Origin of the sequence: Desulfomonile tiedjei DSM 6799, from assembly GCF_000266945.1 — a bacterium.
In the GTDB taxonomy this organism is placed as follows: domain Bacteria; phylum Desulfobacterota; class Desulfomonilia; order Desulfomonilales; family Desulfomonilaceae; genus Desulfomonile; species Desulfomonile tiedjei.
The window spans coordinates 634,387-749,729 of record NC_018025.1; the positions used below are offsets into that span (position 1 = coordinate 634,387).

Annotated in this window: 104 protein-coding genes, 1 tRNA gene and 2 pseudogenes (1 of these 107 running past the window's edge); 53 read left to right on the forward strand and 54 right to left on the reverse strand. The window is 50.1% G+C overall.

Going from position 1 to position 115,343, the window contains the following annotated elements; genetic code table 11:
- Positions 1–296 precede the first annotated feature (296 nt).
- Complete coding sequence (locus tag DESTI_RS02680; RefSeq protein ID WP_014808181.1) at positions 297–1,658, reverse strand: IS701 family transposase; 1,362 nt, start codon at positions 1,656–1,658, stop codon at positions 297–299.
- Between the two features lie 263 nt (positions 1,659–1,921).
- Between DESTI_RS02680 and DESTI_RS02685 the strand changes: the two genes are divergently transcribed.
- From DESTI_RS02685 to DESTI_RS02695, 3 genes are all read left to right on the forward strand, one after another.
- Positions 1,922–3,517: a B12-binding domain-containing radical SAM protein gene (locus DESTI_RS02685; RefSeq protein ID WP_014808430.1), complete on the forward strand. Its 1,596-nt coding sequence runs from the start codon at positions 1,922–1,924 to the stop codon at positions 3,515–3,517.
- 847 nt (positions 3,518–4,364) lie between these two features.
- Positions 4,365–6,239, forward strand: a complete 1,875-nt coding sequence (locus tag DESTI_RS02690) for a hypothetical protein (RefSeq protein WP_014808432.1) — start codon at positions 4,365–4,367, stop codon at positions 6,237–6,239.
- A 698-nt stretch (positions 6,240–6,937) separates the two neighbouring features.
- Complete coding sequence (locus tag DESTI_RS02695; RefSeq protein WP_014808433.1) at positions 6,938–9,400, forward strand: VIT domain-containing protein; 2,463 nt, start codon at positions 6,938–6,940, stop codon at positions 9,398–9,400.
- A 106-nt stretch (positions 9,401–9,506) separates the two neighbouring features.
- Here the strand turns inward: DESTI_RS02695 and DESTI_RS30545 are convergent, their stop codons facing one another.
- The 3 genes from DESTI_RS30545 to DESTI_RS02705 form a co-directional block, all read right to left on the reverse strand.
- A complete protein-coding gene (locus DESTI_RS30545) occupies positions 9,507–9,680 on the reverse strand; it encodes a hypothetical protein (RefSeq protein WP_014808434.1) in 174 nt (57 codons plus the stop codon).
- Positions 9,681–9,965: 285 nt separating this feature from the next.
- Positions 9,966–10,487, reverse strand: coding sequence for a gamma carbonic anhydrase family protein (locus DESTI_RS02700; protein ID WP_014808435.1), 522 nt, complete (start codon positions 10,485–10,487; stop codon positions 9,966–9,968).
- Between the two features lie 20 nt (positions 10,488–10,507).
- On the reverse strand, positions 10,508–11,728 hold the full coding sequence (locus DESTI_RS02705; protein ID WP_014808436.1) for a hypothetical protein: 1,221 nt from the start codon (positions 11,726–11,728) through the stop codon (positions 10,508–10,510).
- A 169-nt stretch (positions 11,729–11,897) separates the two neighbouring features.
- On the opposite strand from DESTI_RS02705, the gene rfbD reads away from it, so the two are divergent.
- The 9 genes and pseudogenes from rfbD to DESTI_RS02765 all read left to right on the forward strand — a co-directional run.
- Complete coding sequence (gene rfbD / locus DESTI_RS02710) at positions 11,898–12,770, forward strand: dTDP-4-dehydrorhamnose reductase (RefSeq protein ID WP_014808437.1); 873 nt, start codon at positions 11,898–11,900, stop codon at positions 12,768–12,770.
- Between the two features lie 149 nt (positions 12,771–12,919).
- Positions 12,920–14,179, forward strand: coding sequence for a 3-isopropylmalate dehydratase large subunit (gene leuC, locus DESTI_RS02715; protein WP_014808438.1), 1,260 nt, complete (start codon positions 12,920–12,922; stop codon positions 14,177–14,179).
- Positions 14,180–14,499: 320 nt separating this feature from the next.
- On the forward strand, positions 14,500–14,958 hold the full coding sequence (locus DESTI_RS02720; RefSeq protein ID WP_014808439.1) for a hypothetical protein: 459 nt from the start codon (positions 14,500–14,502) through the stop codon (positions 14,956–14,958).
- Positions 14,959–15,242: 284 nt separating this feature from the next.
- Positions 15,243–16,787: a glutamine-hydrolyzing GMP synthase gene (guaA, locus tag DESTI_RS02725; RefSeq protein ID WP_014808440.1), complete on the forward strand. Its 1,545-nt coding sequence runs from the start codon at positions 15,243–15,245 to the stop codon at positions 16,785–16,787.
- Positions 16,788–16,969: 182 nt separating this feature from the next.
- Positions 16,970–17,803 carry a class I SAM-dependent methyltransferase gene (locus tag DESTI_RS02730; RefSeq protein ID WP_014808441.1) on the forward strand — a complete coding sequence of 278 codons (834 nt, stop codon included), beginning with the start codon at positions 16,970–16,972 and terminating at the stop codon, positions 17,801–17,803.
- A 548-nt stretch (positions 17,804–18,351) separates the two neighbouring features.
- Entirely contained in the window at positions 18,352–19,569 is a 1,218-nt protein-coding gene (locus DESTI_RS02745) for an IS4 family transposase (protein ID WP_237671475.1), read from the forward strand.
- Positions 19,570–19,832: 263 nt separating this feature from the next.
- Positions 19,833–20,765, forward strand: a pseudogene (locus DESTI_RS02750) (IS701 family transposase); the annotation flags it as partial.
- 284 nt (positions 20,766–21,049) lie between these two features.
- Positions 21,050–22,267, forward strand: a complete 1,218-nt coding sequence (locus DESTI_RS02760; protein WP_237671475.1) for an IS4 family transposase — start codon at positions 21,050–21,052, stop codon at positions 22,265–22,267.
- A 14-nt stretch (positions 22,268–22,281) separates the two neighbouring features.
- Positions 22,282–22,719: pseudogene (locus DESTI_RS02765) on the forward strand (IS701 family transposase); the annotation flags it as partial.
- Between the two features lie 214 nt (positions 22,720–22,933).
- Here DESTI_RS02765 and DESTI_RS28335 read toward each other — a convergent pair.
- The 6 genes from DESTI_RS28335 to DESTI_RS02800 all read right to left on the reverse strand — a co-directional run bounded on the left by DESTI_RS28335 (position 22,934) and on the right by DESTI_RS02800 (position 29,871).
- Positions 22,934–24,763 carry a PA14 domain-containing protein gene (locus DESTI_RS28335; protein ID WP_014808442.1) on the reverse strand — a complete coding sequence of 610 codons (1,830 nt, stop codon included), beginning with the start codon at positions 24,761–24,763 and terminating at the stop codon, positions 22,934–22,936.
- A 304-nt stretch (positions 24,764–25,067) separates the two neighbouring features.
- Positions 25,068–25,712: a lytic transglycosylase domain-containing protein gene (locus DESTI_RS28340; protein WP_014808443.1), complete on the reverse strand. Its 645-nt coding sequence runs from the start codon at positions 25,710–25,712 to the stop codon at positions 25,068–25,070.
- Complete coding sequence (locus DESTI_RS02780; protein WP_014808444.1) at positions 25,709–27,220, reverse strand: hypothetical protein; 1,512 nt, start codon at positions 27,218–27,220, stop codon at positions 25,709–25,711. Before DESTI_RS02780 ends, DESTI_RS28340 begins: the two co-directional genes overlap by 4 nt.
- 570 nt (positions 27,221–27,790) lie before the next feature.
- The gene (locus DESTI_RS02790; protein ID WP_014808446.1) at positions 27,791–28,858 is read right to left on the reverse strand and encodes a branched-chain amino acid aminotransferase; all 1,068 of its coding nucleotides are present in this window, start codon (positions 28,856–28,858) and stop codon (positions 27,791–27,793) included.
- A gap of 116 nt (positions 28,859–28,974) precedes the next feature.
- Positions 28,975–29,649 carry a hypothetical protein gene (locus DESTI_RS02795; protein WP_014808447.1) on the reverse strand — a complete coding sequence of 225 codons (675 nt, stop codon included), beginning with the start codon at positions 29,647–29,649 and terminating at the stop codon, positions 28,975–28,977.
- A gap of 24 nt (positions 29,650–29,673) precedes the next feature.
- Entirely contained in the window at positions 29,674–29,871 is a 198-nt protein-coding gene (locus tag DESTI_RS02800) for a hypothetical protein (protein WP_014808448.1), read from the reverse strand.
- Positions 29,872–30,431: 560 nt separating this feature from the next.
- Here DESTI_RS02800 and DESTI_RS02805 point away from each other — a divergent pair.
- Entirely contained in the window at positions 30,432–30,776 is a 345-nt protein-coding gene (locus DESTI_RS02805) for a hypothetical protein (RefSeq protein WP_014808449.1), read from the forward strand.
- Positions 30,777–31,057: 281 nt separating this feature from the next.
- Here the strand turns inward: DESTI_RS02805 and DESTI_RS02810 are convergent, their stop codons facing one another.
- On the reverse strand, positions 31,058–32,506 hold the full coding sequence (locus tag DESTI_RS02810; RefSeq protein ID WP_014808450.1) for a DegQ family serine endoprotease: 1,449 nt from the start codon (positions 32,504–32,506) through the stop codon (positions 31,058–31,060).
- A gap of 285 nt (positions 32,507–32,791) precedes the next feature.
- The gene (locus DESTI_RS02815; RefSeq protein ID WP_014808451.1) at positions 32,792–33,187 is read right to left on the reverse strand and encodes a hypothetical protein; all 396 of its coding nucleotides are present in this window, start codon (positions 33,185–33,187) and stop codon (positions 32,792–32,794) included.
- A gap of 341 nt (positions 33,188–33,528) precedes the next feature.
- Between DESTI_RS02815 and DESTI_RS02820 the strand changes: the two genes are divergently transcribed.
- The 3 genes from DESTI_RS02820 to DESTI_RS02830 all read left to right on the forward strand — a co-directional run bounded on the left by DESTI_RS02820 (position 33,529) and on the right by DESTI_RS02830 (position 35,997).
- Positions 33,529–34,437, forward strand: a complete 909-nt coding sequence (locus DESTI_RS02820; RefSeq protein WP_014808452.1) for a DUF308 domain-containing protein — start codon at positions 33,529–33,531, stop codon at positions 34,435–34,437.
- 70 nt (positions 34,438–34,507) lie between these two features.
- Positions 34,508–34,699 carry a hypothetical protein gene (locus DESTI_RS02825; protein ID WP_014808453.1) on the forward strand — a complete coding sequence of 64 codons (192 nt, stop codon included), beginning with the start codon at positions 34,508–34,510 and terminating at the stop codon, positions 34,697–34,699.
- A 422-nt stretch (positions 34,700–35,121) separates the two neighbouring features.
- Positions 35,122–35,997 (forward strand): alpha/beta hydrolase family protein, encoded by an 876-nt coding sequence (locus DESTI_RS02830; protein ID WP_014808454.1) that lies wholly within the window; start codon positions 35,122–35,124, stop codon positions 35,995–35,997.
- Positions 35,998–36,051: 54 nt separating this feature from the next.
- On the opposite strand, the gene DESTI_RS02835 is transcribed toward DESTI_RS02830, so the two are convergent.
- Positions 36,052–36,696: a metallophosphoesterase family protein gene (locus tag DESTI_RS02835; protein WP_014808455.1), complete on the reverse strand. Its 645-nt coding sequence runs from the start codon at positions 36,694–36,696 to the stop codon at positions 36,052–36,054.
- Positions 36,697–37,128: 432 nt separating this feature from the next.
- Here DESTI_RS02835 and DESTI_RS02840 point away from each other — a divergent pair, with 432 nt between their 5' ends.
- The 3 genes from DESTI_RS02840 (at position 37,129) to DESTI_RS02850 (ending at position 42,571) form a co-directional block, all read left to right on the forward strand.
- Positions 37,129–40,161, forward strand: coding sequence for a DUF748 domain-containing protein (locus tag DESTI_RS02840; protein WP_014808456.1), 3,033 nt, complete (start codon positions 37,129–37,131; stop codon positions 40,159–40,161).
- Positions 40,162–40,562: 401 nt separating this feature from the next.
- Positions 40,563–41,861 (forward strand): phenylacetate--CoA ligase family protein, encoded by a 1,299-nt coding sequence (locus tag DESTI_RS02845; protein ID WP_014808457.1) that lies wholly within the window; start codon positions 40,563–40,565, stop codon positions 41,859–41,861.
- Positions 41,862–42,349: 488 nt separating this feature from the next.
- Positions 42,350–42,571 (forward strand): dodecin family protein, encoded by a 222-nt coding sequence (locus DESTI_RS02850; protein WP_014808458.1) that lies wholly within the window; start codon positions 42,350–42,352, stop codon positions 42,569–42,571.
- 14 nt (positions 42,572–42,585) lie between these two features.
- On the opposite strand, the gene DESTI_RS02855 is transcribed toward DESTI_RS02850, so the two are convergent.
- The 4 genes from DESTI_RS02855 to DESTI_RS02870 all read right to left on the reverse strand — a co-directional run bounded on the left by DESTI_RS02855 (position 42,586) and on the right by DESTI_RS02870 (position 46,085).
- Positions 42,586–43,245 carry an alpha/beta hydrolase gene (locus DESTI_RS02855; RefSeq protein WP_052315987.1) on the reverse strand — a complete coding sequence of 220 codons (660 nt, stop codon included), beginning with the start codon at positions 43,243–43,245 and terminating at the stop codon, positions 42,586–42,588.
- 16 nt (positions 43,246–43,261) lie between these two features.
- Positions 43,262–44,917, reverse strand: coding sequence for a putative ABC transporter permease subunit (locus DESTI_RS02860; protein ID WP_041285911.1), 1,656 nt, complete (start codon positions 44,915–44,917; stop codon positions 43,262–43,264).
- A 96-nt stretch (positions 44,918–45,013) separates the two neighbouring features.
- Positions 45,014–45,421, reverse strand: coding sequence for a Sec-independent protein translocase subunit TatA/TatB (locus tag DESTI_RS02865; protein ID WP_014808461.1), 408 nt, complete (start codon positions 45,419–45,421; stop codon positions 45,014–45,016).
- A 202-nt stretch (positions 45,422–45,623) separates the two neighbouring features.
- Positions 45,624–46,085, reverse strand: coding sequence for a hypothetical protein (locus DESTI_RS02870; RefSeq protein WP_014808462.1), 462 nt, complete (start codon positions 46,083–46,085; stop codon positions 45,624–45,626).
- Between the two features lie 214 nt (positions 46,086–46,299).
- Here DESTI_RS02870 and DESTI_RS28345 point away from each other — a divergent pair, with 214 nt between their 5' ends.
- From DESTI_RS28345 to DESTI_RS02890, 4 genes are all read left to right on the forward strand, one after another.
- Entirely contained in the window at positions 46,300–47,052 is a 753-nt protein-coding gene (locus DESTI_RS28345) for a DUF1573 domain-containing protein (RefSeq protein ID WP_014808463.1), read from the forward strand.
- A 114-nt stretch (positions 47,053–47,166) separates the two neighbouring features.
- Positions 47,167–47,778 (forward strand): recombination-associated protein RdgC, encoded by a 612-nt coding sequence (locus DESTI_RS02880; protein WP_014808464.1) that lies wholly within the window; start codon positions 47,167–47,169, stop codon positions 47,776–47,778.
- A 20-nt stretch (positions 47,779–47,798) separates the two neighbouring features.
- Positions 47,799–48,335, forward strand: coding sequence for a hypothetical protein (locus tag DESTI_RS02885; RefSeq protein WP_014808465.1), 537 nt, complete (start codon positions 47,799–47,801; stop codon positions 48,333–48,335).
- A gap of 154 nt (positions 48,336–48,489) precedes the next feature.
- Positions 48,490–48,565, forward strand: a tRNA-Asn gene (locus tag DESTI_RS02890).
- Positions 48,566–48,576: 11 nt separating this feature from the next.
- Here DESTI_RS02890 and DESTI_RS02895 read toward each other — a convergent pair.
- The 3 genes from DESTI_RS02895 to DESTI_RS02905 all read right to left on the reverse strand — a co-directional run bounded on the left by DESTI_RS02895 (position 48,577) and on the right by DESTI_RS02905 (position 53,559).
- Positions 48,577–49,683 (reverse strand): tyrosine-type recombinase/integrase, encoded by a 1,107-nt coding sequence (locus DESTI_RS02895; protein WP_014808466.1) that lies wholly within the window; start codon positions 49,681–49,683, stop codon positions 48,577–48,579.
- Positions 49,684–50,286: 603 nt separating this feature from the next.
- Positions 50,287–52,023: an ankyrin repeat domain-containing protein gene (locus DESTI_RS28350; protein ID WP_014808468.1), complete on the reverse strand. Its 1,737-nt coding sequence runs from the start codon at positions 52,021–52,023 to the stop codon at positions 50,287–50,289.
- 813 nt (positions 52,024–52,836) lie between these two features.
- Positions 52,837–53,559 (reverse strand): hypothetical protein, encoded by a 723-nt coding sequence (locus DESTI_RS02905; protein ID WP_014808469.1) that lies wholly within the window; start codon positions 53,557–53,559, stop codon positions 52,837–52,839.
- Positions 53,560–54,211: 652 nt separating this feature from the next.
- Between DESTI_RS02905 and DESTI_RS02910 the strand changes: the two genes are divergently transcribed.
- From DESTI_RS02910 to DESTI_RS02920, 3 genes are all read left to right on the forward strand, one after another.
- Positions 54,212–54,886 (forward strand): hypothetical protein, encoded by a 675-nt coding sequence (locus tag DESTI_RS02910; RefSeq protein WP_014808471.1) that lies wholly within the window; start codon positions 54,212–54,214, stop codon positions 54,884–54,886.
- Positions 54,887–54,974: 88 nt separating this feature from the next.
- Positions 54,975–55,757: a RecB family exonuclease gene (locus DESTI_RS02915; protein WP_014808472.1), complete on the forward strand. Its 783-nt coding sequence runs from the start codon at positions 54,975–54,977 to the stop codon at positions 55,755–55,757.
- Between the two features lie 12 nt (positions 55,758–55,769).
- Positions 55,770–56,081 carry a hypothetical protein gene (locus DESTI_RS02920; protein ID WP_014808473.1) on the forward strand — a complete coding sequence of 104 codons (312 nt, stop codon included), beginning with the start codon at positions 55,770–55,772 and terminating at the stop codon, positions 56,079–56,081.
- Positions 56,082–56,978: 897 nt separating this feature from the next.
- Here the strand turns inward: DESTI_RS02920 and DESTI_RS02930 are convergent.
- Entirely contained in the window at positions 56,979–57,500 is a 522-nt protein-coding gene (locus tag DESTI_RS02930; protein ID WP_041285912.1) for a hypothetical protein, read from the reverse strand.
- 255 nt (positions 57,501–57,755) lie between these two features.
- On the opposite strand from DESTI_RS02930, the gene DESTI_RS31690 reads away from it, so the two are divergent.
- Positions 57,756–58,016 (forward strand): helix-turn-helix domain-containing protein, encoded by a 261-nt coding sequence (locus tag DESTI_RS31690; RefSeq protein WP_041286706.1) that lies wholly within the window; start codon positions 57,756–57,758, stop codon positions 58,014–58,016.
- A gap of 23 nt (positions 58,017–58,039) precedes the next feature.
- Here DESTI_RS31690 and DESTI_RS02940 read toward each other — a convergent pair whose 3' ends face one another.
- The 3 genes from DESTI_RS02940 to DESTI_RS02950 form a co-directional block, all read right to left on the reverse strand.
- On the reverse strand, positions 58,040–58,447 hold the full coding sequence (locus DESTI_RS02940) for a hypothetical protein (RefSeq protein WP_014808477.1): 408 nt from the start codon (positions 58,445–58,447) through the stop codon (positions 58,040–58,042).
- A gap of 195 nt (positions 58,448–58,642) precedes the next feature.
- Positions 58,643–59,248, reverse strand: a complete 606-nt coding sequence (locus DESTI_RS02945; RefSeq protein WP_014808478.1) for a hypothetical protein — start codon at positions 59,246–59,248, stop codon at positions 58,643–58,645.
- Positions 59,245–59,880, reverse strand: a complete 636-nt coding sequence (locus tag DESTI_RS02950) for an RNA polymerase sigma factor (RefSeq protein ID WP_041285913.1) — start codon at positions 59,878–59,880, stop codon at positions 59,245–59,247. The genes DESTI_RS02945 and DESTI_RS02950 overlap by 4 nt, the downstream gene beginning before the upstream one ends.
- Before the next feature lie 652 nt (positions 59,881–60,532).
- Here DESTI_RS02950 and DESTI_RS30550 point away from each other — a divergent pair.
- The 3 genes from DESTI_RS30550 (at position 60,533) to DESTI_RS30555 (ending at position 61,521) form a co-directional block, all read left to right on the forward strand.
- A complete protein-coding gene (locus tag DESTI_RS30550) occupies positions 60,533–60,676 on the forward strand; it encodes a hypothetical protein (protein ID WP_014808481.1) in 144 nt (47 codons plus the stop codon).
- Between the two features lie 87 nt (positions 60,677–60,763).
- A complete protein-coding gene (locus DESTI_RS02960) occupies positions 60,764–61,135 on the forward strand; it encodes a hypothetical protein (protein WP_041285914.1) in 372 nt (123 codons plus the stop codon).
- 221 nt (positions 61,136–61,356) lie between these two features.
- Positions 61,357–61,521 (forward strand): hypothetical protein, encoded by a 165-nt coding sequence (locus tag DESTI_RS30555; protein WP_014808482.1) that lies wholly within the window; start codon positions 61,357–61,359, stop codon positions 61,519–61,521.
- 173 nt (positions 61,522–61,694) lie between these two features.
- Here the strand turns inward: DESTI_RS30555 and DESTI_RS31695 are convergent, their stop codons facing one another.
- Genes DESTI_RS31695 through DESTI_RS02980 form a run of 3 tightly spaced genes read right to left on the reverse strand, consistent with a single transcriptional unit; the run spans position 61,695 to position 64,625 of the window.
- Positions 61,695–61,907: a KTSC domain-containing protein gene (locus tag DESTI_RS31695; RefSeq protein WP_014808483.1), complete on the reverse strand. Its 213-nt coding sequence runs from the start codon at positions 61,905–61,907 to the stop codon at positions 61,695–61,697.
- On the reverse strand, positions 61,900–63,690 hold the full coding sequence (locus DESTI_RS02975) for an ATP-binding protein (RefSeq protein ID WP_014808484.1): 1,791 nt from the start codon (positions 63,688–63,690) through the stop codon (positions 61,900–61,902). Before DESTI_RS02975 ends, DESTI_RS31695 begins: the two co-directional genes overlap by 8 nt.
- The gene (locus DESTI_RS02980) at positions 63,687–64,625 is read right to left on the reverse strand and encodes an SIR2 family protein (RefSeq protein WP_041286707.1); all 939 of its coding nucleotides are present in this window, start codon (positions 64,623–64,625) and stop codon (positions 63,687–63,689) included. The genes DESTI_RS02975 and DESTI_RS02980 overlap by 4 nt, the downstream gene beginning before the upstream one ends.
- A 1,469-nt stretch (positions 64,626–66,094) precedes the next feature.
- Here DESTI_RS02980 and DESTI_RS02990 point away from each other — a divergent pair.
- The 3 genes from DESTI_RS02990 to DESTI_RS03000 all read left to right on the forward strand — a co-directional run bounded on the left by DESTI_RS02990 (position 66,095) and on the right by DESTI_RS03000 (position 67,789).
- Entirely contained in the window at positions 66,095–66,358 is a 264-nt protein-coding gene (locus tag DESTI_RS02990) for a MerR family transcriptional regulator (protein ID WP_014808486.1), read from the forward strand.
- Positions 66,359–66,414: 56 nt separating this feature from the next.
- Positions 66,415–67,050 (forward strand): hypothetical protein, encoded by a 636-nt coding sequence (locus tag DESTI_RS02995; protein ID WP_014808487.1) that lies wholly within the window; start codon positions 66,415–66,417, stop codon positions 67,048–67,050.
- A 205-nt stretch (positions 67,051–67,255) separates the two neighbouring features.
- Positions 67,256–67,789 (forward strand): hypothetical protein, encoded by a 534-nt coding sequence (locus DESTI_RS03000; protein ID WP_014808488.1) that lies wholly within the window; start codon positions 67,256–67,258, stop codon positions 67,787–67,789.
- Here DESTI_RS03000 and DESTI_RS03005 read toward each other — a convergent pair.
- Complete coding sequence (locus tag DESTI_RS03005; protein WP_014808489.1) at positions 67,772–68,053, reverse strand: hypothetical protein; 282 nt, start codon at positions 68,051–68,053, stop codon at positions 67,772–67,774. The two genes, DESTI_RS03000 and DESTI_RS03005, sit on opposite strands and share 18 nt — an antisense overlap.
- 211 nt (positions 68,054–68,264) lie before the next feature.
- Here DESTI_RS03005 and DESTI_RS03010 point away from each other — a divergent pair, with 211 nt between their 5' ends.
- Positions 68,265–68,744, forward strand: a complete 480-nt coding sequence (locus DESTI_RS03010) for a nucleoside 2-deoxyribosyltransferase (RefSeq protein ID WP_014808490.1) — start codon at positions 68,265–68,267, stop codon at positions 68,742–68,744.
- Between the two features lie 107 nt (positions 68,745–68,851).
- Here DESTI_RS03010 and DESTI_RS03015 read toward each other — a convergent pair whose 3' ends face one another.
- Positions 68,852–69,748 (reverse strand): hypothetical protein, encoded by an 897-nt coding sequence (locus DESTI_RS03015; protein WP_014808491.1) that lies wholly within the window; start codon positions 69,746–69,748, stop codon positions 68,852–68,854.
- A gap of 232 nt (positions 69,749–69,980) precedes the next feature.
- Between DESTI_RS03015 and DESTI_RS30560 the strand changes: the two genes are divergently transcribed.
- The 3 genes from DESTI_RS30560 to DESTI_RS03025 all read left to right on the forward strand — a co-directional run bounded on the left by DESTI_RS30560 (position 69,981) and on the right by DESTI_RS03025 (position 71,952).
- Entirely contained in the window at positions 69,981–70,160 is a 180-nt protein-coding gene (locus DESTI_RS30560) for a hypothetical protein (protein WP_157212086.1), read from the forward strand.
- A 251-nt stretch (positions 70,161–70,411) separates the two neighbouring features.
- Complete coding sequence (locus DESTI_RS03020) at positions 70,412–70,960, forward strand: hypothetical protein (RefSeq protein ID WP_014808493.1); 549 nt, start codon at positions 70,412–70,414, stop codon at positions 70,958–70,960.
- Positions 70,961–70,992: 32 nt separating this feature from the next.
- A complete protein-coding gene (locus tag DESTI_RS03025; protein WP_169316368.1) occupies positions 70,993–71,952 on the forward strand; it encodes a DUF2268 domain-containing putative Zn-dependent protease in 960 nt (319 codons plus the stop codon).
- Positions 71,953–72,010: 58 nt separating this feature from the next.
- Here DESTI_RS03025 and DESTI_RS03030 read toward each other — a convergent pair whose 3' ends face one another.
- Together DESTI_RS03030 and DESTI_RS03035 are read right to left on the reverse strand one after the other, a co-directional pair.
- A complete protein-coding gene (locus DESTI_RS03030; protein ID WP_014808495.1) occupies positions 72,011–72,868 on the reverse strand; it encodes a hypothetical protein in 858 nt (285 codons plus the stop codon).
- 1 nt (position 72,869) lies between these two features.
- A complete protein-coding gene (locus DESTI_RS03035; protein ID WP_014808496.1) occupies positions 72,870–74,561 on the reverse strand; it encodes an N-6 DNA methylase in 1,692 nt (563 codons plus the stop codon).
- 492 nt (positions 74,562–75,053) lie between these two features.
- Here DESTI_RS03035 and DESTI_RS03040 point away from each other — a divergent pair, with 492 nt between their 5' ends.
- The 6 genes from DESTI_RS03040 to DESTI_RS03075 all read left to right on the forward strand — a co-directional run bounded on the left by DESTI_RS03040 (position 75,054) and on the right by DESTI_RS03075 (position 83,225).
- Complete coding sequence (locus DESTI_RS03040) at positions 75,054–76,259, forward strand: hypothetical protein (RefSeq protein WP_014808497.1); 1,206 nt, start codon at positions 75,054–75,056, stop codon at positions 76,257–76,259.
- The gene (locus DESTI_RS03045; RefSeq protein ID WP_014808498.1) at positions 76,246–78,018 is read left to right on the forward strand and encodes an ATP-binding protein; all 1,773 of its coding nucleotides are present in this window, start codon (positions 76,246–76,248) and stop codon (positions 78,016–78,018) included. The genes DESTI_RS03040 and DESTI_RS03045 overlap by 14 nt, the downstream gene beginning before the upstream one ends.
- A gap of 1,042 nt (positions 78,019–79,060) precedes the next feature.
- The gene (locus DESTI_RS03060; RefSeq protein WP_014808499.1) at positions 79,061–79,555 is read left to right on the forward strand and encodes a hypothetical protein; all 495 of its coding nucleotides are present in this window, start codon (positions 79,061–79,063) and stop codon (positions 79,553–79,555) included.
- A gap of 129 nt (positions 79,556–79,684) precedes the next feature.
- On the forward strand, positions 79,685–80,524 hold the full coding sequence (locus DESTI_RS03065) for an SDR family NAD(P)-dependent oxidoreductase (RefSeq protein ID WP_014808500.1): 840 nt from the start codon (positions 79,685–79,687) through the stop codon (positions 80,522–80,524).
- Between the two features lie 59 nt (positions 80,525–80,583).
- A complete protein-coding gene (locus DESTI_RS03070) occupies positions 80,584–81,381 on the forward strand; it encodes an acetoacetate decarboxylase family protein (protein ID WP_014808501.1) in 798 nt (265 codons plus the stop codon).
- A 125-nt stretch (positions 81,382–81,506) separates the two neighbouring features.
- The gene (locus DESTI_RS03075; protein WP_014808502.1) at positions 81,507–83,225 is read left to right on the forward strand and encodes a hypothetical protein; all 1,719 of its coding nucleotides are present in this window, start codon (positions 81,507–81,509) and stop codon (positions 83,223–83,225) included.
- A 214-nt stretch (positions 83,226–83,439) separates the two neighbouring features.
- Here DESTI_RS03075 and DESTI_RS03080 read toward each other — a convergent pair whose 3' ends face one another.
- The 5 genes from DESTI_RS03080 to DESTI_RS03095 all read right to left on the reverse strand — a co-directional run bounded on the left by DESTI_RS03080 (position 83,440) and on the right by DESTI_RS03095 (position 88,425).
- On the reverse strand, positions 83,440–84,171 hold the full coding sequence (locus DESTI_RS03080) for a site-specific integrase (RefSeq protein WP_211213735.1): 732 nt from the start codon (positions 84,169–84,171) through the stop codon (positions 83,440–83,442).
- Positions 84,172–84,416: 245 nt separating this feature from the next.
- Positions 84,417–84,548 (reverse strand): hypothetical protein, encoded by a 132-nt coding sequence (locus DESTI_RS31560; RefSeq protein WP_272913392.1) that lies wholly within the window; start codon positions 84,546–84,548, stop codon positions 84,417–84,419.
- A gap of 244 nt (positions 84,549–84,792) precedes the next feature.
- On the reverse strand, positions 84,793–85,047 hold the full coding sequence (locus DESTI_RS03085) for a helix-turn-helix domain-containing protein (RefSeq protein WP_014808503.1): 255 nt from the start codon (positions 85,045–85,047) through the stop codon (positions 84,793–84,795).
- Between the two features lie 648 nt (positions 85,048–85,695).
- Positions 85,696–86,778 carry an ankyrin repeat domain-containing protein gene (locus tag DESTI_RS03090; RefSeq protein WP_014808504.1) on the reverse strand — a complete coding sequence of 361 codons (1,083 nt, stop codon included), beginning with the start codon at positions 86,776–86,778 and terminating at the stop codon, positions 85,696–85,698.
- A gap of 147 nt (positions 86,779–86,925) precedes the next feature.
- Complete coding sequence (locus DESTI_RS03095; RefSeq protein WP_014808505.1) at positions 86,926–88,425, reverse strand: hypothetical protein; 1,500 nt, start codon at positions 88,423–88,425, stop codon at positions 86,926–86,928.
- Between the two features lie 167 nt (positions 88,426–88,592).
- Here DESTI_RS03095 and DESTI_RS03100 point away from each other — a divergent pair, with 167 nt between their 5' ends.
- Positions 88,593–89,330 carry a class I SAM-dependent methyltransferase gene (locus DESTI_RS03100; protein WP_014808506.1) on the forward strand — a complete coding sequence of 246 codons (738 nt, stop codon included), beginning with the start codon at positions 88,593–88,595 and terminating at the stop codon, positions 89,328–89,330.
- A gap of 431 nt (positions 89,331–89,761) precedes the next feature.
- Positions 89,762–90,268, forward strand: a complete 507-nt coding sequence (locus tag DESTI_RS03105; protein WP_014808507.1) for a hypothetical protein — start codon at positions 89,762–89,764, stop codon at positions 90,266–90,268.
- Between the two features lie 325 nt (positions 90,269–90,593).
- Here DESTI_RS03105 and DESTI_RS03110 read toward each other — a convergent pair whose 3' ends face one another.
- The 3 genes from DESTI_RS03110 to DESTI_RS03120 are packed head-to-tail and all read right to left on the reverse strand — an operon-like array spanning position 90,594 to position 94,290.
- On the reverse strand, positions 90,594–92,264 hold the full coding sequence (locus DESTI_RS03110) for an FGGY-family carbohydrate kinase (RefSeq protein ID WP_014808508.1): 1,671 nt from the start codon (positions 92,262–92,264) through the stop codon (positions 90,594–90,596).
- 1 nt (position 92,265) lies between these two features.
- Entirely contained in the window at positions 92,266–93,789 is a 1,524-nt protein-coding gene (locus tag DESTI_RS03115; RefSeq protein WP_014808509.1) for a fucose isomerase, read from the reverse strand.
- Positions 93,790–93,828: 39 nt separating this feature from the next.
- Positions 93,829–94,290, reverse strand: a complete 462-nt coding sequence (locus tag DESTI_RS03120) for a GxxExxY protein (protein WP_014808510.1) — start codon at positions 94,288–94,290, stop codon at positions 93,829–93,831.
- A 235-nt stretch (positions 94,291–94,525) separates the two neighbouring features.
- Between DESTI_RS03120 and DESTI_RS03125 the strand changes: the two genes are divergently transcribed.
- From DESTI_RS03125 to DESTI_RS03140, 5 genes are all read left to right on the forward strand, one after another.
- The gene (locus DESTI_RS03125; RefSeq protein WP_041286711.1) at positions 94,526–94,723 is read left to right on the forward strand and encodes a type II toxin-antitoxin system VapB family antitoxin; all 198 of its coding nucleotides are present in this window, start codon (positions 94,526–94,528) and stop codon (positions 94,721–94,723) included.
- Positions 94,724–94,725: 2 nt separating this feature from the next.
- On the forward strand, positions 94,726–95,100 hold the full coding sequence (locus DESTI_RS03130; RefSeq protein ID WP_014808513.1) for a type II toxin-antitoxin system VapC family toxin: 375 nt from the start codon (positions 94,726–94,728) through the stop codon (positions 95,098–95,100).
- A 287-nt stretch (positions 95,101–95,387) separates the two neighbouring features.
- Complete coding sequence (locus tag DESTI_RS31565; RefSeq protein ID WP_272913393.1) at positions 95,388–95,513, forward strand: hypothetical protein; 126 nt, start codon at positions 95,388–95,390, stop codon at positions 95,511–95,513.
- Between the two features lie 50 nt (positions 95,514–95,563).
- Complete coding sequence (locus tag DESTI_RS03135; RefSeq protein ID WP_014808514.1) at positions 95,564–95,908, forward strand: nucleotidyltransferase domain-containing protein; 345 nt, start codon at positions 95,564–95,566, stop codon at positions 95,906–95,908.
- Complete coding sequence (locus DESTI_RS03140) at positions 95,895–96,128, forward strand: hypothetical protein (RefSeq protein ID WP_014808515.1); 234 nt, start codon at positions 95,895–95,897, stop codon at positions 96,126–96,128. Before DESTI_RS03135 ends, DESTI_RS03140 begins: the two co-directional genes overlap by 14 nt.
- Before the next feature lie 81 nt (positions 96,129–96,209).
- Here DESTI_RS03140 and DESTI_RS03145 read toward each other — a convergent pair whose 3' ends face one another.
- The 15 genes from DESTI_RS03145 to DESTI_RS03215 all read right to left on the reverse strand — a co-directional run bounded on the left by DESTI_RS03145 (position 96,210) and on the right by DESTI_RS03215 (position 112,871).
- Positions 96,210–97,571, reverse strand: a complete 1,362-nt coding sequence (locus DESTI_RS03145) for an ankyrin repeat domain-containing protein (RefSeq protein ID WP_014808516.1) — start codon at positions 97,569–97,571, stop codon at positions 96,210–96,212.
- Between the two features lie 77 nt (positions 97,572–97,648).
- The gene (locus DESTI_RS03150; protein ID WP_014808517.1) at positions 97,649–98,284 is read right to left on the reverse strand and encodes a hypothetical protein; all 636 of its coding nucleotides are present in this window, start codon (positions 98,282–98,284) and stop codon (positions 97,649–97,651) included.
- A gap of 52 nt (positions 98,285–98,336) precedes the next feature.
- Positions 98,337–98,765, reverse strand: a complete 429-nt coding sequence (locus tag DESTI_RS03155) for a type II toxin-antitoxin system VapC family toxin (RefSeq protein ID WP_014808518.1) — start codon at positions 98,763–98,765, stop codon at positions 98,337–98,339.
- Positions 98,762–99,007 (reverse strand): type II toxin-antitoxin system VapB family antitoxin, encoded by a 246-nt coding sequence (locus DESTI_RS03160; RefSeq protein ID WP_014808519.1) that lies wholly within the window; start codon positions 99,005–99,007, stop codon positions 98,762–98,764. The genes DESTI_RS03155 and DESTI_RS03160 overlap by 4 nt, the downstream gene beginning before the upstream one ends.
- Before the next feature lie 82 nt (positions 99,008–99,089).
- Entirely contained in the window at positions 99,090–100,046 is a 957-nt protein-coding gene (locus DESTI_RS03165) for an ABC transporter permease (protein ID WP_014808520.1), read from the reverse strand.
- Positions 100,043–101,566, reverse strand: a complete 1,524-nt coding sequence (locus DESTI_RS03170; protein WP_014808521.1) for a sugar ABC transporter ATP-binding protein — start codon at positions 101,564–101,566, stop codon at positions 100,043–100,045. The genes DESTI_RS03165 and DESTI_RS03170 overlap by 4 nt, the downstream gene beginning before the upstream one ends.
- The gene (locus tag DESTI_RS03175) at positions 101,566–102,585 is read right to left on the reverse strand and encodes an ABC transporter substrate-binding protein (RefSeq protein ID WP_014808522.1); all 1,020 of its coding nucleotides are present in this window, start codon (positions 102,583–102,585) and stop codon (positions 101,566–101,568) included. Before DESTI_RS03175 ends, DESTI_RS03170 begins: the two co-directional genes overlap by 1 nt.
- Before the next feature lie 284 nt (positions 102,586–102,869).
- On the reverse strand, positions 102,870–104,999 hold the full coding sequence (locus tag DESTI_RS03180) for a Tex family protein (protein ID WP_014808523.1): 2,130 nt from the start codon (positions 104,997–104,999) through the stop codon (positions 102,870–102,872).
- A 258-nt stretch (positions 105,000–105,257) separates the two neighbouring features.
- Positions 105,258–105,746, reverse strand: coding sequence for a VOC family protein (locus DESTI_RS03185; RefSeq protein WP_014808524.1), 489 nt, complete (start codon positions 105,744–105,746; stop codon positions 105,258–105,260).
- Positions 105,747–106,186: 440 nt separating this feature from the next.
- Positions 106,187–107,482, reverse strand: a complete 1,296-nt coding sequence (locus DESTI_RS03190) for an IS110 family RNA-guided transposase (protein WP_014808525.1) — start codon at positions 107,480–107,482, stop codon at positions 106,187–106,189.
- Between the two features lie 441 nt (positions 107,483–107,923).
- A complete protein-coding gene (locus DESTI_RS03195) occupies positions 107,924–110,146 on the reverse strand; it encodes a xanthine dehydrogenase family protein molybdopterin-binding subunit (protein ID WP_014808527.1) in 2,223 nt (740 codons plus the stop codon).
- Entirely contained in the window at positions 110,143–111,138 is a 996-nt protein-coding gene (locus DESTI_RS03200) for an FAD binding domain-containing protein (protein ID WP_014808528.1), read from the reverse strand. The genes DESTI_RS03195 and DESTI_RS03200 overlap by 4 nt, the downstream gene beginning before the upstream one ends.
- Positions 111,135–111,671, reverse strand: a complete 537-nt coding sequence (locus DESTI_RS03205; protein ID WP_014808529.1) for a (2Fe-2S)-binding protein — start codon at positions 111,669–111,671, stop codon at positions 111,135–111,137. The genes DESTI_RS03200 and DESTI_RS03205 overlap by 4 nt, the downstream gene beginning before the upstream one ends.
- A 137-nt stretch (positions 111,672–111,808) precedes the next feature.
- Positions 111,809–112,354, reverse strand: coding sequence for a DsbA family protein (locus DESTI_RS03210; RefSeq protein WP_014808530.1), 546 nt, complete (start codon positions 112,352–112,354; stop codon positions 111,809–111,811).
- 31 nt (positions 112,355–112,385) lie between these two features.
- Positions 112,386–112,871, reverse strand: coding sequence for a redoxin domain-containing protein (locus DESTI_RS03215; RefSeq protein ID WP_014808531.1), 486 nt, complete (start codon positions 112,869–112,871; stop codon positions 112,386–112,388).
- A 520-nt stretch (positions 112,872–113,391) separates the two neighbouring features.
- On the opposite strand from DESTI_RS03215, the gene DESTI_RS03220 reads away from it, so the two are divergent.
- The 3 genes from DESTI_RS03220 to DESTI_RS03230 all read left to right on the forward strand — a co-directional run.
- A complete protein-coding gene (locus DESTI_RS03220) occupies positions 113,392–114,015 on the forward strand; it encodes a TetR/AcrR family transcriptional regulator (protein WP_014808532.1) in 624 nt (207 codons plus the stop codon).
- Between the two features lie 188 nt (positions 114,016–114,203).
- A complete protein-coding gene (locus DESTI_RS03225; protein WP_014808533.1) occupies positions 114,204–114,722 on the forward strand; it encodes a DUF6125 family protein in 519 nt (172 codons plus the stop codon).
- Positions 114,723–115,089: 367 nt separating this feature from the next.
- Positions 115,090–115,343 carry the 5' portion of a sigma-54-dependent transcriptional regulator gene (locus DESTI_RS03230; protein ID WP_014808534.1) on the forward strand. It continues 1,180 nt past the right edge of the window, so the window shows 254 of its 1,434 coding nt (coding positions 1–254); the start codon lies at positions 115,090–115,092; its stop codon lies off the right edge, out of view.

Sequence of the window (115,343 nt, forward strand, 5' to 3'; positions counted from 1 at the left end):
TGCTCCTAAGTATTCAGGTCAAAGCCATTTAGAGATGCCGATAGCAATTCGATCGATTTGAATCGTGTTTTTCTCTGACGACAAATCGACCTATAGGCGTTGCATATATAGCTGTTATCGAAAGTCTTGACGGAATCCAATGCCTGTAATGGGAAGAATCAGTAGCGCCGGCGTCCCTGCCGGCGAGAACTTATTGATTTGTTTGGTGAATTGTTCGCCGGCACGGAGGCCGGCGCTACCAATTGCTGGGAACTGCTCTTCACAATCCGTGATTACTTTCGAGAATCGGTATAATTCTATAGTTTCGCGATTCTTGCATGGTCGAGTCCGCGCGTGGAGCGCGGGCCGTTGAGTTTTTCGAACTTATTGATTCGGCTGGCTTTCGAATAAATTCTCAGCGAGAAATGACTCCTTCGAGCTGCTGCCAGCATGTCTGAAAAGGTGAACGACTTTTTCCGGCAGTACCAGGGAGCCGGGTCGGCAACGAGGTTCTTTGCAGTGACGAATTGCCCAACGAACCAAAGCACTACAAAGCAGTAGGCCCAGTAAGCAAACATAGGGGCACGGGTTACCGAGGTCTCTTTCCGACACTGAGGTTCAGCCGCACCCAGGAGGTTCTTGGTCTCTCGATTGGTCATCTCAATGCTAAAGCGTGCAGCGTAGCGCTCGATAATCTGCTGTGGTGCAGCCTGAGGGTCCGTATCGAAAAACACCATATTGGCATGGTGGCCGGCCGGGTCATGGCACAACACGATCGAAAGAGGCTGTTGCCCTGCGCTATGATACCATAGCGCCGTGAACTGATGTATCAGGAGCTTAGTTTGTTTTCCATAGCAGAAGACCCTAATCTCATTCCACCCCAGATTGGGGTCCTGGAACATCGTTTCCAGGGAGGGCAGTCGAGCGCCTCTCTTGCGAGGTCTGCCCATCACTGTAAATGGAGCAGGTTCCAGCACAGCGAACAAAGCTGCATCCTTTCTCAGCCTCCCTGTAATGTGCACATTCTTGGGTCGTGCTTTGAGGATGGTATCGCAGCAGTATCCCAGGTCGAACACAATTCTCAGTCTTTCTCCCTCTTGGAGCCATGAATGAGTCAGATTTATAAGATCCAATCCAAGTTCGGGTTTTGTCTTGTAGGGCAGGCTCTTGGGATTAAACTTGGCCTTTGGCGGCCACCAAAGGCGGGCAGCGTATGGCAGACAAAACATGCGATCGCTGATGCCGGGAAGGCGAATCGCCAGTCCTATGATGACAAAGCACACTCCATACCCCTTTTGCTTAGTATGCTTTGGGAGTGAACCATCATGCTGCCAGCCCGCGCCACAGATCTTCTTGCCAGTGTGCTTGTTCAAGGTGTCGTCAATCACCACAAGGATCTCGATCCCTTCTGCAATCAGCGTTTCTACCAACATTCTGAAGACGAAATAGGAGACAAAGTCAGTCTCCCATCGTCCCTTGCCGAGGAATCGGTAGATGCTGGCGAAGTGCTTGGATTCATGGAGTCTCATGGTCAGAATCACCTGGCTGATAGTGTGCTTGCCCATAGTGAGCACCCAACCGACCACCAGCGCAACGAAGATACGGAAACTCGGTGCGCTGAAACACGCTCTGAAATGAATCTCGTCAATCCCGAACGGATCTGGTATAGATCTCTTCAACTGGCGTTCCTCCTTCCCAGAATCTTTACACAAAACCGGGTATGTGCGGAACGCCTTATTTTTTCAAGGATTATCTCACCATCTAACCGTCCAGAATACAAAAAGGGCGAAACTATAGATAATTGAGTGTGGGCTAAACGTCAGAATTTTTAGCAATCGCTCTACAGTCATTGTTCGACGAAGAAATATACAGGCACCGGGCTTTTTTGCCGTTGGCTCAATACTGTGTTAAAGTCACAGTCGTTTTACCTGGAGAATTTTCAATGAAAATATTGCTTGTCAATCCGAGATATCCTCAGACCTTTTGGTCATTTAACAAAGTCCTTAGAATGTTGGGAAAGAAAGCCCTTCTTCCCCCGCTGGGTCTCATTACGGTTGCCGGCCTGTTTCCGAAGGAATGGGATCTTCGCCTCGTTGATATGACAATAAGGGATATATCTGAAGATGAATGGGCAAACTGCGACGTCGTCATGATAACAGGCATGATTTCGCAATGCGCGGGCATACTGCAAACCATTCGTGAGTCAAAAAGGAGAGGAAAGATTACCGTGGTCGGAGGGCCCTGGGTTTTTCATTTTCCTTCGGATGCTCTTGAGGCGGGCGCGGATATTGTCGTGAGGGGGGAAGCGGAAACAGCATTTCTTCAACTGAAGAAAGCATTGGAAGAACGAAGCTCGGGGGTCGTTATCGAACCAGAGAGGAAAGCAGATTTGACCCTCACTCCCATCCCTCGGTACGATCTCCTGGAACTCCATAGTTACGCGGATATGCCGGTGCAATTTTCCAGTGGCTGCCCTTTTCATTGTGAGTTTTGCGATATTACCCTCATGTTCGGCAGAATTGTCCGTACAAAATCGCCGGAACAAATTCTGGATGAATTGCAGATTCTGTACAATCTGGGATGGCGGCGTTCCATTTTCTTTGTAGATGACAATTTCATTGGAAACATGAGCCGGGCGAAAAAGTTGCTCAAGGCGCTTATACCGTGGATGAGACAGCGACGAAATCCTTTCGCATTCTACACCCAGGCTTCTGTCAATCTTGCCGCAGATGCCGATTTGTTGGACCTCATGGTTCAGGCGGGGTTTTATAGGGTTTTTCTCGGCATAGAGACTCCTGATGAAGAGAGTCTCCGGCTTGCCAAGAAATTCCAGAACGCGGCTGCCGACCTGGACCAGGTATGCAACTCGATTACTCGGGCCGGGCTCCAGATAATTGCCGGTTGCATCATCGGATTTGACGGAGAAAAAGCAGGTGCAGATCGACAACTCATAGCATTTGCCGGCAGAAACAGCATCCCGGAGATGTTCGTCACTATGCTTCAAGCCGGTCCGGGAACCGATCTCTGGCATCGACTCAAGCGTGAAAACCGTCTTTTTGAATCAGCTTACGACGAAAATCTCGGAAGTCAAACCGGCCTGATGAATTTTACCCCAACGCGTCCAATGGAAGAAATCGTTCGCGAGTTTACGGATCTTTACGATGAACTCTACACTCCCGAAGCTTTCCTGGATCGACTTTTCAAGCATTTTTCTCTCATGGAGACAGTCCCCCCGGTTCAGGATGGCGGACTGCCGTACTTGGGGGAGATCCGGGCCGTGGTTATCACGCTTATTCGACAGGGAATCTTGTATCCTTCACGATGGAAGTTCTGGAAATACCTGCTTCTCGCAATCATGAAGTTCCCCAAGCGTTTCAGACATTTTCTGGCATCCTGCATAACCGCCGAACACTATTTCGAATATCGCCGGACCATACGAAAATTGGTACAGAATTCCCTTGCAACTCATAGAAAGACTGAGGCGGAGTATGGTCACTCTTCCGTTGCCACAAAAAAGATCGTCGCAAAAGAGGCGTGAAAAAACGGGTCTCCTGACCCATGCCGGCATATTCTTTGTTTGTTCGGATATATTGCACATAGTATCGGATCGTCAAATATCTGCCCATGCTGTTGTTGCTTGAGTCGTTCTCCGGACGTACGGAACGATTGCCAAAAATTCTGACGCTTATCACGTGCTCCAACAGAAGATATTAGTGGGGACCGGCGGCCCCTGCCGGTCCATTCTCGCGATATCATCGATCATATTGAAGATGCTTCGGCACGGAGGCCGACACCTACCAACACTTCTTTTTTCAATCGGTCACTGATCTTTGGCCAAACGGACCCGCGCATTACACTATCCCGCTGGAGCATTACCCGAAAACGGAACCTCATGCTGAAAGAACTTGTCCATTTTTGCTCAATGATCTTATATAACTGATATTGTAGCAACCAGGCACAAATGTTTGAGAGACATGCGCATCGCCATTGCTTATATGAGAGCGTCAGTTATCCCTGCAAACGCCATTGTCTGCTGGAGCGCTCTAAAAGTGGTGGAACGATGCCGCGTAACGGCAGAAACGTGAGTGGAATTTACTGTAAGTTCTTCAGAACAGTGTTTTACTGCCGGAAAAAACACTGCAATGAGTTCCTAAGCTACCCAATCAAGCCAGATTTTTCTTGACACTAGCAGTTCGCTAATGTTAGAAAATTACCAAACGGAAAACTGTATGTACGCCAACCATTTTGGTTCGGCTACGAAGACTTGCAGCGCAGCAACTATCCCCCGATTGGCAGCGCGTGCATGGTTTGGTTGTCGTAACGGTTTGAGGCGATAACTGCCGAAAGGCATCTTTTTTTGATTCTTTTTTGATTGGGAGGAAGAGATGAAAAGATTTTCAGTGATTCTTCTGGCAGGGCTGCTGTTGGTAGCTTTTGCCGCTCCCGCATTCGCCTGGGAATTCTCCATGAAAGGCGAGTGGGAGTACCGCTTCCGTTATTTTGGCCGAACAGGTGACAAGGACCTCTTTGGCCAGCAATTCGCGAGCGAAGTAGGTTTTGCAGGCCAGAATATTTACGGAATTCTGGATTTTGCAACAGTGCCCGCTGCTCTACCCACCGGACCTATCACTGTGCCGCCTGCACCCGGACTGCCCACAACCGCCAGCGCGTTTTTCCCGGGGTTCGGTGCCTATACGGCGGGTAATCCGAATCAGTCAGCGGTTGGAAATGGCACCCTCGCCAATGTGAACACCACAGCCGCTTTGGCGGGCATGAGGATCATCCGTGGCGGTTTTTCCGCATATAGCTCGGATGCCATTTATCATGATTCCAGACTTACCTTCTACCCGGAAATCCGTGTAAATCCTGCTATCAGGGTGCACGGTGTTTACACCGTCGGTGGTCTTCGTAACAAGTACGCACAGCACAACTGGCCGCTTGTTCCTGGGCCGAGCTCCCCTTATATGGCTGGCGCCGGTGTGCCGCCGATCGAGCGTTATTATGTTCACCAGACCAGTGACAATGCGTATGACACCGCAGCAATCGGTAGCTGGGAACAGTTCCGTGCGACCATCCAGGTCCCCTGGGGCATTTTGTCTCTGGGTGTCAAAGACTTCCCCTTCGGCACGGGCGCGTCACTGTCTAACGGCCTGCGTTCAGAAGCATTCCTGTTGGTTGTTCCTTACGGCCCAATGCGTTTCCTCTGGGGCGTGTGGTTGGCTCGTAACGCTACCAACGCCGGATACGGAACGATTCCTGATTCCGATCGCAAACCGAGCTTCTTTGAAGGCATGCTGGCCACTTACGATTCCGGTGACTTGAGCATGGGTCTCGGGTACATTCTGCAGAATCTCCATGCAAAGAGCTACACCAATCCGAACGCAGCATATTTCCTGACCGACGGCAATCCCTACGGAAATGCTTTCGACCAGAACCTGCAGTTTTGGATTGCCTTCATGAAGTATAACAACGGTCGCTTCTTCTTCAACGCTGAGTATGCTTTTTTCCAGCAGGACCGCTATCATCTTATTGGACCGAATGGTCTTGGCGGTCTTACTGCAGGCGCTGCTCCTTTCTTCTTCGAGGGTTATCACTGGTTCACCGAGTTTGGTGTGATGGCAGGACCCACAAAACTTAGCCTTATGAACGCCATAGCCTCCGGTCCAGTGCTGAATACCGGCAACATAACCAAACAGTATACTGCGTATCCTATTGACTACCAGGCAATGGCTCCTTACCAGTTCCTTATGTTTGAGACCTACGGCGGTGGTAACGACGCTTTCTCCGGCCCGCTGCTGCCTGCTGACGGCCATGGTATGATGTCTGACGCATTCTGCTACGCCGCTCGTATGGACTACGCTGTAGCATCGAACCTCAATGTTTGGGGTAGCTACATCTGGGCTCACAGGCTTGAGAAAGCCGGGTACCTCTTCGGTGGAAAGAACTCCGCTGGTGGTGCAGCTAACGCCGCTCAGATCGCACTGTTCAGAACATCTGCAGGAAGAGCTGCTCCCCCGACTGGCGATCCGTATGTGACCGACGGCTATCTGGGTTGGGAAGCTAACGCAGGTGTGGACTGGAAACTCCTCGAAGGTTTGACCGCATACCTCCGTTACTCCTACTGGCAGCCTGGCGATTGGTTCAAGGAAGCCTATCAGGCTCATGTGCCCCTGCCCGGCGGTGGTGTCAATGACTTTGGCGTCCTGACGAGCAAAGATGCAATCCAGGCTTTCCATGGATCTCTCATGGTCAACTTCTAAACCAAATTCAATCTGAGAAACCAAGCCCGAAGGTCAAGACCTTCGGGCTTTTTTTTCATCTGATTCGTGGATCCTGGTGCAACGATAATTCAGCCTCGAAGCATCTTTTCTTCTCACCCAATCCTATTGAGAATAAGAGTCTTGGTGGGTGCGGGCCTCCGGCCTCCAGAAACTGTCGCAAAACTGTTTGGAGCAACGAGATCGTGCCACGATTCTCCGTCCGGGTAGGGGCAGACCAATGTGTCTGCCCTTATTGGGGCGGACGCTCTGGTCCGCCCCTACAGCCAGTGTAGGATGCGGTGACCAGCGGCAACCGCATCAGTCGAGGTCTTTCGCGACCGATGCGCTTCGCTTCGCTCATCACATCCTACGTGAGCTGGAAATTTAGATGGCGCGAAACCGTGCCATAGTAGCACGATTTTTCCGATTTGTTGAATTCCCCGACAGCTTCTTCATTGCCGGGAAGAAGGATTTCGTGCCACGACTTTTTCGTATATGCGACTTTTGAGACAGTCTCTCCCTGGTGGGACGCGGACCCCAGCAATACCTTTGTATTCTAGCGCAGGAAAAACGCCATAATTTTGAGCAATCGCTACAATTCATTTCTAAATTCTTTTCTTTGTTGAAACGCTTTTCACTTACCCGCGAATCCTCTCTTGAAGTCCTGTTGAACCGAGGCCAAATCAGAGGAGTCAGCTATGATAAAATTCAAGTTCCTGTCGATCTTTGCTCTATTCATTCTCAATTGCGCGACCGTGCTGGCGGGTGAGGCTCATGCTGCCGCGCCCGGACAGGGCGCTCTGACAATCATCGATCGGAGCGGGAAGGCTGGAGAAGGTTGCCCCCTGGAACATACGTCTGTAAAGGTGGACGTTTCAGGGTTTCTGGCGAGAGTGACTGTCAGGCAGATATTCCGTAATCCTCAGCGTGAAAAGATCGAGGCGGTGTACACGTTCCCTCTTTCTTCGGAGGGAGCGGTAAACAGCATGGTCATGAGAATGGGGGAACGCGTCATTAAAGGGGAAGTAAAACGGCGCGAGGAAGCCAGAGCCATGTACGAAGCTGCAAAGTCACGCGGAAATGTTGCTTCTTTATTGGACCAGGAGCGCCCGAATATTTTTACCCAGTCCGTGGCGAACATCATGCCGGGAGAGAGAGTCGAGATAGAAATTCAATACTCTGAGGTTCTCTCGTACGATGACGGTGCCTTCAAGTTCGTGTTTCCCATGGTTGTTGGGCCGCGGTTCATCCCTGGGGCTCGGACTGGGAAGCAGGGCACCGGACGGTCGCCGGACACCACGCAGGTCCGTGATGCAAGTCTGATCACTCCTCCTGTTGCGCCAGCGGGAACGCGGGCAGGTCATGACGTCGATCTCACCCTCACTCTGAAAGCAGGAATTCCCATCCATTCAATAAAGTCGGAACTGCACGAGATACATCTGCAACGAGACGGGACCGATCGCGCAACGGTGTCCCTGAAGAACAAGGATGAAATCCCAAATAGGGATTTTGTGCTCTCGTACACTGTGGCAGGTGATGACGTACGCTCCGGCATCCTGAGCCACAAGGAAGGAAAAAACGGATACGTAACGATCGTCATGGTACCGCCCAAGAAGATCGCCCCTGATAAAATCTCGCCCAAGGAGATGATTTTTGTCATCGATTGCTCTGGCTCCCAGGAAGGGAAACCTCTGGAGAAGGCAAAAGACACGATGCGGTACATTATCGATCGGATGAACCCCGATGACACTTTTAATATCGTGGACTTCAATTCAGGTGCGCGTATGCTCTTTGATGAGGCTCGGAAGAACACCGAACAGAACCGCGCAAAGGCGCTCACCTATCTATCGAGCCTGGAAGCTCGCGGCGGAACCTGGATGGGGCCTGCTGTGGAAAAGATCTGCAGCATGCCCCCCCAGTCGAACCGACTTCGGATCGTTACTTTCATGACAGACGGCTATGTGGGAAACGATTTCGAAATCATCTCCCTCGTGAAAAAATGCAGAGATAAGAGCCGCTGGTTTCCCTTCGGGACCGGAAATTCTGTGAACCGGTTTCTTCTGGATCGCATGGCCGGTGTGGGGGGCGGAGAGCCGGAATACATTCTTCTGAACAGCCCTGGAGAGGAAATAGCAAAGAAATTTTACCAACGCATTGCCGCACCGGTGTTGACCGACATCACCCTCCAGCAAGAAGGCGTAGCTCTGGAGGACGTATTTCCGAAGTCCTTGATCGACTTGTGGTCTCACAAGCCTCTGATTTTCAAGGCCCGCTATAAATCCGCAGGAAGAGGAGCAATTACCATAAAGGGATTTGCTGCCGGGAAGCCTTATACACAGACTCTTCATGTGGATTTGCCGGAAAAAGAGACAGCCAATCCTTCTCTGGGATCTCTATGGGCTCGTGCGAAAGTGGACGATCTGATGAGCCGCGATTGGTTCAGTGTTCAACAAGGCACCCCTGATAAGGAACTCAAGGAAGAGATCGTGCGCGTTGCTCTGGAACATCAAATAATGACCCAATACACAAGCTTCGTTGCTGTGGAGGAAACCACCGTTACTATTGGCGGTCAACCGATACGCGTAGCGGTACCTGTTGAACTACCGGACGGAGTCAGCAGGGAAGGCATATTCGGGGAACAGTCGGCCGCTCCGGTATCAGGTACCGCAATGGCGTATCGCCCAAACTCTCCTGTATTGGCAGGGGCGGTGGCAAAGGCAGTTCCAGTTCATCGCCGATTGGAAGGCGACATGCGTGTTTTGGAGAAAGAGGAAGACAGTCGCCAATCGGACGCTACGACAAGGAATTTTCCGGCTCCAGTGAAGGAGAAGGAAGATGAGAAATTAAATCCAGCTCTTATGGAACTGGTCGACTTTTTGAGAGCGCACGGGAAGGAATCCCTCGGCAGATATAAGAAGCTAGCGCTGGAGAACGGGAAGCTAACAGTGTTGGTATGGTTGAACGAAAACTCAGATACGACTCTGGGGAAGCTTAGAACAGTCGGGCTGGAGATCCTCTTCGTTTCTGCCGGGAAATCTGTCATTGGTTTCATTTCGGCAGAAAACCTGGAGCATCTTGCTGCGATTCCGGAAGTCAGACGTGTCGAACAGCCCAAGGCCGCCGCCGGGGTATCGTCCAGTGATAGGAAAGGGGGATTCTGAGAGGCAGATTCGGGTGGTTTTCTCGGAACTGACATACCTCCGAAACTACTACGGCCGGATGCGCCCACTCACGATCCGGCCGTAATTAATTCCGAGAGGGGGACGATCAATAGTCGTCAAAGTCCAACCTGAGGTCATCCTCAAAATCTTCGTCGTTAAGGGAGGAAAGGAAATCCGCGGAACGGCCCTCCAATGGATCCTCGAAATCGGCTAAGGCGTCGGCCAGCGATTCGTCATTCATGTGACCGATGTAGTAACCAATATTGTGTGTATGAGGCATGCGACCTCCTCCCGGCTTCTATTTAGTGGTGTTGCCAAGCAACGAAATTACTAAAACATAACAACTCTCTATTGTCAATCTTTAAAGTAAAAGATGAAATAAATGATTTTGAGGAAATGTATAGGCCAGTTTAAGAGCCATAAATGTACTTCGGTATCATTAGAGAGAAAATAATTAATTATGATAACGGGTAGTTGAAGATAATACTTAAACTAATGCCCTCTTAAGGTTCCGCGGAATGGCGGTACAGTTTCCAGCATCAAATCCGATGTTCTGCGAACCGGCTCAGACAGTGCGGACCAGTTCATCAAAGTTTCGGCCGTATTCGCCATACCTGGACAGGTTGATTTGATGGAAAGCCTTTTCCGCTTCTGTTGGTTCCCTTGTGGGACGGGCTGGAGTGCCCATGGCCACCCGATCGGCAGGAATCACGGTACCAGGAGTAACAACCGCTCCAGCAGCGATAATTGCTCCTTCTTCTATTACCGCGCCGTCGAGAACCAGCGCGCCTATACCGATAAGCACATTGTCGTGGACAGTACATCCGTGAAGGACTGCCCTGTGGCCGACGATCACTCCATTACCTAATGACAACGGGTACTTGCCTCCAGTCACATGGAGCATGCAGAGATCTTGAATATTGGTATGAGATCCGATTTTGATCCAGTGAACGTCCCCCCTCACAACACTGTTAAACCAGATGTTACTTCCGTCGCCTATTTCCACATCTCCCAGGACCACCACATTTGGTGCAAGGAACACGTCTTTGCCGAGCCTCGGTCTTATCCCTCGATATTCGTAAATCATCGCTGAGCGGCCTCTAGACTTCAAGCAGGGCTATTTCCTGCAGTAATGATGGCTTTGAAACTTTCACTGGAGAGGGACCGGGTCCGCTGAGGATTGAAAGACTCGTCTATCGTACGAATCTCCTCAAGGGGAACGGTTCTCTTGAGAGGACGGTACCAGGCGAATCGTATAACCATCACCTTTCCGGCTTTTGGACCGGAAGATGCAGCGTACTCCTTGACGTCCTCCGGGTCGAAGTAACCCATTTCATCAATTTTATTATAAAGATTCTTGGGCTCGTCCAGGTACCACTCTTCGATTCGTCCGGACCCCACCGCGCCCATGCGATTAACGTAGAAGAGGATGGGGAGTCCTTTCCGTATTTTTTGAATTCCCGTGGGATAACTGTATGTGAGATTGTTGATGCGGAGATCGCGTTGATGATTGAGTGGAGTCGCCCCAAAGAGGCTGTCTTGCTGTGAATAGGCCGGCGGCAAATCGATCAGAGTGACTGCGCGCTTCTTTTCCATGGGGAGCAGGAGAGGCCTGTCATTCTTGGTGCGAATCGTCAGAGGAAAGAAGAGTGTCTCCAATTCATGGAGCTCAAGTATTCTTGCAGGCGGATGCACTATAATATCAGGGCCGTTTCTTGTGATACGGTGCCATGAGCTGTGGATAAACGGCAACCGATAATCACTTTTGACTCTGTATCCAAAATCTTCACCTTCCGGTCTCACTTCATACCCCAAGGAGATGAGCAATTCCTTCAGGAACTGCATTATTCCTGAATAGGGAATGGAGCGATGCAACAGGTGTTTGCACATGCGGATTTCAGGACTTTCGCCCGTACCGAATCGTGAGGAGATTCCTTCGAGCATAAATCCACAGGACTTCAGGTTCGTGATAAAAGAGCTTGCCATTGCGGCAGGTATCTTTGCGGTTACTTTGCTGATGTTCTCTTCAGACCATTCAAGAATTTGCTCCTTGAGCAACCGTTCTGAGGCATCGAGTTCGGAGGCTCCCGGGCCGGTTCCCAGAGCAACGACACGGACTTCATTGATTGCATACGTGTACCAGAGCAATCCTGCACGAATTGTCTTTGCAGCTTCCAGGACCGCGCATCGAAGATTTTTGTCCTCTCCTCCTGATAAGGAGGCGTTCAGCATATCGAGAATGCCAGGATCGCTCTCGGCCCAGGACCGAAAAATCTTCTTGAGTGCGGGCAGATCTTTTTTGACTGCGTGCCTGAAGACAAGTTCCATTGGAATCCTTATCTTAGAAGAGCATCCCAGGTGGGTTGATACATAAGTTCACCCGGTAAACTCAACCTTTTCGCTATAATCTGATATAGGCGTAAGCCTTCCAAAAGAAGTTTGGAGTGATCATAGGCAAAATGATTGGTAATATCAACAGCCAAGTTGTGGAGGCATTATGGAGAAACTGAGGGAACCCGTGCTCCTCGTGGGGTATAGAGGGATGTTGGGAACAGAACTGCTGAAGATACTTCAGGAGCAAAGCATACAGACTGTGGCAGTAGACTTGAAAGAAATGGACATTACCTCCCGGGACTCAGTGAATTGTGCATTTGAAGAGTTCCACCCTGCAGTGGTGTTGAATGCTTCCGGGTTTACCGATGTGGATGGCTGCGAAAGCCAAGTGGAAACAGCATTTGCCGTGAATGCCGAGGGGCCCGCGAACCTGGCAGCGGCTTCCGCGAAAACGGGAGCGTTTCTCATACACGTAAGCACCGATTATGTCTTTGACGGGACCCGTCGAGAGCCTTACCGGGAAGACGACCCCCTCAATCCTCTCGGTGTGTACGGCAAATCAAAAGCTGCCGGTGAGATTCGGGTGAGGGAAATTATTCCCGAAAATCATTGCATTGTGCGAACGCAATGGCTCTTTGGGTTGCATGGAAAGAATTTTGTGGATACCATAATCCGGTTGAGCGGGGAACGTGACGTGCTCACGATTGTAGACGATCAAATAGGCTCCCCGACATATGCACCGGATCTCGCTGAAGCTCTCGTCACGCTTGCACGCATGCGCGGCCGTGGCACATTTCATGTGACAAATTCGGGTATTACGAGCTGGTACGGTTTTGCCGCCAAAATAGTCGAGATGGCAGGACGCTCAACAGTTATCGAGCCCATGAAAAGCAGTGAGTTGCAGAGACCGGCTCCTCGGCCGTTGTATTCCGTGCTCGATAATACGCGGTTCCTCAGTCTTTGCGGCTATGCTCCGCGAGAATGGACAGCAGCATTGCAAGCTTATCTCAAGGAACGGAAAGACGGCATACAATGACGGCGTTCGAAGGAAGCGCGGACCGAAACACGATACTCATGGGTGAAGATCCAAGCAGAATCCCAATCCCTGACTTCCGAGAACGCGGATTACAAAGGCCTCTTCTGCATTAGTTACGAATAGAAAGTCGAAGGAGTTCCAACAAGACCATGGGAATGACCATAACCGAAAAAATCCTTGCAGCCCACGCTGACATGAGCAGCGTCGAACCGGGGCAACTGATTTCAGCTCGTGTCGATATAGCCTTGGCAAATGATATCACCTTGCCGCTTGCCCTTGAGCCGTTTCGAGAAGCAGGTGGAACCAAGGTGTTCGATCCGGCCAAAGTCGTAGTGGTGCTGGATCATTTTAATCCCGCGAAAGACATAGCTTCCGCCCAGATGTTGAGCAAAGCCAGAGAGTTTGCCCGGGAACTGGGATTAATCCATTTCTACGATGTGGGAGTAATGGGCATAGAACACGTGCTGCTGCCGGAACAGGGCCTTGTCGTCCCGGGGGATCTGGTTGTCGGCGCGGACAGCCATACGTGTACGTACGGTGCTTTGGCTGCATTTTCCACCGGAGTAGGGAGCACGGATTTCGCCGCGGCTATGCTAACCGGTAAATGCTGGTTCAAGGTTCCGGAAACCATGCGATTCGTGCTCACCGGCAAACCTGGTCCGTGGGTATGCGGCAAAGACGTCATCCTGCACATCATCGGAGAAATCGGTGTTGACGGGGCCTTGTATAAATCCATGGAATTTAGTGGCGAAGGCGTTGCTGAATTGAGCATGTCCGACAGGTTTACCATCTCCAATATGGCGATAGAGGCTGGAGCAAAGAACGGGATTTTTCCGTTCGATCGGGCAACGAAGGACTTTGCGGACGTTCACGGGTCACGGCCGTATGTTGTGCAGGAAAGCGACCCGGATGCCGTTTACGAACAGACGAAGACCATCGATTTAGGCTCCCTCGAACCCGTTGTTGCGCTGCCTTTCTTACCCTCCAATGTTCGGCCGGTTTCAGAAGTTAAAGGGATGAAAGTCGACCAGGTAGTCATCGGTTCTTGTACAAACGGCAGGATTGAAGATTTGCGAATAGCCGCTTCAATTTTGAAGGGCCGGAAGGTTGCCAAAGGAATACGTCTCATAGTCATACCTGCTACCCCGCAGATTATGTTGCAGGCTATATCGGAAGGACTTGTGGAGACCATTCTGCAGGCTGGCGGAGCGGTTTCAACTCCCACGTGCGGCCCCTGTCTCGGCGGCTATATGGGCATCCTTGCACAGGGCGAACGCGCCGTATCTACGACCAACCGAAACTTCGTAGGTCGCATGGGTCATGTGGAAAGTGAGGTTGTGCTCGCATCGCCTGCTGTAGCTGCTGCCACAGCAGTACAGGGTAGTCTGGGCCATCCTGGCGATCTTTAACGCAAAAGGAAGCAGACGCGTTGTCGTTCGATACTGCACAACACTTTCGCCCACGTTCGTGCAACAAAAGCACTGTAGCGAACAGTAGGGTGATAGACATGGGCAATTTCGATGAAAGCGAAAAAAAAGTTTGAATCGAGAAGAAATTTTAGTTATGCTCGAACAGACCAGTGGGGTCGGTATCAGGCTTTCACAGGAAAAAATATCTTGACTTCCCGTGAGCGTTCTGATAATCAAAATGGCAAACGTTAATATATGTCTATAATTCCAAATGCGGTTCCCCGGTTGTCGGTGGGGCCTAATAAAAGGAGGATTTGGGTATGGTTAAAAAAATGATAGTTGTGCTCAGCGCTATGGCTCTGATCATGACCGCGGGTATCGCCTGCGCTTTTGTGTCGGGAATGCCGGCCGTGGCTGCATCCGGCGATATGATTATGGTCCCCATGAAGGTGAAGACCTCTTTCACCAAAGCCACAAAGGGAACACCCGGTGGCGACAGCACCCTTATGCTGGATGGTTGTGAGCAGTACACCGGTGGTTTTCGTCCCTGGGGCGTTTGGAAGGGCACAACCTGCGCTATGAAAGTGCAGATCATTCCGCCGAAGTGCGTGGCCCCTGCGTATGGTGGCCCCGTTGCTTGGGGCGCTCCTCCTGCTCTTACCCCTGGCGGCAAGCTGGTAAGCAATGTTGAAAAATACAGCGTGAAGTCCCCCGGTTGCAATCCTTGCGTAACCCCCGGCCTGTCCTATGAAATGATCAAGAAACAGGCTGTGAAGTAAGACTTCGCTTCTGAAAGCAAACATACGAAAGGGACTGAGGTCACGAACCTCGGTCCCTTTCTTTATTGGAACTTCGTTCCGCCACCGGTCTTGACCGGAGCTGCGAAAACAACGATAATTCATCAGAAAAAGCGCTTCATCGTAGCCACTCGATTGTCTTCGGGTGGTTTTTATATTACTCATGTACAAGGTGATTCTTCTTACTACCCGACAAGTGGTAACCCTATCGCCTTTACCGAACATCAAACTCACGGAATTTCCGTTGCGACTCGGAGGTTCAGTCCTTGTCAGCTACAGCTTACGTGCTGATTCTCGATTTTGGTTCTCAGTACACGCAATTGATTGCGCGCCGCGTGCGAGAAGCCGGCGTGTACTCTGAAATACATCCCTATAACAAAGGAATGGAGGCTATTTCCCGGAATGCACCGGCCGCAATCGTGCTCTCGGGGGGACCGGCAAGCATATACGGTCAGGCCTCACCCCAATTGGAAAAAGAAATCCTGAGTGCCGGCGTACCGATTCTCGGTATCTGCTACGGATTGCAGGCGATAGCTCATACTCTGGGTGGCCGTGTCGAACCTGCGGACGACCGGGAATATGGAAGAGCCAATCTATCGTACATTAATCCGAATTCCTGGTTGCTGGAGGGGATCCGCCCAGGCGCACAAGTCTGGATGAGTCATGGCGACAAGGTTATGATGCTGCCGGAGGGTTTTGAAGTCACCTCAAGCACCGAAGATACCGCTTTCGCTTCGTTCGAAAGCCCGGATCACAGGATTTGCGGGGTTCAGTTTCACCCTGAGGTGGTCCACACTCCGGATGGCGCAACAATACTGCAGAATTTCCTACGAAAAATAGCAGGGCTCAAACCCGATTGGAGCATGGCGTCTTTTATCGAAACAACGTGCGAGCATATTCGAGATCGCGTCGGGGATGCTCACGTGGTCGCGGCTCTGTCCGGCGGAGTTGATTCTTCGGTCATGGTTGTTCTTCTGCACAAAGCCATAGGGGACAAACTGCATCCCATCTTCGTCAACAATGGCTTATTGCGAAAGAATGAAGCGCAAGAAGTACTATCCACTTTTGAGGATCTCGGAGTACAACTGGACTATGTGGACGCAGCCGACCGTTTTCTCGGCCAACTTCGGGGTGTCATCGATCCTGAAAAAAAGCGCAAAATTATCGGCCAGGAGTTCATCCGTATTTTTGAAGAAGAATCCGCACGATTTCCGGACGTCAAATTCCTGGCTCAGGGAACTCTCTATCCGGACGTGATTGAAAGCGTGTCCTTCAAAGGTGGACCTTCGGCTACCATCAAGACCCACCACAACGTGGGCGGTCTTCCGGAACGCATGAACCTTGAGCTGATAGAACCTCTCAGAGAGCTGTTCAAGGACGAAGTCCGATCGTTGGGCGCTGAATTGGGGATTCCGGATTCAATTCTCTGGAGACATCCTTTTCCCGGGCCTGGACTGGCTGTCCGTATTCTTGGTGAAATAACCCCGGAACGTGTGGCAGTGCTTCAGGAAGCGGATGCAATTGCCATCGAGGAGATCCGAAAAGCAGGATTATATCGGAACATCTGGCAGGCTTTTGTCGTCCTGCTGCCCGTTCGTTCCGTGGGCGTCATGGGAGACGAGCGCACGTACGAACATGTTGCAGCTCTCCGAGCTGTTGAAGCAACCGATGGAATGACCGCGGACTGGTATCCCATTCCCCATGAAACGCTGGGAGTGATTTCCAACAGGATCATAAATGAGGTGAGAGGCATCAATCGCGTGGTGTACGACATCTCTTCAAAACCGCCCAGTACTATTGAATGGGAATAAGTTCCAGATTGATAATTCGGCACCTTATACCCATTTGCATTCAAAGTTGGACGAAAATCCGCTCTAACCCTCTTTATAAAGGGGGAATGGGGGATTTTGAATGCAAATTCATATTAAATAATCGTTTTCTGCCCGCTTCATTCCAATGAGTATACGGCATGTGTGAAGATCGGATTCCATGAATGCACGACACAGCGACTACACCGACATTTTCCTTTGGACGGAACTGGCAGGAATTTCTCAAGAGCCTCAGCGAAGAGCGGGTGAGGATTGCCGAAGAGTCCCTCGTTGAATTTTTGAATGTCTCGGATCTGCGCGGTAAAAGCTTCCTGGACATCGGCTGCGGAAGTGGACTGTTCTCCCTTGCTGCACACCGTCTTGGCGCCGAAAACATTGTGAGCTTCGATGTAGACCCCTTCAGCGTCGAATGCTGCAGGTACCTGCGTGCAAATGCGAACCGTCCCGAGAACTGGCACGTCTTGAACGGATCGGTACTGGATGAAAAGTTTTTGGCGGGGTTGGGAGAATTCGATATTGTATACTCCTGGGGCGTGCTCCATCACACCGGTCACATGTGGGATGCAATCCAAAATGCCGCGGGGCTCGTCAAGCCGGGCGGTTCCTATTACATTGCCATATACAACCGAATCCTCAATAGAAGTGGTTCCACGTCCTGGATACATCCTTTTTGGCTCAGAATTAAAACCATCTACAACAGAAATCCTGCAGTAGGAAAATACGTATTCCAGCCTCTCGCAATGGCAGCATACATCGCGATAGTGCTCGCCCGGCTGGAAAATCCTGTCACTCATATCAGGAACTACAAATCTCACAGAGGAATGAGCTGGAAGACGGACGCTACGGATTGGCTTGGCGGTTATCCTTATGAGTTCGCTACTGTAGAAGAGGTCTTCACCTTTGTGAGAAAGCGTTTCCCGCAATTCAACCTGATAAACCTGAAAGTCACGAGCGGCAGGGGTTTGAACTGGTATCTTTTTGAGAGGAGAGAGAGGTAAGAAAAGAAATTTCGGAATCCCTCTTCTGTAACAATTGCCACAATTAATGTCCGATTGAGGATAAGAATATTGGTGGGTGCCGGCCTCCGTGCCGGCACATCTTCAATATGTTCAATGATATCGATAGAATGGACCGGCAGAGAGACTGTCTCAAAAGTCGAAATTCATCCCAGATCGTGGCACGATTTTGTTGTCTTATACCGATTCTCGAAAGTAATCACGGATTGTGAAGAGCAGTTCCCAGCAATTGGTAGCGCCGGCCTCCCAATGCTGTTGAATTAAGGAAAGGGTTCTTGATTTTTCACGTTTAACCTCCGAGAATTCAGAAGGAATTGTGTTGACATGCGGGTAGTTACGCGCGATAAATTCTTTCAAAACAAGCTGCTGAAAGGATTTTATTATGGCACGCATTATGCTTTGAAGAACCATGCCAACTTAGCGCGTACGCTGAAAAATTTCTTCACATTATTCCCGGACAAATCGACCCTTCCAAGAAACGCTCGCCTCAGGACTTTACTCGAAACAGAAAACTCGCCTTTGGAAAGCTTATCACCTTCATCTTGTCCATTGCCGCCAGTGGAAAGGGTAAAGGAGTGGACATGAAATCCGGTGAATTCTTTCGACATGCCAGAATTCTTGGCCTTTGGCCTGACGCCGAGGCGATCCATCGAAGCGCGCTCACCAAGGCGCGCAAAAAGGTGGATTGGAGGATCTTTCGGCAAATACTCGATGATGCGGTTGGTCTGGCTTATGAGTGTTGGCCTAAGAGCCCGAAGGACGAGTGGCATGGTATGTCCACTCATGCGATAGATGGCTCCGACTATACGCTTCCAGCCGCCGATGAGCTCAGGGCCGAGTTTGATCCTGAGAGCGGACTTGGGCAAGCGGGCAAAGGACATTATCCTCAGTGTCTTGTATGCACGCTCTATGACGTCTTCAGACGTCTGCCCATCGCAAGAACTGTGGTCCCGGTGAATTCTTCGGAGCGGGACCAAGCCAAACATCTCCTGCCCCTCGTGCCTGAGGGAAGTGTCTTGCTCCTGGATCGAGGTTACCCAGGATATGAATTTCTCAGCTACCTTTTGGACAAGTTCAAAGGCTATTTCGTGATACGTTGCCCCGCAACGTCCACCTTCGCCACAGTAAAGGAATTCATTCGGAGCGGGAAGAGCGAAGCCGAAATCGTGATTCCTCCGACATCGAACTATCTCAGCCAGGTGACGGCTGAACAACGAAAGGCCGCCAAGCCCATCAGAGTGAGAGTCATCAGACTGTCCAATCCTGACGGAACCCTCTCGGTTCTCCTGACGAATCTTTACGACAAGGTGGAGTTTCCGAGACAGGAGATCACTGACCTCTATTTCAGGCGATGGGAAATCGAGAGCTATTTCCGGGATGAAAAGATTGGGCTCGAAATCGAAAAATTTCATGGCAAAACCTGCAACAGCGTCCTGCAAGAACTCTTTGCAGCTGCGATCATGGCTGTGATCTCAAGAACTCTCATGGCCATTTCCACCCAGTTACTCGGTGGAGAGCTCGGAGAACCTCAGTTCAAGAATGCGGTCATGACGCTCGCGTCTGAAGCCGCCGTGCTCGCCGCAGACGATCCTGAAAGAGCCATCGAAATCTTTCAGGATATTCTCAAAGAAATCTATCGTGTCAAATACTATCGACCAAACAGTCAGCGACCACCCCAACCAAGGGTGAACAAGCAAAGCAAAAACAAATGGCTTTACCGCAGGTACAAAAATGTCCCCGCAGCTTAAGTCAACAGCATTGCGCCGGCCTCCGTGCCGGCGAACAATTCACCAAACAAAGCAATAAGTTATCGCCGGCAGGGACGCCGGCGCTACTGATTCTTCCCATTGCAGGCATTGGATTCCGTCAAGACTTTCGATAACAGCTATACAGCCTATAGTTTCGCCCTTTTTGTATTCTGGACGGTTAGATGGTGAGATAATCCTTGAAAAAATAAGGCGTTCCGCACATACCCGGTTTTGTGAAAGATTCTGGGAAGGAGGAACGCCAGTTGAAGAGATCTATACCAGATCCGTTCGGGATTGACGAGATTCATTTCAGAGCGTGTTTCAGCGCACCGAGTTTCCGTATCTTCGTTGCGCTGGTGGTCGGTTGGGTGCTCACTATGGGCAAGCACACTATCAGCCAGGTGATTCTGACCATGAGACTCCATGAATCCAAGCACTTCGCCAGCATCTACCGATTCCTCGGCAAGGGACGATGGGAGACTGACTTTGTCTCCTATTTCGTCTTCAGAATGTTGGTAGAAACGCTGATTGCAGAAGGGATCGAGATCCTTGTGGTGATTGACGACACCTTGAACAAGCACACTGGCAAGAAGATCTGTGGCGCGGGCTGGCAGCATGATGGTTCACTCCCAAAGCATACTAAGCAAAAGGGGTATGGAGTGTGCTTTGTCATCATAGGACTGGCGATTCGCCTTCCCGGCATCAGCGATCGCATGTTTTGTCTGCCATACGCTGCCCGCCTTTGGTGGCCGCCAAAGGCCAAGTTTAATCCCAAGAGCCTGCCCTACAAGACAAAACCCGAACTTGGATTGGATCTTATAAATCTGACTCATTCATGGCTCCAAGAGGGAGAAAGACTGAGAATTGTGTTCGACCTGGGATACTGCTGCGATACCATCCTCAAAGCACGACCCAAGAATGTGCACATTACAGGGAGGCTGAGAAAGGATGCAGCTTTGTTCGCTGTGCTGGAACCTGCTCCATTTACAGTGATGGGCAGACCTCGCAAGAGAGGCGCTCGACTGCCCTCCCTGGAAACGATGTTCCAGGACCCCAATCTGGGGTGGAATGAGATTAGGGTCTTCTGCTATGGAAAACAAACTAAGCTCCTGATACATCAGTTCACGGCGCTATGGTATCATAGCGCAGGGCAACAGCCTCTTTCGATCGTGTTGTGCCATGACCCGGCCGGCCACCCAATGCTGTTGAATTAAGGAAAGGGTTCTTGATTTTTCACGTTTAACCTCCGAGAATTCAGAAGGAATTGTGTTGACATGCGGGTAGTTACGCGCGATAAATTCTTTCAAAACAAGCTGCTGAAAGGATTTTATTATGGCACGCATTATGCTTTGAAGAACCATGCCAACTTAGCGCGTACGCTGAAAAATTTCTTCACATTATTCCCGGACAAATCGACCCTTCCAAGAAACGCTCGCCTCAGGACTTTACTCGAAACAGAAAACTCGCCTTTGGAAAGCTTATCACCTTCATCTTGTCCATTGCCGCCAGTGGAAAGGGTAAAGGAGTGGACATGAAATCCGGTGAATTCTTTCGACATGCCAGAATTCTTGGCCTTTGGCCTGACGCCGAGGCGATCCATCGAAGCGCGCTCACCAAGGCGCGCAAAAAGGTGGATTGGAGGATCTTTCGGCAAATACTCGATGATGCGGTTGGTCTGGCTTATGAGTGTTGGCCTAAGAGCCCGAAGGACGAGTGGCATGGTATGTCCACTCATGCGATAGATGGCTCCGACTATACGCTTCCAGCCGCCGATGAGCTCAGGGCCGAGTTTGATCCTGAGAGCGGACTTGGGCAAGCGGGCAAAGGACATTATCCTCAGTGTCTTGTATGCACGCTCTATGACGTCTTCAGACGTCTGCCCATCGCAAGAACTGTGGTCCCGGTGAATTCTTCGGAGCGGGACCAAGCCAAACATCTCCTGCCCCTCGTGCCTGAGGGAAGTGTCTTGCTCCTGGATCGAGGTTACCCAGGATATGAATTTCTCAGCTACCTTTTGGACAAGTTCAAAGGCTATTTCGTGATACGTTGCCCCGCAACGTCCACCTTCGCCACAGTAAAGGAATTCATTCGGAGCGGGAAGAGCGAAGCCGAAATCGTGATTCCTCCGACATCGAACTATCTCAGCCAGGTGACGGCTGAACAACGAAAGGCCGCCAAGCCCATCAGAGTGAGAGTCATCAGACTGTCCAATCCTGACGGAACCCTCTCGGTTCTCCTGACGAATCTTTACGACAAGGTGGAGTTTCCGAGACAGGAGATCACTGACCTCTATTTCAGGCGATGGGAAATCGAGAGCTATTTCCGGGATGAAAAGATTGGGCTCGAAATCGAAAAATTTCATGGCAAAACCTGCAACAGCGTCCTGCAAGAACTCTTTGCAGCTGCGATCATGGCTGTGATCTCAAGAACTCTCATGGCCATTTCCACCCAGTTACTCGGTGGAGAGCTCGGAGAACCTCAGTTCAAGAATGCGGTCATGACGCTCGCGTCTGAAGCCGCCGTGCTCGCCGCAGACGATCCTGAAAGAGCCATCGAAATCTTTCAGGATATTCTCAAAGAAATCTATCGTGTCAAATACTATCGACCAAACAGTCAGCGACCACCCCAACCAAGGGTGAACAAGCAAAGCAAAAACAAATGGCTTTACCGCAGGTACAAAAATGTCCCCGCAGCTTAAGTCAACAGCATTGGGCCGGCCACCATGCCAATATGGTGTTTTTCGATACGGACCCTCAGGCTGCACCACAGCAGATTATCGAGCGCTACGCTGCACGCTTTAGCATTGAGATGACCAATCGAGAGACCAAGAACCTCCTGGGTGCGGCTGAACCTCAGTGTCGGAAAGAGACCTCGGTAACCCGTGCCCCTATGTTTGCTTACTGGGCCTACTGCTTTGTAGTGCTTTGGTTCGTTGGGCAATTCGTCACTGCAAAGAACCTCGTTGCCGACCCGGCTCCCTGGTACTGCCGGAAAAAGTCGTTCACCTTTTCAGACATGCTGGCAGCAGCTCGAAGGAGTCATTTCTCGCTGAGAATTTATTCGAAAGCCAGCCGAATCAATAAGTTCGAAAAACTCAACGGCCCGCGCTCCACGCGCGGACTCGACCATGCAAGAATCGCGAAACTATAGATAAATAGTTTTGCGACAATCTCGAGACGCCGATCCCCACTAGTATCTTGTATTCGAGAGCGGAATAAGCGTCAGAATTCTTGGCAATCGCTCTAACGGTCGCGGACAACAAAAAATCGGGGAACCCTATTTCGTGTAAGGTTCCCCGATTTTACTATCATCAATCTCTGAGCGCCGTGCAGATTGCACGAATATTCGCTCTACACTCTATCGTCTACTGAAAAGCAAAGACTTTCTCTTCGCCTCCGGGAGAAGTGATGTAGAGCTGCAATGCGCTGGGCCCGGTTCCTTGCATGTAATCCAGGAACATTTCATGACTCCCCGCAGGCAATGCAACGGACCCCGATACATCCTGAAGTTTGCCCAACTGATCCGCGTTAAGCACCATTTTCTTACCGACAATCAAGCGAGCAACGTCATCGCATACCAGACGAAATTTGTAGTTACCTGCTTCCTGGTCAGAGAGCGTAAACTTCACGTAAAACCGGAGGCCGAGCCAGTCTTCTCGTTTTGGTACCCCCGAAAATTCTCGTGTCCCTCTGTTGATTGGATAATCGATCGCTTTGGTGAAGAACATCCCTGCAGGGGTCATCTTATTGTAATTCGGTAATGTTTTTGTGTTTGGCTTGATGAAATATACGAATGCCGGGATAAGGCTAAGCTCGCTGGATTCCGCGGAAAATCCTTCCAACACCTCGGCCGGAGCGAACAACTCTTCTTTGTTGGTAGGTGCAGTCACATAGAGCTGTAGTTTGGGATCTCCTTGAGGGTTAAAATAATCGACAGTAATAGGATAGCTTCCTTGCTGGAGAAAAGCCCAGCCGAGCCTGCTCTGATCCGATTTACTCGAGGACGCAGTCTCTACAATCGACTGCTTGCCGATAGTCAAGCGTGCAAAGCTGTCGGCAACGAGCCTGAACGCGAAGATTCCGGCTCCTTGAACGTTGAAAAAGCCCTGGTACCTGACCCCCACCATCTCTTTCTTTCCCGGTAAACCAACAAATCCAGTCGTGCCGGTGAGATCAAGGGACGGAGTAATGAGACGTCCTATGGGACTCAATTGACTGAAATCAGGTCCTTCCGGGTAATTGCCTTTGGGAACGAAATATACCTGTCCCCACAAGACGTCGTATGGCTTGTCGGGTTCTTTCCAACCAACTGCGCCGGCAGTGGAACTAAATACCTGTTCAGGTCCCATTGGAGGCTGGAGGAACAGTTTCAGGAGAGGTGCCCCCTGAGAATTGAAGCTATCGATAATCACCGTGTGGATGCCTTCAGCAAGATGGACATATGCTGTTTTCGATGCGGATTCGTGAACTCCGTCGTTCTCAATCACGGTCTTGTCGTCGATATGCATGCGGGCTCCGTCCTTGGATTGGAGGCGCCACTTAAAAATGCCTTCCCCGCTCACCATGAACATCCCCATGAATCTCAGCCCGAGACCGTTGGTATTCTCCGGTAGGCCACCTGGATCGTTCTCGCCTTTGGACGGCTCCAAGTTGATCCGATCGCAGGTGGTTGTGCCCACAGGCGGAAACGCGCTGTAATCGGGAAGAGCTTTGATATTGTCCGGCAGCTTGTAGATGTTCACACTGAAGCCTTTGCCTGGAGCCGGTATGGCTGCCTGTTCCACCTTCTTGGGTCCGGCGGCCGGCGCTTCGCTCCGTTGTCTCTCCTGGGCCGGAGGTTGGGTTGTTCTGGCCCCTTGATCTCGAGCGGATTCCTGTTCCTGTGACTGCTGGGGCAATCCTCTGACTGGAGCCTGTCCTCCCTGTCTGAGAATCATTGGAGCAGTGGGAGCGCCCTCGGGTTCCTCCGGCCGCGCCGCTTCCGGTGGCTCTTCATCCTTGGCCGCAGGTACGCCGGGCTGACCGGGTTCGACGTGAAGTGACTCGATCTGGTCAGGATTGAATTTCAGAGGGACTCTCTGTGAAGCACCGTCTTTTTTCTTGATCACGAGGTAATCGTCCGCAAAACCGGTGACTACCAGCAGAAGGATCAACCCTGCCACCACGGCCGCAAAACGCACTCGAGAATGTCTCATCTGCTCACCTCTTCCCGGATAGAAACAGGAAGGTAAACCCCTTGTCTTCCGGCGTGAGACTACTCTGTTTATCTTTCGAGCCGGAACGGGACTGCGGCTCGCCAATTCCTACAATCTCATGGGAGCACCCGCAGATACTGCGGATTCGGCCATGATAGCAGCTATTTTTGTCCCGTCAAGGTACGAAGATTACTAATCGTCTATAGAGTAGACTAGTTAATGCAAAACATTGATCTGTCTTGGAGAATGTTAACCCAGTTTCCTGAAACTCACAATCTTTAGTGTTGACAGCCGTGTCTCCTATCTATGAATTTCTTGCAGATGCAGACGTTAAACGGGGCGGCCGAGGCATCACCAGAATCGGTTTATCCGCATGCCTGTTGTATATCTGCAACACCTTGCCCACAAAACGCCGCGCAGGTTCGGACTCCAGGAGCTTCTCCTGTGGTGCGGGCCCGACATTGTACGCTGCCAATGCAAGATAGGTCGAATGCTTGTACTTTCCGTACCGTTCAAAGCAGTGACGAAGATATGCCGCTCCTGCCATGATGTTCTCGTGAGGGTCCCAGGGGTCCGTTACGCCCAACACCTCCAGGACTATGGGACGAAGTTGCATCATCCCTTTTGCTCCTCTACCCGATGCGGCATTGGGACGAAAACTGGATTCCACGAACGTCAGTGAAGTCAGGAGAACCGGATCGATCTGGAATTCACGCCCAGCCTCCAAGAGGCTTTTTGCGTAGTGCGGTTTGCCGCCGAGAGAAGCGACGATAGCTTCGAGTTTTTCTAATTCCCTCAGCCGCAAATGGTCTTCCACGGATCGTCGTACTTCGAGGGATACGAAAGATGCCCGAGGCCTGCTCAATTCGGGTCTCGACAGCGCGGTTTCATTCCAGGACGTCATGATGACACTGCTGAGAGAAAAGCAGATCAGTCCATGCCATATCATCTGCAATTTTCCTGAGAAACGATGGGTTCAGGAGACATCTCGTCCGCCAGAGACAGAGGATCTCCTGTGACCTGAACTATTTCTTCGTCTTTGTCCGAATCTTCAGAGATCCAGGAAGAAGGATAGCGTTCTACAAAATTCACCTGGAAGGGCATAAATTTGAGCCGTGCCACATCTTTGGCCAGCCTCCCGGACATTTCGAGGCCTACCAGCTCCCGCACGCCTTCAGGGGTGATGGCTTCCGAAACAGCTTCCGCGGAAAAATATCGCACGTTGAAAGCGCATTGTGTCAGCGGATTGAACAGCCGTTCTGCGGATACGATGCCCTTGAGATCGGGAAGCACTTTGCGATCGAATTCTCCCTTAGCTTCCGCATAAACAAGACTGGACCTGAACCTGTACACTGCCATGAGCGCGCGCGCCTGATCCAGGAAACTCTTCCCGAGAAGAATCATTGCCACGTACAGGAAGATATCGCTGACCATGCTCAGGGCGTGGAGTCGGAAGAATTCTTCGTACGTCACGGAAAAAGCGGGATACTGCATGAGGATTATCTGCAGAAAGCCTACCAGGACCATGACGGATCCTATGAGAAGACTTAGCAGGGCGGCAGTTTTGGAGGATGTTTTGATGTACTCGGGAAAACTTTCCACCAGAGTGCCGATCATGGTTTCGCCGTCCTCACAGACCACCGGTCTCGAGCGGGAAATACGATTCGAAAATCCCTTATGCGCAAAAATCTTGGAGCCTTCCTCGAGAATGGCGAAAAAGACCGATGGATGGCCGCGTCCCTCAACGATCATGGAATCCATTTCTCGCGTTGCGCCAGGCTTTTTCAGGGGTATAAGCGAAAAGGCTATGACCAGTTTGAGAATGCAGACGATTGCCAGCAGATTGTAAAAAGGCATGGGGCTTGGAAGCACATAACCTGTTCCCAATCCCAATTCCGAAAGATACTTCGGTAAGAATACCAATGACTTGAAAAGAAAATGTAGGATAATGGCAAAAGCGAGGGCAGTCCAGATGAATCGGATGTTCCAGCGCACTATTTGGCCGGATATCTCAGATATATACTTCGCATTGGACCAGATCTTCCCCAATATGAAAAACAGCAGCGTAGGGGATTTTTCATACGAGCGCAGCTTGCCTTCTTTTAACCCCAGAGAGACGGTTTCAGGTCTGTAAAACTCTCCGGGCCAACGAAGTTGCACCCGCAGTCTGCACATTTGCTTGAAACCTGAGAAGAACCAGTTCAATCCTACAATCACACCCGCGAGGGCGGCTATCGTGGTCACGAATGTCCCGAGAATGAAGGGGACGTAATTGAGAATGAACTCGTTTACCTGTTCCGGTACCCTCAGCGGAAAAAATTCCCTCAGTTCGTAAATCCGCGTCACGGACCCCAAAGTGACAAAACCCCCGAGCGCCGTGAGTATGACACCGTACAGGAGAGTGTGATTTGGAAGCCTCACAATGTCACTGAATTTCCCCTTGGCAATGGAAAACATATACAACTCCGCATCTCGTTCTGTGGGATGCATATCAGATATAATATCTATCGTCAAATGAAAACGTTAGGCAGATTTGTGAAACTGTTGGTTTATTTTTAGCATATCTCGCGACGCATGAGCCCGATTCCAAGCCGCTCATGGATCGACGACTCCCGTGAAGAGCTTTTAGAAGCAGTTTTGCGGGCGCTCTTTTCCGTTGACATCTCGATCCGCCTGGACTATGAAGCGGACCATAAATGCTTCAACGGATGGCCAGAGGAGTGGTAGAGATGCGCGACATGAATTCGTCCCAGGGAAAGACTCTTCCAAAATCTCATCGATTCCGTGACGACCCGAACTATCTGGAAATAAAGAAAATGATAGAGAATTTTCCAGCAGACAGAATGAAGCAGCTAAAAATGTACATCGAACGTTGGTTGAGGAACTCCTGAGAAAAACTCAGGAGCCGAATTACGGGTTCCGAGTGGCAAGCACTGCATCTTAGCGTTTTCAAAAACACACAAACAATTCGGGGAGTCGAACATTTGTTCAGGCTCCCCGAATTCGTTCTTGGACAGAATCCCAAGATTATTTTCCGATATTGACCACCCACCCGAAGGGATCGGATCTACGTCCGGTCTGCATCGCTGTCAACTCATCGAAAAGCTGTCTCGCTACAGGACCGGTTTTCCCGTCCGCCACCATGTGATCGTGATCTTTGTACCTGAAATGACTCACAGGAGAGATCACTGCTGCTGTTCCAGAGCCGAATATCTCCTGGAGTGCTCCGTTTTCCGCTGCCTTGACGATCTCCTCTATGGAAACCTGACGCTCTACGACAGGATGCCCAAGCTCCCGAGCAAAATGGATCACCGAATCACGAGTAACACCCGGCAGGATGGTTCCTTCCAGTGCAGGGGTAACGATCTCGTTGTTCATCTTGAAGAAGATGTTCATGGTTCCGACTTCTTCGATGGAAAGCTTGTCCACGGCATTCAGCCAGAGAACCTGAGTGAACCCAGCACAATGGGCTTCTTCTGCGGCAAGCAAAGACGCTGCGTAATTTGCCATTGTCTTGGCTTCACCGAGTCCGCCCCGGCAAGCACGAATATACTTGTCCGTAACCATGATTCTCACCGGCTCGAAACCCTCAGGATAGTAGGCTCCAACCGGAGAAAGTATGATGTAGAAAAGATACTTCCTCGAAGGTCTGACCCCCAGGTGTGTATCTGTGGCGATGATGGTAGGTCTCACATAAAGAGAGGTGCCATGCTGTTTGGGAATCCAATCCCGTTCCAGACGAATGAGCTTGCTCATCTGTTCCATGAACAGACCTTGATCCGGAGCCGGTATGCATAGCCGGTCGCAGGATTTTGTGAATCGGGCTATATTCATATCCGGCCTGAAGAGAAGAATGTCATCCTCATCCGGTCCGGCAAAAGCCTTCAAGCCTTCGAACACCTGCTGACCATAGTGCAAAACCATTGTAGCGGGATGCAGGACAAGATTCTGCAGGGGAGTAATCTCAGGAGTCTGCCAACCCCCGTCCTCTTCCGAATATACCATTTGCAGCATGTGTTCCGTGAAAATATCCCCGAAACCAAGCTGGTCCTCATCATATTGAGATCCCGGCCTATTGCGTGGTACTTTGCCCATGAAGCCTCCTCTGTATCGATCCAGACTGAAATGCGGTTTGCCCGGGACCTTTAGGTAAGGCTCGGTAAGCCGAATCGAAGCTAAAAAGAAATAATTACCAGAGCAGACAGGCAGAGTCAAGATAGAGCGCGCACATGGCGCACGACCGACCACAAAAAGGATGCGAGAGCGGTTGCCAAACCTGCCCCGAATAAAGGCCAGTTAAATGGATTGGGATATCCTCCCGTCGTGATGGTATGGAAGTCGAGGCAAAAGGAAACGATCACCACCAGGCCGCCGAGAACGATAAGAGCCCAGGCGCTCCAAGACACTTCCAACGGACGACCGATCCACTCGAACGCGAGGACCGTGAGGCCGGCCGCAATCATCGTCACGGAAATAAGTACAGGCGCCAACACGGGAGCAACCCAAGGAACAGGAACAAGGAATAAAAGATCCCACGTCATGATTCCCTGAGGCCATCCGAGAAACAATTTTAGCCAAAGATAATAGAAAATATCCCAGGTTCCGAAGGCGATCAGAAAATAGGCCCACGCCTCACGACGATTGCCGGCAGCAGAAAGACTGATGGCGACGAGCATGACAAGAGTGGAGATTTCACGACCAAGCTCTATTATCAATCGTCGGACATGTTCCGGACCCATAGCTTCCAATTGCTCCAGACTGAGCACCGGAAACTGGAATCCTCCCCGTTCCAACGGATAGTAGATGCATCTCAAGTATTCAACTACAGCCGACTCCACATAGGCAAAAGCGATTGCCCACAATACAATGGCGGGTACGCGGAACACCCTCGAATCCAAAAAGCAAACAGCCTACCAGTAATCGTCAGATCCGGTGGCTTGCTCTATAAATCGTGTTCTCGTGTAAGCACGGCATTCGGAACAAGAAAAATCAGACCACCGGCTTCTAAGCGCCGTGTCCAGACAATCACCGTAATGATCGCAGTCCACTTTCCTGTAAGGCCTGTCCGTTTCTCTGTTACCTTTCACCAGTACAGGACACGGTTCCATTCAAGCATAACCTCCCATCCGATTCTGGATGTTTTCAACAGAGTTGCAATAAGGTAGTACAGAACACGCCAATCAAAACGGCACATTCAGTCATTACATTAAAAAATAATTGCAATCAAGGAAAATAATTTGCGAAAACTGTTGCTTAACGCAAAAATCACAATTCCCGCCCCCTCGAAATAGGAATGTTTAAACTACTCGCTATAGCTTGTCAAGTCAAAAGCTGTTCGTTCAGCGGGCTGAAAAGACCCTCACCAGCCTCCTCGCCCGCTGTATTCCTGAATACGAACGGCACGTGGAGTCGTTGCTAGTGAGTCACTCTTCTAATACCGATTCGCTTTTCTTTTCATAATCTGGGAGGCTGAAGTATCCTTCGCTCCGGACGACGCAGAACCTCCAATCACTCCGCTCAGGACACCTCAGCCTTCGCCATTTTAGGTGCACAACTGCGAAATGGTATAACTCGGTCGGATGAAGCATACCCTGCCGGCTAGACAGCATGCGTAGAAATTGCTACGATACTAACTTCCGACGATTACCACTGATAGCGGGAGACGCTTATGATCATCGTCGCTCACATTTCTCATGAAGGGACACCAGTCGCTGACGCGACCTACAGAGCCGGTCTTCACGTAGAAGTCAGAGTGGCACTGGATTTTCAGCGACAGCAGATCTGTTTCGAACTATGCCATTCCGCGAATTGCGAGCTGAAAGGTTCCTGGGAAGAAGCGCTCGATAATTATTTCAACGAGGGCACGTTCGATTCGAAGGAAAGCATGTTTCCAGGAGAAATGAGGCGGATAGGGAGTGCCCGGGAACATAAAGCCCTGTTCCGGCAAGCTGCCCATGCTTTGTTGAAAGACCTTCAGCCACATGGCTACTTTGTAGAGGTAAAATATATGTAGTCCGGGGAGAAGTCTTGTAGAGAAAGTCGGATCTGCTTCGTCATTCACGGAGGGTTGCCAGCCGTGCTGTTATGGCGGAGGAGATTATCCGGGCGAATTTGTGTTCAGTCGTCCCTCCGGAACTTGAAATTATTTATGTTTTTTCTCAACTGGCGATGAGCCGCCAGGGTGTTTCCAGTTCTTCCTCGGAAACAACCAGGCCAAAACACTCGAAGATAACACTAAGGATTGTGGGAGCGGCTCTCCGGCCATAAGGGGCGGAGAGCCTGAGATAATGGAAGTTAACCGATAGGAGAGGCTACGAAGATCTTCGCTGTCCCTCGTTGAATCTTCAAACGAATGACCTTGTGTTCTCGGGCTTTCTTCACTCCATCACTGAAGTCGGACGGACTCGAAATATTCTTACCGTCGACTTCCAGGATCACATCTCCCGAGCGGAGACCCATCCGTGAGCCGAGACCGTCGCCTTTTACATCCTTCACCAGCACTCCCTGACCTTCTTTCAATCCCATCTTTTCGGCTGCGGCTGCAGGAACACGTTCAATTTCGAGTCCCAGTTCTTCGAATGTTTCGCCTGCGGCTGGAGGAACTGGCGTGCCGAGCGCTTTTGCAGTGCGTTCCCCGATTTCAATGCTGAAATCCACGGTTTTGCCATTGCGCCACACGGTCAACTTCGAAGTAGCTCCAGGTTTTTGGCGACCTACGAGATTCTTCAGTTCGGCTGCACCACTGACATCCTGACCGTTAAACTTGAGGATAATGTCTTCGGGCTTGATTCCGGCTTTTTCCGCAGGGCTTCCCTCCACCACCTGGGCTACCAACGCGCCCTTCGTATCGGTACGACCGAACGATTTGGCGAGAGATTCATTCATATCTTGGATATTGACTCCAAGTAGTCCTCTGCGGACTTTTCCGTCCTTCAGCAGATCTTCCATAATGAGATTTGCCGAATTTGACGGAATGGCAAACCCGATGCCCTGATAACCGCCGCTGCGAGTTGCAATGGCTGTGTTGATCCCGATAACCTCACCACTGATATTTACGAGCGGCCCGCCGGAATTGCCCGGATTGATCGCTGCATCAGTCTGGATGAAGTCTTCATAATCGATGATGCCCACGTTTGTCCGACCCGTTGCACTGACAATACCCGATGTCACGGTACGATTCAGACCGAAAGGATTTCCGATTGCCATCACCAATTCTCCAACGCGCAGTTTGGATGAATCGCCGAGCTTGGCAATCGGCAGATCTTTAGCATCGATTTTGATCACCGCTATATCGCTTTCCGAGTCAGTACCAATAACTTTCGCTGTGAAGGACCTTCTGTCGGAGAGATTTACCTGAATTTCATCAGCATCTTTCACTACGTGGGAATTTGTAAGGATGTGGCCGTCCGAGCTGATGATCACGCCCGAACCTAATCCTTCTTGCTTGAAACCTTCAGGTTTGGGCCCTTTCTTAAAACGTTTGAACAAATCGTCAAAATCCCGGAATGGGTGCTTGAAAAAAGGATCGAGTTCGCCTGGGACGCCCGATGCTGCTTCTTTCTTGGAAGATCTGATGTTCACTACGGCGGGAGTTACCTTTTCGGCGACCTGCACGAAAGCCTCATCCAACTGCTTCAGCACAGATGGGGCCTGAGCTTCAGCGGAATGAGATACCAAAGGCAATCCGGCAAAAATAGCCATGGACAGCACCAAAAAGATCGCCCGAATTCGAACATTCAACATGTACATTTCTCCTTCTGCAGGGGGGACTTGATTTAGACCTATTCGTTTGACTCACTTGGAAGCATTTAGTTCTGTACCTTGCTGGAAAAATTTTCAGTTCGATTACAGAGGGTGGCCTATAGCACACGAATGGACTCATGTGAAGCTGAACTTAAAATATGTTTGTCAATTGGTCAAATTTTAACCAAAAGATGAAATCAGGACAGTTAAAGAAGATATGAGGTTTCGGCCGGAACAATCACGGATCTTACGCAGCCATTGAGTATTCAACAATCCGCAACGTTGCTAGTGAATCGATTCTTCGGGGGGAGTCACCTGAAAATATCCCGGGTCGGATTCCACATCCGGCTGACCGCGATCCGGGTCGGTATTTATTACTATCCACCGCCAGTTCCCGGGCATATCCGGAGCAAATTCAAACGCGGTCCGTCGTTCCGGTACCTTCAGTAACACATAAGTACCTACCGGCCTTATAAAAACGATGAAATAACCGTCTCCCTGCCTGCCGGGTTCCGGACATTCCCAACTGAATTGGCCGGCGCTGCCAAGAGCGATAGTGGAGAGTTGTTGGAGCTTCGGTTTACAGATGGCCTTTTTCAGCTCCTCGGCACCGCACACCTCGCATGCCATGACTCCAAGAACAAAAGCTGCGGCAAATAACGATCGGACTGTTAATCCCATGGTCATTTTTTCCTAGAGTTGGAAAGTGTGCGAGTTTCCAGAAAAAACTAACCGAATCCGGGAGCTTTTGCAAGAAAGACGAATAAGGCGCGCTGTACCGCAATTTAGGAAAAGAGACCGGCAATTCTTCATCCTTTAGGAACGCTAATAGGGCGCGTAACAGACAAGCTCCACGAAAAGGACTCGCGACACCAATCTACGGGCAACAGGAGCGAGAATCGGGGGTGGCTAATTTATTAAACTAAATTCTAGATAATCTCAATAACAGTGCGATTTAATGTTGTCTTATTGGTGATATTCTGCTATAACATGAACGCACTGTACACTTGAGGTGAAACACTATGAGCAGTATCCAGGCCAATCAAGAGAGAAGAAGCATTAGAGTCAAGGATTTTTTGGACGATTTTCGCGCGGGAATGACCGACGCGGACATGCTGAAGAAATATCATTTGACCCCCGTGGGACTGGAAAAATTCTACAACATGCTCGTGGAACGAGAGATCGTCTCGAGTTCAGAATTAGAGGAACATTACCGTCTGGAGAGCCTGCGAGAAAGGCAAGAGACTGAAACATCCAGTTTCATCTGCCCGTGCTGCCTCGCTTCCCATGAAGTGATGTTCGATATTTGTCCAAGCTGTGGGGTTTCTTTCCAGGAACTGATCAGTCGCGAAAACGTGAACCCTTCGGAGGTCTCGGAAGACTCGGAACCTGTCGCGGAACAAGCGTGCAAGGAAGACCCTACAAAACAGGAATCCTTGGCCGATGCTCCTGTGAAACACACGGAAATCCCACCGGCAATTGTCGAGCCGGATGAATTCATGGCTCCGCAGACCGCGCGAGAGGAGAATGATTTTCTGAAATCCATGGAAACGAAGCCTGAATTCGAGAATTCGCTTGATGATATCCTTCCTGCTCTGGATCAAATGGAACAGGATCATGTAGAAGAGTCGGGACCGCGGTGCGATGGCTGCGAGACAGTTATGCATTTTGGAGTCCGAGACATATACGATCGATCCAGAAGCAAGCAAGCGCTCATTCTGGCAGGTATTCTTCTTTTTCTCGGATTTTGTGGATCTGCGGTGATCGGCTTTTTCGACGGGTTCTCATTACTTCGATTGGTAACCGTATATATCACCGGCATACTGTTTCTTCTGGGGGCGGTCTTCACGGGCGTTGCAGCTTTCATGTTCATGGCCCGGGAAAAGGTTTTCTACTGTCCGTCTTGTACCCGGATTTTTCCCCGCGCTTAAGGAACAGAGCCGTTTTCTGTTTTTGATTTGGTCTTTTTTTATTTGGTTTTAGTATCGGAAGGAATCGAGCATGGAAACGCACGTACAGCATACGCTGGCCGGAAGGCTTAGAAATATCGACGGCGGCCTTGAGGAGTCCATTCAATTTTCAGACGACGCGGGTTTGCTCTTGAAGCTCTTCCCCGAGCCTCACATGCGAGACCTGGTAACCAATCTGACACACGCCCTGAGCGAGGTGGAACGTTTCTTATCCGCGTTGTAGAGAACAACAGGTTCGATACTGCAGACCTCAATCCCGTTCGACCCCTAAAGCAGGGCCCCGGAATCCACTGTTTCGCCTTCAAAGAAACGGGGAGCACACAGGAAGGTTGTCCTCGTTTCTTCTTCGCGCTCGAGCACACATCTTCTTCTTGACCGACCACAAGCAAATCCTGGAGTCATCTCGAACGTTTCTCCGCATCGAATAATACAATAGCAATTTGCATTCAAAATCCCCCGTTCCCCTCTTTATGAAGGGGGGCTAGAGGGGATTTTCGTCCAACTTAGAAAGCAAATGGATATAAGAAGATGCTGTCATGACACTTGGAATATCGTTTCATATCTGCCAGACTCCTGAAGATCGCCCGGACCGAGTCAAGTTTCGTTCGGTCTGATGAGTCCCGCAGAGGAGGTCTATTCTGTTTCATGGAAAGCAATTTGATTAAAGTCTGGTTCGCCAAGCTGTTGGATGCACTTCGTTTCAAGACCGGGGTCCGGAAGATCGATACGGTCGATCCTGAAAAAAGGGACAGAAAACCATTTTCGGTTGTTTCCGACGGCATTACCATTCGGGGAGAAGTCCTGTTTCCTTCAGAACATCCGGCACGGCTGTACCCTGCCGTGGTTATCTGTCATGGGATTCCCGGATATGGAGCCTCTAGACCTGAAAGCGACCCGGGTTATGAAGGGCTGGCAGAAGAATTCACCTCGGAAGGCCTCGTAGCAGTGATCTTCAATTTTCGTGGTTGCGGCGATTCGGGCGGGGATTTTGACATGATGGGGTGGACCCGCGACCTGGATGCAGTGCTGGACGTGGTCGTAAACACGCCTCACATCGACCCCACGCGAATCATGGTGCTCGGATTCAGCGGAGGTGGGGCCGCTGCGATACGCGTAGCTGCTGAAAATTCCAATATCTATAGCATGGCAGTTGCCGGCACACCTGCCGATTTTTCGTTTTTCAACAAGGACCCGGAAGAGATTATCGCGGACTTCAAGGCGCGGGGTATTATACGCGATAAGGATTATCCCAAAGACGTGGATCGCTGGATTTCAGGTTTCATAGAAATAGACCCCAAGCGCTGGATACGGCACTACAAGGGAAAGCACTTGCTGATCGTTCACGGCGACGAAGATGAGTTGATCCCATTGCTCCAGGCTCGTGAATTATATGAAAACGCTCCTGGAGGGGTTGCCGAACTGGAAATTATCGAACGCGGAGCTCACAGGTTGCGACTCGATCCCCATTGCATACAATTGCTGAAGAAATGGTTTCTTCGCACGCTCGGTTGGAAGCAATGATCCCTGATAATATTTTGGCTTGAGCAGATCGTGTAAAATGCCGGTTCGATTCGATTACACCTGGTAGAACTTCATCCTGGGTAGTTCCACTGCAGTCAGCTTATTGCCGTACACTGCACCCGTATCGATCCCTATTTTGCTGGGTGTGACGAATGGTGTTTCCAGAGCCGTGTGACCGAAAATCACTCTCTTATTCCAATCGTACGCAGAGTAAATGAACTCTTCACGTATCCAGAGCAAGTCTTCCTCTGATTGTTCGGCGATCTTGATGTTATCCCTGAGACCGGCGTGCACGAAAATATAATCCTCTGTTTGATAATAAAGGCCCAGGGAAAGGAAGAAATCCAAATGCTCCTCAGGGAGTACGAAGGCCTTCCTGCCGATGCCCCCCTCAACATAGCTCGCTATGGTTTCTGCACCGCCGTTTGCTACGTAGAGCATCTGATCTTTTTGTTGGATATAGTAGTCTAGGAGCATCTTCTCGTGATTTCCCTTGAGAAACACGAATTCGCCACCCTTTTTGCGGAGCTGCACGAGATACTCAACAACATCTCGGGACCTGGGGCCGCGATCGATGTAATCGCCGATGAAGAGCAGCAAGTCGCCATTTTCGCGGCTCCATGGAAGTATCTTCATCATTGCCGTCAATTTGTCGTAACAGCCGTGAATATCACCGACCGCGAAAATCTTCCTGCTCATGACTCCTATAGAACTCCTGTGAACTGTTTTTCCTGAACCCTGTATTCTGCCGAGGCGGGTGGTTTTTCGGTATCTCGTCCTATAGGAAAATCCGAAAGAACCCACGCGACCGGCAAGACTTCAGAATTGCAGTATTCAAGGCATCTGTCAAATATATAGTAAGCATGATATGGCTGAACAGCCAAACATTTTTCTATCGTAACTGTTTATTTATGCAGAATAAGGGAGCGAACGCGGTGGGAGACCCGAGGGTGCACCCTTGCAATACCAAATCATTTGGTTTATTTGAGTTACTTCCGGCACATTGGATTTGAAGCGGGCTGAAACAAGTGATGAAATAATTGTGGAATTATCCATGTTCTTAGAATCTACCGGTACTTGGGAGAAAATATTCAAAATCTATCGAGACCTCTAGCCGCGGAGAAAGTACCCATGCGTTTCAAAAGGCTGTCGGTAATCATTCCGGTTATAGCCGTAATTCTCATTATCACAGTGCTGTTGGCCCTGAGATTTCTTCCGGAAACCGAATTCATCAGGTCTAATGTACAGGATCGACTGCAGAAGTTAACCGGACAGCAGGTCAGTGTGGGCTCGATTACAGTATCGCCCTCCTGTTCTGGAGCGCTTTGCCTTTACATAAAGGGAATCGCCGTGGTCTCCCCGCAGGGCAAATTGCTTCTTGCCGCCGATGAGCTGACTCTGAAACCGGACATTCTGCCGTTGTTCAACAAGGAAATTGCTATTGAATCTATTTCCGTGCACGGACTGCGCGCTACAGTGAAGCGCAATCCGGACGGATCAGTGGCAGCAGTGTTTATCCCCGTACCTGGATCTTCGGAACCTGAGAGAGCAGGGGATCTGCCATCTCAAGATCGACCCCGCGCTCAGGAGAGACAACAACCGGAAACTGATAATCGGATAAAATGGTCGGTGGATACCGTCACTTTGACCAATGCTCGCATCGATTGGGTCGATCAGCATATTCTCCCGGGACAGGAAATGCAGGCCAGTCTTAAGAACGTAAATGCGAGTCTGACCAGGAATGAAACCGATCGGAAGGTTGATGTTAAGATGGAAGCAGAATTTTCCTTGGAAGGAGAAAAGCGTTCCACTCTCAAATGCAACGGCTTCTTACAGCCTGCTCCCTCTATGGAGAGCATTGAGGCAGCGTCTCTTAACATCACGACGGGGAGCTTGAACCTGAGACCCTTCGATCTGTATTTGCCTCCATGGCTCGATCGAAGACTGGTTGTCGAGCACTGTGCAGCATCGCTGAACTGGGTAAACAACGGAAAGACGGACGTTAAATTCAAAGTCGCGCTCAAATCCGAGACGAAACTTCCGGCCCAACTCAAAATGCATGGGGACGTGGTGGTTTCGTCCGATTTTTCCTCACTGGAAAGTGCAGCTATCACAACCGAGACCGACAATTTTCCCATGACTTTCCTGTCGGCGAGCCTCCCGAAAGACTTTCCCCTGGATAGGGAAACCGGGGTCATCAAAGCTCTCGTAAAATCAGAGTGGAGGAATTCTCGCGATTGGTCGGTTCAAGGTACGGTTACGCTTGAGGATGTTGTGCCATCGGGCGTTCTCAAGGGACTGGCAGAAAAAAGCAGGATATACACTCAGGCGCGATTGGAGCCGGATACCCTCCAGTTGGAATCGCTTGAAATCTTCGAAAAGGAACGCATTGCATCCGTCAGGGGTACTATCGCCAGGCCTTTTGTCGAGGATCGCAATTTGGAATTGCAGGCGCAGGTGCTCCTCCGACCTGAGTGGTCCAACAAACTGGGAGTCCACCTCCCCGCAGGAGTAGCTGTGAAAGGGACCATACCAGTCTCGGCAACTCTCAGAGGCAGGCTCGAGCGTCTGTGGGTCGATATGAAAGCGGATTTGAGCGGTCCCGAAATCGAATGGCTGCCGTACATCGAAAAGCCTTCAGGGCGTAAAGCAAGCATCTCGGTGAAAGGCAATTTCTTGCCCTTGAAGCCACAGATGAGTGTAGAGCCTGCAATCGTGAACATCGGGCTGACCGGAGTAAATCTCAGGATCGATCCGAAAGGAAAATGGATTCCCGGAAAATACGTGGCTTTTGAATCAAAATTCATGCTTCGTCCCAAACGAATCGATTTGAAGGAAGCGAGACTCTCCGTACGTGGCGGTCACGAGACCGGTGACATTCTGACATTCAAAGGCGACTTGAACGAACTCGGATCTCCTGCACCGAATGTGGATGGAACGATTGCTTTACAATTGGATACAGATGTGATGGCAGTACTTCTGGCGCAGAATCAAGATATTACGGTTAAAGGCAGCGCACCGCTCAAGGCCAGGATTTCCGGTTCGCCTTCCGATTTGAACTGGTCGGTTGCCATGCCGCTCGCCAATCTTGACATGACCGCCGGAAACTGGTTCCGAAAGCCCGGGGGGCTTGCAGGCAACATCAGAGGTTCCGGAAAATACTCCGGGGGACAGCTCGACATCACCGCCGGGCAAGTGACGTTTCCGGGAGTGGTGTTGAATGCAAAGGGGAAGGCATTCGATCGTAAAGGCGATCTCGGCGACATCACGCTGGATGTCTCGAAAGCCGATCTAAAGCAACTGACGAAACTCATCCCTGCAGCAACTCAGTTAAAGGTAGCCGGTCCGGTGGACGCGTCCATTACTCTCAACAAAAGAGCCGACAAAATAGTCCCTCATGGAAAAGTGCGACTGAACGGCGTCGATTATCATCCCGGCAGCGGCCTGGAATTGGATCGTATAAAAGGCGAAGTCGACATCCACGGAACTGCTCTGGAGACTTCGGAATTGTCGTGCAGTGTACGAGGAACTCTCGAAGGACCGCTCAAAATAAAAGGTGCAGTTAGGCACGTCGATTCCATTCCCGAACTCAACGGGAATTTTTCGGTTGCAATGGATTCGGGCAAGATAAGAGCCGATCGCCTGAAGGGAATCCTCGATAAAGCCAATCTGGCTCTGAACGTGCTGTTTAATGTTCAGGAAGTGCAACAAACCAGACTGTTGAGCTTCAAGTCACTCTCCGGTGATTTTCGCATACGACAGGGTGATGTAGTAACAAACAATCTGTGTGTGAAAGGATCTGATATCCGTGCCGGTGCTTTGGGGACACTGAGGCTACATTCAATGAATCTTGACGCATTTGCGGGTATACAGACCTACACCGCTGTCGGAAGTGCTCTAAACAAAATCCCTGCTGTTAATGAGGCCATAAAGAAACACGGAGATCTCCTGAAAATAACTGGATTAGATAAGGAACTGAAACGATTGGGTATCGGTGAGGATTCGGGAGAAGCAAAAACGCAGGGAGATGCAGGCGTCAAGAAAACCCCGGTTACTCTGCTGCTTAAAATTCATGGAAAGGCCGAGCAACCCGATATCGTGCCTGTCCTTGAGAACACGTTATCAAAAGAGACCGTGACCAATCTAAAATCACTGATAAACTGAAATTCGACAGACTTCCGTTGTGTTTCTCCAAAGTTTTGAGGTAATCCGATACCGGAACTGAAGAGTTTTAGTAGCGCCCGGCGTCGCTGCCGGGCAAAACTAATTGAGCGATTTGGTTTACATATTATCCACCGGCACTGAGGCCGGTGGCTACCAATTTCGGGGAGACACTATTCATGATCCGGAATCAGTTTATCCGTACACTGTTCATCAGATCGATATAATCTGGAATTCACTGATCTGAAGGTTCGTACTTGATGATGTAACCGTACGAGAAGCGCTCGCCGGTTACATTTTTGTCTTGACTGTTTAGGTCCCTATCCAATAAATATAAAGAACTACGCCCTTCCCACTTGTCGTCACCGCGAAAAATGACAGAATCATCGTCTAGGAGAAACTGCATGGCTAAAAAGTATTGGGATGAGAAGTTCGAAATCATGAACGAATCGGACATGAAGGCTTGGCAACTACAACAGCTTAAGCAAACAGTAGCTTGGGTGTATGAAAGGGTTCCTTTCTACAAGAAAGCCTTTGACAATGCAGGAGTAAAGCCTTCCGATCTCCAGAAACTGGAAGACATCGCCAAGTTCCCCTTTTCGGTGAAAACGGATTTACGTGATAATTATCCTTTTGGATTGTGCGCGGTGCCCATGTCTGACGTGGTTCGTATTCATGCCTCGTCAGGTACTACGGGCAAACCCATTACAGGACCTTACACGGCAGAAGACCTCAATCAATGGGCCGATCTCATGGCACGAGGATTGTGGGCACAGGAAGTCCGCCCGGATAGTATTCTGCAAAACGCTTATGGAATGGGACTATTTACAGGGGGGCTCGGATTCTTACAGGGAGCCATGCGGATCGGGTGCGCAGTAGTTCCGTCAGGCGCGGGAATGACTGAGCGCCAGATCATGTTGATTCAGGATTTCGGCACAACCGCACTGTGCTGCACGCCTTCTTACTGTCTTACCATTATCGAAAAAGCGGAAAAGATGGGGATAGATTTCAGAAAGACCAATCTCAGGACCGGTCACTTCGGCGCCGAGCCCTGGACTGTGGAGATGCGGACTGAAATCGAAGCACGCAGCGGCATTCATGCATATGAGCATTATGGGCTTACGGAACTCATGGGACCCGGGGTTTCGTTCACCTGTGAATACTATAACATTCATATCAATGAAGACCATGTCCTGCCTGAAATCGTAGATCCGGGCACTCTTGAACCCGTCGATCTCGGAGAAGAGGGCGAATTGATATTCACTTCCCTTCAGCGCAGAGCAATGCCCATGATTCGGTATCGTACGAGAGACATCTGTGCTCTCCGGAGAGACAAGTGCGAATGCGGCCGCACACTCATCACCATGGATAAGATTCTCGGAAGATCCGACGATATGATGATTATCAGCGGCGTCAACGTGTTCCCGTCACAGATCGAGACGGTTCTCATGGAATTTGAAGAAGTTGAGCCGCTCTATCAGATTCGGCTAAGAAAGAAAGGCTATATCGATCATATCGGCGTAGAAACCGAGGTGAAAGCCGCTGTATATCAATCAGGCCAGGAGACTCTGGATAATCTCTGTAAGAAGATATCCAGCCGAATACAACAGGTTATCGGCATCAATGTGCCTATCACCATTCTCCCGCCTGAGACTATCGAGCGCAGCATCGGAAAAGCAAAACGCATAATTGACGAACGATAGCGGAGTATTTTACTTCGCGTGTGGCGCAGGGCACGTCGAAAATTCGCGTGCCCTGATTTCGTTTCACGGGTGGATGCGTGCGCATTTTGATTTCCTGTCATCTTCGTCCCGAATGAGCCCTATTGCCCTGACTTAGGTCGGAATTGGCTAATAGGCACGTACGAGTGTCAATAAGGCCATCAGTGTCCCCCTTTTGTAAAGGGGGATTCAGGGGGATTTCTGGAGCTTAGATCAAAATCCCCCCTTGGCCCCCCTTTACAAAAGGGGGGGAATAGTCTGGTAAATTAAACGCTCATGCCTCGCACCATTTCGCAGTTGTGCACATAAGATAGCGAAGGATACCTCCGCACCTCCAGCCTCCCAGATTTATGAACAGAAAAGCGCATCAATATGAATGGATACAAATGTAGGATGGTTTTGGTTGACAGTGTACAAACCTTATGCCATGCAGAACCACTTGGTGTGAATTTCATTCATGGGGGTTATTCATGTCAGTAGTGAAAATTATCGAGCTTGTCGGTGAGTCTCCCATCGGATGGGAAGATGCTATGAAACAAATTATAGCAGAAGCTCAGAAGACACTCCGGGGCATTACTCGCATAGGCGTAGTGGAACAGGATGTCCGAATGATAAACGACAAAATCGACGTCTGGCGTGTAAGGGCTCAAGTCTCCTTCAGGATCGAAAGGTCCGATAACGACAAAGACTGATTCCAGGCTCTTTGCTAATCGTGAGGCAACCCTCGGAGAAACGATTTCATCTCCCGCACCAGATCGTCTTCCTGACCGAAATGAAAGTGATCGTGTCCCTTGAGAACGATCCCTTTTTTCGGTTCGGGAATAGCTGCCACCAGTTTCCGGAAACTGCTCACGCTGCACACGAAGTCATTATCACCGACAAGAAGTAGTTTAGGACGTTTCTCATGCTTGAGAAAACTGAAATCCGACGCTTCAAGCGGTGGTGATATCCCGATCATGCTAACCGGTCGCGAATCCCGGGAAGCAGCGTTGAGTCCGACCCAGCTTCCAAAGGAGTACCCGGCGACGCCTAAACGTTGCGAGTCCACCCGCTCTTGTTTTTGCAGAAAGTCAAGTGCCGCCAGCACATCCTGAATTTCGTCTATTCCTTCTCCGTGCGTCCCCCAGCTTGCCCCGGTGCCTCTGAAGTTGAAACGAAGCGCCACCGCTCCGTATTCCAGAAAGGCCGTTCTCATGGCTCGAACAACGCTATTGTGCATGTTGCCTCCATAGAGCGGATGAGGATGGCAAATCACCGCAGCCGGCAGGAGTTCGCTATCATGAGCGGGATACTCCAGCACTCCTTCCAGAGTGAGAGTACCGCATGGGATTGAAACATCGATTCTCGATTCGGGATTCATGCGCATGCCTTTCACGAATAGACTATATTTCCAGTTCGGTGATGTGTTTGAGGCCCGAACGCATTGGCTGAATCATGAGAAAAACCGCGACCAGCAATGCCCCTACGAACCAGGCTCCCATAAAAAAGTAATCCTGCGTCCGCAGTGACCTGTGGAAGAACTGGGCGAGCAGATACTTGTATATGGGGTACGCTTCGAGCAAGATCACTGCAGCTACCCCCAGCGCTGCGTACAACATGGTAAGTAAACCGCCGAATCCCGCAAACGCCTGGTTCGGGTCTGTTTCCTTGAAATCGGCATAGAGGACCCCCATACCTATGGAAAGCGAAGTAATTCCCATGGTAAGCAATGCAACCGTTGCAGTGCACAAGACGAACATGAAGGTTCCCAATCCAAGAAGCCAGTTTGTCATTATCACCAGAAGAAGGCCGAGAATCAGCATGGGAACAAGATAGAAGAAGAACTTGACCCAAAGAATTCTTCGAAGGCCTATGGGGGACCCTTTGAGTATCCAAAACGCCCTACCTTCCGAAGATATCGCGGGAAAGAGAAATCTTACTCCCAACGAGGCCAGGACAAATCCGGCCAACCCGATGTTGAGAAACGCCACTATGCTCTTCAGGGACATTGTGGCTTCGGGTGAATCCAAAGAAGGGAGCACGCTGAAATTGTACAAATAGACCAGAATAAGAGCCAGCAAAAGCAATAATTGACTTAACCGTCCCCAATCTCTGGCCATAAGCAACGTCTCTTTCATCACGAGTTTGGATGTGGGGGGATCGAGAACAGCATTCAAAACCCTGCTGAGTACCGCAACCGTCCTGCTTTTGCTGAGGCGAGCCCCTTTTGATTCCATAGCCTTGGAGTAACCTACAAAATGAACCAGTTCGTGATTGTGGCCCGCTATCCGGAATGCCCCTAAAGCAGCAAGAACCAGCAGGGCAAGGTAATAAGGTATTTGATCGTGACCGTACCCGGTAATATACGGTTTCAGTACGAACATCACCCATGTAGTAGGCAAGAATGGTGAAGACGACTCCGACATTATGGACAAATAATCCATGACTGAAGCGAATCCCTCAGGATTGAGGAACTCCTCGGGTCGAATCATCCTGAATATCAAATACACCCCAATGAAGACCAATATACCCACTAGAACGAAAAGGTCTCGCAACCTTCGCACGGGAAACGTTCTGACCAGGTTCTGCACGATGAAGATGGACAATGACGTGACAAGGGAGAGCAGACAGAAGAAAGTCACGAAACTTAAGACATAGAAGCTCCAGGGTGCGGAAAATACACGACCGTATGCGAGGAACACTGGAAATCCGAAAACCAGGACCATCCACGAAGAATCACCGAGAGTCTCGATAAAGCGGGCGCTGTAGAGCGACTTTGCGGGTACGGGACCAGCCATGATGAGTTCGAGATCTGCCGATAAATAGTAGCTGGAAAAAGTCGTGATGATGTTACTGATCACCAGAACGAACCCGAAAGTCATCAGTAGCATCGAGAGAAGTTTGGTTGCTGCAATTGTCCCGAACATTTCCTCGGCGGTGAAGTACGCCAAAGCTTTCACGAATACGATGTAAATGACTACCCATAAGGCAATTATGAGACTGGCGAGGAAAGGAGTACGCAGCCGATCACGTTTCGAGTTTTTGAAACGGTTTGCCATTCGCCTCCATCGTGGACTCAGCAGGAGGATTACGCTTGCAGAGAAACTCATGACGCATCACCTGATATACTGAATAATTCCGGTCCGGAGAGGTATTTATGAAGTGCGTTTTTCAGTTTCCGCGGACGAGGCAGGGGGGGATTTCTTTTCTTCCGGTTCGGTTTTTTCCGGTTTTTCCGCCTCACTCTCCTCGCGGGATTGTTCCAGAAGCTCCGCGTAAAAATCGGGGCCGGAACGCTCGGCCTGAGTTCCCACGTTCGGTGGAGGAGCGGAAGGGGTAGGAATATCGGATTTCGGAAGCAGGGGTTCGTAATGGGGCACTTTCGGAGGCGGAGACGTTATGGAATCAAGATCGATGGAACTCCGTACATCCCAGGCCATCCTCTGTATTTCTTTATAGATTCTGCCGATAATTCGTGCCGTCTCGGCCAGTTGCCTGGGGCCGAGCACAATAAGAGCCACGACAAGAATAAGGGCCAACTCCCACATTGATATTCCGAACACTAATATGCCTCGCTCGATCTTCTTGAGAAATGTATTTCAACATACATACGAAAATCCGGAGTTCACGGATCTACCTGGCAAAAAACGGCTTCGTCGCAGATGCTCTGCTTCTTCACCCCAACGAGAAGGTCTGCGATCCTGTTGCTTCAGGACAAATGAGCCCACATCTTTCACTCGGATGCGAACGAAGGGATCCGAAGAATCAGATTTCCCCTTCAGTGGATACCACTTTATTCACGTAAAAGATGTCCATGTAATGGGGACCGCCTCCCCATGATTCAATGAGCAGAGTCACATTTCCAATCAGCGCATCCAGACGGGTGTCTTGTGAGGTGAACCCGGCTTTTTCATCCTCAAGGTGCTGCATCCAGTCCAGAGCATTGGATCGCAAGCAGATCTTCACTTCGAATCCCTGGCCTGCTTTGATGAGGATCACCTGACCGCAGTGTTTGTTATTTTCATTACAATCCGGGTGCTTTATATCATAAAGCTCCACGTCTCGTCCCCGGATAGTCCGGATAAGCTCTACCCGACGCATTTCCTCGTCAAAGAGTACCTCTGATTTTTCATAGCATTCCGGGCACAGCGTCGCCTTGTCTTTAGGCAAGGCAGCCTCATTGCGGTCGCAAATAGCACATAACTCTGATGGAGGCGAAAAAGCCATGACTATCCTCATTTGACCTGAGAACGACGAGTCCCAGGTATTACGTCTTCGCGTTGGCCGCTTATGATTTCGACCACGCAGTCCATAATTAATGCAACCGATACGCTGACTTCGGAACCGGGTCCAACGATCCGATCCGGGTTTGAGTGGACAATCGCCGACTCGGATCATATGATAGCACTCAACCTAGGCGTTGAAAAGGAGAACAACCGTTATGAGATTGAGGATTCTCGTAATGTTACCCGCTCTTCTGTGCTTTCTGGCCACGATATGCACCGCGGGCGGTCCGAGCATTCATTTCGATAAAGACACGCACGATTACGGCCGGGTCCTGTACGGGGACGTTGTTACTCAAGAATTCATCTTGACCAATACCGGTGACGAGACTCTGGTCATCGAAAAACTGGAAGCATCATGTGGATGTACCAAGGCGGTTAAGGGCAGCTCGGAAGTTCCTCCAAAAGGAACAACCAAAATAATGGCCGCATTCGACACCGACGGGCTTCGCAACGGAAGAACAAAGAAAACCATTACGGTACACTCCAACGATCCGGAAAAACCTGAGGTCAAACTGGCTCTCTTAGCAGACGTAGTCCGCGAGATTACCGTGGATCCGCCAAGACTGGTAACCAGACTGGCCAAGTTTACCGAAACTATTTCGGTTCCCATCAGAATCGCCAATTCCTCAGACAAACAGGTTGTTGTGCGGATCAAGGACAGCCAAAGTGACACGTCCAATCCAGGCCCCAATGCCAAAGCACTTGTGGTCAAGGGCCGGTCGGTTGTGCCCTTTAATCTGAAGCTGGCATTGAAGAATGAATCCGGAAGATCTTACTGGACAGGAAGGCTTACCTTGTTGACCGATCATCCAAAGGAAAAAGAACTGGATGTGCCTTATCTGGTGCAACTCGGTCAAGGTGATTCTGCTTCAGAGCCCAAACCGCCTCCACCCGCGGTTGAAGAATAATTCGATTGACTTATCGAACTTATTTCGACGGAAAAGCCGTTCGGACAAAAAATGGTTTTCATGTAGTCTGGTTTCGGCTATTTTTCCGTGGATCAAATCTAGTGGAGTTCTTTTATGGGATTTGCATCACGCTCTGTCTCGATCATGAGATATCGCGTTCGTGGAGAAATGTCAGGATCTTTCTGGGACGCCGTAGAAGAAGGTGTCAAGAAAGGGGCCTTCAAGCAGATCGAGTCACCCGGGGACGAGATTGGGATCGGCTGGGTTTCGATTGACGATTTCACAGATTTCCAGTTCAGGGGTGCCTCATACGCCCGCGGCAATTATATTGCCCTGAGTCTAAGGATAGATTCCGTGCGGGTGCCGCCGAGGATTTTAGAAATACATATCAAGCAGGAGACGCGGAGACTATTGGAAGAATCCGGACAACAAAGGCTTTCTTCAACCCAGCGTCGCGAACTCAAAGAACGGGTAAAGGAAACACTCAAGAAACAGGTTTTTCCATCTATCCAAATTTTCGACCTGATCTGGGATACCACGAAATCGGTGGTTTACTACGGCTCGCATTCTGTGAAAGCACGAGACCGTGTGGAAACTCACTTCAAGAAGTACTTTGGACTGATGCTGGTTCCTGTACTCGCATACATTCGAGCCGAAGAACTCCTTGAAGGCAGGCTTGAGACTCAAATTCTCGAGAACCTGAAGCCTTCTCTTATGGCTCCTTGACCTCCTGGTGGTGATACAATATGGATTTTCTTGACATACTTCAGCAGAAAGCATTTCTGGGACGAGAGTTTCTCACGTGGTTATGGTTCAAGTCCGACCGGACTGGCGGACACGTGGATATACCTGGAAAACGAGTAATCGAAATACTGTTTCTTGATCGCATGACGCTCGATCTTTCCGACGCGGAGAGTCCGCAGATAGTGGCGCTCAAGGGCGAGCAATCCGAGCTCAGAGAAGGCCTCGCCGCATTGCGTGAAGGGAAGAAGATCGAAGAAGCACGTATTTCCATACGAGCGGGCGAGAATGATTTCACGTTGGTTCTGAAAGGCACATGGTTTTCCTTCGGCTCTTTCAGGACGCCTCCGATTCTTCCTGCACAGGAGGCAGATGAGGAGGACGGCTTCGAAGCGGCATTTCTTGAAAAGGTGTACCTGATCGACGAAGGCATGCAAATCCTTGACGATCTTTTTGAGTACTTCATATCCTTACGGATCTCAGACCAGTGGGAGGCGGAGGAATTGCCGGCTCTCCGTCAGTGGGTCGCATCTGGGGAATGAGATTTGCACGGGATGAGAATCCAGATTTAACGACCATCCCTTTGACTTTCTGCTCGAAAACACAAATTTCCGGATTGACAAACAGCCCGCATTGAGAGAAAATGGGGGTTCGTCTGATTCGGAGTGCATACCAAAGAACCAGACGAGCCACTTTTCCCCGATAGCTCAATCGGCAGAGCGGGTGGCTGTTAACCACTAGGTTGTAGGTTCGAGTCCTACTCGGGGAGCCAAAAAAGATAAATCATCCCGCAACGTTGGACACAACGGTTAGCGGGATTTTCTTTCTCAGGATAGTCAGTGCGGGACTTTTGCGGGACTGATCCACGCAGACCGCATTGGCAGCCGCCATCAAGCTCCTCAACTCAGGCATTGAATAATGGGTGGTGACCCGCCCCGATTTGTGCCCGAGAAGATCCTGCCTATCCTCGAAACTGACCCCCGCCGCCCGAAGCCTTCGCCCAAAAGTGTGCCGAAGATCATGAATTCGCACGTGCTCTAAATTCACTTTCTTCCGTGCAGCTTTCCAGGCTGTGGTATTCATGGTTCGTAGGGGGTGCCCGTCATACGTGAACACCCATTCTTGATGTCGGGGGCGCACCAGCTCGATTATTTCTTCGGCTACCTTGTTCAAAATCACGACCTTATCCTGGCGATTCTTTATTCGCTGCCCAGGAATTATGAAAACACTGGTATTCAGTTCTGGGACCTCGACCTCATACTCCCACCGCAGACCGCACACTTCCGAATCTCTGCATCCGGTATTTACTGCGAATGAGCACATGACCCGAAGATGTTCAGGCAGGATAGCGAACAGCTTTTGCTGTTCATCCCACGACAACGGATACGGGTCTCTTGCATCCGATCTCGGGAGCAATCTTATTTTGGGAGCCGATCTCAGCCAAGTGAGCCCATTTTCGTCAAGCCATTCACCCGCAGCCAGATTCAGAATGTGCCTCACGACTTCCAAGGGCATATTTATCGTCCGATGCTTTAAGCCTTTGCGCTTGGCGTCTTCGATATAGGGTCTCAAAGTCCCCATATGAACGTTTTCAATGGGGAGCCCCCCTATATATGGTTCAATCCGTTTGAGGTTCCAGGCGTCTTTTTCCAAAGTGGCTTTCTCGGTTTCATTCATGTACTTAATCATTGCCTGTCGAAAACTTCTGGGGGGCCGCACTCCATAAACCTCGGCTTGCCGGATTTGCTCCCGTCTCCGGGCTAGATATTTTTCCGCTTCTTCGAGGTCGCCCGTTCCAGTGCTTTCGCAAATTCTTCTTCCTCTGATAACCTTGTCGATGTGCCATATCCCTTTCCTGTTGACGAGACCAGGGATCTTTTTGCGTCCCATGGCTTGTCTACTCCTTTCCGTTTGCCGGGACGCCCGTTGCGACTCTTATAATCTTCGAACCACGCATCCAGGTCAAGACGATCAAAACCGATTCCTTGCTTACCAATTGGAATTTCAGTGACATAAGGTCGCACCTCCTCATTGAAGCGGTTCGGGTCCATACCCAAATACGCAGCAGCATCTCTAAGGCGAATCACTCTGGGCAATATGTTGCTCATTTAGATCCAATCCACAGAATTAATCCCTCTTAAAAACGCCTGTCTCGATGCTTCATGATACGGTCACAAATGCTTCTCTTACGGGCGTCATGCGCTAGCATGGGAATTTATGCCCATGCCGACAGGCTCAGTCATCGCTCTCGGCTCTAGGGCAATATCCTCTTCTAATGTGGAATCATTATAGATTCCAGCCAGGTCTCCTTACGCAGCGGTGAATTCAAATCGACCTGCACTTGAGTTGTGTAACTTGCCGAGGGAAAATTGCACAAATCAAACACAAGTACGACGGCGTTGACTGTTTTGAATTTGCTGGGGAATTAGGGGACCCATTGATCAGGGTCCCCGCCAAAAGTACTTGTTATATTTATAACAAGTACCCGGTCAGTTATTCGGAGTCTTCTTCGACCTCAACATCCACCACTTTGTCCTGGTGTGTGTATTCTCTCAATAAATCCAATAGACTAGGCTCAAGATCCGTGAAGAGGGCTTCCGTCACCGGGATTTTTTTCTTCAGTTTACGAATGTTCCCAAGAAGGGCTGTGCTTTCTGTGGGTTCAAAGGCTGCTTTCATCCGTTCCTTGTCTTTCAAAAAGTCCTGGGTTTCCTCATCCGTCAACATGCGGAGGATATCCCCCACGTTTCTCATTACCGCTTTAGCGATTCGCTTGTCCTCCGATGAAATCTTGCCGAGTTGCTTCCCAACTCTCTCCTTTACTTCACCGGCAGTGAGACGCTGCAATTCTACAAGTTGTGCGAGGGCGATTTGGTCCTTAAGTTTTGGTAACTTGGAGATCTCAGCGTAGTGGTAATACGTCAATGAGTCCAGGTGAAGCCCCGTTCTTCTAAGCTCCATATCCAGAGCAGCACATCGCACGCACTCAGACAGTCTCTGTCGAGTGAACGGCATGCCCTTCTGTTGGGCAAGTTCGTTCAAAGATGTCTGCTTCTTGGGGTTCCGGGAGAAGGCCTTGGCGGGATTTTTGTCAAAGAACACCACCAGTAGATAGTACCCTAAGAACATGAGGATATTACTTACGGCCGATGGGACGATGATCTGGATATCGTGTGCCACCTCCTTAATAGTGCGCCCTCGAAATCGTTCCAATGCGCCCTGCGAAAGCAGGTCGTACAATAACCGGGGATTGGCCACTCCCGGCATGACCATCCCCATTACGAAGGCGAGTGTGGTTTCGATGGGATTCGAGCGGGTATTCTCTACGGATGCTTTTTGATCATTCCCGTTGCCCTTGGGAGCCTCTACAACAGGGTTGGCATTTGGCTTTACAGGCGCTGTTCCTTCATCTTCCCGATTGTTCCCACTCTTGTCAGTGCTCGACTCAGAACCGACATCCGTGTGAGTGGACGCAGTTTCAGAAGTCTCAGCTACCGAGATTGCAGCAGGAGGGACGCCAGGACCATCATCCGACACCGCTATCTCTGTCACAGCGGACTCGGATTCACCATTTTTCGGCTGTGCCTCGGCCTCCTGTTTCCGATCTTCTGTCGTGGTATCGGACTCCTTCTGCAGTCTAAAGTATGGTGATTCCGCTACAGAAGGGAGCGCCTCCAAATCAAGATCCGGGACATACGGCTGGGGCTCTGACGAAGGAATCATGGCAGCCGCTACCGGAAGCGAAGCCCCGCCAGGGCTGTCCGTACTCGGGCTGTCATCATCCGGCTCCGTCGAGATTTCTTCTCTGACACCGGTCATTGAACCGGCGGACTGCCCCGACAGTAAAGCAGCCAAGGCATCGTGTTTCCTCATTTGGGCGATTTCCAAGGCAGTGGAGCCGTCACTGTTCTGCATTTCCAAATCGGCTCCGTTTTCGACCAGCACTTCCGCTACAGTGAGGTAACCACCGAATGCGGCTTTCATCAGAGCTGTTTCCCCATCATTATCCACAGCGTTCACATCGCATTTATGGCGTATCATCACTCCTACTAATGCAGCGTTTCCTCTTTCGGAGGCTACAATGAGGGGTGTCCTGCCATTATCGTCTCTGCAATCCGGGGACACGCCACGGGCCAACAGCTTTTCCATTTGGCCAACAGCCCCCTTTCCAATCGTTTCAAAGGCCTGTTCGCAATCGCTCGTTCTTCCTCTAATAAATCGTTCTCTCATACCTTCTTTTCCTCCGTATTTGTTCTAATGTGTCGGTGAACGTACCTTGCCGGTTCGCATATATGGCTGTATGCGTCGGCGGACAAGAATCATCGGGGTGGGGAAAGGAGACAGACTCAGACGGGAGATCTCACGTCGGCAATACATCATTCAAAAAGAATCTTGAAAAATGTACCGCACAATGAGATCATTTAAGCGAAACTGGCCTGAGCGTCTGCGACCTTATCGTTGACGTTTCACCATTTTCAGAAAGCCTGCCCTGAGTCGCTGCCAAACGTCCAAGGGGCGGGCTTTCCTAAAGGCCAATGATTTTTTTGTGGGAAATCACCTCCTTAATTCGTTCAGTATTTGAAACCGACTGTCAAGCATAACTCTTAATTGAAAGCCGTGTTAGGAAGCAATTGTTACGGCAGCAAACACGACACCACGGCAACATTCCCGGTCATGAACAGTGAATCCGCCTCATAATTAGCGGATCACCTTTACTAATTTATATAAAAACCGCCTATAAGGTGGGACCTATGGAGTATAAAATACCTCATCTGAATATCAGTCCAGAAATCAGTCCATTCCGACCTTTATCGTGAAGAGAAAATCAGGACCGACGAGTTGCTGGAGGCCCAGTAAGATGCGAATCAAGATATTGGAGGGAGTGCGTAATATCTTGCATACTCCGGAAAGTGAGAGTATATTCTAGACGCATACATGCTGAACTCCGGCAACTCACCGGGTGATTTCCAGCTGATTGCAACGAGCCCACGTCCGCCCGCCAAAGCTGAGCGTGGGTTTTGTTTTTCACCTCCATCAAATGGCTCAGGACTTTTCAACAACAGGGCTATTGGTTTTCTTCTTGTTTTTCATAGAAGTCTTCACCGGTCTCTTTCTTTTGCCAAAAAGCTTTTTCGATTCAAAATAATAAGAGACAATTGACTCCAATAATTCCGAAATATCATCACCATCTGCTTCCTTATTAAGATGTTCCAAGAGCTTCTTATCTATTTTAGCTGTTAAGTTGGCTTTTTGATCTGTCGGGTCCGAATAGAGGGAAGCGGTCGCAGAAATATTTTGGTCTTCAGGTTGGCTAGGCTCTGAAGCTAAAGAATTTGGGCTAATCTTGTCCCACACGAGAAACCTTTCACCTAAGTATGAATCACGGGGAATACTTCGATATGGACAAGATGCATGAATTAATCGAGCCAATTCACGCATCTGATTTTTTTCGAAGGCTTCAGGCGAGAGGCGACTTAGAGATTCTAAAACTTCCTCCCAATCAGATACGCCCATTTCAATTGGATTTTTTAGAGGCAAAATCGAGTTGAATTTTGGCTGGATCAGTGTTTTGAGAATTAAATTAGGAAGTCGCTTTGTTACTCTGGTGTGCACACGTGGACTAATTGGCAGATTTTTTTGTTCGTAAATACGTAACATCGATGATGACATCTCCAAATCGCCAGCCATCTTCTCCTGCGTCAATTCTAAAACAAGTCTAATGTTCTTGAGGAATTTGCCGTTAAAAGTTGGTTCGCAATTCTCCATATCGGCTCCTTTTGTGGTGACGCTAATTATCGCTAATCATCGCTAATTGTCAAGCAGTTTTTATTCGTGGATTTCTAAAAAAGTCAGCCGCAAGGTTGGGCATTGGCACAATTATTGCTTTTCTGACCGCTTATTGGTTGACCGGCGAACTACTCACTCTTGGAATGAGATCCTTAAATTTTCCTCCGCATGAGAAAATTAAGGTATCCAGGATCTCCTTTTGGGTCCCATCAACAAGTTCCTGAAAAGAGTTAAGGGGCCCGGGGGGGTCAGGTTGACCGCTTTGCCAAGCCTTTCGGCCTTCCTCCCATAGATTCACGTTCCGATGCCAATCTGGATTTTTCGACATCCTGTCATCGAACGTCTTTCGCACACCCCCGAGACGGCTTTCTTCTTCTTACTTCTTCTTTGCCCTCCTCATGAGGGGTTTATGGTTTGAATAGAGGGGAGAAGAGAAACACGCCCCTTTCACCCATTCTTACACGGAGGTGGCCGATGAAGTTACCATGGAATAAAGTTGTAGCGATTCTGCTGGCCGCAGCAGCGGAAATCCTCATTGAGTGGTCGAAACAACGGAAACGACTCCGTACCTGATCACGGGTATCTTTATATTTTGGGAATAGATGGAACAAACATAGAAAGGAGTTTGATTATGAAAGCGTCCAGCGCATTTAGAGAGGATGAACTGGTTTGCCGGAGACAGAAGATCAACGGCGAGTGGGTAGAAAACTACTTTCCCAGAGTGGGCGGCAGGCTGCGGCTCGCTCATGAACAGAACGAACAGCTCGGTATCCAGACCGATGTAATCCGTTTCGAGGAGAGCCTTGCAGTGGTCAAGGCAACCGTAGCAACAAACAAAGGAAGCTTTTGCGGCTTCGGAACTGCTTCCGCCCAGCGTGATGCAAGGCTCGCTGATTCATTATTGGAGTTGGCAGAAACTCGCTCTATTGCCCGAGCATTGCGCTTCTCGGGGTTTGGCATGGAATTCACTTCCGCCGAGGAAATCAGCCATACAGTACAAGAAGCCGAGCGTAATGGCGCCGAAAATGACGGCAAACATCATAATCGAGTCTTTGAACATGAGGAAGGCCAGAACAAACCTGAATCAAAATCCACAGTTCCACCAAAGTCCAACGGGAACGGGAGCGGTGGTACCATAACACAAGCTCAGTGTCGGGCGCTCTACGCATTAACCAAGAAAGCCCATTACACTCAGGCGGATATAGATGGCATGCTATCCTCAATGGGTGCCAAATCTTTTGAAGACTTGACCCGAGAAACCGCCTCAAGACTCATCAGCTCAATTCAGACCGAGATCGCAGCCTAATCCAACCACACAATCATGATCCATCAGCAATTCCCAGGGGCGGGGCGCTATAGGTGCGTACCCGTCCCGAAGCCGAAAGGAGAAAGAGATGAGAACCGCAGAAGAGCATGATCACCTGTCATTTTCGCAGGTCAGCTGCTACACGAATTGTTCGTTGAAATATCGCTTTCACTACATCGACTGCCTTGAAGAAGAATTCACCTCGTCCGCCCTGTTGTTCGGTTCGGGCATCCATTCGGGAATACAGGCATACCTCCAAAGCGTCTTGGAGGCAGATCCTCTGCGACCGGACCAGATCCTGGACGTATTCAAAGACGAGTGGAGAACCTCACAAAAAGGAAAGATCCGATACTCAGCCCGAGATTCCGAAGAATCGCTCACCAGCAAGGCACACGACCTGTTCACCCTGTTTGTGGATGGGTATGACCCTCACGGGGAAGTCATCGCAGTTGAAGAAGCGTTCAGCATAGATTTGAACGAGCATCTGCATGAGAGTCCTTGCACCTTGCCGCCATTGGTCGGGTCGATAGATGCGATCATCAAGAATGGATCGACAGCACTCATAGACTTCAAGACCGCTTCCCGCAAGCCCAATGGTGACGTGAATGCGATGCAACTGGTGGCCTACAGCCTCGGGGCAACCACTCTCGGGTATGAACCGGACGAGTTGGCATATCGTTATGAGTACCTGATAAAGACAGCGAAACCTGAGCTTGTGAACCATCCCGTGGCTATTAATGATGATGACCGGCGGAGATTTATGAAGATCGTCACGAGAGTCTGGAAAGCGATTCAGTCATCAATCTTCTACCCCAACCCGAGCTACCTATGCAGCTCTTGCGGGTATCATAATCACTGCAAAGAATGGTGAAAGGAGGACACAATGGCAAAGAAAGAGTCCAACCGGGTATCAACCGACCTGATAACGCTTCAACCGGCAGATAGCATAAGCGTCTTGCCACCGAACTCCGGGATCGTCGGCACATTTTTGGAACAAACGGCCAACATGTTCAAAGCCAGAGAGATGCGAATGAATGGTTTGCTAAGGCGAATAGATGAGGCCGGACAACGAACCGAATCGCTTCTGAGGACGGCGGCGGAACGTATGGAAGCAGCGGAAGCGGCTTTGCAGGAGCAATTCAACAGGGAAGGATTAGTGCAACTGAACGATTCGGAATCGGAAAACAACTCGTAATCCATGAAGTCGTGTTGTGTGGCATTGTATAGAGACCTGAGGTCTCTATTTTCCCGTGGGATTGAGTTGACTTTGGTTCTTATGGCAACATATCAAAACATAAACAGCCAACATATAAGTCTCTTCTTCGCCATTCGGCGTCTGCAAGCAAGGGCTTTTTGGCCTGCCGACCCGCTAAAACCCTTCATCCGCAATTGCAGCACAGGCCGATACCCATTAAGTAAATCAAATACTTGTTGGATCATCCTATCCTTAAGTATCCGAGTGGCCTCATTTTATCTGCCATATAAACTACGATCTCGGGACGCCTGTAGCGAATGTTTTCCTTTTTTCGCAATCACCCTGGATATTTGTAGGCTTCATCAGCTCCGATCTGACCCCCATTTCTTCCAAGCTTTCCCTATTTTCCACGGGAGTATTCTGATGTTCAGTATCGGCCACCATACGTACAGCCTGAAGTAGCCTTTGATCTTACCAATGATGGATAGTCTCGGTCTTCTTGGTCTTGTTCGTGGATTTAGCAGATTAATGCGAATCATCCTTGCTTCTGTCGACGATTGATCATGTGCTCAGCCTCGTACTGTTCCCGCATCCGTTGCACTTTCAAATCGTGTTTTCCCATACTAAAGCCAAGGCAAAATGTGTCATCCATATCAGACGGTGTATCTCTGTCTGATTCTCCGTCCTCAAAGCCTGCCTGCCATTTCTTGGTACGATCTGTATTCTTAGGATCTATCTTGGGGCAAGCTTGTTCATGGATAGGATCAGGTGCTCCACATTTATCACAATTCACTGACATGAGTTTCAATTCTTTCCGTCATTTGCTATTTTAGTCTTCATAGTCAAGGTAAGTCTTCATAAATGGGACGTTCTTGATATGCCAAAGCCTAGCCAGTATCATTCTATCGTTTTAATTTTAATTTCATATTGCCGTTTCTCAGGTGCTGGCTGATTGAATATTCTATCGATTTGTTTCTCTGCTTCCCTATGTAGTCGCATATTTTTTTGCTGCTCTTTTTGCTGTGGAGTTGTTGGATAATATCTAGGATCATAGCTATCACTAGAGCGGTATCCAGGGGATGGCCTTGGACTACTTGAAGTTCCACTTAATAGTATCTTTTCATGGTATAATTTCTTGTCTACAATATGACATAGTACCACTATGATTGTAAGTCCTACAATGAGAATAATACGTGGCTTTATCCTCTGTTTATCAACTATATTATATATATATTTGTCTCCTAGCAATATCTCCGCCAAGAATACTGCAAATCCTAATGGTAGAATTGCACCAATAAAGGCAGACCACGTATATGGCGTTATGATAAACCAGCAAAGTGTAATGGAGACACAACATGGTACAATCATTAGAATCAATCCAAAAATTTCCTTATTGCTCCACTCAGTCTCTTCTGCCATGGGTTCGTCCTCCTTTCTACTTGCGTGCCCGTTCCACGAGCATTCACTTGTTCATCTTGATAGCAACTTGATCTCGGCACGAAGATCTTCCGGCACGCTTTCCATGTCCTCGGCCATCTTACTTATTTGTTTCTTGGCGTCCTTGACTTTCACTCTGATCAGCTTCAACACCTTACCATAACTTCAGACAATTGTCTGTAGATTTTTGGTCTGCGGCCAGTCATTCAATCAGCAATGACTGACCAGATCCAAAATATGCCGAACCGGTCTGAGATTGCTAAAATCTTTGGTGAAGTCCTTCAGGAACTCCGCCGCAAGCGTGGACTGTCTCAAGAGGAATTCGGCTTCGAGTGCGAACTGCACCGAACCTACATCAGCCTCCTAGAACGTGGGAAAAGGATTCCTTCCTTGACGACTATCATCCAACTTGCCATAGTCCTGAAAGTCTCTCCGTCGGAAATCGTTCGGCAGGTCGAGGCTCGGCTCGGTTGGCCAGCCACGAATATCTTCGACTGATGCCGAGGTACGGCCAAAGCCCTCTATTTCGCTGGCTTGACATCCTTTATCTTTAATGAAACGGCTGGACTAACGGGTGGTATTGTACTTGATCTTGCCATCGTAGCGATGACGAATTCGAATGTTTCTTTATCTCCCGATGAAAGATATTTTATTTTGCCTACAGGACCGCTCTTGCTCCATTCCCAGCAGTCTAACCTGCAACTTTCAACACATTCCGTGCATTCTGCGGTTATGATGATATCTTTTGCATCGCTACTTCCAACGTTTTTTATAGTTCCTTTGGCCGCTAACAAATACAATGATCCACCATGCCTCATGGGTTCTCGCTCCATCGTGATATCATCTTTTACTATGACGACTCTCGGCTCACACCAAGCTATGGTGGCCTGTAGTATCAGAATTAGCCCAATCGATATTATTTTTGTCATGTCTCTCCTCCGTGTCTCAGTTTGGAATTGATTCCCGCCGATCTTGTGATTCGTGCCCTCCACTCATCAGCCGGATCGACTAGTGAGAGTGTTATTCGATGCGGGAAGAAAAAACCTGACAGGAGAAAATCATTTTTTCTTGATTCCGTCTTCAAGTTATTGCATGGTGCTTAGACATAGGGCAAATAGATTCTCTTAACGTCCCCTGAACCACGAAAGAAGTCTTGCTAATAGCCCCTTCGGCCGCTCTGGAGGCTCAGTCTGCTCGGGTGAGATAGGCTCATCTGCCGCTAAAGGCGTTTGCGGCTCCTCTGGTATTTCATCTGGCGGCTCAACGTCTGCTGCTATGGGAAGATCCAATTTGTCACGGCGTCCCCCCTGTGCCGCTAACGGAATCTGGAAATCAAAATGTTGGCTTTCCCGCCCTAGTTTCACCAGTTTGTCATGCACCGCATCCCAAATCTCGGGAGGCATACCGTCAGCGGGTTGAAGGCACTTGAGGGACTGGACATCTTCCCGGCAGGATAGGCATTCTTTAAGGTGATCTGAAATTTTGCCCGCAGGATCGTTTCCAGTGGCCACGAAATCCGCAATCTCCGAAGGCTCGGGGCAAAACAGGTCTTTGTCCGTCCTGAGGGTGTGCATGATAACTTTCAGCCCATCAAGCTCTTTGCGAGCCTGTTCATTGGTCCGCAATAGCTCTGTTACCTTCTGTCCTTCCTCTTGCGGGAGAGATCCTTCAATATACTGGAGAAGAAGGACTCGGAGTTCTACCAATGAGCGATCAGATGAACTCGTCATGCCCTCTGCCTCCTGCTTTCAATCTGCACGTAAGCGCCTCTCAGGTGTGCTATGCACCTGAGCACGTGCACATTGACCGAGTTCACCTTCTTCCCGAGGCGGTCCGCCATTTCTTCATAAGTGAGATCAGAGAAGAATCGAAGCTTGAGCAATTCTTGGCAGCCTTCGGATATGTGACTGAGGGCTGTTCTCACCATTTGTCCGAATTCAGCTTTCGCTACCTGTTCGTCTGGAGGATCGTCCCCGCATCGAAGAGCGACATGACCCGGATTGGTGTTGTCATGATGCTCGACAGGTTCATTGGTTCCGGTACGGCTCATCGTGGAAGTGCCTCGCCAGCAGTCTATACACGTCCGCTTGGCAACCATGGACACATATGTTCTGAGCGAGCTTGAATGTCCGTCGTATTCTGCCAGGGCTTCCACAAGACTTTTGTACACTTCCTGGATCAAGTCTTCTCGGCCGTCGTCTGTGGAAGAGCGAGAATGTCTCCTTACGACCGCTTCAATAAGTAAATGGTACTGACCATGAAATTCTGTCCATGCCGCCTCTGATCCTGAAAGGCAGCTATCCACCAGTTCCATATCATCACGACGATCCCCGTTCCGCATTCCGATATTTTCGCCTCTCATTGAAATGCCACATCAAACCAAAGTCAGGAATATAGCGCATTTCTGCTCATCTCGTCCAGAAGTATTTTGGATTATCGGCTCTTAAATTCCGGCACCGAACCGAACAATTAATGCACGGTCAAAGATTTGTTATTGCATTGTGAAAGTTTCGCTAACAGCATCTACGGGTCTCTTCCTTCTTGTTCCACCTGCGGTATTCGAGTCTCCGATGAAAAACCTGACAGAAAAAATTGGTTCGAAGGTTGTCAGGTTTTTGGAGGCCGGATCGAATACCAATATGACCTGAGATCGAGAGCTGGTCGGGTCCTCCCAGTGAGGGTTTTTGAAAGAGAGGAGGTTATGGCAAATGAGGAAAATGTGCGGTCTGTTTTTTGTTTTGCTATTTCCCCTGCAGGTCGGAGCAGGATTTTCTGACGGAAGGGGACAATCATCTGCAGACGATCCCATTCGCATGGCCCAACATCAGCACGCCAGAGGGACGTGTTGCAAGTGTGAGCGATACGAACAAGGAAATTGGATAGTCGTTGGCACGGTCTGTGCGGAATTCGGAAGCTCTATCGAAGAGCGTTGCCGTCGAGCAGGTGGGACCCAATGCACGACCATCTGGACAAAATAGGAACATAGTTCCAGGAAACCCGAAAGGAGAATCGAAATGGCAGTCCGAATCAATCTTCTCCCCAATTGGAGGGCTGAGCTTCGCAAGCTTCAGATGGCCAAAGAACTGTGCCTGTATGCGGTCATCTTTCTGGGAATGACATTGGGATTCGTAATCATGCTCATATTGCGAGTTCTTTGAACAAGAAATATCCGCTCAACTGAAACGCTTTCAAAGCACTGTTTGCAGTAGCAACAGCACATTCAAAAAGATTTAAAGGAGTAAGTTATGAACATCATGAAAAATCAGCAGCAGGAAACACTTGAGGAAAAACAGTTGCGTCGCAAAATGGCCGACCTTCGCAAAGCTCGGGCCAGAGTCGCCAAAAGCGAAAAGGAACTGAAAACAAGGTACAAAACCATTTTAGCTCTCGTAGGGGAGAAGGCCGCCGAGCTGGACGATGCTGTGCAGACACTTGAAAAACTATTGGAAAACCTGAGCAAGCATCGCTCCAATGAAGTGGATGGATCTCAGGTTGTTGTTGATGTTGACAAAGAAGTTCGGGATTTCAACGACTTCACAGTAAAATTGGGAGAAGTATTCCCGGACCTTTCGCAATTCTTGCCTAATAGTTCATCGACATCCACCCAGAGGCTGTGAAGTGAGCGAGAGGGGATTATTCAAGGACTTGTGGCCTATGATACGAGCCTTTGGGCTGCTGACAGAGAATTGGGAAAGGACCGACAGGCGGAATCGATCTGGTCAAGTCTAAAGTTCCGAAAGTCCCTGCACGGTTCGGCTAACAATTTCAAAACCAGAACCATGAGAATGGTGCAGTCCTTCGTCGGATCAATGGGTCGGGCGAAAAATCTGAGGTTCTCATGAAAGCAGCGGGGGACTACATGACTTTGGATTTGGATACGAAAATTGCACCGAACGTAAATAAGCTTGTTGGAAAGAGGAAAAAAGATTCCTTCGTTAACCCCACCATCATTCAATTGGCCACTGCCCTGCGAATTCGGCCTTCCAAAATAATCACGGGTTGAGGTCCAATTAAGAGACTGGGCAGGTGAGAAAGCCACTGACTGATGCGGCTCAACCGCAGTTTAGCGAAAAAGCTTTTATCATTTTATAGATCTCGTTTATGTAGTCTTGAATGCTGATCTGGTACAACATGATTCTTCGACGATATGGTGTGAACCAAATCCATGAGCCCATATCACTGCTTTCTAAATTGATATATATTTTTCACCTCCCTATTCAAGAAACTGCCTTTAGACGGCGCATACATAATTTGGTCAAATATAGAGCGTGGAACGTCGCTGTAAACATAATATCCTCCCGACAAGAATTGGACATGCAGTTCCTGTGCATCCTCGTCATATCCGATAGCTTCGATATTGGACGAATCAACATAGATCATGTCAGGCATTAGTTTTCTCCTTATCAGTCATATCAGTTTGATTTCTCCAGTTGTTAAGAGCGGACTCATATTGCGAACCATCAGGACGATCCTGTCGCCACGCCCACGGCACATTAGGGTCGTCGCCAAGAGGCCTATGGCGAGCCTTGAAGAATTGAATTCGAGATGGAATCGGCATCGCTTCGCCCAAAACAATGCCTTCGCCCGTCCGCAGGGCTGGTAACATTCCAGAAAGGGCACCTAAGTCGTCCGGCATGGCCGACTCAACTTTCGAGCGATCAGCAGAATTCGTGAGCCTCAAAGCAATCATGGTTCCGCATTGACTCAGAATTGTGCTGTCAATCTCGCCGGGCCGTTGCGTTACAACACAAAGCCCGACTCCATATTTTCGTCCTTCTTTGGCGATCCTGGAAATTGTTCTGTGGGCAGCCGAGTCACCCCCTTCGGGTAAGAATAAATGCGCCTCTTCCAGAACGATCAATAGTGGTTGGTTCCGTCCGCTGATCGGTAGATCTAATGCCCAATACAGCAGATCGTAAACAATCCTGATCAGGGTTCCCACGATTGTAGATAGCACATCGGGAGGTAAACCAGAAACATCAAGGACGGTTAGTGGTTTTTCGTGTCCGACCCACGATTGTACGAGATGATGCAAATCGTTGCCAATCTCACCTTTCAGGTTTGGTGCAAGACCTTCACCAAGTTGAAACAGGAACGAATATCGAGAGTCCTGAAGACGACTCCGCAGTAATTCTAGCTGCTTGCCTATATTCCTGGGTCTTGGATGTGCAAAAGGGGCCTGGTTTCCAGGATTAGGTGCTGGATATTGGTTCGGCAGTAGGTCTTCCGCATTTCCTTCACTAATTTTCTGACTTGGTTTTGTCTTTTCTTTATCCTGAAAAGTCTGCCTCTCAAAATCGTCTAACTCAAACCAGAGCCGCTTTAGACTGAACGGAATCGGGGAGTCAGCCGTTATTGCCGCATCGAGTGGAGTATTCTTAAGGTGAGCGGCTGCAGCTTTCTTTAGTGCAGTAATGTCGTCTCTGACGGCCGTTTCAGAACTGGGCTGCATTTGTCCTAAAGCAATTGCTTGAAGTTCGTCAAAAGGGAGCGCCCAGAAAGGAACATACAGCGGCAACTCTCCCTCGCCTGTATCTGGTCTGATCTTGAACACACGGCCATATTGCCCGACGGCGGAAGCATATTCTCCATGCGGATCAATGACAAGGAGGCGTGCGGCTGGAAAACCTTGAGTTGCAATCGCCTCAAGCAGCACAGCAATGAAATTGGATTTTCCTGAGCCAGTGGACCCAACTACAGCTGAGTGCTTGGTAACCATTCCGCCCAAGTTCAAGTCTCCCGAAATTCCTGATGCAGCCGCAATATGGCCAACAGTGATCACCCCATCTTCATTGGTCGATCCATATATTACCCGCATGTCTTGAGGCGAAACAAGATGGACTTCATCTTCAATGGTCGGGTACTGGCTGACTCCTCTGTCGAAAACTCCTCCTATGGACTCACCAAATAATGTTGCGGATAGCCAGCGATGTCCTGGAGAACTGTTTGGTTCCTCAGTCCGAGGAGCTGCTGCGGCACCAACCAAAGTACACACTAGATACAGTTGATTGTAACCAAGAGGAATGCGTAGAAATGCCCCAACCTGGCCTATCCGATACGAATGGCCATCGATCATAATGAACGTTGGCATATTGTCCCGAAGACGAATTGTGACAACTCCACCTTTGACCGATTCAACGTAACCAATCAGTGTGGGCCATTCACGGGTCATCCGAATGCCCCTCCCATCGCTTTTAGGAAACGACAAAACCAGTTGAAGTCTCCCAGCCGCATTTTTCCAGTCAAATCATCAGTTCTATTCGCAGGAGAGCCTCCATCTTCTGGCATCGCATTGCTGTCAAATCCCATATCCATGAAAGCGCAAGTCTTCCTGTCCACGGGTTGTGTAAGCTGCCAGTGCCCCCAATTTGCAGAAATCACTGCCGCATTCGGTCCAACCACACTCAAATTTGGTCTCCGCAAGGCTTCCCGAACCAAATCGTCCTTCTCTTTCAATTCTTGAAATTGCAGTGCTATGATGTTCGCTGTAGGCCTGTTATCTAAGGCACCATATAATACAGCATTAATGTGCTCATCCCCAAAGCTGTATCCGCACGTGATCAAGAGCGCATGCTCTGCATTCAATATTCGAGAAAGCCTATCTATGTATGCGATATAAGGTTGCTTGCGAGACTCGTCATATTTGCGGTGCGAGGGTAAAATCAATTCCCCTGTGTCGGCGGGAGAACTCCTGATGATGCGCCCCTTTCCAGTCCCATTCTCAAGTAGCCAGTTAACGGAACCATGGATCTTCCATAATCTAACCCATTTCGATTTCGGTAAGAGTTCCTCGTCTTCGAGGCACTCTGAATAGAAGAACGGGCGGTGCGTTCCCACAAAGCCATCAAATACAGGCACCCTCGCCGCTTCAAAGGCCCTCTCGAACAAGATGTCATAGTTGGTCGTGAAGATTTCAACAGGAGTAGTCCGATTGATACTTTTAACCCAAGAAGCAAAACTGTCATGAGGCATATCAGTCGGGATCATATCTTCACTAGGATTCACCGTCTTGGCTATCGCAGCACAAACAGTTCTTTCAATGCTAATGAGACTTGCTTTGTCGAGACCTACCAAAGTCTCGCCATCGCCAATCGCATCGATTTTCATTCGAACTTTGGAGAGTAAGTCTTCAACATTTGCAGGGCACGAATCCTGTTCGCATTGGCAGACCAGCTTGCCCCAAGCATCAGTTTGGTTTTCGCCTATACAGCACACTGCCCGGTAACAGATTTCTGTAAGGCCTTCAATTCCCGGTATAAGAGGCTGATGTGTCGGCTTTTGTCCTGGCAGAGCGGTTGGTGCTATATTCACTGAACTTGACGTTCCAGCCCCGAAGAGAAAAGAAAGAGTCCGGTCGTGCGTAGCCAGATGATCTCTCAAGTTCTCGATCACTTGTCTCGGATCATGGGTACTCATGCCAACGCCTCCTAATACTCGCTTCATTATCGGCGCAATTTCGATTCCCTCGGTTTGGGAATACGCAAGTGCAAATCGTCCCAGGTCAGGTCAAAATGAGCAGGACCGATAATTTTGCCGCCCGAAAATCTTGAATGTCCAAACAGCCGCAACTCTTACTCATCTCGGAGTCTCTGTAATCATTGTGTTTCCGAGCAATTCGAATAACACGGGATGAGTCTGTGGGCAACAGGAAAATCACTTTGGCGATCTTTTCTCCCGAGCACTTTCGATTTCAATCTGGCTGATCACCGCTCTTCTTTTTCCATAGACGACAGATTTCATGCCCAAATCTTAACAATACGCACAATGCTGAGGCTGAGAGAGGGGCACGACGTTCTCTCGTTGTGCTCTTTCGGCCACAATCGGAAGATATATCGGCATATTCGCTTCTCATATCGAAAGCACGGCGACAAATAGGGCCTAATTGCGGCAAGATCCTGCGAGCCCGGCAAGTCTGCTTCGGAGAAAGAATTCTTTAAGTAAACTACCCTAAACGCCCGATGGAAAATAGACAACGGAGGCGGCAACTTGCTCAAAATGAAGCTGCTGTCCCAAAAATTATCTATTAGCATTCATGACTACACCATCAGAATATCCGATCAAACTGCAACATTGCCGATTTGACATCGATTCAATCTCCTTATTTGCTCGCAAGTTTCCGTAATTTCCTCTAAAATGCTGTGGTAGATCCAAAAACAAAGTCCATTGAAAAGTTCCCAATCGCCGATGGCGTTGCCTACAATCGAAGCAAGTGATACCTCCAGCTTGCCTGTCCCTGCCATTATTTCTTCGGTCAAATACCTGATCCGATCAGCTTCTTCCTATGGTGTTTCAGTCCAAATGGCATGATGAACAGCCATCACGACCCGACCGCCCATATTACGAGCTTTCATTTTTGAATACAGCCTGATAAGGGCAGGTTTTTTAGCAGATGGGATTCGACCTGCATCAAGAGAATGGCTTTTATGATCGTATCAGCTTGGCACAGCTTATTCTTAATTTAGCAAAGGCAATCGTGGTACCAATGCCAATGTCGTGCTATTAACTAACCTTCTTCCTATAGTAGAGGCACATCATATGGTGACGCTCTACATGTCGAGATACCAGGAGGATCTTCAATGAAAACTCTTTACAGCGCAACAGCGGCTGCGAGACTGCTGAACATCAATCCCGCTAGGCTACAGCGGTGGCTGAACTACGGCCATTTCAAGCCCATATATCGGGCCATGCTCGGTGACGTGGAAGCACGGCTACTCACGGAAGGAGAGATTCAAAGCCTAAAAAAAGTGATGGATCTCATCAAAGGCGGAGTGCCTGTACAGAAGGCATTCGCTCAAATCAACTCTCAGGAACTGGAGAGCACGGTAATTATCGATTTATGAGGAGGAGAAGAGGCGGAGCGAGGGACTTAGCCTCTCTTTCCGCCCGAGGAGGCAACATGTCAAACGGAACAACCAAACCAAAACCAAAGACTATTGATGAATGGCGTTCAGAAAGGAGAAGGAAAGCGAAGCGAGAAGGAGGATTTATACTCATCCCCCTGGAAATGTGGAACGGCGAGGCTTTTCACGTACTCACCAAGGCGGAAAAATTGATCCTGCTGGAATGCATGTCTCAGGTCAGATATGCCCCAAGAAGTTCTAAGAAAAGAGCAAACTTGCCAAAAGACAAAATTTATAGCTGTACCCTGGGCCATCTGCTGAACAGAGGAGAGTTCGGGCTGCCCACCAAGTACCTACAGGAGCGAGGAATCAAAGGGGAAGACACAATATCGAGAGCCAAGAAACGCCTCGTGGAAATCGGTTTCATAGATGTGGTCGATCAAGGGAGCTTTGCCAAAGCGGGGCGGTTCAGATATTCTGATCGGTGGCGCAGCTACAATGCCGGGGCACTGTCCAAAGAGAACGGAAGCCCGATGTACGACGGCCCTTTACCAGGATATTGTCATTACCCGAACATCATACAGTTTAATAAAGCAAGGGCCGAACAGAAATCTAGTATATTATCAAACGAGGAACAAACACAGGACTATAATCAACTGGAGTTATTTCCCGAATTAGTTGATGCCGCATAACGAAGAGCCGGAAATTTCTTACAACATATTGGTATATATATGAGATGTGTGATAATCGAATAGGAGAGGATCATTTTCGATGTGTGATAATCAAAGGAATCTTGGTGACGGTTTTGCAGGTATCAAAGGAATTTAGGGTAATCCGTTGGGATTATCACAGTGAAAATTATCTGAGCCGCCATCGGCGGCTCTCACAGGAGAAATAATGAACAACACAAATTCAACAATTAAAATCGGAATAGGGATGCTGAAAATTATAGCCGCCGTGGAAAGCATGAGCAGCTCAATCGAGAGGAAGATCGAAGCGCCTGTACCTATGTCAGGTGCGTGCAGATTAAAGGCCGATGCCATAGAAGAGAATTTGACAAAAATCTATACGGCCTTAAACGTAGCAGTGGAGATTCAGTCAGCCATCTCCTTGAGCAACAAAGTCAAATTGGATCGTATACTTAGTGAACCCCGTGGGGCAAAGTACCCGGACATAAGCATCATAGACGACGATTCTGCGGCCAGCAGTTTGAAGTCGTTGCGAAAAGCAGCCCTGGGAACGAACTCGACATTACTTGATCATATGGAATCAATTTTTCGTAATTTGCGCTCGGAGGAAAATGTGATTGCGGGAGACCAAACAACGAGAGTAGAAGCCAGACTCCTAGAAGTTGAGGACATTATCGAGAAAGAAATGACCGTGATCGAGCACCTCCTAGCTGATTTATCCGATTCATCGGTGGCTATGTAGTCTCACCGTAATATGAGAATGGGCCAGGCTCCGTCTCCTGTTTCCACGAGCAGGACGACGGGGCACAAACCAGGTTCGTCGGACTGCAATTTCCTTGCGTATCCGGCTTTGTGTCGTACGGCTCCCACATTCCTGGGTGCCAGTCTCCAATTCCGGGGCGGGCTGGTCGTCAGGATGGCAGACGGAGAAGCGTGCGCCATAATCTTCCCGCCACAATTTCAGCATCCACTTTCGTCCTTCCAGGGGATCTTCCGGTATTTCCATTGTGGTCCGCTCCTTGCGTCATAAACTACCACAAAGCGGGATCGCCATGCACCTCCTCTTTGCAAAGCAGTTCGTATTGCTTGATTTGCTGGCGTCACTGGTCTATTCATATATCGCCTTAAAGGACGACGAGAACGCTTGTGGGCGATTTTCTCTTCTTGGGAGGGCTGTCCCCTTTCGAAGAATATAATTTCGTTCTATGGAGATCCTGATGCGTTTCAGAACGAAGATGTATAAAGTCTATCTTGCATCCCCTCTCGGCTTCTCTCCAGAGCTGAAATCCTACAGGGACGAAATCAAGAGTAGGCTCAGTGAGTTGGGCTGCGCCGTTCTTGACCCGTGGGAAGGTCCATTCCGCCCCGCCATTGAAGAAGCAAGCGAAGTCCAAGATTGGTCCGCCCGCACAGCCGCCTTCAAGCAAATAGCGACGCAAATCGGCAAAGCCAACGAAGAAATGATACGATGCTGTGATCTAGTTTTGGGCGTGCTGGACGGATCAGAAGTAGACTCGGGGACAGCGAGCGAAATCGGCTTTGCCGCCGCCCTCGGCAAGAAATGTTATGGCTTGAGGACGGACTTTAGAAACTGCGGAGACTTCGATGGAATCCCCATCAACCTGCAAGTGCTCTATTGGATAGAATCGAGCGGAGGCCGGTTGTTCGGGCGGATTGAAGAAATAAGTCTACCCTGATTGGCATCCAAAGCTGATGCATTCCTGGATCACAGTTCAAGATGATTTGTCCCTTGATTAAGTACAGTGAAGAACGGTAGCCTCTCCTACTTGCAACGGTTGCAACTTTATACATTCTCTTGTGATAACCAGCCCTTGATTGCCTCAAATAATGCGGACTGCTGTTTTTTCGACAAGCCCTCGACTGAAATCTTTGTTCCGTCACCGGAAAGTCGCAGTTTGCATTCTCCCAATGCGGTATATTTAGGTTTTCGGCCTCTGCCATCCCTGCTCTTCTTCTTGCTTGCTTCCACTCGGTTTCGGACCTTTTTCTCGAACTCTTCGGCAGATTCCCTGGCTATTACCTCTTCGTGCTTTTCCACATACTCAACACAATCTTTCAGGTGAGCAGCGGCCAAGAGTTTTCTTATGCCGAGATGTGAAAACAGAGGAAGCTTATCACCGAACCGTTCGTATACATGCATATAGTTGTAAGAATTCCTCTCGGGAAATCCCGTAATTTTCATCCACGTGAGGAAGAGCTTCTTGGGCTTGAGCGTATGCCTAACTTTGCCGAGAAATCTGCCTGTTTCCGTCATGGTCATTGCCATCTTTTCAGCAATGGGATAAGCCTCCTCAGCTAATCTGATGAACTGCTCTTTGTCCTCCCCCTCAAATTCGACCTCTTCACCCTTATCATTTTTTATTGTTGTGGACTTTCGCAATGCATTTATTTGTTCTTTGAACTTTTCGTGAGGAATCAGGCTGATTGCCGGAGGCTGCTCTCCGGCTGCCGGTAGAGGTGGGGTGGGGGCGACTTGATCGCTGTCTGGCTGAGGCCCTTGCTCTGATTTGGCACTTTGAGACATGTCCATTATTTTCGGATCATCCGGCCCAGTGTAAGGTTCCGCCTCGGACTCCAGAGGTTTCAGGCTTTCTTCAACCAGCGGCTCAGTTCTAGATTCTTTTGATTTGGCGGCCCTTGCTTTTACCTTTTCCTGTCCTTTTTCTTTGACTCTACCCATAAGTCTTTCTCTCCCAGAATATTGCAAATGTCTGCGAAAGGGCCTTTCGCTTTTTGTCTCTAGTAGTCTTAATCATCCCAAAGGAATCCGGCATCCGTTCCCTTTGGAATGTCCTTTGCGGACTCGCCTTCTTTCTGGACTTTCGTGTCAGGCATTTCATCTCCGCTTTGTCACACGTTGGTGTGAACTCGCAAGTCAAATTTCAAAAGATTCTTATCATAATGAAGGTTTTTTGAAAAGAATTTTAATGGGTCTTTCGAGGGAAGCGAGCACTGTTCAGAAACGGTCTGCTCGGATTGCGGCTTTCAAGGAAATAGCGGGACAGATCGGCAAAGCAAATGAGGAGATGATAACGTCATGCGATGTTGGGCTCGGGCTGCTGGACAGGCTAGAGTTGGATTCAAGTGCCTGAGTGAATTATGGTTCGGTGCAGAGCGTCGGACGAACTTTTACAGCTCACGCACGGATTTTCGAGGCTACGGTAATTTTGAAGGTATCCTGACCGGCCCACAGGTGCTATAGTGGATCGACTCCGGTCGGTCGAGGTTTGCTCAGGACATCGGTAACATGCCGCCATACGATCCAGGACATTCAACGGATTGATGAGAGTGTCCATATTCCAAGACAAGAGTCTCGTATATCGGGTTGTACGCGGGAGCCAATATGACACAAGAAGAGAAGAATCAGATAATCGATATGACTTTAAGTGCAATTGGGCGGATCAACCACCCTCGATTCTTTCGTTCAGAGAGAGGATACCAAGGAGAACTCTACTGCAGACTGAGAGAAGAGTTTTTGAGCCAAAATTTGCTGGACGAAAGAATGTTAGAACCGGAGTACCAAAAGCGACCGACGGACCACCTGACGCAACAGCGACCCGATATTATCTATCACATACCCGCCCCCGCAGAAGGGGAAGTTTTTATTAATAATTATACTGTTTGGGCCCTAAAGCTTCGGGCAGATCACCCTGACGTGATCAGTGATTTTGAGAAATTGTACGAAATGATATCGCTGCTCCAGTATCCTTTAGCTGTTTTCCTTAATATAGACTCTGACAGTCATTATCTCCATGACTGCATACCTGATTACAGAAATCGGATTGTCGCCTTTACCACAATGCGAAATGAGGCTGAAGGGAAACTGGTGATCTGCAAAGCATATTACGACCGTAATGATCTGCAAGAAGAATTTTATTCAGTGGATTGGTAATCGGATCGGAATTTCCGAATGAGCTTGTTGCTTTGGTCGTAGGCAAGTTATCTCTGCCAATTCCTGCTGTAAACGAGGTAATGATGGGAATATTAGTACAGGATCTGCCCATAAATCTTGAAGTTCTCAAGCGTTGCTGTTCGATAACTAATAGCAATCGGAACTGGAATGCGATTAGAAACTTGCTTGAGCTTCCTGAAATCAAGAAACTCAGAGCACATGTGACTCGGAACCGAGCACAGAATATGCCACGCATTGGTGGAAAAAGGCTTGAAGAATCAATTTGTGATGAGATCAGTTTTCTTTTGAAATGGAAGAGTGACAATCTAAATAATCTGTACGACTCATTGGGGAATTGTGGTCAACTCTTGGCAACTCGTGCACATGACAGGGCTCTTTCGGCCTTGAAGCATCATTACAGCCATATAGCCGCTTCGATTCATATATTGGTCGGTTTGCCACCAGAAATAGACGGGGTGACCTACGAACAGGATATTTTCTTAAATGCTCGGAGCCTGCTTAGTTTAAGTAACTCAGAGATTTGTGGATTGTTAGCTCATGAGCTAATACATGCGAGATTAGCGTTTCCCAAACCCGAGCAAACTTTAACATCCTTCATTCGAGTCGTGCTGGAGGAAGGACTGGCGACTCGGGCCCAGTTAAATTTTCCACCAAATTCTGAGGATTACTTGCGATGGGCGGACCAGATGAATAAAACCAACTTGAAGAATTATTCAGACGGCCTAAAAAAAGATATTGAAGCCACTGCTTCAGCTATTACAATTGCCGATCTTGATGTGCATTTGACTGGTGCTAGGCCCGGTTATGCCGTCGGATTTGCGATCATTGAGAACGGGATTAAAGAAATGGATTTCGGGGAGCTGATAGGACTAGCAAGAAATAAACCAAGTTATCTCTGGAATAAATACATAGATAGCGTGCCATCCTATGACTGGAACGAAACCGACTTCCCCGGTCCATGCTTAATATAATATTACAGCGATCGACATGTTTTTTGCGATCCAATGTGGGAAATTGTTGAGGCTCAATTCATTCACATATTCTCGGAGTATAACCTAGTATTTCCTCGATAGACTGGCCATGCAGTTCGGTTACTTGCTGAAATAAAGGCGAACTTGTCAGCCACTCAGCACGACGTACCGACGGCAAATGCTCGGCCCGAAACGGATAACGCAAATCGTAGATATCAAAAAGTTTGGAAAAAAACGGCTCCACCCTTAATGGAGTATCTGGCTCCGGGAACAGAGGGTTAATGGTCCCCATCGCTTCTGCAGAATTCTCGACCAGGACCAGCCCTACTGACTCATAGCGTGTGTAATCATTGCGAATAAATCTGCGTCCCGCCATTTCGCACAAAGCTGCATAGTATCGCCGGATCTGGGGAGAAATTGTGTTGTCCTCCGCCACTCCCATATCGTTTGCAAGATACCCATCACTCTGCCGATTTGCCCTCAAGAGGCTCAAGAACCCATAAACGAGACCTGGGTACATAACATGTACATTTGTGGAATCACCTATAGCCTCTTCCATCCGATTCACTAGATTCCGATATGCCCTGAAAGTTCCTTTTACTGAAACGGCAACGACTGGACCGATACCATTCTTGGCGACAACCACATCAATTTGCTTGGTTTTCATACCGCCGAAGACAGTTTGTTCGCTGTCAGTTCGCTGTTCGGGGGCATATTCAAGTATCCATCCATTTCGGCTACGAGATGCTTTGACGGGCGGATGAGGGGTAATCTCATCTGGGAAAAAGCCACCTTCGAGCACCAAACGCAAAGCAACGTATTGATGAGTCGGTTTTATGTGTTCCTGACTTTGGTGAGCCGTAGCACCGGCAAAAATACGCAATGCTTGAGAAATATTTCCGAAGTCAAGCGGCACTTCAGTTGACCCTTCCTCGTCGGCTACGCCTCTCCGACAAAATTTTAAGTCCCTTAGCCAGCAACTCGCAATCACGTTTCGACAAGCCCAATAGTTTTTGCAGTATTTCTCGATCCACAGTCCTTCTTGCTACCTCGATTCCAGAAGAGCGATAGATGCAATCAACTTCCTCTCCAAACACATCTAGGTCGGTACTTGCAATAGCTGGGAGGATCACCTTGCGAGCCTCACCCGGTTCCATCTTTAGCATGCCACCGCCCAATGCATGGCCTTCAATTTCAGCACTTAACCCGGTAAGCGAATTATGCCAAAGGGTCGCCAATGCATCCGCCTTCATGTTTTGGGGACCATGCAGCCTCACTACGTGTAAACTGTTCGGAGCAACAACCTGGGCAGAATTGGCAACGAGCTTTGGACAGGACCCCGACATATACGTAAGGAAGGCATCTGGACAGTAAACGTGAGGAACCTTGTACCAAGGTGACCGATTACGACATTTAAAGGCATTCGGAATTCCTGAGTCCACGCCGTACTCCAAGTAGCGAGATACCACTTCCGGAAGTTCAGAGAGGGCTTCTTCAATCAACAAGAGATAGCCAGTCTCTTCCGACATCAGGTTTAGTTCCCAATCGTGGAGCGTGAAGCGTGTGCCTTCAAAAATTCTCCCCCGTCGAACTGCCGGTCGAAGATATTTTTTGGGAATTTGCCAGTGTTCCACTTGGGTGGGGCTCAAATGGAAATAATGATTGGCTCCAGTCACGTATCCGATACCGACATAAGCCAAATCTCCCAGAGAATGCATTTGAGGCAGAGTTTTGCATTCTTTATAAAGGAGCCGAATTTCTTCTGGGATTAGATAGTGAATGAGCCTCTCTTTGCCTTGAAGTAGCTCTGTGTGATTCAGAATCTTGCTCTTCAAATCGGTTCTAATAGGTTCTCTGGCACCCAGGAGCGTGAAAAGACTCTTGGGACCAGGAAGATCCTTCACGTGCAACTGACTCTTGCGTGAACCTTTGTCGGCGGCAAGAATCAAGAGAGTGTCTTCGTTTAGGCAACTGAATATTTTCTCCCGAAATGTGAGAAGCGTGACCTCTCCGAAGGAATGCAATAGATGTTGCAGCACTGGAAGGGCATACGATGCTTGACATAATGCGAAAGGAGCAACCATTGCGAGTCGCCCCCCCTTTTTGACCATCGAGACAGCGTGGACAAGGAAGGGTGCCCAAGAACTTGCAAGCTCCGATAATTCGACTCCTTCATCTTTGGCTCTTTTCAATGCCCGTTTGCGCTGTTCGCCATTGAATCTCTGATATCGCACGAACGGCGGATTTCCCACAACAGCTTCTACCTGATAGAAGGATGGCTCCAGATCAAAGAAATTTACCAAGCGCAGAGAATCCGCCGAAATAAAACTCAACTCTCCAGCCAAGGCCTGCGTTGTCAGTGTATAGGCATCCGAATTAATTTCCAGTCCGATGACCTGAGAAATTGGTTTTCCACCCAGAGCCGAGATTCTCTTGCAAGCGGAACGCAGAAAAGCACCGCCTCCAAATCCAGGGTCGAGTACCACGTCCGTGAGCCTTTGAACGGCCCAATTGACCAGGAAATCGCAGATTAATTCGTCGGTATAATATGCCCCAAGGATTTTACGGTTTTCAGTAGCGGTCGCTGCTGATATGGGCTGCGGCGGCATAAGAATTACCTCAACGATTCTCAGGGCAACGTGCGAACATCGTCAATCCCTTTGGATTACCAGCTCCCATTTGAGGAATAGCTGAAAAACCATTTATCTAGTTCAACCACATGTTGTGGTTGGGCTGAACAATGGCACAATACTAGCTCCGGAGTCAACCGCCTTTTCAGAAAAACGTATGTGGTGAATGGAGAGAGACCTTCGATCCGAGTAATACGATCACGGGCTTGGAAAATGATTAAAAAGAGCCGCTCTGAAACCGGGCAGCACAGAACATTGCGCTTGACAGAGTGGGCCTTTGGTGGCAGTTTAGCTGTATTCGCAGGTTCAGCTTGATCGAATCCTGTTGAAACTTTGAACTTAGCGAATGCGGTGAAAACGAACCAAGTGGTGAATCAGCAAAATTGAGAGTTGTATCTCAGATCGGCTCCCCACTAAGTTCTTTCGCCTCTTAGTGCTTTGGCGAGAAGCCATTTTGAATTGGGGGAATGGATGTCGAGGGCAGCCGATTATACCATTCAGGGTTTTCTATATCAGTTCAACAAAACCCTTCTAGAAATCCTCTGTTCGACCGATGACTGTCCGATCACGATTGAGGGCATTATTGAAGATATAGACATTCAGACTGCCTCGGGCATTAAGGCCATTCAATGTAAATATCACGAGGCACAGCAGAATTTCACACTCAGCTTGGTCTATAAACCTATCCTGCAGATGATGCACCATTTTCACAACAATGGACATATGGATGTCCAATACGTCTTATATGTCTATTGTCCGAATGAAGAGCCGCACAAATATTCGCTTAAGAAACAAGAAATAGCCGCTGTTCTTAAATCAAAGAATCAGGATCTTGAAAAATATACAAAGCAGCTGGCAGGCGCTGTGGACACTGATAAATTTCTAAAGCACTTTTCAGTGGAATTCGGGCAATCATTGGATAATCTAACTAAAGACGTGTACGCAGCTCTCAAGAATGGTGGTATTCCCGAAATTGACATCGAAACTCTAGCATATCCCAATGCTATCCACGCAATGGCTACGATTAGCATCAAACACGACGAGCAACATCGCAGGATAACCAAATCTCAGCTGTTAGATGATCTCCAGAAGATCAGGAAAACAGCCATTTCCCGTTGGACTCTAGCTCTGAAAAGTCGCAAGAAAATAATGGCTGCCAGACAAAAACAGCTGAAAGCTAACTTGGACAAAAATGTCCGCACACGGTATTTCCTTGTTGAACCTTCTTCGATAGAGGATTTTGATTCCAATATTATTCTGTTCATCACAAGTTTTCTGGATAAATATCATTTCAAGCAAACTCATCTAAAGACGCCTCTTTTCTGTCTGGATTGCGATCCCACCAAGTTTGATGACATCAGATTTAGGCTGCATCAAAAGGGAATAAACGTGGCGGATGGATTTGTGGGTTCTCATTTTGATAAGGGGAGGTTCTTTCGGGAGCCGATGTCACGGAAAGTGGCAGCAGGCCAAATTGAGAAAGAGTTCAGAATGAGGCTGCTGAGATACGATTCCAACGAAGAAATATTAAATCAATACAAATGCGATGATCTTTTCATTATTGGGGACTGCCAATATGATGGCCTCGACCTCACTGATGTAGATGTGGAGCATGTTGAGGCCCACAGTTTTGTTGAAATCAAGTACCTATTAGGAGTCAGCAATGTCTACGAATAAAATCGGTCAAGTATTATCATGCGCCCCCAATTCGATCATCATAGAAATCGCTGATCTAGGAACATTCGAGAAGCACAAATCTGATCTGCAGATTGGACGCTATCTAAAGATTGCACAGGGAAACAATGATTATACCATAGCTGCGATTAAGACACTTAAAGGCGTCAATGATTCCGACAGGAACGGTAACCCAGAGTGGCAATTCACGATTGAATGCCAAGCCGTTGGCACTCTCGTCGGTAATGAGATTTTCGAGCGAGGGAGTATCCTTCTTCCCGTACCAACTGAACCAGTTTATATGGCTGACAAAATAACTCTGGACAAACTCTTTACTCTTGATGATCAATTTAATTTCCCATTTGGCCTCTTGTCTCTAAACAAGGAGATTTCACTGAAAATCGATGGAAATCGCTTTTTCAGCAAGCACATAGCGGTAGTCGGTTCTACAGGTTCGGGCAAATCCTGCACAGTCGCAAAAATACTGCATGATGTCGTAGGCATTGCAGGCTGCAAGAACCTTCTTTGCGAGCAGAATAATTCACACATAATTATATTCGATATTCACGACGAATATAGAAGTGCTTTTCAGTTGGACCAAGATCAATCCTTCACATTGAATGTCCTGGATGTTGATTCTCTAAAGCTGCCGTACTGGTTGATGAATTCTGAGGAATTAGAAAGCATGTTCATTGAAAGTAATGAGGCAAACTCACATAATCAGGTCTCGCAATTCAAGAACGCTGTTATACTAAACAAAGAAAAACATAATCCTCATGTGAAAGAAATGACTTACGACACGCCCGTTTTCTTTTCGATCCGAGAGGTCCGTCAATATATAGAAAACATGAACCGGGAAATAATCGGCAGGTTACCCAACGAAAACTTGCCTAAGCTAACCGACGGCCAACTCGTAGCTGATCGAAAGGATTTCTATTTTGACAAAATTCATGATTTCGTGCCGGCCTCGACCGCCAAAGAAACCAAAGCTACAAACGGCCCCTTTAATGGTGAATTCAATCGGTTTGTTTCCAGGTTAGAGACTAGTCTATCGGACAAGCGGCTCAAGTTCTTGTTAGATCCATTGAAACCAACCGGAGAACAGTATAGTACCAGTGATTTTGAGGAGATTATGCAGCAGTTCCTGGGCTATTTGAACAAATCTAATGTGACAATAGTTGATCTGAGTGGCATCCCATTTGAGGTTCTGAGCATAACAGTAAGTCTGGTCTCTCGGTTGATTTTCGATTTCTGCTTCCATTATTCTAAATTGCGCCGTGATCAGGATCTACTGAACGATATTCCTGTGATGATAGTGTGCGAAGAGGCACATAATTATGTGCCACAAAACGATGCCGTCGCTTACCGGTCCTCACGAAAATCCCTCGAACGTATCGCAAAAGAAGGCAGGAAATATGGTCTTAGTCTAATGGTGGTCAGTCAGCGTCCTTCCGAAGTGTCGGAGACAATCTTTGCTCAGTGCAACAATTTTGTGGCCCTGCGTTTGACGAATGATAGCGATCAGGGATACGTTCGCCGCCTCTTCCCAGATAACACATCAGCAATTACCGACATTTTACCAAATTTGGCTCCTGGGGAATGCATCGTGGTAGGAGACGCTGTTTTGCTTCCCGCTATCATACAGATGGGACTCCCAAATCCACAACCTCAATCACAAAGCGTGAATTTCCATGAAGAGTGGCAATCACCTTGGCGGGACGTGACATTCAACGATGTGATCACCAGATGGAGAAAGGAATAGCCTACCGTTGCGGACCGTTTCCAGAAACAAGGTTCAGGACTGGGACCGCTATCGGGTGGCCCTGTACTGCCGATAATGATAAACGGAAATGCTGCAATCTTTCACCTTAGGAAATCAAATCGTGCAGACTCTTGGATGGATCAACTGTGGACACTTGCGGACAGTGCGGCCCTGATCACCGTGAACGACTTTGCAGAGAGTAGGCGACGTATTTTCAGGTGTCCCCAAAGTGTCTCCACTTTTTGAAAACGAAAGGGACGGTACGGGACCTGCATGGACTGAAAGAGATTGAAAAGACTAAGGATCGTGGGCAAGTGGTTGATAAGATTAACGAGTCCCTTGGCTCTCACGACAGAGACGGAATGGGAGTAACAGCGAAGAAAAGCCAAAACTCAGTGCGGGACTTTTGCGGGATTGAGTTATGGACTGTTATGGACGGTGCTGGATTTTATGCAACGGGTTCCGACAAACTTTGCTGATATCATTAATATTATTGCCCAGATGGGCGTCTGTTAACCACTAGGTTGTAGGTTCGAGTCCTACTCGGGGAGCCAAAAAAGATAAATCATCCCGCACTGTTGGAGACAACACGTAGCGGGATTTTTCTTTCTCGGGTGACAACTGTACCCAATTCGGACCCGTTGCGACTGCAAACTCGCTCTTCAGCTTGACATGCTGCTCTCCTTCTCCATTGCCGCCTCTCTGATGACGCCTCCCAGATGCTTCCTTGTGTCCCCCGAACGTCTTCTTCCGGTATTTCGGAATCCACACAAGAGGGTACTTGCAATCCCGTTTCGTGTGGCTTAGATTTATACCTCGCCCATCGGATGTCTCCCTTTTTCTTGAACTTTGAGCGGTTCAGAAGGGGAGGCTCCGATGAACTCCCGGAAATGTCAAACTCTTTGGGGCCACCCGCAGAGCCGGAAATTTGCTCATTATTATTATGAGACAACATCATTGAGCGACACGGTATGCGTGACACCGTATTCTCAAGAAACGGGACGATCCGAATGGCAGTTCTCCAGACCGAAAGGAGCAATTTGTGTCGGAAGCAGTGAGGGCTTATATCCGTTCGCAAGGAATCGGAGCGGCTGTGGGCAACATGGTGTTGAATCCGACTTTCGCATGGCTGGGGAACCGTGAGCTGGCGTTTACGCCACTCACCGGAGGCGGCAGCATCATCGTGGATACAGCCATCACATCGGTAATTATGTCGTTAGTGGTAACCCTGTTCGTCGCGTCGGGGACGCGACGCGAAATCGCCGCTGGCCGTATCTCAAACTCCGATGGCTTGTCTTCAAGTTTGGGAATGTTGTCATGGCTGCCCCGTCAGGGGTGGGCTCTGGGGCTTATCATTGGAGTGGGAGTGGCGCTCGTGGTCACACCGCTCACTTTCATTCTGTTCAGCGTTCTGGGCGTTGCCGGGCTTTCTTTCGTCCGGTTCGCTCTCTTTAAGGCAGTGTGGACGCCTCTGGTGGCGTTTGTCGTGGCCCGCTGGGTAGTCTTGCGTCAACTCTTGCCGGTTCCACCGACTTGATTCATGTGGCTCCTGGGGGGAATCTGGAGCATAGTTCACGGTCCTCTCAAGTCCTCGGCGTCCAAAGGAAAGAGAGCGCCGCGATCATAAAAGAACCACTTGTATAGAGCACTACAGGGAGACGACACCATGTCTATTGAACAGTACTTTCGTGGTAAGGGCTGCGTTGTTACCGGCGCAGCGTCGGGCATTGGTTATGCCGTCAGCGAAGCACTGCTGAATGTTGGAGCGACCGTCTTCATGGCGGATCGGGACACGAAGACGCTGACCTCCGCTGTCGAGCAACTGAGCGGGCATGCGGACAGGGTTCATTCCGCGACTGTGGACGTTACCAAACAGGAACAGGTTCAGCACTTGATCCACGACGCGGCTTCTCGGCATGGCAGGCTCGACATTCTTTTCAACAACGCCGGCATCGGCGGCACCATGCCGATTCTCGAAGCAACACTGGAACACTGGCGTCGGGTAATCGACATCAATCTGTGGGGTGTCATCTATGGGATTGACGCGGCCCTTCCCATCATGCGCAGCCAAGGCGGAGGCCACATCGTCAACACATCGTCAATTGCCGGGCTCATACCCCTCCCCTATCAGGCAATTTACGCGGCATCTAAATTCGCGGTTGCCGGACTCAGCGAGTCACTTCGATTCGAGCTTGAGGAAGACGGCATTCTCTTTTCTGTTGTGTGCCCCGGAGACGTAGCGACCCGAATTTACGGAACTCCGATTCTTGGCGAACGAATAGAAGTAAAACCTCCGCCCAGCGCGATTCCCGCAGACGAGGCCGCTCGGACCATCCTTACAGGCGTTGCGAATAAAGAGGGAATCATAGCTTTCCCCGAAAACGCTCGGCAGGGGTGGCGGGCTTACTGGGCTTCCCCTGAAGGCAGCGAGAGCTATTTGCGCGACATGGCCCGTGATCGTCGCCGCGCTTATGAAACCTGTGGATCCTATTATTCTTCGGACTGAGAATGGCGGGTATTCCAGGATCCGCTCTGCGAATGTCCTAACAAATCCAGGAGGCTGACATGTTCAAATTCGACGACAACAAATGCTACAAGATGCCAGCGCACTTCGGCGGGTTCGATCATGACCCAACCCAAGTACTGTACTATCGTGATGTAGTAACTGTGAGCTACACGTACACAACCGATGGAGACCGGCTTGCCGATTATTTGCCCGAAGGCTTTGAGCTGCTCAGGCCCGAACTGAATATAGCTTTGACTCAGGGCAGAGAGATCGACTGGATGGCGGGATCAGGCTACAATCTGATCGAGGTCGACGCACCGGTCCGCTTCAACGGCAAACGTGATCGACTGGAAGGGGCTTTTGCACTTGTAGTCTGGGAGAACAAGACAGCACCAATTCTTGGGGGAAGAGAAGAAACAGGAATTCCCAAAGTCTTTGCCGATATTGAAGATCTGCACCTATTCCAAGGGAACTGCTCCAGCAATGTCAGCCATGAAGGAAACACCTTCCTACGCCTAGAGATGACCGGAGCCCAGCCTTTGGACGGGGAGGAATTGGCTCAACTCAAGACTCTTGGGGCCAACAGAAACCTATTTGGGTGGCGCTATATCGGCAAGGTTGGAGGTCCGGGTGCGGATTTGAGCCAGCCCATACTCTATCCGCAGAGTTCCGAGATCAACAGCGCCTGGACGGGCAGCGGAATGGTCCAATGGATAGAGCAGACCTGGCAGCAAAATCCGATGCAGTTTCATATCATCAAGGCGCTGGCAGAGTTGCCTATTATCGAAATGGCTCCTGTGCTCATGATCAAGGGCATGGCTCTTTTGAAACCAGCGGCAGCGCGTGTTCTTGAGTAACGACCAGCCTGCCTGGGTCAACTCGATTGTTTTGTCTTGACAAAGGATACGCCCCACGAAACATTGAAAGGCCGTCCCCCATTCAATGGACCAGTCTTGGGAATGCAATGTTTCGGAGGTAAAGTATGGCCGCGTTACGCCTAAGCCAGCGGGTTGGTCTCACGTCTTTGGTGCTGCTCTTTTTTTCGGTTTCGTCGGCAGGTGCCTGGGAGTTCTCTACGACCGGGGTTTTCACATGGGAGTTCTATCAGTTCGGCCAATTGGGCACGCGAGGCTTTTTCGGATTGTACGATCAGGATAGGAGTTCAGTAGCTGGTACGGTGAATCTCGCGGCCAGGAACGGCTGGCTTGGTCATGAGATTGCCCGAAACAATGTCGGCACCGATGATCTCGCTTCCGGTTCGGACGTGGCAGCCAATTATCTGTACACAACCTTTTACCCCAAGTTCAAGCTGAACGAGGCGCTTTCGATTCAAGGAAGCTATAGAATCGGAAGCTGGGCCACCCCTTCCCTTGACACGTCACTTGGTCAGCTCAATGCATCGAGGTACTTGAATAGTGAAAGTGCAGGGATCGAACGGTCCTTCTCTCCTGGCTATTGGAATCTATGGTATGCAACGGCTACTTTGCCCTGGGGTGCAGTGATGGTCGGTAAGCAGCCTAACACCCTCGGCCTCGGCTTAATTATTGACGCTTACGAAAATACAACAGAGGCGGTGATTATAAGTGTACCGTTTGGTCCCTTCATCATCGGAGGACAATATTACCCCTGGGGGCCTGGGCTGGGGGTAAATTATCCGGTTAAAACGGACCGAAATGGCGCAAGCCATCCGCACTGGGCCGCGTTTCTTATGTACGATACGGGAAACTTTAGCTCACACACGTACATTGAATTTGCAAACGGCCATCAAGGTCCGGAATCCCAACTACTCCAAAATACTGCTGTACCGTCGAATCCGGACCAGCCGGGCAGGATCAATTTCCTACCTACCGATATTACCAAATTCTTCGGATTCACCAATTTCAGGTACTTCAACGGAAGGTTCTTTTTCAATGCTGAAGTTGGCTTTAATCATTATTATTTCAAGCAAAGCCGCAGCGAATCCAATAACCCGTTGCCTCGAACGCGTTATTGGGAATTATGGGCAGGCATGATTGAGTCCGGTGTTGTGGCAGGTCCGGCAAAGATCAGTTTCTTGTGGGCCTATTATCCCGGTCCCGACAGGCGGGCGGGCGGGCTTATCGACAGACAGCCCTATATTCCGGGTCCTCTGACCAATAGCGGCGTAATCGTGTATAAGCCGTACAGCCTACTGCTCGGTTGTGATTACGGATCGGGAAACGGTTCCATAGCTGCCGGTTCCAGCCACGGTTTCATAACAGACGCAAGCACGTACGCTGTTCGGTTGGACTATGCCATAGCTGCGAACTTGAATGCATATGCAACCTTCTTGTACGCTTACAGAATCTCTCAAGGATACGGTTGGGGGTGGATAAGGCCGGACCCTTCGTCCGCTAGTAAGTCGCCTGCGGTGGAATATGGGCTGAGCGGGCCTGTCAATGCCCCAACAAACTTGGCATTTTCCCCCGATGCCCCAAACATTCTTGAAAGAGATTTAGGATACGAAATTGGAGTAGGGATCGACTGGAAGCTCATCGAAGGATATTTGCTGACTGCGAGATTCGCTTGCTGGAAGCCCGGAGACTGGTTCAAGTTCGCGTGCGTAGACAGGACGCAACCTAGCTGGGATATGCCGAACGCCGGAAACCGCTGGGGGATAAACCCCAATCGCGAAATTGATCCGATTTTCGGTACGCGTATAGCACTCCAAGTGGACTTTTGAATCAAATATGTGAGGGTTCGTTCAACGACCAAAGCAAGATGAAGTTGCGGGACTTTTGCGGGAATGAGCTGTGGACCGTTATGGATTGTCGTGGATTTTGGCAACGGGCTACCGACAAACTTTGCTGAACTTATTAATATTATTAACTAAATTGGTATCTGTTAACCACTAGGTTGTAGGTTCGAGTCCTACTCGGGGAGCCAAAAAAGATAAATTATCCCGCTCGGTTACCAACAAGCTGCGGCGGGATTTTTCGTCTCAGAATCGTCACTGCACCAGATTTGCACCAATTCTCTCCGCAAACCCGCTCCGAAGCTTGTATCAAATTGATCAATTCGGGTGCCGAATAATGCGTCGTGATCCTCCCCGACTTATGGCCGAGGAGGTCCTGCCGATCCTCAGATGAAACACCCGCTGATCGTAACCTGCGACCATAGGTGTGCTTGAGATCGTGGATTCTCACAAACGGCAAGCCCACTTCCTCCCTTGCCGCCTTCCAAGCGGTATTGTACATGCTCTTTACGGGAGAGCGTTTGTAGGTGAAGCCCCACACAGGATGATCACCGCGCATCCGGTGAATCACTGCCCTTGCCACGCGATTCAGTACCACAAGACGATCTTCTTTATTCTTGACCCTCTCCTTCGGTATGATGAACACGCTGGTTTCCAATTCCGGAATCTCCACTTCATCGTCCCACCGCAATCCACACACCTCTTTATTCCGGAGCCCCGTGTTGATGGCGAAGAGGCACATCATCCTGAGATGCTCGGGAAGAGCGGCAAACAGCCTCCTTTGCTCATCCCAGGACAAAGGATAAGGCTCCCTGGCATCGTCGCGCGGTAGCAAACGGATCTTGGGGGCAGACTGGAGCCAAGTAAGACCGTGCTCATCCAACCACTCCCCAACGGCCAAATTCAAGATTCGTCTCACCACTTCCATGGGCATATTGATGGTCCGGTTCTTCCATCCTGCTTCTGCCCGTGCTCGATATAGGGCCTCAAAGTCCCCATGTGAACATTCTCCAGATAAAGATCCCCAATGAACGGGTCTATTCTCTCAATGCACCAGGCATCTTTATCGAGCGATTTCTTTTGAACTTTCGTTCAAATACCTGGCTGCTGCCTCCCGGAAGGTGCGCTTTGGCCGAATGCCGTAAACCTCGGAATTTCTAATCTCTTCAGTCCGGTGCGTTAAGTATCTTTCCTCTTCAGCGAGTATGCTCGTTCCAGTGCTTTCTTGAATTCTTTTTCCACAGATTGTTTTTTTTTGATGTGCCAGATTTCACCACGCCTGACGAGCCCTGGTGAGACTTTCTGTCCCATAACGGCTTTCCTCCCATAGCCTTCCCGGGCCGCCCGTTGCTCTCCTTATGTTGATCGACCCACGCGTCCAAATCAAGTCGATCGAACGCGATGCCTTGTTTACCTATTGGAATTTCAATTAGATGTGGTCTAACTTCTGTATTAAAACGATTCGGGTCCATCCCGAGGTAGTGGGCTGCATCCCGCAGCCTGATCAGTCGAGGTAAAATTTGTCCGCTCATTCAGTTTTTCCGTTGCTAATGTCCTAAATAGCGTTTTGAGGTTTTTTATTAGATGGGACATAGACACTTTGAGAAGCTATGTGGGTCTGGACCTGTTCACGCGTAAATCGACGATCCTTGTCAGTGACTTGCACGCATCCAAGTTTTCCTTCTCGCACTAATTTATGAACTGTCTTGGGAGCAATTTTCAGAATCTTAGCAATATCTTTAACATCCATGAGCTGAAGCATCGCTGCCTCAGGTTGTGGGTCACCATGGGGCGACCAGTTTTCTACCATTTTGGTTTCCTCCAATTTGTCTTTTTGCTCACTGGAATATTTCCAGCTCTGTTGCCGGAACACCGGTGCCTTGTGCCCCGCCCCTCGCGGAGGTAACGACGGTAGGGCATAAAGAATCCAGAAGAGCTTCACGGAATTAACGGAGCCGTTTCGTTTTCAATAAAAGGGAAGCTTTCCTGGAAAGATTGACTTAACTAAGCAATTCTGGGGCTTCCATTCAGGAATTTAGCCTTTTTAATACTCTCAGTTTCTTAGTAGACATTGGCCAAGATTGTCCCATTGATTCAGTGCAATGCACCAACAAATCAATATCTTCGATTAATTCCTTGACGGACACGGCGACCAAATCGTCTAAATTACGCCTACAACGCTGCAGTCTTTACGCGATCGTTGCTCGTCACGGCATTGAGTCTACGCGTGCTTCCATAGTCAATTCCTTTGCTCCGTGGGTTGGAGAACATCCTCGTAAGTCTACAAACTAACAAGGACCCGCATTATCGCCCCTCACTGATTATTGTTCTTTGACAGAGTATTGCAGCCAAGGGTAGGGATTTCCACTGGATTTCACGGAGAATGTTTGTCGGGTTGACGAGTAAGTCAGTGCAGAGAACCACAGAATAGAACTGATCACGCATGGGCAGATTCGCTTTATTCTTCAGCGCCATGCGATTTCAACAATTCGATTGCCTCATTATATGCACGCCTTGCCGTAAAGAAATTGAAGCAAATTTTTGACCATCCTTTCCGTAATAATTCGCTACCGGGCTTTAGCCTTGGGTCGCCTGGTTCTATTCGTATGTTTTCCAAATCAGGACGGTGTTGCATACATAACTCTTCCGTCTTCTCCACTTTCCACCAATGTTTTGAGAAATCAGCATTCTTCTTGATCAGCATTAAAGCCGTGTTGCCGCTGTTGTCCTTTGCGTGTACATCCACCCCTGCATTCAATAGCGTGCTTATAGTGGATATGTAACCAATGATAAGTGATCCTGGATCTCCGTCCAAGGTATCGCAAATAACATGAAGGGAGGTTCTTCCCTTGTCATCTCTCAGATTTACGTTCAATCCTTTGGAAATAAGCAGCTCCAAAACAGGTCCCTTTCGCCCCCTTGCGGCCTTGTGTAGAGCGGTTTCACCTTGGGAGTCTCTTGCATTAATGTCAGCCCCATTCTCCATTAGAAAAACCACAAGATTCTTGCGACCGTACGAACAGGCTGTCAGTAACGGGGTCTGCCTGGTTCCATCTTTCGCATCAATCGAAGCGCCTCGGGCAATAAGTAATGCCATTTTTCGGGGATCATCCATACTATATGCCGCGTAATGTAATGCCGTCTGGCCAGTCACATCTCTCAGGGTGACGTCTGCGCCATGAGAGAGCAACAGTTCCACAATTTCCGGTCCGCACCTATGACTTGCTTCTATCAAGGGGGTTTGGAATGAACGATTCTGATGATTAACGCGTGCTCCGTTGTTGAGGAGTAATTCCACGATATCGCGATGGCATGCTTGTTCGAGTACCCACATCAGAGGCGAATAGCAATGCTCATCCACTACATTTACGTTCGCGTCCAGTGAGATGAATTCCCTTATCGTTTCAATGTCACAGTGTCTAGCGGCATTTATGAGATCGTCATTAGGCAGACTCATGGCTACGGAACTCGACATCAATTCGGCAAACGCGATGATCAGGATTAAGATGACGAAGCAAGTTCTAATTTTGTGATGTATCATTTACTTCCTCATGTCGATACACTTACTGCGAGTGGGGGCGGTCATGAAGCCTCGGCAGATCGTGCGATTTCCTATTCCTTAGACAAGGAATTTGTTGTGCATAGCTCAAACATCTTGTCAGCTTGTCTATGAGTGTCTGCCATGAACTCATGGTATCCAATGCTCATAAGACACATGGAGGATCTCATAACGTCGGCCGCCCTCTTCTCTCAGAGTGTTTGCTGCATTTTCATAATAAATGTCGGGGTCAGGAATGCTATTATCAATTTTTTGCGTATCCGTTTTCCAGAAATGCCGTGTATCCCATACCCGCCTATCAATCGAATCCCAAGACACCTGATTCCCTTCGGCATCTACTCCAAATTCCAAACACCAATCATTAGATGTCACCATAATGTTTTGACGCTCTTCGCTCCACCCAATAGATGCAATGCTATTCTTGTCGGAACTTCCGAATACGGTCGTTTTTGACCAATAGGCTATCGTTGCGAGCACTCGCCGAGCCGTATAAGCATCAGATTCTTTGAGATCCTCAGGACTTGGGTCTCGGGGAGTTCCATCTGGAGATACGAAGACATTGGCACCTGCCACATCGCATATATCCAAATGGATCTCACCACCGTCAGCCATCACTTCTCCTATTTCTTTGAATACACTGTGATACCCGTGAGAGTAAAATGTGTCGTCCCAAATGCGTGATGTGCCTATTGTCACGAAGCCTTTATCATGCTGATAAATCACAACCGTATCAATTTTCTGTTGGTTGGCGGAAGAGATACGTTGGATTTTGTCCTTCAGCGCCTCGATAGATTCTGAAGTTTCATATGTCACGTATTTTACATCTACGTTTACGAACCTGCTCGCCTCTTGGATTTTAGGCAACACGTTATCGCAAACGAATATTACGATTAACGGAGCTTGGGAAGTGTTGGTTTCGTTAACAGTGAGTGTGTCCGTGCCCGCTCCTGATGGATTGGGAATTTCCCAATTAACCAATAGTTTTTCACTCCATTGTCCATAAACCCAGGTCTTCGTTATCACGGCGTCCGACGGAGGAGGGTTATCTTGATCTCCCGTGATCGGCAATGTGTTAAGCACGAAGGGAGGTTGAGGATCGTCAGGATCAGGGGGAGTCTGTTCGGCTTCCCATCCATCCACCACTCTCAATGGCTCCCCATCGTATCCAACACCATCGTAGTATTCCACAGCAAACTCGTTCATGCCGTGCCATCCGCTCATGGCGTATCTGGTATCCAGAAACTGCAAAACGCCATCCTGATGAGTCCATGAATGGCCGTCAAACACGTCCACTGTACCGATTCCACCTACAATCCGCATCTGAAGCATGGGGACTTCAGTCCACGTGGCGCATGTGTCGATGCTGTAGGACCATATTCCGCGTCCATAGGAATACCATATGCCCGTAGTATCACGGTATACCTGATTGCTCGGCAATGTAACCCAATTATCACCGGTTTCCGTTGCTCTGATCCATGCACCGTCTCCATAGTTCTCAAGCCACAACTCGCTGCCGTCGCTATAGTAGATGTGGATCACGTTCCCTTCATTGAGGATTTTGAAATTAGCTCCTTCTGGTTGATATTCCTCCATGTAGGGAGCGAGCCTCGTGACCAACGATTCTGTCATGGCGAATTACTCGGTGAACGTGATTTGGTAGGACCGATCCGGATCGAAGCATGTTTGATACGGGGCACACATGGACTTCGCACTGCTATAACCTCGAAGGATGAATTGCCGTGTTTGCGACGCTGTTGTTGCATATGCTATGAGTTGGGAATAAGGAAAAGACCGAAATGGAGAGCGACCCTTACGAGAATCTTGCTGACCACTACGATTGGATGACTCAGAAAGATCTAGAGCGGGAGGAATTCTTTAGGCAGCTATTCAAGGACCACCGTATCTGTGATGTACTCGACTGCGCATGCGGAACCGGCATGGACCTGATGATGTTTCATTCGTTCGGCTGCAATGTGATGGGATCTGACCTGTCCGATGCGATGCTCATCCGAGCGAGGAAGAATCTGAGTGAAGCTGGTCGGGAGATCCCCGTCAGGAAGGTGGACTTTCGAAAGCTTGAAAAGAGCTACACGGCACAATTTGATGCCGTGGTGTGCCTTTCGAATGCGATCAACGAAGTCCTCGATGAAGAAGGGCTGCGTCGAGCTCTCCGAAGCATGAAGGCAGTCTTGCGTCCTGGAGGGATACTGGTTTTTGACCAGGGGCAGTCTGATGCAATGATGAAGAATCCCCCCAAATTCGATCCGGTCATAAACAATCGTGACTTTTCCCGATTGTTCGTACTTGAATATTCCGGAAATCTGATGAAGGTCAACATATTCGATTTCGTTCACACCGAGGAGAATTCTACATTTTACGCCGCATCTGTAAATGTGGCGATCCGGCTGAAGGATGATTGGGACAGATTGCTCTCCAAAACTGGATTCAATAATGTTGAGTGTTTTGGAGATTTCAAGTTCTCAACCTATGATAAGGAATCAAGTCGGCGTCTCATAGCAATTGCTCAGAAATAAGGGGAGCACTTGCCTAACTAACCACAAGATGAACCGGACGGCGGAAGCACGCTGTTTGGTTGGCTCTGCGCATTCACTCCCGTCGCTTGTTATTTTGCCCGTTCAGGAACGTCCGTACACACTTTTACACCCTACTGAATAGACGCTTGGTCTGATACCGATTCGCTTTTCTTTTCATAATCCGGCTGGAGGTATCTTTCGCTCCAAACGACGGAAAGCCGTCTGATCACTCCGCTCAGGACACCCCAAGCCTTCGCCATCTTATGTGCACAACTGCGAAATGGTATGAGAATTCGCAACAAAGACTCTGTGCTACGTTTGCAGCGCTCTCGTCACTCGAATCCGCGGACTGGGCGCATAAAATAATATGATGTTGACTTATACAATAATACGCATTATTCTAAAAATACAGAAGATAATAGGAGAGCGTAATGGTTAAGAAGTTCAACCTTTCGGTTCCTGATGAGTTGGCCGAGAAAATCGATCAAAGGCGAGACTATTTGGGCAGCTTATCCGCTATTTTCCAAAAGGCGGTAGCTGAAAAGATCAAGAAGAAAGAAGCATTTGAGCAGCGGCTCGAAGGAGATGCAGAAATGGATCAGATAATTACGAGACTCAGGAAAGAGAAAACAGAGTTACAGGGAAACTACCGGGAAAAGGGCCGGAAAGAGGGGCTTCGATGGGCCAAAGCTTCCTCATATAAGGAATTGGAGTATGCGCGGAGGTTTAATCCGATCGATAAAGATGGTCTGTATGATCCGTCGATCCCTCTTCACGATGACATTCTCGGGCATTATTTCATCGATGCGCTCGAGCCCGACGAGCTTACCAACCCGGAGTGGGACGAGGACGAACTCAACGAATTCGCCAAGCAATGGCTGGACGGTTGGCTGGAGGCTGTAGCTGATTTTTGGGCACACGTGGAACCCAAGCTTTGAAGCGTACGAGCCATTTTGTAATGGACTGCTTCCTTGATTCAGTTGAGGAGCCAGTTATAGCGGATGACAATCTTTATCCGATTGCGAAAAGCGCTTCTCGAAAAGCGATTGGTGGGTGTCGGCCTCCGTGCCGGCACCCACCAATATTCTTTTTCTGAATCAGACATTAGTTTTGACACTTGCTATATGTCGACTGCTATAGAATGTTCCTGTCTTGCGGGTCACTGTCAATGAGGATCGCTAGAGGCGCCATTTGCGGTGCCCGGTTGCGACTCGCAGTGCCGGCCATTTCTGGCAAGCGCAGGCACCAAACCTGCCTTTCCCCCTAGGATTTTCTGTTCATTAAGGCATTGTAATAGAGCTGATCCTCGTACATCCGGAGAAAAACCTCATGCTTGGCATCATGGTATCTTGCTGCGGCGCCCTGGCAGGGTTCGATAACCGTGTCCGCGGCGCTCATTTTGGTCATCGCTTCCGCAACCGTGGCGTAGTCCCCGGCCGCGACCGCGCCGAGCATGGCCGAGCCGAGGAGCACGGCCTCGGCCTCTTTGGGGAGGACGATTCTTCGCCCGGTGATGTCCGCGTGTTCGCGTAGGAAGATGGGATTTTTGGCACCGCCACCGGTGGTGAGCACTGTTTCGATTTCATAACCGCTGTCGGTCATGGCATCCAGGATGTGGCGTGTACCGTGTGCCACTGCTTGGATTGTGGCCAGGTAAAGCAGTGCGAGGTCTTCGAGGCTGTCGCTGAGCCGCAGACCCGAGATCATCCCGCGCGCGTGAGGATTGGCTCTGGGAGAGCGGTTGCCATGGAAATCCGGTTGCACGTGGAGTTCGCTGGTGAGCCCGGCGGGAAACTCCGTTCCAGTGGCGAGCCTATCCAGGACTTCCGCGAGGATTTCATAAACGGTGATCCCGCGCATTTTGGCATCTTGCTCAAGCTCACGGCTCCGAACGTGACTGAAGATGATGTGATCGATGAGCGCCCCAGTGGCGGATTGACCGCCCTCGGTGAGCCATAATCCTGGGACCATGGCTGAATAAAACGGACCCCAGACTCCGTTGACAAATCGAGGGTCTTCGGAGACCGCCATGTGACAACTGGAAGTGCCGCCAATGAGCGCCAGCCGCTTTTCCAGCTCAATCTGCCCGCCTTCGGCAAGACGTGCTCCCAGCATTCCAATGCCACCGGCATGGGCATCGATAATGGACACCGCAACCGGCGTTCCCGGAACAAGGCCGAAATTCGCGGCAGCGCCTTTCGTAAGCCCCTGCCCGATAGGCTCTCCCATGGGCCGGATGCGGGTTCCGATACGGCGGTAGCCTTCCGCAACCAGTTCACCGAGTCCGATGGACTGCCAATAAGTGTCGTCCCAGCCTCCGACACTGCCTGGTATCTTGGGATCAAGGTGGCCCTGGTAGGTCCACTTGCAAACCGTGGTACATAACGAGCGGGTTTCATCGCCGGTGGAGCGATAGGTGAGGAAATCAGCGAGATCGAAAAATCGACGAGTTCGCTTCCAGCAATCAGGGAAATTCTCTTTGAGCCAACTGAGCTTGGGCGACTCCATTTCAGGGGAGATGATCCCGCCAACGTAGCGCAGCACGGCATGTCCCCCGCCGTTGATGTGAGCCGTCTGCTCCAGGGCTCTGTGGTCCATCCAAACAATGACATTCTGTTCGTCGTTACCGGTAGGACTCACCGATACCGGCCGATCGTTCTCGTCCAGAGCAACCAGGGAGCAGGTCGCATCGAACCCGATCCCTCGCACGTTGACCGGATCGATATCTGCCTCTTTGACTGCTTGGCGTACTGCCACCGCACATGCGCCCCAAATGTCATCTGACGATTGCTCCACGAAGTCGGCCTGCGGCCTCCACATTCTGATAGGGTGCGAGCTTTGCCCGAGCATTTTGCCGCTTGCGTTAAAAACCCCCGCCCGCGCACTCCCCGTCCCAACGTCGATGCCGATATAGCAGTGCCGATCCTGCGTCATATTATGCGCTCCTTCCCAGAAAGCGAACTCGGAAGCCGAGCGTTTGCGAGAGCGCTGCCATTTCCTCGAGGATATCGCCATAGGCCACCGCTATGTGGTTGCTCAGATAATGTGCCATCAAGGTCTCTCGCGAGACTCCCAGATCGGCAGCCATGAACGGCCACTGGCGTGTGGTTCCGCACCACCATTGCTCGCGGATTTGTTCGGGCAACGTGACGACTTCTCCTTGCCCGACGTCCATCCACAGGTCGTTATCTTTGAGATATGCCCTGGCCCAGGTGATGTTGCCCGGCTGCGATTCTCCGGCGAATGTGCCGCCGGGTATCGGGAAGTACTCCGCGGGTTGACGGTAAGAGTGCACGCCCTTGAGTGTGGCGGGGTCACCGCTCATAGCGTACCCTCCGCACGAGCCGGAGTTGAGCAGCACCCAGAGAAATTGTCCTTGATACTCGGCACCCCAGCGAACGTCATGGAACATCACGGCCTGGTGCAGCCCTTTGACTTTGAGCAGCCGCTTCATCAGCTCCATGGGAATGAGATTGCCTTGATCTCCCTCCGTGGAAGTTATGATCACATCGCCGTTACTCTCCGGCCGGCAAACGGAATTGAGCAGCCCTTCCGCAAAATCCGATGGCGGCCGCAGCGGCACCAGACCGAGCTGATACTGCCAACCCACGCAGTCGGCTTTGAATTCGCTTACCAGGTCGAGCACGGTCAGGTAGTCCCGCAACTGCTCTCGTGTAGCGTTTTCGTCGAAATCGTCCGCACCGTCTTCACCCCAGTGGAACGTCACGCCGCTTTTCTTTACGAAGTTCATCGCCCTGTTGAGCCGGTCATCGGAGATGGAACGGCCCCGGTCGATGATCCATGCCTGGTCTACTTTGTGTTCCGAGAATCCGATGGGGGCAAGCCGCCGTGGACCGAAGTAGCCGTTAATCATCCCCATGGAGGTATCCCCGAGCATCAGCGCGAGAATCCTTCTCTTCCTGATCTCCTCGACAACGAGTCTCGAGTGAGCATGTGCTTCTTTGGAAATGGGAACCGAATACCCGATCTGTTCGGTGGAGTAGCCGATGCGACCCGTGCTGCACCACTCGGCCAAACGAGCCATGAAAGCGTCGTCTGCGGTCCAGTCCTTTGCATCGCTCCACACACGAGAGAATTTGCGGCCCAGGCTCTCCAGGCAGGCACCGGTGTTAAGCAGTCCAACGAGCCCCGGCCACTGACCGGAGAAATTACTTGCCAGCAGCAACGGGCTGTCTTTGCCCACAACGCCGTCTGTGGTGTGCGGCCCGTAGCACCAGTGCACGCAGACACCGATAAGAGGATCGTCCACCGGACCGAGCTTTTCGATGGCTTCGTGAGGTCGCGTGAGAAAACCTTCGATGCGATAGCTCTTGCGGCCGAGTTTTTTCAGGGCCCGCTCCAGTTGGACTGTGGCCTCTTCTGCGTTTGGCCGAGCCAGTTCGTTGGGCTTGGAGCGGTAATCGCCAGGCCAGAAAATACCGATTTTAGCTGTGGACATCTCTCCTCCTTCACGCGACAGAAATCTTGGGACATAAAGTCATCTCTCGTCCGCAGATTTTGCAGATTTTCGCAGATTAGAAAATGCAAAACGCTTGAATTCAAGGCTTTGTCGACCGAAATTCAGCAGTAGTCCTCGCTCGAGACGTGTTGTCCTGAGATAGTTCAAGAGCTGGGCTTGTTCGATGTTAGTGATCGCTTTCAACGCCTTCAACTCAACGATCACCTCGCCGGAACATATAAAATCAGCGCGATAAGAGCAGGTTAGCCGCTCCCCCTTGTAGTACACCGGCAGATCCACCTCCTTCGCAAAAGGAACACCTCTGGCCGAGAATTCCATAGCGAGCGTCTGATGATAAACCGCTTCCAGGAATCCCGGACCAAGGTGTCGATGAACCTCCATTGCTGCGCCGATGATGGCATGGGTTTGTTCGTCTTTTGAATCTGCGGCCATCTGTGAAATCTGCGGATTCGTTTCTGAAATGGCATCATCCCTCTGCATAAGGCTCCTCCGCGATAGGCAGAGCCAACTCATTGGGTTTGGAACGGTAATCGCCGGGCCAGAAAATACCGATTTTCGTTGTGGACATTTCTCCTCCTTCACGCGACGAATTGCGGGCACATAATACCATTTTTCAGGCAAAGTGTTTCCATCGAGACCCTATTTTTGTTCTGTTGACATGAGCATATGTATGATACGTATTAATACATATCATTTAGATGAAGGGCGCATCGAGATGAGAACCACGCTTAATATTGAAGACACATTGATTGAAAAAGCGTCGGAATTAACCGGTATTAAGGAAAAAACCACATTGGTGAGACTTGGCCTCGAAGCTTTGATAGCCAGAGAAAGTGCCAGAAGGTTGGCGCAATTGGGTGGGACAGAGAAACAACTGAAAGCCATCCCGAGACGACGAACCACGGAGCAGTGAAGATGGTCCTCGTAGATACATCAGTGTGGGTATGTCACCTTCGAGAAAGTGACTCCAACCTTGAACGTCTGCTGCATGGTGGACAAGTGATGTGTCACCCGTATATTGTTGGAGAACTCACTTGTGGAAACATGAAGAACAGGCGGGAAATCCTCTCTCTCATTCAAGACCTACCTCAGGCAACTCTGGCACAGCTCGAGGAGATCTTCGGGTTCATAGAATCGAACCACCTGATGGGAAAAGGCCTCGGCTACATTGACGTCCATCTTTCTGCCGCCGCTTTATTGACCGGAGTCCCTCTGTGGAGCTATGACAAGCGGCTCAATGAGACCAACGAAATGCCGGGTATAAGCTTCGATCCTGTAATGTTTCGATAATCAGCGCATCAACCCGACAGGCAACCGTGGAGCAAGTCCACCGCTACTGCGAGGACGATAACCACCCGAGTCACAATCTTTCTCAAGTCTATCATTCCCAGTCGCAAAGCTACAAGAAGTACTTAAAAGGGAAGAACAAATGAGCAAGCTAGATCCGGAAGAGAGAGATCCTGGAGTCTTATGATAGAGATGAGTGGCAATCAGTACCAAACCTGAAATCCGAGTCTGAGCGGTATCAGAAGTATGCCGGTGCGACATTCAAGAAAGATAAGCGAGTAAACATCCGCATGTCACAGAAAGACCTGGTGGCGATCCAAAAGAAGGCTCTGGAAGAAGGAATCCCTTACCAGACACTACTTTCAAGCATTATCCACATGTACGTGTCAGGCCGTTTGACTGAAAAGAACGCTTAGCGAGCATTTATCTCGGAATGAACAACCCGAATTCCCGCAGAGGTCGGGTCATGACAGAAACTCAAGACACGATTGGTTCCATACTGGAGGACATCGTGAAAGCCATCGTCGCAGCTTCCGATCCGGACCGTATCATTCTCTTCGGGTCGGCAGCCCGAGGAGATACGGGATCGGATTCGGACGTGGATCTCCTTGTCGTTGAAAAAGAATCGTCGTTCCAAGGTGGATCCCGGTGGAGCGAGTCCAGCCGCATACGGAAGGCACTCTGGCGGTTTCCCGTTCCTATAGACGTACTCTTATTCACGCCTGAAGAGATCGAAAAGTGGAAAGACTCAACAAACCATGTGATAGCCCGCTCCATGAGAGAAGGCAGGGTCCTTTATGATCGACCGTGAAGACGCAGAAAGGCTGCTCCTGAATCTCCTAGAGGTCAAGGCTCAAGAGGACTGCCAAAGGTTCGAGTCACTTGTAGATCTGACTGACTTCGCAGTGCAGTTCCGATATGATTCTCCCACTCCCGCACACGGCCTTGATCGCTATTACATGGTCTCTGAAACACAGTCCGTGATCGCCCATGAGGAACGGCTATTACAAGATATGGATATAATTGAATAGGACCATTATTTCCAGTCGCAAAGCCAGCAAGCGCTTATCTCGGGATGAACAACCCAGATTATTACACTTGAACTCGTGGGATCACTTCGCTCCATGAGCCTTCAAATACCGAACCGTTTCGGACCGGTTTTTGGCGGAAGCGACGCTCAAAGCCGTTTTGCCGTCTTTGTCCTTGGCATTCAGATCGGCTCCTTTTTCGGTGAGGAATTTCACTACGTCGAGATGCCCATTCGAGGCAGCCCCCATTATTGCCGTTTTGCCGCCTTTATCCTTGGCGTTCACATCGGCTCCTTTATCCACCAGGAAGTTAACGATTTCGAGATGCCCCCAGTCGGCAGCTTCCATAAGAGCCGTTTGATCGTACTGGCTCTTCGCATTAACATCGAGCCCGCGATCGATGAGGAGTTCCATCACCTTGAGGCTTGTCCCCCAGGCAGCTTTGATGAGAGCCGTTTGCCCGTATTTGTCTTTGGCATTCAGATCGGCTCCTTTTTCAATGAGGAATCTGACGACTTCAAAACGTCCCATTCTGGCAGCTTCCATGAAGACCGTTTCGCCGTCTTCATCCTTAATATTCACGTCAGCTCCCTTATCGATCAGAAATTTCAAGAGTCTGAGATCTTCGTAGGCGGACATAGGAGCCGTTCTGCCATTCTTGTTCTTGGCATTCACGTCGGCTCCCCTATCGATAAGGAACTTCGCGACTTCGAAATTTTTTCTCCACGCAGCCTCCATGAGGGGCGTGTTGCCATCTTTATCTTTGGCGTTCACGTCGAGGCCCTTATCCATAAGGAGCTTCACGACTTCGAGATTCCGCCACTCGATAGCCTCTGTCAGGACCGTTTCGTGGCTGTCGTACTCGGCATGTATGTCCGCACCCCTATCGATGAGAAAGTTCGCTATTCCCAGATTTCCCCTTTCGGCGGCGTCCATGAGAGCTGTTTTGCCCTTTTTGTTCTTAGCATTCACGTCAAGGCCTTTATCGACGAGAAATTTCACGACTTCAAGATTTCCTGATATGGCAGCCTCCATAAGCACCGTTTCGCCGTCATTGTCCGTTCCATTCACGTCGGCACCTTGGTCGATGAGGAACTTCACTATTTCAAGATTTCCCATCCAGGCGGCGTCCATAAGGACCGTGTCCCCGATCTTGTCCCTTGCGTTCACGTCGGCCCCTTTACCAATGAGGAGTCTGACGGCTTCAATATTTCCCGATCTGGCAGCTTTCATGAGGACCGTGATGCCAATGTTGTCCTTGGCATTCACGTCCCCACCTTTTGCCAGTAAGGTGTTGATCTGGTCCAGAGAGCCGCACTCGGCTGCCCGCAGCAATTGTTCATTCACTGAGCCCTTTGCTGCCATTACGGTTGTGAGGAACAAAAGACAGGCCAGAATTGCGGCCGTGGTTAGCGTCCAATAGACCCAATTACAATTCATTCTCATTGGTGGCCTTCCTGTCGTAGCAATGTCGAGTGCCTTGAAATCGCTACCTAGCCGCGCAATATTAAAATGTTTACCATTTACTGCAGCACCGTTTTGAAGACCCCGTAAAGTTGGATAAATCTCGGAGGCCTATCGGGATATTGCGGGTGGATTAGCTCGTCCAAGATTTCAATGTCAATCCTGCCTTTGATAACGTCGCCCTTTTGGTACGCCTTTTTGTCCAGAGTCAACTTTTGCCGTTTCGTCGTCCATGTCAAACCTTTGCGTGGACCGGCTTTATACAACGTCCAAAATTGACTAGTAAACATTCCATTTTTGATCTGAACTCTCAGATTGTCAAAAAAAGCTGGGTTATTCTCATGGATGAAGAGATCGATCATGTCGACATCACGTAACTTGGCTTCACAGAATCTGACCTCATGCTTGGCCCCAAACGAGGTGGAAACACATCTCGCAGTATGCTTCAATTTGCTTGGAACTTTTCCTGGAGGAAATCTTCCAGATTCAGGGTTTTCCCTACTGCCCTCCCAATAGCTCCACTCTTCTGACTCGAAGAATGGATCGCTCAGCTTGGGATCGTAAGCAACACGAGACCACATTTGCTCAGGTTGCACGCCTGGGGGATCTCGCCATTCACGGCCATATCCATTACCAAGAAGCAAGAGGGCCAAGAAAGGTGCCAACAATATCCATTCGAGAAATCGAATGCTCACGAAAGCTCCCATTTAATAGAATACAGACGGACCAGATCTCCGCATGGATCGCTCAGACGAGAGGATTCTTCCATTTCAGCTTGGGAAAACGTGCAAAATCAGAATCGGTAGAGGCTAGCTCGCAGCCATGCTCGATAGCAAGAGCGGCCAAATGTGCGTCTGTAACCAGGTTGGCGACGGCCTGACCATCCGCCATTACCTCTCGAAAAACAATCCAATGTCGCTCAGCCGGGTGAACGACTCGCGTACACGGTTGGTCCAGCCAGCTCTGGACGCGAGCAACTGCTTGTTCCAGAGAAAGCGGGTTTTCGAAAGCCCTGGGGTTAGTCGCTATTCGGATAAACGCGCAGAGAACTGTCCAGCACAAACAAACAACTTCATTACCGGATAACTGAGCGTCCCACCATGCACGGGCTTGCTCGTGATGAGGGTGAAGCGAATCTTCAGCGTACAAGAGGATATTGGCATCGACGAGAATCAACGGGAGCCCTCGCCTTCAATCCCGGCAAGTAATTCCTGGATGTTATCTAAATTGCGGCCAGATCGGAGGCCCATGGCGTGAGGTTCTGTCTTATAGGGACGTTGCTTCGCCGGTTCTTCCACGTGATCGAGACCGGCTCGAAGAGCTTCATTTACAATTGTCCGGAACGGCCTGTGCAATTTGGCTGCAATGGCCCTCGCCCTGTCAAGCACATCATCGTCTATTGACAGTGTTGTTCTCATGAAATCATCATTAGCATCTTTTGGTATGATGTCAAGACATCACGTCGGTATGAAAAGGTATCCATGCCGGTTCTCGGAAAATTCATGTTGTGTCGCCTGCCTTACTGCGGTTGAACTGGTCCACCGCTACTGCAAGGACGATAACCACGCCGATTACAATCAACTGAGCGTTGGTCGAGATGCCCACGAGGGTGCATCCATTACGCAAGAAGCTGATGAGTAAAGTACCTACGATAGTTCCCGTAATGGTTCCCTGGCCTCCCGATAGACTGGCGCCACCGATCACTACCGCAGCGATGACGTCAAGCTCGGCGCCCACGCCTGCGGTGGGTTGCGCCGAGACGGTCCGGCTCATGGCGATCATCGCAGCAAGTCCGGTGAGCAGTCCTCCGAGCGTGTAGATGCCGATCAGAGTTCGGTCCACTCTCACCCCTGCGTGATGCGCAGCTTCCACATTGGACCCGATAGCGTAGGTGTGACGACCGAATCGTGTGAACTGCAGGACGGCTCCAGCCAAGGCGATGACTGCCAGGAACAGAACCACTGAAATCGGTATCCCGAGCAGAGTGCCTTCACCAAGATAGCGGTACGATGACACGTTGATCGGCTGCCCGTCGTACATGACCAGCGCTATCCCGCGATAGAGACTCATGGTGCCCAAAGTGGCAATGAAGGGTTGAAGCTTCAGCCTGGTGATCAACACCCCCGAGATCACTCCACCCACTGCACCGGCCAGGAGTCCGACAGCAGTTCCCAGAGCCATAATCCCTAAAGATGGATTTTCTCCGCCGACACGGATCATTGCTCCTGCTGCGCACATGCCGCACAACGCAAGGAGAGAGCCTACAGAAAGATCGATTCCGCCGGAAATGATGACGAAAGTCATCCCAACAGCGATGATGCCGTACACCGACGAACGGCGCAGCACGTTGAGAAAATTATCGAGTGTCAGGAAGCTGTCAGGCTGCCAGATCGACAAGATGGCGATGACCAGGATGAGACTCCCGAACGGTAGAAGTTCTCGAACGAGTTTGTTCATGAGCGGCCCTTGTCCACAGCGGCGAGTTGCATCACTGCCTCCTGGGTGGTTTCTGAGGTGACGAGGTCGGCAACGAGGCGGCCCCGGCGCATTACGAGAATGCGGTCGGTGATTCCGAAAAGCTCGGGCAGTTCCGAAGAGATGATGAGAATCGCCTTTCCTTCAGCGGCCATCCGCCCGATGAGCTCGTAGATATCGACTTTGGCGGCGATATCGATACCGCGAGTAGGCTCATCCAGCACCCACAGTCGAGATTGAGCGATAAGCGCTCGACCGAGCAGCAGCTTTTGTTGATTGCCACCCGACAGAGCGCTTGCAGGCGCTTCCGGCCCGGACCACTTGAGCGCGAGCTTCTTGCCTGTTTCTTCGGCGATTGCGTTTTCGCGACTGCGGTGCAGGATATATCTCATGCCCAGTTCCGCGAGGCACGGGAGCGTCATGTTCCACGCTGCCGGGAGATCGAGGCATAGACCCGTGCGTTTTCGATCTTCCGTGACGTACATGATTCCCAGGGAGAATGCGTCCACAGGCGTTGCGATGCTTACGCTTTTCCCGTCGAACTCTATTCTGCCGCGGATTGAGGGCTCCAGACCGCACAGGACACGAGCAAGGTCAGTGCGACCTGCGCCCACTAATCCGGCAATGCCAACGATCTCTCCCCAGCGCAGATCGAAGCTGATGTTTTCGACGGCTTGGGACGAAAGCCCTGACACTCTCAGGGCCGTGGCCCCTGCTTCAACCGCCTTTTTGGGGTAGTAGTCTTTGAGGTCGCGACCGACCATGTGTTTGACAATGTCAGGAATTCTGAGGTCCTTCATAGGGCCGGTGTGCACTACTCGTCCGTCGCGGAGAACAGTGATGTCCTCTGCAATCTCAACAACTTCTTCGAGCCTATGGGAGATGTAGATGATTGTGGTCCCGGATTGGCTGAGTTTCTTGACCATTTCGAGAAGCACTGCCACTTCGGCCTCGCCACAGGAGGAAGTCGGTTCGTCCATCACCAGAATCTCGGCATTGCGGGCAAGGGCCTTCAACACTTCGACAATCTGGCACGTGCTCGCTGGAAGGTTCTGCACCTTTTGATCGGGATCCACATCGAAGCCGTGTCTTACGGCCAGGGCACGAGTGTCTGCGAGCATTCGCTTCTTGGAGTAGGTGCCGGGCAGCGCGCCACGGGGCTCGATCCCGAGCCACACGTTTTCGGCAATGGTGAGATCCGGGGCGAGGCTGAGCTCCTGGTAGATCATGGCGACCCCGGCGGCGAGGGAGTCCGAGGGATGTTTCCACACGCATGCTTTACCGTCTTGAACGATAGTCCCGGTGTCGGGCTGAAGCACTCCGGAGAGGATCTTCATCAAAGTGGATTTGCCCGCGCCGTTTTCGCCGACCAAGGCGTGAACCGTCCCAGGCGAGACGCGTAGAGTGACATCTTCCAGGGCCTTGATGGGACCAAAGCTCTTACCGATCCCCTGCATCTCGAGGGCAAACCCGGAAGAATCGACGAGCTGGTTTAGTGCCATCAACCTTCGCTTCCGATGAGGGCACGAATCTCTGGCAAATTCAAACGATCCCTGGTGACGAGTTCCACCCCTGTGTCGATTCTTGCGTTGACGTTTTCGCCTTTGATTGCCGCGACTGCGCTGCATACGCCTTTATATCCCATGGCCTGAGGATTCTGAACCACGAGCGCCTCGATACGTCCGGCAGCAAGACCTTTGAGCAGTGAGTCAGCAGCGTCGAAGCCGATCATCTTTACGGTGTCAGCCCGTCCCTGACTCTCCAGCGCTCTCAGAGCACCACGGGAAGTGGACTCGTTACACGCGAAGATGCCATTGAGCTCCTTGTGGCGAGTGAGCACGTCTTCAGCGGCAGAGAGCGCTGTTTCCACCGTGTCCATGCCGTAGCGGTCTTCAACGAGTTGGATCTCGGGAAACTCCTTCTTTAGTGTTTCGATGAAGCCGTTTTCACGAGCAGTGGTGGAAGCGGAACCAGCCATGTACTTGATGACGGCCACTTTGCCCTTTCCGCCCAGGAGTTTCGCCATGTGCTTCGCAGCGAGGGCACCGCCGGAGTAGTTATCGGTAGCCACGAAGGAGACCCGTTGAGGAGTCTCTATATCCGAGTCAATGATGACAACCGGTATCTTTGCGGCCGCTGCACGTTCGACCACTGGGACGAGGGCACCTGCATCCGTAGGAGCCAGCACGATACCGGCCACTTTCTTGACGATGAAGTCCTCGACGATTTGGATCTGCTTTTCACGGTCACCCTCGCGGTCAGGACCCGTCCAGAAGATCTCCACATTGTTTTCTTTTGCCGCCTTCTGTGCACCAGCGAGAACCGAGTTCCAGAACGAATGGGTAGTCCCCTTGGGAATGACTGCAATGGGGCCCATTCTCTTGAGCTGTTCGGAAGAGGTCTCGGTTTGGGAGAGGTTCAACTTGGCCGCGGTATTGTCTCCTTTTTTGAGAAACAATCCGGCACCCACGGCTGCGCCTGCGAACAGCAGAAATACCAGAACCAGAACGTTCTTATTCAAAACGACTCCTTCTTCTTAGCGCTCGTTTTTCAACTTCCGTAATCGACTATGTCGCTCATTTGAGACGAGTGTCAAATGAGCCCAGATTGCCAGACATTAGCGAGCGGCAGGTCGACTGGTCGACAAATCCGCCCATTTTTCCGTAAGGACATACGGCCGTGTTATCAACCTATTTCGTTGGAGTAAACAGAAAATTGATATCTTACCATGAGAAGGCTCGAGAAGTACTCTCAAAACCGGCGAAAAACGTCCTCATCAGGTGGAGACGGGAAGGATGACAAAACTCAACGCATGGACAGGGAAATCCGTTTACGGGAAATATCCACGTCCAACACCGTCACGGAGACTCTTTGCTGCGGCTTTACCACTTCTGTAGGATCGCTAATGAAACGGTCCGCCAATTGGCTGATATGAACGAGTCCGTCCTGATGGACCCCGATGTCTACGAATGCTCCGAACTTTGTCACGTTGGTTACAATCCCGGGCACTTTCATGCCCGGTTTCAAGTCTTCGATTGAGTTTACCCCTTCAGCGAAATGGAATGGCTCGAATTTTTCCCGAGGGTCTCGGCCCGGCTTTGCCAACTCCTCCATGATGTCCCTGAGTGTGGGCATCCCCACTTTTTCGCTCAAGAAATCCTCAAGACGCACTTTGTTGCGCAGTTCCTCGTTCCCCATGAGATCTTTAACCGAACACCTCAGGTTTCGGGCGAACTGTTCGACAATTGGATAGCTTTCCGGGTGTACTGCGCTTGCGTCGAGAGGGTTCTCTCCGTCGCTGATGCGCAAAAATCCAGCAGCCTGTTCAAAAGCTTTCGGTCCGAGCCGGGGAACATTGAGAAGTTCCTTTCGGGTACGGAAAGGGCCACTGGTGCTTCTTTGGAGGACGATGTTTTTCGCCAGGGTAGGGCCCAACCCTGAAACATAGCTGAGAAGCTCTTTGCTGGCAGTGTTCACTTCGACCCCTACACGGTTGACACAGGATATCACCACGTCGTCCAGGCTCCGCTTGAGATCGGTTTGATCCACATCGTGTTGATACTGACCGATGCCTATGGATTTGGGGTCTATTTTCACGAGTTCAGCAAGCGGGTCAAGCAAACGACGTCCTATAGATATTGCCCCGCGCACTGTGACGTCCTGGTCGGGAAATTCTTCTCTCGCCGCTTTAGAAGCGGAATATATTGAAGCGCCGCTCTCGTTTACCATAACCACGGTGATGGATTTTGGAAGACCGAGGGAGCGCACGAATGTTTCGGTCTCGCGTCCGGCAGTGCCGTTTCCCACGGCTATGGCTTCAATTTCAAAACGACGGCACAGTTCTTTGACGATAGTAGCCGCTTGTTCCGCCATCTTCTCAGATTGCGTTGGATAGATGGTGTCATGGTGGAGCAGCTTCCCTTGAGAATCGAGACAGACCAGCTTTGCTCCGGTACGAAACCCCGGATCCAGGGCCAGCACCCGTTTCCGTCCCAGAGGAGCCGACAGAAGCAGTTCACGAAGGTTTTTTGCAAAGACTCGGATAGCTTCTTCGTCAGCTCTTTTCTTCGCTCCCTGGCGTGTTTCCGTCTCCATAGACGGTGCGAGCAATCTTTTGTACCCATCTACAAGGGCCAGTTCCACCTGTTGCGCTGCTTCGTTCCGAGCTTTGAGTACCAGTCTCCTGAGTACACCCAGAGCTTCGTCTTCTGACGGACGAATCTGAAGCGAAAGCACGCCTTCCTTTTCTCCTCGGAACATGGCGAGCAACCGATGTCCGGGCGCTGAAGATATTCTTTCGGAGGAGTCGAAATAATCCTGGAATCTCGTCCCCTCATCTTCTTTACCCGAAATGACCTTGGACCGCACTATGCCTTTTTCAAAAAACAGCTTGCGGATTGCCGAGCGCACTCCGGAATCCTCGTTGATTGTTTCCGCAATGATGTCGCGGGCTCCCGCCAGAGCAGCTTCCGAGGACTCCACTCCTTTCTCGGAATCGACAAAGCGCAATACCTCACCTGCAAGATGAAAGGACTCCTGCGAGTATATCTTGATTGCGAGCTCTTCAAGTCCACGCTCCCGGGCTATCGAGGCTTTTGTCCTGCGCTTCGGCCGATAAGGCAGATAGACGTCTTCCAGTTCTGCCAGGGAATCAGCCTTCATAACGGTCTGTTTGAGTTCTTCCGTGACGAGCCCCCGTTCCTCGAGAGACTTCATTATCGCTTCGCGACGCTGTTCGAGCACGGCCAATTGTTCCAGGCGATCGCGGATCGTAGCTGTCTGCACTTCGTCCAAAGACCCAGTAGCTTCCTTACGATACCGGGCAATGAACGGAACAGTGCAGCCGTTTTCGAGCAGTTCGGCGGCTGCCCGTACCCGGTTAACCTGAATACTCAATTCATCCGCAATTAGCTTCAGCCGATTTTCGTCAAGCATAGACTACTCCATAGGTACTCAATCGAGGGTCTGATACCGGCAGTGACCCTCTCGCCAAAAGGTCACCCCCGTCAGGAAAGTACAAGTTTGCCTGATTGACGGGGCGTCCGTTTTCCGAGAGGTGACCGATTATTCATATCAGAAAGAATTATGATGTGTAAGGCTGGAAAATTTTGGCAACACATACCACCCCGTCAACCAAGTTGTCCACAATTGGATTGTATTATTTGCGGAAACGCGAAACACCGGTCGCGTCTTTTATGTCGTCTGCTCTTTCATTTTTTCAAAGAACTCATTCCCACGTTTGCGAATCTCTTCTTCACTGAGATCCTGAGTATGTGTTGCCAAAGTCCAAATATGGCCTGAGGGATCGATCACTTCTCCAATCCGGTCTCCCCAAAACATATCCTGCACCGGCATCTTTTCCTTGGCCCCTGCATCGACAGCGGTCTTGAATGCAGCGTCAACATCCTCCACGTACACATAAAAAGAGACTGGCGTACCTCCGAATGATGCTGGTGAGCGACATTCCTGCCCAGGCATTTCTTCTCCCAACATGACGATGGAATTTCCGATCTTGAGTTCTGCATGCACAACTATATCACTATTTGGAGCCTGCATGCGGAATCGTTCCTCAGCGCCGAATGCCCTCTTGTAAAAGTCAATCACGGCAGCGGCGTTCTTAACGGTGAGCATTGGAGTCACAGTATGATATCCTTCTGGTATTGATTTCACTTCATTCGCCATTACTTTCCTCCTGTTTTGAAGTGTACCGATTCTCCTACAATTCTCATTTTTTGAGCCATCCGAACACTCTTACTATCACGGTAATTGCGCTATGAGAACCAGTCAACTTTATGATGCGGCCTGGTCACGCTTTATGCGACTTTGCAGGTCATACCATTTGCTTTCAAAGCTGGACGAAAATCCCCTCTAACCCCCCTTTATAAAGGGGGGAATGGGGGGATTTTGAATGCAAATTCCCATGAAAGTCCCGAGCTACACAGCAAGGGTTTGAGGTTTTCTTATGTTCATGGTTGATCTCCATTCGAGAAAGCCGGCAAGTTTAAGAAGATTCCCATGCGTGGTCTCCGAAAGGAGCCGACAGTTTGTTGTGCCAGCCGGCGATTGGTCATGTTGGTATTCGAGCTCACGGCTTCAGTTTGCGTTTCGACTTTGATGCGCTTCTAAGTGAATATAGGTGCTTGGGCTGTTGCTGCCGGTTGATCCAGGGGTACGAGTTCGTACCCAATGAGAGACGCTTGCCAGGTAAGGTATTTTATCTTGGCCTCTCGGTTTCTTTCGAGCAGGTAAGTCTCTCCGAGATCTTTGAAATGTACTCCGTATTTGAGTACATGGTAAATGGTTTTAAGGATTTTGTGGGCTACTGCGATTATGGCCTTTTTGGCCCCCAAGCGCGCTTTCAGGGCGTAATATTTGGCCCGGTAGTAGGATCCTCGTGCCTTGATTGCCGGCCAGGCTACTTCAACCATGATGGTTTTTAGGTGGTTCTTTTTGACAGGGCTCTTGCCACTGAATCGCTTGCCACCGCTTTGGTTGTTTCCGGGAGAGAGGCCACACCAGGAAGCGAGGGCATGGGCGGTGGGGAACTCAGTCAGGGTTGGGCCTATCTCGGCCAATATGGCATGGGAGGAAACCGCGCCTACACCGGGAATCTCTTCGAGCCGCCGGATCGCTTCCTGAGCGTCTCTCATTACTTCCTTGATACGGGATTCAAGGATAGAGATTTGGGTCTCTAGGTTTTCGATCGTGTTGAGCAAAAGAGACAACAGGAACCGGTGATGGGCCTCGAAGAAGCCTTGGACAGAGCGATGGAGCTCCGCTGCCTTGTCTTGCAGCGATCCTCTCAGACAATTTTCAACCTCGGAAATCGTAGGGGAATTGTCGCCTGAGATTAAGAGTTTCATGAGGTTGCGGCCCGTTGCGCCGAACAGGTCGGATACCACGGAATCGATTTTAATGTTTGACTGTTGAAAGAGCTTGTGAACGCGGCGTTGGAAATCCCCGAGGTCTTCTTTGTAGTTTCTTCTCATTCGGGTCAAATCACGCCACTGTCTTTGATGTTTCGGAGGAATAAAGGCGGCCTTGAGCAGGCCGTGACGCAAGAGTCCGGCTAGCCATCTGCTGTCGCTGATGTCGGTCTTATGGCCTGGAACATTTCTCATGTGTCGGGCATTCACCAAGATAACCTTGACGGAATCTTCAAGGACGTTATGAACAGGAGTCCAATATGGTCCTGTACTCTCCATCGCAATTACAGGACACTCTCGTTCCAGGAGCCATTCCTTGAGTTTGATAAGGTCATCTGTGAATGTTTGGAACTCACGCATTTCGGATTGCTCTGTACCGGAACTGTCTGAATACAACAGACACGCTGACACGGAATTTTTGTGGACGTCCAATCCGCACGATATCTCGTGCACGACTGATATGGTAGTGTTATTCTGGTTTCTTGAGGGCATGACACGCCTCCTAGTGTTGTTTGATTTCATCTCATACTAGGCAGGTAGCCATGCTCTCATCTCAGTTCAAGGGACTTTCATCCTTCGTTGTGGCGCTCTTCGCCATGGGAGTTGGTATCAGTTGCCTAGTGTGGCGATACTATTCTGTGCCTAGAAATGCCCTGTTTTGTTGTTACGTGAAAGCCGTGACGGAGGCTCCCACACGCTCATCTGCCAATTTATGACCGGACAATCCCTTCATCGCACGGCTGTCGTGTGTTTCCGAGCATCTGATACCATTTCGCAATTATGCATATAAGATAGCGCAGGCTGAGTTGTTCTGAGCGGAGTGATTAGACGGCTTTGCGTCGTCCGGAGCGAAGGATACCTCCAGCCTGCCAGATTATAAAAGAAAAGCGAATCGGTATGAGTCCTTGGAAATGAGACCTTCACACTACATTTCTACAGCAACTTATCGAGTGTAATCGGCAAGTCCCGGATGCGTTTGCCGGTGGCATGGAAGACGGCATTGGCGATGGCTGCTGCCACCCCTACGATGCCGATCTCACCGAGCCCCTTGGCGCCGAGCGGGCTGACCGCCTCGTCGTGTTCTTGAACGAAAATTATGTCGATATTCTGCACGTCAGCGTTAACCGGGACGTGGTAGTCCGCCAGATTGTGAGTCATGAACCGCCCGAAGGTATGATCGATCACGCTTTCCTCTTCCAACGCAGTCCCGATGCCCATGACAATCGAGCCGAGAACCTGACTCCTGGCCGTCTTGGGGTTAAGGATGCGGCCTCCGGCAACAGCGCTGACGACCCGCGTGACGCGGATGGTGCCGAGGTCCGGATCGATTTTGACCTCCGCGAAAACCGCGGAATGCGTGTAGTGCGAATATTCCATCTGCTGCGGCATTGACTCGCCGGAAGCTTTCTCTTCGATAGCACCGAGCCCGCCGTGCCGCATCGCCTCAATGATCGAAACGGCTCGAGACTCGTCTTTGCGCAAACGGATGTGTCCATTCGTAAAGATCACGTCTTCCGGCTTTGACTCAGCGAGCGGGGAACCATCGATGCTCTGCGCCAACTGGAACAGCTTATTCCGTATCTTTTCGCAGACGGATTTGACTGCCGATCCGATTGAGGATGCCGTCCATGAGCCTCCCTCCACAGGCGATTTCGAAAGAGACGAATCGCCGAGCCTGAATGTCACGTCCTCGATGGGCAGCCCGAGCGCCTCTGCAGCAATCTGGGTCATGATGGTGTACGTGCCGGTTCCGATATCCGCTGTTGCACTGCCTACCGTGAGTTTGCCGTCCGCGGTCAGCACAGCCTTTGCCTCTGCTGTTACATGGAACGCGTCCCAAACGCCGGTGGCCATGCCCCAACCGATGAGCATTTCGCCGTCTCTCATTGACCGTGGCTGAGGATTGCGTTTCGACCAACCGAACCTCTCCGCGCCGATCCGGTAACAGGCACGGAGTTCTTTGCTTGAGAACGGCTTGTCCTCTAACTGGTCTCTTTCAGTGTAGTTCTTAAGCCTCAGCTCGATTGGGTCAATTCCGGCCTTGAAGGCGAGCTCGTCCATGGCACATTCCAATGCATACAAGCCCCATACAGCTCCCGGTGCCCGCATGTCGCCGGGTGTGTACACGTCGAGCTGCACGACCCTGTGGCTAAGCTTAATGTTCTCGCACTGATAAAGCAGGCCTGTCCACGTGACCACGGGCTCGCTGTAGTCTTCGAATCGCGAAGTCTCAGCTATCGCTTCGTGTGTGACGGATTGGAGCGTGCCATCGGCTGCGGCTCCCAGAGCCAAGCGTTGCCAGGTGGCAGGACGATGCGTGAAGGTAAACATCTGCTGGCGCGTGAGCGAAACTCGGACGGAGCGTTTCAATTCCCGCGCAGCCAATACGGCCAAAAATACCTGATACACCGGGCGTAGACCCGAACCGAACGCCCCACCGACAAACGGCGATACGACTCGCAGATCTTCCTTTGAGCAACCGAACACGTTACAGAGGTAGTTTTGGACGTTCTGCACGCCTTGAGTTTTATCGTAAACCGTGAGCCTGCCATTTTCGTCCCAAAGCACAGTCGTCGCAAACGGCTCCATGGGATTGTGATGCTCGGCAGGCGCATAATACTCAACTTCAAGCTGCACGGCGGCCTGGGCGAAGGCTTTCTCAGGATTGCCGCGTGGAGGCGGTGGCGGAGGGATAAACTCCCTGGGTTTCGGTTGATAAGCCTTTTCACGTTCCTGATTGAGATTCGTAGCATGAGGTTGTCGCTCGTATTCAACCCGAATGAGTGAAGCGCCATGCTGCGCGAGCTCAAAGGTGTCGGCCACTACCAAAGCAACCGGTTGGGCGCTGTATTTGATGTGGCCGTCGTAAAGCGGGCGAAAAGGAGATCCGGGCGGTGCGACCTCGTCGCGATAGCTGTCGTCGGATTGTGCCAGTTGAGGGATATTTTCGTGAGTGAACACTTGCAGGACGCCGGGCAGTTTGAGCGCCTGGGTCATATCGATCCGAACGATCTTCCCTTTGGCAATGGCGCTGGACACGACGACACCATAGACAAGCCCGGTGATGGAGTACTCTCCTGCGTACTTCGCTGTACCCATCACCTTGGCGCGTCCGTCGACGCGGCTGGTCGGTTTTCCGATATGTTCAGTCCTCATGCGTGTCCCTCCTTGAAAGCCGCCTGACTTAAGGCGCGCACAATGGCGATCTTCGCCAGCTCGATCTTGAAATTGTTGTGACCATAGCCCTTCGCGTCCTGCAGTAGGGCTCCGGCAATTCGCTCGAAGTTGTTCCGACTGGCGTTTTGGCCGTGCAGCAGTGCCTCGATTTTGGGATCACGCCACGGCTTATGTGCCACGCTACCCAGCGTGATCCTGGCTTCCGTAATCCTGTCGCCATCCATCTCCAGCGCTACAGCCACTGAAACAAGAGCGAAAGCATATGAGGCCCGATCGCGGACTTTGAGGTACGAATAGTGTTCGGCAAAGCCTTTCGCTGGTAAATCGACCGCTGTGATGATCTCGTCGGTTCGCAGGTTCGTGTCGATTTCGGGTGAATCGCCGGGCAGCCGATGGAAATCGACCAATGCGACGGTCCGCTCGCCTGTCGGCCCGGTAACGTGAACGACAGCGTCAAGTGCAGCCAGGGCTACGCACATGTCCGACGGATGTGTGGCAATGCAGTGACCGCTCGTCCCGAGGATAGCGTGAGAGCGGTTGAACCCTGCCATGGCAGAGCAGGCAGTCCCAGGCTCGCGCTTGTTGCACGGCGTAGCCGTGTCGTAGAAATAGCAGCACCGGGTCCGCTGCATCAGATTTCCCCCAACGGTCGCCATGTTGCGGAGCTGCGCCGATGCCCCGGCCAGGATAGCCTTGGAGAGCAAGGGATAGCGTCGCTCGATTTCCTCGTTGTAAGCGACCTCGGTGTTCGTTACCAGCGAGCCGAGTCGCAAACCCCCATCCTGCCCAGGCTCGATTTCCCCCAGAGTAAGGCGAGTGATGTCAATGAGCCGGCTCGGCCGCTCTACGTTTTCCTTCATCAGATCAACAAGATTTGTGCCTCCCGCGATGAACTTCGCTCCTTTGTCCGATGCGACCTCGCGTACGGCGATACTAACGTCGTCGACTCGGGTGTAGGTAAAGCTGTTCATCGTTTGTTCCCTCGTTCTTCCGTCTGTATCACTTGCTCGATTGCGGCGATGATATTCGAGTAAGCTCCGCAGCGACAGATGTTCCCGCTCATCAGTTCCCGGATGTCGTCCGGTGATTTCGCTCTGCTTTCACCTATCAACCCCACTGCCGAGCAGATTTGGCCGGGCGTGCAGTACCCGCATTGAAAGGCGTCGTGTTCGATAAATGCTTCTTGCAAGGGGTGAAGCACCTCTCCCTCTGCAAGCCCTTCGATAGTCGTCACCTCTGCGCCGTCCTGCATGATCGCCAGGGTCAGGCAAGAGTTGATGCGCTTCCCATTCACGAGGACCGTGCAGGCTCCACACTGGCCGTGATCGCACCCCTTCTTCGTCCCGGTCAGGCCGAGATGTTCCCGCAGTGCATCCAGCAGGGTTGTCCAGGGAGCAACCCATAGCTGTTTCACTGCACCATTGATTTTGAGAGTGATTTTGCTTTCTGTGGGCAACGGAACCGTTGCCTTCGCGGTAGTGTCAATTTTTGACTTGCTGCTCATGCTTACTCCTTATTTGCCCTTACGAAATATGCACAGGTTAGAAAAGTGGAAGGGAACGGTTTGACGAATAGTGGAGCCGCGCAGTTCTCAACCGTAGCGACTATCCGACATAGATTCTCCTCTTGCTCATGAGGTTCTCAGACAGCGTGCAGCACCAATTCGGATTCTAAAACGGACAGCATGGAATCATAATCAGGAGACCCGTCATAACGTGTTCCATTGATGAAGAAAGTCGGCGTGCCGTTAACCCCACTGAGGATACCGTTCTGACGGTCTTTCCTAATGCGCTCTTGAACGATGCCTTGTTTGACATCGTTCCTGAATTTTTCGTGATTCAACCCGATTTCCTGAGCCCACAAGTGAATGACGTCCGGATCGAGGAGGTCCTGCCGTTCAAAGAGCAGATCGTGCATCTCCCAAAATTTGTCCTGGAGCGCCGCGGCTTCCGCGGCTTCAGCTGCGATCAGGGCATAGGGATGCGCTTGGGTCAAAGGGAAGTTCCTGAACACAAATCGCAGCTTTTTCTGTAAAGCTTTCTGTAAGCGCTTTACCACGGGATATGCAGCTCCGCAGTAAGGACACTGGTAATCGCCGTATTCCACGAGCGTTAACGGTGCATCGGCCGATCCTTTAATATGGTCATGTGCTGAAACTGGCTGGGTAAGTGTGGCCGATCTTTCCATGATACTTCCTGACTCGGACATCGAACCAGCTTCAAGCGCTGAGTATTTTGTCGCCTTGGGCCATCGATTCGAGAGCTTTAAATATGCCGTCAGCCCCCGGATTGATGCCCACCGGCGAGACGTGACTCCAGCGGATGATGCCCTTGGCATCGATGACAAACAGCGCCCGCTCCGCTTCGCCGTCCTTCTCACGGTAAACGCCGTACTGACGGGCCACTGCCCCTTTGGGCTCAAAATCCGCCAGGAGAGGAAAGTGCAATTTGCGATCTTTGCTGAATGCGAGATGGCACCACACGCCGTCGACTGAAATACCGACTATCTGCGCTTCAAACTGTGCGAATTCAGGCCTCAACTCGTTATAGAGCGCTAACTGGTCACTGCAAACGGGACTCCAATCAGCCGGATAGAAGACCAAGACTACCGGATGTCCGCGAAGATCGGAGAGACACACTTTCTGATCCGGGGTTGTTGAAAGCGAAAATTCAGGCGCTTGGGTACCCGGTTTAAGAGCTGTCATCGGGTTCTCCTCACTGTTACATAGGACCGGCCGGATTTCATGGATGCTCCTGCAGTAACAGCAATTTTTGTTTGCTTGTCAGTACTGCCTGATTGAATGCTTGAGCACGTCTCGACAAAACCGATAATGGAAAAACCGTGTCCGATTTCGATACATCTATCGGGTGACGACTATGCTGAGGCAAAGAACGCGGGCAGTTTCTGCGCTGCCATTTGGACACGCGCGATTCCATTGTCGGTCACGTGGACGTCTATGACAGCGAAGCTTTGTTGGTCATGGATTTGTCGTATGCCTTGCGTATTCGTACGCCTGACTCACCAGTATTTTCGCATTACGTTGATTGCATCAATTTCCTTTGTTTCCAACTAATTAATGACTTCAAATTCGTTTGGCCAACACTCTTTTACTATTTTCGGCCCATTCATCGTTTATGCGTTTAGATGCCCCTTCCTCAAAAAAAGTTCGCAGGCGAGATTCCGGTTGACAAAATTAGAATTGGGTTCTAGAATACAGTTCTAGAATGAAAGAGACAATCACACGACGCGAGAAATCCGCCTCACGGCGGCGAGAGATAATCCAGGCAGGTTTAGCCTGTTTCACCGAGCGTGGATTTACCGAGACAAGTATGGCGGAGATCAGACGCAGGTCCGGTGCGAGTACCGGGAGCATCTACCACCATTTCAAAAGCAAAGAGCAACTCGCTGCCGCCATTTATCTGGAGGGCATTCGAGATTACCAGACGCGATTCTTAGCGTCTCTTGAGGAGCAGACGGAGGCTCGCGAAGGCATATTCGCGGTGATTCGTTATCATCTCCGATGGGTCGAAGAGCATCCGGACTGGACTCGGTATCTCTTTCGGCAGCGCCATGCGGGGTTCATGGCCGAAACGGAAGAGGAATTCGCGCGGATGAATCAGATCTTTTTTCAGCGCTGCGCTGACTGGTTTCGGAGGCACGTGAAAGCGGGAACGCTTCGGCAGTTGCCGCCGGATCTGTACGGCTCGTTGCTTTTAGGACCATGTATGGAGTTCACACGGCAATATCTTGCAGGCCACACTCGGACTTCGCCGGACCAGGCCATCCAGGAGCTTGCGTCTGCCGCTTGGCGGTGCCTTAGTTCTGATACGGACTTGCGGTCAAGATGATTTTATAGAGCCGGCGGCTCGGACCTGCTCTACAGGTCCGTGGCACCCAAATTCGATGTTGGTCCTGAGTACAGGGGTGCCACTGACCTGCGGAGCCAGCAGGTCAGTGGAGTGAGCATCTTGAATGCAAAATGGTATGAAACGGCGGACTGAATCCGCCCCAGTCCCTTATTACAAGGAGTGAGCCCATGAAAGCCTTTGAAGAGATTGGGAAATCCGCATTGAGGGAATTGCTGATCAAGAACTGGATGACCCATGACGGCACGTGGTTTTATCATTGTCTGCAGACCGTCGGCATCGAGAAGACCAATGAACTGAACAAGGCTGCGATCAAGTCTCTCGCCGGAATCGAGATGGGGAGAATCCGTAAAATTTTTGAATTCACAAAACCTCGAGTCGACAACCTTGAGGAATTGACGGACTTCATTGACGCCGCGTTTCGATTGAACATCGGTGATTTCATGGGAGCCACTCACAGTTTTCCTGAGAAGAACCTCCTGCGCTGGGAAGTCGGGGACCAGGGATGTTGGGCCTACCGTGGCGTGAAACGGCTTGGGGTGATAGACCGTTATGAATGCGGAGTCATGTACCGAATTTTCTGCTGGTTGGATTGCCTTGGAATTCAGTACAGAGTGTCTCCCAATGAGATCGGTTGTCTGTTTCACAAGTACGGCAAATGCGCCGGCGATATCAGGTTGTTTTCTTGACAGGAAAAACTGGATCGAAAATCGCAGAGAAAGTTTCCCCAGAATTTGATACAATTACTAACAGCGAGGCTCATTGCCCACCCCGCTCGGTGGCGATTACACGGGAGAACCTAGCTGAGCTGCAGGTGTTATACCATTTCGTAGTTATGCACATAAGATAGCGGAGGCTGGAGTGTGTCCTGAGCGGAGTGATTAGACGGCCTTGCGTCGTCCGGAGCGAAGGATACCTCCAGCCTTACAGATTACGAAAAGAAGAGCGAATCGTATTAAGTGTTCAGCGGGTTCGACAATCACACGGGAGCAGTGAGACAGATCTCCTCCGGATTGCCGGATCACAGGGCACCTCTTTCGCTGGGATAGAAACCACATGGAAAGGCCCACGGTCATATTGCTTATCCATCCTGAGGAACAGATGCACCTTGCGTGCAAACGGATCCTCGGCAGAGAAGGGTACGAAGTCAAGTGTTGTGCGGACTCTACCCAGATCTCTGAACTGGTGGACAGGCACTCGCCCAACGCGGTACTTACGGCTGTGAGGATGCCGGACAAGGACGGGTTCCAGGTTTTGAAGGCAGCCCTGGCCAAGATGACGAGACTGCCTGTGATAGCGATCACGACCCA

Excerpts from the sequence above, each read along its gene's own strand:
- DESTI_RS02980 (WP_041286707.1), bottom strand. The coding sequence starts at position 64,625 with ATGAAAATCGATGCGATTGGCGATGGCGAGACTTTGGTAGGTCTCGAC.
- DESTI_RS02835 (WP_014808455.1), bottom strand. The coding sequence starts at position 36,696 with ATGAGCAGGAAGATTTTCGCGGTCGGTGATATTCACGGCTGTTACGAC.
- DESTI_RS02990 (WP_014808486.1), top strand. The coding sequence starts at position 66,095 with ATGAAAACTCTTTACAGCGCAACAGCGGCTGCGAGACTGCTGAACATC.
- DESTI_RS03120 (WP_014808510.1), bottom strand. The coding sequence starts at position 94,290 with ATGCAGAGGGATGATGCCATTTCAGAAACGAATCCGCAGATTTCACAG.
- rfbD (WP_014808437.1), top strand. The coding sequence starts at position 11,898 with ATGGAGAAACTGAGGGAACCCGTGCTCCTCGTGGGGTATAGAGGGATG.
- DESTI_RS03125 (WP_041286711.1), top strand. The coding sequence starts at position 94,526 with ATGAGAACCACGCTTAATATTGAAGACACATTGATTGAAAAAGCGTCG.
- DESTI_RS30545 (WP_014808434.1), bottom strand. The coding sequence starts at position 9,680 with ATGCCTCATACACACAATATTGGTTACTACATCGGTCACATGAATGAC.
- DESTI_RS02920 (WP_014808473.1), top strand. The coding sequence starts at position 55,770 with ATGGCAAAGAAAGAGTCCAACCGGGTATCAACCGACCTGATAACGCTT.
- DESTI_RS28350 (WP_014808468.1), bottom strand. The coding sequence starts at position 52,023 with ATGAGAGAACGATTTATTAGAGGAAGAACGAGCGATTGCGAACAGGCC.
- DESTI_RS02695 (WP_014808433.1), top strand. The coding sequence starts at position 6,938 with ATGATAAAATTCAAGTTCCTGTCGATCTTTGCTCTATTCATTCTCAAT.
- DESTI_RS03105 (WP_014808507.1), top strand. The coding sequence starts at position 89,762 with ATGGTTAAGAAGTTCAACCTTTCGGTTCCTGATGAGTTGGCCGAGAAA.
- DESTI_RS02945 (WP_014808478.1), bottom strand. The coding sequence starts at position 59,248 with ATGACGAGTTCATCTGATCGCTCATTGGTAGAACTCCGAGTCCTTCTT.
- DESTI_RS03110 (WP_014808508.1), bottom strand. The coding sequence starts at position 92,264 with ATGACGCAGGATCGGCACTGCTATATCGGCATCGACGTTGGGACGGGG.
- DESTI_RS02800 (WP_014808448.1), bottom strand. The coding sequence starts at position 29,871 with ATGGAACCGTGTCCTGTACTGGTGAAAGGTAACAGAGAAACGGACAGG.
- DESTI_RS02840 (WP_014808456.1), top strand. The coding sequence starts at position 37,129 with ATGCGTTTCAAAAGGCTGTCGGTAATCATTCCGGTTATAGCCGTAATT.
- DESTI_RS03190 (WP_014808525.1), bottom strand. The coding sequence starts at position 107,482 with ATGCCCTCAAGAAACCAGAATAACACTACCATATCAGTCGTGCACGAG.
- DESTI_RS02825 (WP_014808453.1), top strand. The coding sequence starts at position 34,508 with ATGGAAACGCACGTACAGCATACGCTGGCCGGAAGGCTTAGAAATATC.
- DESTI_RS03010 (WP_014808490.1), top strand. The coding sequence starts at position 68,265 with ATGCGTTTCAGAACGAAGATGTATAAAGTCTATCTTGCATCCCCTCTC.
- DESTI_RS31560 (WP_272913392.1), bottom strand. The coding sequence starts at position 84,548 with ATGGGACAGAAAGTCTCACCAGGGCTCGTCAGGCGTGGTGAAATCTGG.
- DESTI_RS03070 (WP_014808501.1), top strand. The coding sequence starts at position 80,584 with ATGTTCAAATTCGACGACAACAAATGCTACAAGATGCCAGCGCACTTC.
- DESTI_RS03090 (WP_014808504.1), bottom strand. The coding sequence starts at position 86,778 with ATGATACATCACAAAATTAGAACTTGCTTCGTCATCTTAATCCTGATC.
- DESTI_RS28340 (WP_014808443.1), bottom strand. The coding sequence starts at position 25,712 with ATGATATGGCATGGACTGATCTGCTTTTCTCTCAGCAGTGTCATCATG.
- DESTI_RS03145 (WP_014808516.1), bottom strand. The coding sequence starts at position 97,571 with ATGAGAATGAATTGTAATTGGGTCTATTGGACGCTAACCACGGCCGCA.
- DESTI_RS02940 (WP_014808477.1), bottom strand. The coding sequence starts at position 58,447 with ATGACAAAAATAATATCGATTGGGCTAATTCTGATACTACAGGCCACC.
- DESTI_RS03080 (WP_211213735.1), bottom strand. The coding sequence starts at position 84,171 with ATGCCCATGGAAGTGGTGAGACGAATCTTGAATTTGGCCGTTGGGGAG.
- DESTI_RS03170 (WP_014808521.1), bottom strand. The coding sequence starts at position 101,566 with ATGGCACTAAACCAGCTCGTCGATTCTTCCGGGTTTGCCCTCGAGATG.
- DESTI_RS03195 (WP_014808527.1), bottom strand. The coding sequence starts at position 110,146 with ATGAGGACTGAACATATCGGAAAACCGACCAGCCGCGTCGACGGACGC.
- DESTI_RS02815 (WP_014808451.1), bottom strand. The coding sequence starts at position 33,187 with ATGGGATTAACAGTCCGATCGTTATTTGCCGCAGCTTTTGTTCTTGGA.
- DESTI_RS03185 (WP_014808524.1), bottom strand. The coding sequence starts at position 105,746 with ATGGCGAATGAAGTGAAATCAATACCAGAAGGATATCATACTGTGACT.
- DESTI_RS28335 (WP_014808442.1), bottom strand. The coding sequence starts at position 24,763 with ATGAGACATTCTCGAGTGCGTTTTGCGGCCGTGGTGGCAGGGTTGATC.
- DESTI_RS02730 (WP_014808441.1), top strand. The coding sequence starts at position 16,970 with ATGCACGACACAGCGACTACACCGACATTTTCCTTTGGACGGAACTGG.
- DESTI_RS03035 (WP_014808496.1), bottom strand. The coding sequence starts at position 74,561 with ATGCCGCCGCAGCCCATATCAGCAGCGACCGCTACTGAAAACCGTAAA.
- DESTI_RS02830 (WP_014808454.1), top strand. The coding sequence starts at position 35,122 with ATGGAAAGCAATTTGATTAAAGTCTGGTTCGCCAAGCTGTTGGATGCA.
- DESTI_RS02810 (WP_014808450.1), bottom strand. The coding sequence starts at position 32,506 with ATGTTGAATGTTCGAATTCGGGCGATCTTTTTGGTGCTGTCCATGGCT.
- DESTI_RS03160 (WP_014808519.1), bottom strand. The coding sequence starts at position 99,007 with ATGAGAACAACACTGTCAATAGACGATGATGTGCTTGACAGGGCGAGG.
- DESTI_RS02885 (WP_014808465.1), top strand. The coding sequence starts at position 47,799 with ATGGATTTTCTTGACATACTTCAGCAGAAAGCATTTCTGGGACGAGAG.
- DESTI_RS03100 (WP_014808506.1), top strand. The coding sequence starts at position 88,593 with ATGGAGAGCGACCCTTACGAGAATCTTGCTGACCACTACGATTGGATG.
- DESTI_RS03005 (WP_014808489.1), bottom strand. The coding sequence starts at position 68,053 with ATGGAAATACCGGAAGATCCCCTGGAAGGACGAAAGTGGATGCTGAAA.
- DESTI_RS02910 (WP_014808471.1), top strand. The coding sequence starts at position 54,212 with ATGAAAGCGTCCAGCGCATTTAGAGAGGATGAACTGGTTTGCCGGAGA.
- DESTI_RS28345 (WP_014808463.1), top strand. The coding sequence starts at position 46,300 with ATGAGATTGAGGATTCTCGTAATGTTACCCGCTCTTCTGTGCTTTCTG.
- DESTI_RS02860 (WP_041285911.1), bottom strand. The coding sequence starts at position 44,917 with ATGGCAAACCGTTTCAAAAACTCGAAACGTGATCGGCTGCGTACTCCT.
- DESTI_RS03135 (WP_014808514.1), top strand. The coding sequence starts at position 95,564 with ATGACAGAAACTCAAGACACGATTGGTTCCATACTGGAGGACATCGTG.
- DESTI_RS30555 (WP_014808482.1), top strand. The coding sequence starts at position 61,357 with ATGAAAGCAGCGGGGGACTACATGACTTTGGATTTGGATACGAAAATT.
- DESTI_RS02700 (WP_014808435.1), bottom strand. The coding sequence starts at position 10,487 with ATGATTTACGAATATCGAGGGATAAGACCGAGGCTCGGCAAAGACGTG.
- DESTI_RS03000 (WP_014808488.1), top strand. The coding sequence starts at position 67,256 with ATGAACAACACAAATTCAACAATTAAAATCGGAATAGGGATGCTGAAA.
- leuC (WP_014808438.1), top strand. The coding sequence starts at position 12,920 with ATGGGAATGACCATAACCGAAAAAATCCTTGCAGCCCACGCTGACATG.
- DESTI_RS02995 (WP_014808487.1), top strand. The coding sequence starts at position 66,415 with ATGTCAAACGGAACAACCAAACCAAAACCAAAGACTATTGATGAATGG.
- DESTI_RS02870 (WP_014808462.1), bottom strand. The coding sequence starts at position 46,085 with ATGGCTTTTTCGCCTCCATCAGAGTTATGTGCTATTTGCGACCGCAAT.
- DESTI_RS02850 (WP_014808458.1), top strand. The coding sequence starts at position 42,350 with ATGTCAGTAGTGAAAATTATCGAGCTTGTCGGTGAGTCTCCCATCGGA.
- DESTI_RS03215 (WP_014808531.1), bottom strand. The coding sequence starts at position 112,871 with ATGACAGCTCTTAAACCGGGTACCCAAGCGCCTGAATTTTCGCTTTCA.
- DESTI_RS03065 (WP_014808500.1), top strand. The coding sequence starts at position 79,685 with ATGTCTATTGAACAGTACTTTCGTGGTAAGGGCTGCGTTGTTACCGGC.
- DESTI_RS30550 (WP_014808481.1), top strand. The coding sequence starts at position 60,533 with ATGGCAGTCCGAATCAATCTTCTCCCCAATTGGAGGGCTGAGCTTCGC.
- DESTI_RS03200 (WP_014808528.1), bottom strand. The coding sequence starts at position 111,138 with ATGAACAGCTTTACCTACACCCGAGTCGACGACGTTAGTATCGCCGTA.
- DESTI_RS03180 (WP_014808523.1), bottom strand. The coding sequence starts at position 104,999 with ATGCTTGACGAAAATCGGCTGAAGCTAATTGCGGATGAATTGAGTATT.
- DESTI_RS02690 (WP_014808432.1), top strand. The coding sequence starts at position 4,365 with ATGAAAAGATTTTCAGTGATTCTTCTGGCAGGGCTGCTGTTGGTAGCT.
- DESTI_RS02705 (WP_014808436.1), bottom strand. The coding sequence starts at position 11,728 with ATGGAACTTGTCTTCAGGCACGCAGTCAAAAAAGATCTGCCCGCACTC.
- DESTI_RS31695 (WP_014808483.1), bottom strand. The coding sequence starts at position 61,907 with ATGCCTGACATGATCTATGTTGATTCGTCCAATATCGAAGCTATCGGA.
- DESTI_RS02685 (WP_014808430.1), top strand. The coding sequence starts at position 1,922 with ATGAAAATATTGCTTGTCAATCCGAGATATCCTCAGACCTTTTGGTCA.
- DESTI_RS03210 (WP_014808530.1), bottom strand. The coding sequence starts at position 112,354 with ATGGAAAGATCGGCCACACTTACCCAGCCAGTTTCAGCACATGACCAT.
- DESTI_RS03075 (WP_014808502.1), top strand. The coding sequence starts at position 81,507 with ATGGCCGCGTTACGCCTAAGCCAGCGGGTTGGTCTCACGTCTTTGGTG.
- DESTI_RS03220 (WP_014808532.1), top strand. The coding sequence starts at position 113,392 with ATGAAAGAGACAATCACACGACGCGAGAAATCCGCCTCACGGCGGCGA.
- DESTI_RS02845 (WP_014808457.1), top strand. The coding sequence starts at position 40,563 with ATGGCTAAAAAGTATTGGGATGAGAAGTTCGAAATCATGAACGAATCG.
- DESTI_RS02790 (WP_014808446.1), bottom strand. The coding sequence starts at position 28,858 with ATGGGCAAAGTACCACGCAATAGGCCGGGATCTCAATATGATGAGGAC.
- DESTI_RS02930 (WP_041285912.1), bottom strand. The coding sequence starts at position 57,500 with ATGGCAGAAGAGACTGAGTGGAGCAATAAGGAAATTTTTGGATTGATT.
- DESTI_RS02880 (WP_014808464.1), top strand. The coding sequence starts at position 47,167 with ATGGGATTTGCATCACGCTCTGTCTCGATCATGAGATATCGCGTTCGT.
- DESTI_RS02975 (WP_014808484.1), bottom strand. The coding sequence starts at position 63,690 with ATGACCCGTGAATGGCCCACACTGATTGGTTACGTTGAATCGGTCAAA.
- DESTI_RS02855 (WP_052315987.1), bottom strand. The coding sequence starts at position 43,245 with ATGCGCATGAATCCCGAATCGAGAATCGATGTTTCAATCCCATGCGGT.
- DESTI_RS03020 (WP_014808493.1), top strand. The coding sequence starts at position 70,412 with ATGACACAAGAAGAGAAGAATCAGATAATCGATATGACTTTAAGTGCA.
- DESTI_RS31565 (WP_272913393.1), top strand. The coding sequence starts at position 95,388 with ATGTCACAGAAAGACCTGGTGGCGATCCAAAAGAAGGCTCTGGAAGAA.
- DESTI_RS02805 (WP_014808449.1), top strand. The coding sequence starts at position 30,432 with ATGATCATCGTCGCTCACATTTCTCATGAAGGGACACCAGTCGCTGAC.
- DESTI_RS02780 (WP_014808444.1), bottom strand. The coding sequence starts at position 27,220 with ATGTTTTCCATTGCCAAGGGGAAATTCAGTGACATTGTGAGGCTTCCA.
- DESTI_RS02720 (WP_014808439.1), top strand. The coding sequence starts at position 14,500 with ATGGTTAAAAAAATGATAGTTGTGCTCAGCGCTATGGCTCTGATCATG.
- DESTI_RS02895 (WP_014808466.1), bottom strand. The coding sequence starts at position 49,683 with ATGGGACGCAAAAAGATCCCTGGTCTCGTCAACAGGAAAGGGATATGG.
- DESTI_RS03165 (WP_014808520.1), bottom strand. The coding sequence starts at position 100,046 with ATGAACAAACTCGTTCGAGAACTTCTACCGTTCGGGAGTCTCATCCTG.
- DESTI_RS03115 (WP_014808509.1), bottom strand. The coding sequence starts at position 93,789 with ATGTCCACAGCTAAAATCGGTATTTTCTGGCCTGGCGATTACCGCTCC.
- DESTI_RS02960 (WP_041285914.1), top strand. The coding sequence starts at position 60,764 with ATGAACATCATGAAAAATCAGCAGCAGGAAACACTTGAGGAAAAACAG.
- DESTI_RS03095 (WP_014808505.1), bottom strand. The coding sequence starts at position 88,425 with ATGACAGAATCGTTGGTCACGAGGCTCGCTCCCTACATGGAGGAATAT.
- DESTI_RS03225 (WP_014808533.1), top strand. The coding sequence starts at position 114,204 with ATGAAAGCCTTTGAAGAGATTGGGAAATCCGCATTGAGGGAATTGCTG.
- DESTI_RS03045 (WP_014808498.1), top strand. The coding sequence starts at position 76,246 with ATGTCTACGAATAAAATCGGTCAAGTATTATCATGCGCCCCCAATTCG.
- DESTI_RS02905 (WP_014808469.1), bottom strand. The coding sequence starts at position 53,559 with ATGGAGAATTGCGAACCAACTTTTAACGGCAAATTCCTCAAGAACATT.
- DESTI_RS03205 (WP_014808529.1), bottom strand. The coding sequence starts at position 111,671 with ATGAGCAGCAAGTCAAAAATTGACACTACCGCGAAGGCAACGGTTCCG.
- DESTI_RS03140 (WP_014808515.1), top strand. The coding sequence starts at position 95,895 with ATGATCGACCGTGAAGACGCAGAAAGGCTGCTCCTGAATCTCCTAGAG.
- DESTI_RS02820 (WP_014808452.1), top strand. The coding sequence starts at position 33,529 with ATGAGCAGTATCCAGGCCAATCAAGAGAGAAGAAGCATTAGAGTCAAG.
- DESTI_RS03085 (WP_014808503.1), bottom strand. The coding sequence starts at position 85,047 with ATGGTAGAAAACTGGTCGCCCCATGGTGACCCACAACCTGAGGCAGCG.
- DESTI_RS31690 (WP_041286706.1), top strand. The coding sequence starts at position 57,756 with ATGCCGAACCGGTCTGAGATTGCTAAAATCTTTGGTGAAGTCCTTCAG.
- DESTI_RS02915 (WP_014808472.1), top strand. The coding sequence starts at position 54,975 with ATGAGAACCGCAGAAGAGCATGATCACCTGTCATTTTCGCAGGTCAGC.
- DESTI_RS03130 (WP_014808513.1), top strand. The coding sequence starts at position 94,726 with ATGGTCCTCGTAGATACATCAGTGTGGGTATGTCACCTTCGAGAAAGT.
- DESTI_RS02950 (WP_041285913.1), bottom strand. The coding sequence starts at position 59,880 with ATGAGAGGCGAAAATATCGGAATGCGGAACGGGGATCGTCGTGATGAT.
- DESTI_RS03015 (WP_014808491.1), bottom strand. The coding sequence starts at position 69,748 with ATGGGTAGAGTCAAAGAAAAAGGACAGGAAAAGGTAAAAGCAAGGGCC.
- DESTI_RS03040 (WP_014808497.1), top strand. The coding sequence starts at position 75,054 with ATGTCGAGGGCAGCCGATTATACCATTCAGGGTTTTCTATATCAGTTC.